Annotated in this window: 66 protein-coding genes, 1 tRNA gene and 1 pseudogene; 39 read left to right on the plus strand and 29 right to left on the minus strand. The window is 45.5% G+C overall.

Annotated elements, in window-relative coordinates; all coding sequences use genetic code 11:
• Positions 1-61 precede the first annotated feature (61 nt).
• From QUB06_RS13995 to QUB06_RS14005, 3 genes are all read right to left on the minus strand, one after another.
• Positions 62-1,975, minus strand: coding sequence for a M61 family metallopeptidase (locus tag QUB06_RS13995; protein WP_333435753.1), 1,914 nt, complete (start codon positions 1,973-1,975; stop codon positions 62-64).
• Positions 1,972-2,652 (minus strand): Crp/Fnr family transcriptional regulator, encoded by a 681-nt coding sequence (locus QUB06_RS14000; RefSeq protein WP_333288543.1) that lies wholly within the window; start codon positions 2,650-2,652, stop codon positions 1,972-1,974. Before QUB06_RS14000 ends, QUB06_RS13995 begins: the two co-directional genes overlap by 4 nt.
• A gap of 567 nt (positions 2,653-3,219) precedes the next feature.
• Complete coding sequence (locus QUB06_RS14005) at positions 3,220-4,080, minus strand: inositol monophosphatase family protein (protein WP_333435754.1); 861 nt, start codon at positions 4,078-4,080, stop codon at positions 3,220-3,222.
• Between the two features lie 483 nt (positions 4,081-4,563).
• On the opposite strand from QUB06_RS14005, the gene QUB06_RS14010 reads away from it, so the two are divergent.
• Complete coding sequence (locus QUB06_RS14010; protein ID WP_333435755.1) at positions 4,564-5,667, plus strand: glycosyltransferase family 4 protein; 1,104 nt, start codon at positions 4,564-4,566, stop codon at positions 5,665-5,667.
• A gap of 286 nt (positions 5,668-5,953) precedes the next feature.
• Here the strand turns inward: QUB06_RS14010 and QUB06_RS14015 are convergent, their stop codons facing one another.
• The 5 genes and pseudogenes from QUB06_RS14015 to QUB06_RS14035 form a co-directional block, all read right to left on the minus strand.
• A complete protein-coding gene (locus QUB06_RS14015; protein WP_333435756.1) occupies positions 5,954-7,879 on the minus strand; it encodes an alpha-amylase family glycosyl hydrolase in 1,926 nt (641 codons plus the stop codon).
• 287 nt (positions 7,880-8,166) lie between these two features.
• A pseudogene (locus QUB06_RS34700) lies at positions 8,167-8,598 on the minus strand (Rpn family recombination-promoting nuclease/putative transposase); the annotation flags it as partial.
• Positions 8,599-8,620: 22 nt separating this feature from the next.
• A complete protein-coding gene (locus QUB06_RS14030) occupies positions 8,621-9,484 on the minus strand; it encodes an Npun_R2479 family HD domain-containing metalloprotein (protein ID WP_333435759.1) in 864 nt (287 codons plus the stop codon).
• Positions 9,485-9,834: 350 nt separating this feature from the next.
• Positions 9,835-9,939 (minus strand): Mo-dependent nitrogenase C-terminal domain-containing protein, encoded by a 105-nt coding sequence (locus QUB06_RS34705; RefSeq protein WP_445251384.1) that lies wholly within the window; start codon positions 9,937-9,939, stop codon positions 9,835-9,837.
• 5 nt (positions 9,940-9,944) lie between these two features.
• Positions 9,945-10,148, minus strand: coding sequence for a hypothetical protein (locus QUB06_RS14035; protein WP_333435760.1), 204 nt, complete (start codon positions 10,146-10,148; stop codon positions 9,945-9,947).
• A gap of 324 nt (positions 10,149-10,472) precedes the next feature.
• Here QUB06_RS14035 and QUB06_RS14040 point away from each other — a divergent pair, with 324 nt between their 5' ends.
• Positions 10,473-11,288 (plus strand): cobyrinic acid a,c-diamide synthase, encoded by an 816-nt coding sequence (locus QUB06_RS14040; RefSeq protein WP_333435761.1) that lies wholly within the window; start codon positions 10,473-10,475, stop codon positions 11,286-11,288.
• A gap of 300 nt (positions 11,289-11,588) precedes the next feature.
• Here the strand turns inward: QUB06_RS14040 and QUB06_RS14045 are convergent, their stop codons facing one another.
• Entirely contained in the window at positions 11,589-12,632 is a 1,044-nt protein-coding gene (locus QUB06_RS14045; RefSeq protein ID WP_333435762.1) for an AI-2E family transporter, read from the minus strand.
• Positions 12,633-12,687: 55 nt separating this feature from the next.
• Between QUB06_RS14045 and QUB06_RS14050 the strand changes: the two genes are divergently transcribed.
• The 8 genes from QUB06_RS14050 to QUB06_RS14085 all read left to right on the plus strand — a co-directional run bounded on the left by QUB06_RS14050 (position 12,688) and on the right by QUB06_RS14085 (position 24,082).
• A complete protein-coding gene (locus tag QUB06_RS14050) occupies positions 12,688-13,047 on the plus strand; it encodes a hypothetical protein (RefSeq protein WP_333435763.1) in 360 nt (119 codons plus the stop codon).
• Positions 13,048-13,056: 9 nt separating this feature from the next.
• The gene (gshA, locus tag QUB06_RS14055; protein ID WP_333435764.1) at positions 13,057-14,208 is read left to right on the plus strand and encodes a glutamate--cysteine ligase; all 1,152 of its coding nucleotides are present in this window, start codon (positions 13,057-13,059) and stop codon (positions 14,206-14,208) included.
• A gap of 391 nt (positions 14,209-14,599) precedes the next feature.
• Entirely contained in the window at positions 14,600-15,061 is a 462-nt protein-coding gene (locus QUB06_RS14060) for a tRNA (cytidine(34)-2'-O)-methyltransferase (RefSeq protein ID WP_333435765.1), read from the plus strand.
• 581 nt (positions 15,062-15,642) lie between these two features.
• Positions 15,643-18,117 (plus strand): peptidoglycan DD-metalloendopeptidase family protein, encoded by a 2,475-nt coding sequence (locus QUB06_RS14065; RefSeq protein WP_333435766.1) that lies wholly within the window; start codon positions 15,643-15,645, stop codon positions 18,115-18,117.
• A 138-nt stretch (positions 18,118-18,255) separates the two neighbouring features.
• Positions 18,256-18,328: transfer RNA gene (locus tag QUB06_RS14070), tRNA-Met, on the plus strand.
• A 126-nt stretch (positions 18,329-18,454) separates the two neighbouring features.
• The gene (locus tag QUB06_RS14075) at positions 18,455-19,054 is read left to right on the plus strand and encodes a peroxiredoxin (protein ID WP_015178160.1); all 600 of its coding nucleotides are present in this window, start codon (positions 18,455-18,457) and stop codon (positions 19,052-19,054) included.
• 112 nt (positions 19,055-19,166) lie between these two features.
• Entirely contained in the window at positions 19,167-19,709 is a 543-nt protein-coding gene (locus tag QUB06_RS14080) for a redoxin domain-containing protein (protein ID WP_333435767.1), read from the plus strand.
• 323 nt (positions 19,710-20,032) lie between these two features.
• Positions 20,033-24,082: a hypothetical protein gene (locus QUB06_RS14085; protein WP_333435768.1), complete on the plus strand. Its 4,050-nt coding sequence runs from the start codon at positions 20,033-20,035 to the stop codon at positions 24,080-24,082.
• 107 nt (positions 24,083-24,189) lie between these two features.
• On the opposite strand, the gene QUB06_RS14090 is transcribed toward QUB06_RS14085, so the two are convergent.
• Positions 24,190-26,658 carry an ATP-dependent Clp protease ATP-binding subunit gene (locus QUB06_RS14090; RefSeq protein ID WP_333435769.1) on the minus strand — a complete coding sequence of 823 codons (2,469 nt, stop codon included), beginning with the start codon at positions 26,656-26,658 and terminating at the stop codon, positions 24,190-24,192.
• A 429-nt stretch (positions 26,659-27,087) separates the two neighbouring features.
• Between QUB06_RS14090 and QUB06_RS14095 the strand changes: the two genes are divergently transcribed.
• Positions 27,088-32,433, plus strand: a complete 5,346-nt coding sequence (locus QUB06_RS14095; RefSeq protein ID WP_333435770.1) for an AAA family ATPase — start codon at positions 27,088-27,090, stop codon at positions 32,431-32,433.
• A 4-nt stretch (positions 32,434-32,437) separates the two neighbouring features.
• On the opposite strand, the gene QUB06_RS14100 is transcribed toward QUB06_RS14095, so the two are convergent.
• Complete coding sequence (locus tag QUB06_RS14100) at positions 32,438-33,004, minus strand: hypothetical protein (protein ID WP_333435771.1); 567 nt, start codon at positions 33,002-33,004, stop codon at positions 32,438-32,440.
• A 122-nt stretch (positions 33,005-33,126) separates the two neighbouring features.
• Here QUB06_RS14100 and QUB06_RS14105 point away from each other — a divergent pair, with 122 nt between their 5' ends.
• The 3 genes from QUB06_RS14105 (at position 33,127) to QUB06_RS14115 (ending at position 36,150) form a co-directional block, all read left to right on the plus strand.
• Positions 33,127-34,140, plus strand: a complete 1,014-nt coding sequence (locus QUB06_RS14105) for a hypothetical protein (protein WP_333435772.1) — start codon at positions 33,127-33,129, stop codon at positions 34,138-34,140.
• A gap of 389 nt (positions 34,141-34,529) precedes the next feature.
• A complete protein-coding gene (locus QUB06_RS14110; RefSeq protein ID WP_333435773.1) occupies positions 34,530-35,630 on the plus strand; it encodes a glycosyl transferase in 1,101 nt (366 codons plus the stop codon).
• Positions 35,631-35,733: 103 nt separating this feature from the next.
• Entirely contained in the window at positions 35,734-36,150 is a 417-nt protein-coding gene (locus QUB06_RS14115) for a secondary thiamine-phosphate synthase enzyme YjbQ (RefSeq protein WP_333102699.1), read from the plus strand.
• Here the strand turns inward: QUB06_RS14115 and QUB06_RS14120 are convergent.
• Positions 36,137-36,652 (minus strand): heme-binding protein, encoded by a 516-nt coding sequence (locus QUB06_RS14120; RefSeq protein ID WP_333102701.1) that lies wholly within the window; start codon positions 36,650-36,652, stop codon positions 36,137-36,139. The genes QUB06_RS14115 and QUB06_RS14120 overlap by 14 nt on opposite strands.
• A gap of 421 nt (positions 36,653-37,073) precedes the next feature.
• On the opposite strand from QUB06_RS14120, the gene QUB06_RS14125 reads away from it, so the two are divergent.
• Both QUB06_RS14125 and QUB06_RS14130 read left to right on the plus strand, forming a co-directional pair.
• Positions 37,074-38,276, plus strand: coding sequence for an EAL domain-containing response regulator (locus QUB06_RS14125; protein WP_333435774.1), 1,203 nt, complete (start codon positions 37,074-37,076; stop codon positions 38,274-38,276).
• A gap of 53 nt (positions 38,277-38,329) precedes the next feature.
• Positions 38,330-39,178, plus strand: coding sequence for a prohibitin family protein (locus QUB06_RS14130; RefSeq protein WP_333435775.1), 849 nt, complete (start codon positions 38,330-38,332; stop codon positions 39,176-39,178).
• Between the two features lie 136 nt (positions 39,179-39,314).
• Here the strand turns inward: QUB06_RS14130 and QUB06_RS14135 are convergent, their stop codons facing one another.
• Positions 39,315-40,238 (minus strand): LysR family transcriptional regulator, encoded by a 924-nt coding sequence (locus QUB06_RS14135; protein ID WP_333138117.1) that lies wholly within the window; start codon positions 40,236-40,238, stop codon positions 39,315-39,317.
• Between the two features lie 380 nt (positions 40,239-40,618).
• Here QUB06_RS14135 and QUB06_RS14140 point away from each other — a divergent pair, with 380 nt between their 5' ends.
• The 9 genes from QUB06_RS14140 (at position 40,619) to QUB06_RS14180 (ending at position 47,984) form a co-directional block, all read left to right on the plus strand.
• Positions 40,619-42,121 carry an APC family permease gene (locus QUB06_RS14140; protein ID WP_333435776.1) on the plus strand — a complete coding sequence of 501 codons (1,503 nt, stop codon included), beginning with the start codon at positions 40,619-40,621 and terminating at the stop codon, positions 42,119-42,121.
• A 213-nt stretch (positions 42,122-42,334) separates the two neighbouring features.
• On the plus strand, positions 42,335-43,039 hold the full coding sequence (locus QUB06_RS14145; RefSeq protein ID WP_333435777.1) for a cadmium resistance transporter: 705 nt from the start codon (positions 42,335-42,337) through the stop codon (positions 43,037-43,039).
• A 20-nt stretch (positions 43,040-43,059) separates the two neighbouring features.
• A complete protein-coding gene (locus QUB06_RS14150) occupies positions 43,060-43,710 on the plus strand; it encodes a cadmium resistance transporter (protein ID WP_333435778.1) in 651 nt (216 codons plus the stop codon).
• Between the two features lie 548 nt (positions 43,711-44,258).
• Complete coding sequence (locus QUB06_RS14155; protein WP_333435779.1) at positions 44,259-44,924, plus strand: hypothetical protein; 666 nt, start codon at positions 44,259-44,261, stop codon at positions 44,922-44,924.
• 146 nt (positions 44,925-45,070) lie between these two features.
• Positions 45,071-45,493 (plus strand): DUF202 domain-containing protein, encoded by a 423-nt coding sequence (locus QUB06_RS14160; protein WP_333435780.1) that lies wholly within the window; start codon positions 45,071-45,073, stop codon positions 45,491-45,493.
• Between the two features lie 15 nt (positions 45,494-45,508).
• The gene (locus tag QUB06_RS14165; RefSeq protein WP_333435781.1) at positions 45,509-45,955 is read left to right on the plus strand and encodes a DUF202 domain-containing protein; all 447 of its coding nucleotides are present in this window, start codon (positions 45,509-45,511) and stop codon (positions 45,953-45,955) included.
• 19 nt (positions 45,956-45,974) lie between these two features.
• Positions 45,975-46,211, plus strand: coding sequence for a hypothetical protein (locus QUB06_RS14170; protein ID WP_333435782.1), 237 nt, complete (start codon positions 45,975-45,977; stop codon positions 46,209-46,211).
• Positions 46,212-46,381: 170 nt separating this feature from the next.
• Complete coding sequence (locus QUB06_RS14175) at positions 46,382-46,885, plus strand: hypothetical protein (RefSeq protein WP_333435783.1); 504 nt, start codon at positions 46,382-46,384, stop codon at positions 46,883-46,885.
• 304 nt (positions 46,886-47,189) lie between these two features.
• Positions 47,190-47,984 (plus strand): sulfite exporter TauE/SafE family protein, encoded by a 795-nt coding sequence (locus QUB06_RS14180; RefSeq protein WP_333435784.1) that lies wholly within the window; start codon positions 47,190-47,192, stop codon positions 47,982-47,984.
• Positions 47,985-48,308: 324 nt separating this feature from the next.
• Here the strand turns inward: QUB06_RS14180 and cysK are convergent, their stop codons facing one another.
• Together cysK and QUB06_RS14190 are read right to left on the minus strand one after the other, a co-directional pair.
• Complete coding sequence (cysK, locus tag QUB06_RS14185) at positions 48,309-49,289, minus strand: cysteine synthase A (RefSeq protein ID WP_333307949.1); 981 nt, start codon at positions 49,287-49,289, stop codon at positions 48,309-48,311.
• An 18-nt stretch (positions 49,290-49,307) separates the two neighbouring features.
• The gene (locus tag QUB06_RS14190; RefSeq protein WP_333435785.1) at positions 49,308-49,745 is read right to left on the minus strand and encodes an Rrf2 family transcriptional regulator; all 438 of its coding nucleotides are present in this window, start codon (positions 49,743-49,745) and stop codon (positions 49,308-49,310) included.
• 110 nt (positions 49,746-49,855) lie between these two features.
• On the opposite strand from QUB06_RS14190, the gene QUB06_RS14195 reads away from it, so the two are divergent.
• Both QUB06_RS14195 and QUB06_RS14200 read left to right on the plus strand, forming a co-directional pair.
• Positions 49,856-50,089 carry a hypothetical protein gene (locus QUB06_RS14195; RefSeq protein ID WP_333325175.1) on the plus strand — a complete coding sequence of 78 codons (234 nt, stop codon included), beginning with the start codon at positions 49,856-49,858 and terminating at the stop codon, positions 50,087-50,089.
• A gap of 172 nt (positions 50,090-50,261) precedes the next feature.
• A complete protein-coding gene (locus QUB06_RS14200) occupies positions 50,262-51,509 on the plus strand; it encodes an RNA-guided endonuclease TnpB family protein (protein WP_333435786.1) in 1,248 nt (415 codons plus the stop codon).
• 832 nt (positions 51,510-52,341) lie between these two features.
• Here the strand turns inward: QUB06_RS14200 and QUB06_RS14205 are convergent.
• The 7 genes from QUB06_RS14205 to QUB06_RS14235 all read right to left on the minus strand — a co-directional run bounded on the left by QUB06_RS14205 (position 52,342) and on the right by QUB06_RS14235 (position 60,232).
• A complete protein-coding gene (locus tag QUB06_RS14205; RefSeq protein WP_333435787.1) occupies positions 52,342-53,652 on the minus strand; it encodes a YeeE/YedE family protein in 1,311 nt (436 codons plus the stop codon).
• A gap of 182 nt (positions 53,653-53,834) precedes the next feature.
• Positions 53,835-54,791 carry a sulfurtransferase gene (locus QUB06_RS14210; RefSeq protein WP_333435788.1) on the minus strand — a complete coding sequence of 319 codons (957 nt, stop codon included), beginning with the start codon at positions 54,789-54,791 and terminating at the stop codon, positions 53,835-53,837.
• A 247-nt stretch (positions 54,792-55,038) separates the two neighbouring features.
• On the minus strand, positions 55,039-55,623 hold the full coding sequence (locus tag QUB06_RS14215) for a Crp/Fnr family transcriptional regulator (RefSeq protein WP_333435789.1): 585 nt from the start codon (positions 55,621-55,623) through the stop codon (positions 55,039-55,041).
• 87 nt (positions 55,624-55,710) lie between these two features.
• Positions 55,711-56,442, minus strand: coding sequence for a serine O-acetyltransferase (gene cysE / locus QUB06_RS14220; RefSeq protein ID WP_445251385.1), 732 nt, complete (start codon positions 56,440-56,442; stop codon positions 55,711-55,713).
• Between the two features lie 157 nt (positions 56,443-56,599).
• Complete coding sequence (locus QUB06_RS14225) at positions 56,600-58,543, minus strand: ATP-binding protein (RefSeq protein ID WP_333435791.1); 1,944 nt, start codon at positions 58,541-58,543, stop codon at positions 56,600-56,602.
• 213 nt (positions 58,544-58,756) lie between these two features.
• Entirely contained in the window at positions 58,757-59,788 is a 1,032-nt protein-coding gene (locus QUB06_RS14230; protein WP_333435792.1) for a sulfate/molybdate ABC transporter ATP-binding protein, read from the minus strand.
• A 144-nt stretch (positions 59,789-59,932) separates the two neighbouring features.
• Positions 59,933-60,232 (minus strand): hypothetical protein, encoded by a 300-nt coding sequence (locus QUB06_RS14235; RefSeq protein ID WP_333435793.1) that lies wholly within the window; start codon positions 60,230-60,232, stop codon positions 59,933-59,935.
• Between the two features lie 74 nt (positions 60,233-60,306).
• Between QUB06_RS14235 and gltD the strand changes: the two genes are divergently transcribed.
• The 3 genes from gltD (at position 60,307) to QUB06_RS14250 (ending at position 62,843) form a co-directional block, all read left to right on the plus strand.
• Positions 60,307-61,791, plus strand: a complete 1,485-nt coding sequence (gene gltD, locus QUB06_RS14240) for a glutamate synthase small subunit (protein ID WP_333280643.1) — start codon at positions 60,307-60,309, stop codon at positions 61,789-61,791.
• A gap of 108 nt (positions 61,792-61,899) precedes the next feature.
• Positions 61,900-62,298 carry a hypothetical protein gene (locus QUB06_RS14245; protein WP_333435794.1) on the plus strand — a complete coding sequence of 133 codons (399 nt, stop codon included), beginning with the start codon at positions 61,900-61,902 and terminating at the stop codon, positions 62,296-62,298.
• A 2-nt stretch (positions 62,299-62,300) separates the two neighbouring features.
• Positions 62,301-62,843, plus strand: coding sequence for an Imm30 family immunity protein (locus QUB06_RS14250; RefSeq protein ID WP_333172018.1), 543 nt, complete (start codon positions 62,301-62,303; stop codon positions 62,841-62,843).
• A 220-nt stretch (positions 62,844-63,063) separates the two neighbouring features.
• Here the strand turns inward: QUB06_RS14250 and priA are convergent, their stop codons facing one another.
• Both priA and QUB06_RS14260 read right to left on the minus strand, forming a co-directional pair.
• Positions 63,064-65,625 carry a primosomal protein N' gene (priA, locus tag QUB06_RS14255; RefSeq protein WP_333435795.1) on the minus strand — a complete coding sequence of 854 codons (2,562 nt, stop codon included), beginning with the start codon at positions 65,623-65,625 and terminating at the stop codon, positions 63,064-63,066.
• Between the two features lie 79 nt (positions 65,626-65,704).
• Positions 65,705-66,775 (minus strand): ATP-binding protein, encoded by a 1,071-nt coding sequence (locus QUB06_RS14260; protein WP_333435796.1) that lies wholly within the window; start codon positions 66,773-66,775, stop codon positions 65,705-65,707.
• Positions 66,776-67,184: 409 nt separating this feature from the next.
• Between QUB06_RS14260 and QUB06_RS14265 the strand changes: the two genes are divergently transcribed.
• Genes QUB06_RS14265 through QUB06_RS14275 form a run of 3 tightly spaced genes read left to right on the plus strand, consistent with a single transcriptional unit; the run spans position 67,185 to position 68,544 of the window.
• The gene (locus tag QUB06_RS14265) at positions 67,185-67,400 is read left to right on the plus strand and encodes a hypothetical protein (RefSeq protein WP_333435797.1); all 216 of its coding nucleotides are present in this window, start codon (positions 67,185-67,187) and stop codon (positions 67,398-67,400) included.
• Positions 67,390-68,334 carry a fused MFS/spermidine synthase gene (locus QUB06_RS14270; protein ID WP_333435798.1) on the plus strand — a complete coding sequence of 315 codons (945 nt, stop codon included), beginning with the start codon at positions 67,390-67,392 and terminating at the stop codon, positions 68,332-68,334. The genes QUB06_RS14265 and QUB06_RS14270 overlap by 11 nt, the downstream gene beginning before the upstream one ends.
• Before the next feature lie 57 nt (positions 68,335-68,391).
• The gene (locus QUB06_RS14275; protein ID WP_333435809.1) at positions 68,392-68,544 is read left to right on the plus strand and encodes a YqaE/Pmp3 family membrane protein; all 153 of its coding nucleotides are present in this window, start codon (positions 68,392-68,394) and stop codon (positions 68,542-68,544) included.
• Between the two features lie 132 nt (positions 68,545-68,676).
• Here the strand turns inward: QUB06_RS14275 and QUB06_RS14280 are convergent, their stop codons facing one another.
• The gene (locus tag QUB06_RS14280; protein WP_333435799.1) at positions 68,677-69,957 is read right to left on the minus strand and encodes a lipid-A-disaccharide synthase; all 1,281 of its coding nucleotides are present in this window, start codon (positions 69,955-69,957) and stop codon (positions 68,677-68,679) included.
• Positions 69,958-69,993: 36 nt separating this feature from the next.
• Here QUB06_RS14280 and QUB06_RS14285 point away from each other — a divergent pair, with 36 nt between their 5' ends.
• On the plus strand, positions 69,994-70,470 hold the full coding sequence (locus QUB06_RS14285; protein ID WP_333435800.1) for an ankyrin repeat domain-containing protein: 477 nt from the start codon (positions 69,994-69,996) through the stop codon (positions 70,468-70,470).
• 220 nt (positions 70,471-70,690) lie between these two features.
• Here the strand turns inward: QUB06_RS14285 and QUB06_RS14290 are convergent, their stop codons facing one another.
• From QUB06_RS14290 to QUB06_RS14300, 3 genes are all read right to left on the minus strand, one after another.
• A complete protein-coding gene (locus QUB06_RS14290) occupies positions 70,691-72,262 on the minus strand; it encodes a hypothetical protein (RefSeq protein WP_333435801.1) in 1,572 nt (523 codons plus the stop codon).
• Between the two features lie 209 nt (positions 72,263-72,471).
• On the minus strand, positions 72,472-73,467 hold the full coding sequence (locus QUB06_RS14295; protein ID WP_333435802.1) for a calcium-binding protein: 996 nt from the start codon (positions 73,465-73,467) through the stop codon (positions 72,472-72,474).
• A 145-nt stretch (positions 73,468-73,612) separates the two neighbouring features.
• On the minus strand, positions 73,613-74,602 hold the full coding sequence (locus QUB06_RS14300) for a calcium-binding protein (protein WP_333435803.1): 990 nt from the start codon (positions 74,600-74,602) through the stop codon (positions 73,613-73,615).
• A gap of 535 nt (positions 74,603-75,137) precedes the next feature.
• On the opposite strand from QUB06_RS14300, the gene QUB06_RS14305 reads away from it, so the two are divergent.
• The 3 genes from QUB06_RS14305 to QUB06_RS14315 all read left to right on the plus strand — a co-directional run bounded on the left by QUB06_RS14305 (position 75,138) and on the right by QUB06_RS14315 (position 80,613).
• On the plus strand, positions 75,138-79,133 hold the full coding sequence (locus QUB06_RS14305) for a magnesium chelatase subunit H (RefSeq protein WP_333435804.1): 3,996 nt from the start codon (positions 75,138-75,140) through the stop codon (positions 79,131-79,133).
• A 164-nt stretch (positions 79,134-79,297) separates the two neighbouring features.
• Complete coding sequence (locus QUB06_RS14310; RefSeq protein ID WP_333435805.1) at positions 79,298-79,873, plus strand: Uma2 family endonuclease; 576 nt, start codon at positions 79,298-79,300, stop codon at positions 79,871-79,873.
• 92 nt (positions 79,874-79,965) lie between these two features.
• Positions 79,966-80,613: a Uma2 family endonuclease gene (locus QUB06_RS14315; protein ID WP_333435806.1), complete on the plus strand. Its 648-nt coding sequence runs from the start codon at positions 79,966-79,968 to the stop codon at positions 80,611-80,613.
• 74 nt (positions 80,614-80,687) lie between these two features.
• On the opposite strand, the gene QUB06_RS14320 is transcribed toward QUB06_RS14315, so the two are convergent.
• Positions 80,688-82,067 (minus strand): ATP-binding protein, encoded by a 1,380-nt coding sequence (locus tag QUB06_RS14320; RefSeq protein ID WP_333435807.1) that lies wholly within the window; start codon positions 82,065-82,067, stop codon positions 80,688-80,690.
• Between the two features lie 284 nt (positions 82,068-82,351).
• On the opposite strand from QUB06_RS14320, the gene QUB06_RS14325 reads away from it, so the two are divergent.
• Both QUB06_RS14325 and QUB06_RS14330 read left to right on the plus strand, forming a co-directional pair.
• The gene (locus tag QUB06_RS14325; protein ID WP_333371563.1) at positions 82,352-82,534 is read left to right on the plus strand and encodes a hypothetical protein; all 183 of its coding nucleotides are present in this window, start codon (positions 82,352-82,354) and stop codon (positions 82,532-82,534) included.
• A 168-nt stretch (positions 82,535-82,702) separates the two neighbouring features.
• Positions 82,703-83,092, plus strand: a complete 390-nt coding sequence (locus QUB06_RS14330; protein WP_333435808.1) for a hypothetical protein — start codon at positions 82,703-82,705, stop codon at positions 83,090-83,092.
• The last annotated feature ends 567 nt before the right edge of the window (positions 83,093-83,659 follow it).

The raw sequence follows: 83,659 nt of genomic DNA on the forward strand, positions 1-83,659 counted from the left end.
CAGGTTTGGCTTGTTCCATCCCGCTCGAAGAGCCGGACAGTCTATAAGCCCCTAGCTTTAGCTATGGGGTTCCTGACAATTTCGATAGAGGAACTCCCAGCCATCCAGTAAAGTTTTGTTTCTGAATAGCGGTGGGCTGTTCCACCGGCACGATCGAGTAACGCATCGGGCGCGGCGGGGCGAGAGTAACAGGACAAGTCCGCAGTTCGTCTTGGTGAAAAACTGTCACCGAGACGATATCCCCAGGCTTGAAATCTTTTAGTCTCTCGCCCGCTTGTTCTACATTTACCCGAAAACCTTCGAGCGCCAGCAACTCGTCTCCAGCATCAATTCCGGCCAATTGTGCCGGAGATTCAGCTTCGACAAATTTCACCATTTCCCGCCCGTTTTCCAGTCCCAACGTCCAACCGATGCGAGGTGTTTGGTCAATTTCACCTGCGATGAGTTCCAGCCCGAAAGGTTCCAGATACTTGTTGTAAGGCAACTCTTCTGTGCCGTCAATATAGCGGGCGAAAAAGTCGCTCAAATCGATGCCGGCGACCGACTCGATCGCACTTTGCAACTCTTCGGGAGTAAAGCCTATTTCTGCTGGCAGCGAAGGAGAATTTAACTGTCCGTTTGAGGTTAAATACGCCGGCTTGCCGTCTGTTCCCGACTTCAGGTCAAAATCGTCGTTTTGGGCAGAATTAGCATTGCCAAACTTCTGCCACATCAAACGCATCACATCGTCGAGCGATCGCTCATTGCCGTGTTTGGCGCGAATCAACAAATCCAGCAAAAACGACACAATTTCCCCTTTCAAATAATAGGAAATCTGCGAGTTGTCGCTATTAGCATCCCGGCGATAAAGTTTAATCCAAGCATCCCAGCTCGACTCGCTCAGAGGCTGCACGCTCCGCCCCGGAGTCGTCTGCAAGCGAGTAATTTCCTTAGCCATACCTTGGAAAAAACCTTTCACGCTGTAGATACCCGCTCGAAAAGGAATCACCAAATCGTAATAACTGGTAGTGCCTTCAGAGAACCATAAAGAAGGAGTGTAATTTTCTTTTTCGTAGTCAAATACTTCAAGAGCTTTCGGTCGAATGCGCTTGACATTCCACAGGTGAAAAAACTCGTGAGCTACCAACTGAATAAAGCGTTCATACTTTTCCTTAGCCCGAAAACCAAAACGCGGATAGTTGAGAGTGCAGCTCTCCTTGTGTTCCAAACCACCAAAACCAGAGCCGGACAAATGCAGGAAAAACACATAGCGTTCGTAAGGCAAACCGCCGAACATTTTTTCCTCGACTTCGATCACTTTTTTGATGTCTCGAATCGTGCGATCTGGTTCTAAATTGCCTTTTCCCCAAACAACTAGCTGGTGGGGTTTTCCCATCACTTCAAAATCGTATACTTCGTGACAGCCAATCTCAAAAGGACTGTCTGCGAGAGTGTCAAAATCCGCAGCAGCGAAAGTAAGATTTTGGTCAGAAACAGGTGGCAAAGTCGTAACGGTGCGCCATTCGGGCTGCGGTGGCACAACGGTTACGGTGTAGCAGTTGCTTTCAAAACCGGGCAAGAAAAAGCACAAAGCCGCCGGATTGAAATAACCGTGCGTCGAGTCTAAATGATTGGTTCGCACTGTCAGTTCGTTGGCAAAAATGCGGTAGAAAACCGTGACATCTGACACCGAATCGGTCTCGATTTGCCAGTGATTTTTGCTGAGCTTGCGCCAAGGTAAAGCTTGAGCGCCCGCATGGGAGCTAAAATCTTGCAGGTGGCGGGCGTATTCTCGAACCAAGTAAGAACCGGGAGTCCAGACAGGCATTTTTAAATCCAGAACCGGCTCCGACCAACCTTGCACGCGCAAAGTTACTTCAAAGAGGTGGGATTCAGGATTCGGCATCGCCACCGAATATTGAATTGTCGGTGCTGTTAGTTGCCCCTGACGGTTGTCGGCAGCCGACGAGGTATCCAAAGAAGTAACATCAGTCATTGACTTGCCAAATTAATCAAGTGCTTGAGGTTGATCAAATGGATAGTTTCGCGGTCTGGATCTATTTTGATCCAACCTTTACTATCGAGTTTTTCCATAATTTTGCTGGTTTCATCTAGGGTGATATCTGTGACATCAGCTAAGTCTTCATAAGGAATATTGAAGATCTCTTTGCCCTCAGCAGTTTTCTGACCGTAGTTTTCTGCCAGCTCGACTAAAGTATTTGCTAGTTTAACCGCTGGCTGGCGGTTTCGGAGTTGATAGCGGTGATTGGTTTGGCGGAGCCGCCGCACCATCAGTTGCAGCATCCGGTGGTGCAATTGCGGGTCTTTAAACAGGGTTTGGATAAATCGCTGAGCTGTGACGCTCAGCAGCCGCACCGGCGAGAGAGCAAGTACGTCATTCGATCGAGGAGATTCGTCCAGAATGGCCATTTCGCCGAAGAAGGCACCCCGTCCTAAAATAGCCATTGATACAGCTCGATCGTTTGACAAGCGGCGGACTTTTACCCAGCCAGACACGACAAAGTAAATCGCGTTGCCCCAAGAATCCTCCATCACCACAGCTCGGCCCGGGGGATACTCATGCTTGACGGCATTTGATAGCAGCCCTCCCAAGGTTTCTGGGTTAGCACCCTTAAATAGAGGGAATAGCTCACTGAAAGCTTCTGTCTTCATCAAAAAAATGGGTAGAAACTCCGTCCTTCTAGGACGGCTTTATATTGTCTTTTTTTGATTACTACCGCCTTGGGACTGGTTGGCTCGGTGTGCTTTTGTGTTGCACTTTCAGCGGGACAATTACCGCCTCAAACTTCCCGGCCCTGTACGCATAGTGTTTTGCTCTTTCGAGCCTCCCTTTCGGGGTGATGTTAGCCTGCGCCTTGGTTTAGTGAGCTTGTTGGGCCCAAAGCACTGCCCCAGTGACATTAGGGCTGTTTAACCTTCAGCGACAGAGCCCAAAACTGGCTTCGCATTCAAGGAGTGTCGTGACTCAAAAAACGTAGTCAGTTAAGACGATGGCCCGTCAGAATGGCTTGTCAGATTACTCTTCCAAGCCTCACGCCGTCAGGGCTGAGGTTCCTGACGCAAACTCGCGGAGGTGGGAAATATGATTAGGCGACACCCAACAGCTAGGGAACGATCGATGTTTGGGAACACAAACAATCCGTTGCTCCTTTAATTGATGATAAGGGTGCAGAGGCCCGGTTCACGTAAAATTGACAGATTCTTTAATCTTAAACGGGTTTACAAGCCTGCCACTGCCTGTTGAACTTTGCCCAACAGAGGTTCTATGTATTCTGGCCAGCCGATCGCGATTGACTGGGTGTGGGCCAGAGTCTCCGGCTCGATCGCATCTTTAGTCCACCTCAGCGGTTGACCTTGCAAGTCGCAACAAACCAATCCGGCTGCTTTTGCTAGAGCCAGAGGGCCGGCGGTATCCCACACTTTAACTCTGCCGTTGAGATACAGGTACAAACCAGCTCGACCGAAGATAACTTCCATCACTTTTAAGCCAAAGCTGCCCAGCGAGTAAAATTCTGCTCCGGGGATGCTTTGGGCGATCGCCCGGGCGTAGTTTTTTTGGTCTTTGTCTCCGAGAACAATTTTACAATTTTCCGGTGTCGGAGCCGGGGGTTTGCACAGGGCGATCGGCTGCGGCGCTTGGGCTCCCACAGTTTGGAACAATCCCCAATCTTTGCCGCCAAAATACATTTGGTCAAAAGCCGGGGCATAGAGCCAGCCGGCCACCGGTTCCCCCTCAAGCAGCAGCCCCACCATCGATGCGTAGTGCAGTTTTCCCCGAATAAATTCTTCAGTCCCGTCGAGGGGATCGATGCACCAGAGGCGCTGGTAATTGGCCCCGTAAGCTGCTCTGGATGCGACGTTTTCCTCGGTGATCCTGCCGTCTTCAGGAAACAAAGCGCTAAATGCTGCCGATAGTTGTCGGTCTAGGTATTGATCTATACTTGTCACGTAGTCGTTGGGCCCTTTCTCGCAAACTTCAAAAGGTTGGGCTGCGAGCTTGTAAGCTTCTTGACCGCACTCGCGCAGGGTGTAGCGAATTTTTTGGTCTTGCTCTGGAGAAATATACATGAGGTTAAACATAAATTTTTTAGCTAACTTCAGCATAAAAGCTTAAGTCCTTGGAATCGATCGGCGCGTTTCACTGTTTTTGACTCGTACAGGATTTGCGCGCGGGTGTCGAGAAACCCGGTTTCCTAACCATCAGGGTCGTTGCTATACAAGCCCCAGACAGCATTAGTGGAACTCAAAAAAATTTTAGACACTAAGCAGATACTAAGCTGTCCCGTATCTAAATTGTATTTTTGGGGCGGGCGAGACACCCACCCACAAAAATTTCATCAAACTTGACTATAAAATCTAGATGCGCCTTATACCAATTCACTATGAAGCTGCATTTAATATAACGCTAAGGATATAGTTCCAACCAGAAAGACATCAGCCTCATTTAGTGTATCTTCATAGTGAAGTGGTATTAGCTTACTAAATTTATCTGTTTTAAAATCTAAAATCTAAAATCCCGTGACCGATCACACCAGCACTTTCAACAGTAGAGGATAGAATTTTATGAGGTTAGATAATTTGTACCAGCACCACAATTATAAGGAGAATACTTTGAAATACCATATGGCATTAGGTCGCAAAATAGACCTAGATGGGATTGACCGCGATGCACAACTCGGCAAATGCCCTCGCCACGTCCTGCGGGCTCTCAGAGAACGCTTAAATGCTACCGTCCACGCCCCGGATGGCGAAGCGATATCGTTGAGTGACAAGCTGCGATCAAAAATTTCTTCTAAACCCGAACATTGGGCCGCCGCGCGCAAATTGTCCGAGCAAGTCAGCAGCGACGACGTGATATTTTGTACGGGCGAGGACATTGGGATTCCAGTAGCGGCGGTCTGTGGCCAATTGCCTAATCGCCCGAAAATTGTTGTATTTTTCCACAATATCGATCGGCTGCGCGGCCGCGTCGCCCTGAAACTATTCGGTTTGGCTGACAAAATTGACGTATTCATTGTCAACGCCCGCCCTCAAATAAACTTCCTCCGCAGCTATTTAGCTATACCTGAATCGCGCATTTTAGTGCTTCTAGAACAGACAGACACCCAATTTTTCACACCTGGCCCAGCTTCTGGCGAGAAAAAGCGGCAAACAGTTGTTAGCGTCGGATTAGAAAAGCGCGACTACCGACTCTTAGCAGCAGCAACGGCTGACTTAGATGTTGACGTAAAAATTAGCGGTTTTTCTAAAGATGCCAAAGCTTTATCGCAAGCTTTCCCCGATACTATGCCAGAAAATATGTCGCGCAAATTCTACGAATGGCCGGATTTAGTGCAGCTTTACCGCGATGCAGACGTAATTGCAGTGTGTTTGGTAGACAATAAATATGCTGCTGGAGGTACGGCTTTACTGGAAGCAATGGCCTGCAAGCGGCCGGTTGCCATTACTCGGACTCAAGGTCTCGTCGATTATTTAACGGCCCCGGATATTGCTAAAGTGGTAGATGTGGGAGATGCAGCAGGTTTGCGCGAGGCGATCGTCCATTTGCTAAAAAATCCTCAAGAAGCTGAATCTCAAGCGCAGCGGGGCTACGAAATGGTTGTGAACCAGCACAGCAGCGAACCTTATGTCGATATTTTAGCCCAGAAGCTGCGATCGCTTTCATAATAATGTATGGTGCGCCTCGGCGCACCATAACTCACGCCCAGAGAATGCACAATGCACACCTTACTGCTATAGATAAAAAGCCAAACTATTTATTACCTAAGTCATCTTTAAAAAGTAATTAATTATGAGTTGCAGTTACTAATTAAATTTCACAGCAGTTACTTACCTACTAAATAAACCGGGTTTTAAAAAAATATAATCGAAAGCCTTAAGGAAGTATTTTCGTTCATCAAACCCGGTTGCTGTGCCCCTGACTATCTCACTCAAAACTCACAAATCAAAACTATTAAGACTCCCGTCCACTCGCCCATTTATCCCGCCATTTCACAGTCCCTTCCGAAACTAAAACCCAGCGGCGACAAACCAGATTTTCTCGCAGCGGCGACAGTCCTTCCCGTAGCAGCGCATACTTATAAGAAATCAACTTCCCGGCACTTTCATTAAAAGGAATTTCCCCGAACCAAGTATTAGTATTGATATACTCCAACGGGTAGCCCTTACTAATATCCCAATTCCCCAATTCAGGACAATCTCCAATCACCACAATTCTTTCCCCAGGCTGAGTTTGAACGCTGTTAAGCTGCGCCCGCACAATAGTTTTCGCCTTAACTCGCTCTCCGACGCGGCTAAAAATCATTACTTCCCGCGAACCCAACTCTAAATTGTACAGCATCCCATCTTTAACTTCAAACTTGCGGCGCGATAAAACCTCCGTATGCTCTCCATCAGGCAGCTCAGTATCAACCTCTTCAATTGTAACTGAATTGCCACGATTCATCGCTACAAACACCACAGAATCGCGATAGCGGCGCACGTAACAATAAACATCAGGAGTTAGATATTTTTGCCACTGACTCCCCATCGAAATAGCTGGATTCAGCCGCCGCAATCCCGACAGCAAACGCACAGCTCGGTAAATCGGCGAATCAGTATCCCACTTTTCCATCATCGGGCGGTTGTAGGGGTCATTTCCCCCATCTGTATCATCGTGCAGATACTGTTCGGTGCCGTAATAAATGCAGGGAATGCCGCGAGTCGTCATAATTAAACCTATCGCCAACAGCAGCATTTCTGGATCGGGATTCAACGACTGAAACCTCGGCATATCGTGGTTGTCAATAAAAGTAATCAACTCCGTCGCCCCGTAGTAGCGGTGATCCAAATTCAGGACATCTTGGACTAACTGAAATCCCGCCTCCGCACCCTTTCCCAATACTTCTCGAATTGCCACGCACAGACCAAAATCTAATATAGTCATCCCCGACTCGTTGACAAATTCCACAGAACGATCGTTTCTAGGGTCGCTGTAAATCCATTCGCCAAAAATGAAAACATCAGGTCTGTGTGTTAAAATGTCAGCATTAAATTCCTGCCAAAACCAAATAGGCATATGCTTGACTGTATCAACCCGCAAAGCATCAACACCTCTGTCCAGCCATTGTTTAATTGCTGACTTAATGTAATTGCGGTATGCAATATTGTTTTCGTTGAAAGTTGCTAAACCCGACAGTTCGCAGTTTTGAACTTGCCATTCATCTTCCCAGTTTTTGACTTCGCCGTAGTGGTGATACCAGTTATCTTCATCGTCGTTAAAGTCAGCTATTTTTACGCCGTCGTCGTAGAGTTCCCCTTTTTTGCCGCTAAAATCAGGGTTGCTGTGATTGCAGACAATATCGAGCACGAGTTTCATGTTTCGCTGGTGCAACTCGTGTACTAATTTGTCAAATACCGTATCTTTACTTTCTTGTGTTTGGTTAATAGAAGGATTGTCGCCTGTGGCAATAAAGCGGGGATTTAGTCGCTTGAAATCTTTAGTCCAGTAGCCGTGAATTGCAGCTTGTTCGACAAATAATGCTTCAACTTGCTCGAACAGTGGAGTCAGCCAAACGGCGGTAACTCCCATATCTTTTAAGTAATCGAGTTTGTCGATAACTCCCTGCAAGTCGCCACCCCAATATTTGCCCCAATCTTTCCCTTCTGGATCGTAAAGTTCTGGGTTTGGGCCTTCGTTATTTTCGGGGTCGCCGTCGTAAAAGCGATCGACTACAATGAAATAAATTGTTTCTTGTCGGAATTCAATGTCTCTGGTGTAGAGGAATTCTAAATCGATTTCGCTTTCTGGCTTAACTTCTTCTACCAGAGACTCAATTTTGTCTTCTGGTTCGCTAACTTCGTATTGAGAGGAAGTTTGATTGGGAGTGACTGATGTCATGAGATGTATTTTTTTATATTGTAATATTCGTCAGTTATTCGGAGCTAGAGTCGGAGATAGCTTTCCCCTGTGACTGACTTTTACAGCATCATACGGAATTTACTGGTTTAATGAAATCTTCCTTTAGACAGAGGGCAGACTCATCCTTGAGCATTAAGTGGATGAGAGTTAATCTTTAGCGTAATTCTTAATCCAAGAGGCAAATCCTCAAAAACCTACGCTACCAGGCTGAGCCTGGTAACGAGAAAAGGTGCACTACTTGTGCGATCGCACTTTTTCCCTTCCTTCTATTCCTCCCGCAAGTTTTGGATATCTTCAACGCTCAAACCAGTAGTTTGACTAATGGTTTGATTGTCAAGGACATTGAGAAGTTGGCTAGCAATTTCCAGAGCTTTTTCTCGCATTCCTAGTGCGAGTCCTTCTTCTCTGCCTTCTGCGAGTCCTTCTTCTCTGCCTTGTGCGATTCCTTTTTCAATTCCCTTGAGCAAGACACCCTGCTGATCGAGAATAAACATTTCGCGTTATTCTAAATCTGCCAACTCCTCTGGATTCAAATTAGTTTCTTTGGCAATCGCAAAAGCTTGCTGTATTTCCGATACAGTTTCCATTGTTGGCGGCACTATTTCCAAGATGGGAGCATTTTTCATAAAATAAATCCACTTGTCAGTCAACGTTTCTAACTCATCCAATTGTTTATTGAATTTTGGCAATTCTATAAATGGACATCCACCCAAACAAACCCTACCTAACTACAGCCACCGCAGACTCTGGCACCTGAGAATGCTCCACCCGGAACACATTGGCGCTCAGATTAGCAACAATTTGTTTCCCCTGCTGCGTCAGTTCCAAATAGCCGATCGCATCCTTCACATACCGATAAACCACATTCCAATAAAACTTCGGATAACCATCCCGCAACTCCCCCGGATTTTGATAGCCCAAAACCAGATTCTGCCCAGTCTCCTCAAACTCGTAAAACAGCGCCGCAATCTTTTGCAAATATCGCGGATCGCTCAACTGACCAATTAAATCGGCAGCCCGAACTAAACCCGGATAATTTACCGTATCTTGATAATCTTCATCTGCAGGAACCGGGAAACGAGTCAGCTCAATATTACGTTTAACCAGCTCAGCATCAATCAGTTTGTGACCGCCAAAACGCTCGTCAATAAACATTTTTCCGCGATCGACATGATAAGGCATCAAACTAGCATCCGTCGCCCCCGGAGGCAGCGTTAATTTCAGGTCGCCTATTCCCGTCGCATACAATCCCAAATCTGTTCTATCTTGCCGACAAACACCTTTAACATACCCGATATCGTGACATAGCAAAGCAATGTGAAAGTGCAGCCAATCTTCGCAGGAAACACCCCCTTCGCGGATGTGCTTCCCACCCAGAATTGCTTGTCCCACCAAGGTCACTAAAATAGTGTGTTCGACATTATGGTAAAGAGCATCGCTATTAGCAATATTTTCTAAAGCCATACTCGCCACCCAAGCAATAATCTCGCCATAGTCAGATTTAAACCCGCCGTAAGTGTGGCGGTAGCCTTCAATCAGCCGATTGACAAAAGCCTTAATAAGCAGTTCAGTTGCGTTAAACATATTGACTTCCCTCATCCCACCTAGATTATTAAATTATTTTTATAGTTATTGTTTTTGCTGCTACCGTTTGATGTTATTTTTGGCTGAAGCGCCACGATGGATACCCACTCCTATCGAGAGGCATCCATTGATATTATCAACAATTATGGCTTAAATTATGGCTCTCGCAACTACCAGAGCGACAGACCCCATAAATAATTGATCTCAATGGGCGATCGAGGTATGACACCCCTCTATCAGTAGTACAGGGTTACATCTTCCGCGCATACCTCAGTCGATTTTAGATTTGAGATTTACTCGACAGATACATCTGGGGGCGGGAAGCAGGATCTAAAATTTTGGGTTTCTCACTACTCTTGTCGGAAACTTCTATCTGTTTTGGCTGATCCCGCCCACACACGAGAGCGAAAGCGTAAACCAATTAATTTCTCATACACAGGATTAAGCTTGCACATAGGCGCTATGTGGAAAAAATGGTGTCCCAATAACTAGATATCTCTCTCACAAGAACACCCTGCGAGTATAAGTTGGCACACCACTTAGTTACTGGTGGCTCTCCCACTGCAATGCTATCGAGCCACTGTCGCACGGGTTGCACGAGGATCTCGCGAAAAGTTAAGTCTTGGCACTGATTTTCCGGGAAAATACTTGTAGTCAAGTTCATGATTAATCTCAGTAATCATTACTAACAAAAACTTATGAATCACCCGACTTAATCATCAACGAAACCCACTGTTGCGCCGGTGACGGGAAGAAGTTTTACGGGTGGCACTCGTCGCCCCCAAATGTGATGCGAAGGGCTAGCATTTGTGATTTAAAACTCGCTAAAGTGTGAGACAGATCACGCCCCCTGTTCCCTACAGAATGTATATTTAGATAGATGGCAAAAAAATAAGACAGAATAAGTGCCAGCCCTCCGTCGCAGCTTCCCCCTCCCATCATCTGCGATCTATTACTCTGTATACTTACTAATATAAGGTTTCAGGCAATGATTAAACAAAAACATAAATATGCCGACCTTGCTCAACTCTCCCACACTGATACCGTGTTCCAAAAACTCCCTGTAGAAGTTAAAGATTGGGCAGAAAGCTTGCCTTGGAACCAACGGCGCTATGTCCTGTCCCTCTGCTACATATTGTGTGCATCTACTCCCGACTTGCAAGCAGAATTTTTAGATGATTATACAGCCGACGGTTTAGTCTCAAAAATGTTTGAAGATGTAGATACTCTACACCGAGTCAAAGAGTATTTAATCAGATTTCGAGTCAAAAAACAATTAAACGAATCAGATTTAAGAAGCTACATCAAACAATTTTATATCCACTCTGCTCAACAATCGCGGCGAGAAACTGACCAATATTTAGAATCGGCCCTCCGCTTCGTCTTGAGTACAGAAGAACGCAATAATGTTTTTAACTACATTTTGGGCTTTGAATTTATTAAAATTGTGTTTCAAATGAGCTGGTTGCAACACGAAAGATTAGCGAGACTCCAAAAAAATCAGTCGCAGTTTATTGAAACCTATATCAAGCCGATTCAACATGCACACAGAATTAATGGCCTAATTCTACCGAAAGATGAGAGAATCTTTTTTGCCAGACGCACCTATTACGTTCAACTGCCTAACATTTCCTACAGAAAGCTCATTGAGTTAGTCATGGCAACTTTTACTACAGAAATGGTGAGTAATTGCGGATTTTCTATCAGCCGCCACTCTCAAGCTCTGCGTTTTGACTGCGATTACATTTATGATCCAGAACCAGAAGAAGAAAGATTTCCTACTGACTTGCAATTTATTCATTAACTGTACGCAGTAAGCTGTAGCATACATTGCTTTTTTCTCTTTATATCGTTTCCGGTTGCATCGCCATAATAAAATCCCGTCAACAGTTAACACTCAACCCTTGAGTTTTTCCACCCCTCCTTCTACAGTCAACAGTCAAGAGTCAACAGTCAACAATTCCGGAGGAGTGCAACCGGAATTGATATTACTTTTAGTTTCGCGTTGGACACAGGAGAGCTTTTGAAGCATGAGACTTCTAGTCGGCAAGTTTAAATAGGATTTGGCAGCCGGATTTTATATAAAATAGGATGGCTGCATCAATTAACCTTCCGCTTGCATTTCTTCAATGTCAAACCAGCTAACTATCACTCCCGCTAGCGGAATAGCTAGAAATATACCTAAAAGTCCTGCCGATCTTGCCCCGACTAACAGTGCAAAAAATACCACTACCGGATTCAGGTTAAGGGAATTTTGCATGAGTCTCGGATGAATATAGTTGTCTTGAATTTGCTGCAAAACAATGCAAGCTGCCAAGACTTTTAAAGCTAGCCACACATTTTGAGACAATACAATAAAACATACTAAGCTAATTCCCAGCGTCGCTCCGATCCCTGGAACTAAATCAAACAATCCGATAATAAATGCTAAAATCAAGGGAAATTTCACATCTAACAGCAGGAAGATTAAAAAACTTGCTGTTGTCAAAAATAACATTAACAGGATTTGTGCCTGAAAAAATCCTAAAAAGTTTTTCTCTATTGTTACACTTAAACGCCTGTGCAGGTGTCGGGGTATAAATTTGAGAACTAACAGCCACAGCCTCTCTCCATCAAGTAACATGAAAGAAGCCACTACCATAATTAATATTAAATTCAATAAATTGGTTAAAAATACTTGTAAAAAAGCAATACTCGATACAACTCCAGCCAAAGCTTGATTTCGCAGTTGTTCCTCAATAACTCGCAGGTTAACTTGCAGGTTTCTCGCCCGCAGGAATGCTTCGAGGCGCTCGGACAGAGGCGCTAAAGCATTCACAAATTCAGTCATGCTGTCAATTAATTGCTGTCCTTGAGATAAAAGAGTGACGCCTACGGTGACGGTGAGACCGCCAAAAACTAAAATGGTGAGCAAGACAACGAAGGCGACAGCTAAACTTCGCGGTAAAAATTTCTGGAGAGTTCGCACCGGATAGTTGAGCAAAAAAGCCACGAGTGCAGCAATCGTGAAAACCGCGACTGCTGTTTCAAAGTAAGCTAAAAGTTGCAGTCCAGCCCAACCGGAAGCAAATAAAAGCAAAAACCGGACTAAGGCTAAATTGCTTAGCATATTCCAAAAATTGGGAGGGGTTTTTTCTTGCTCTTTCACAGGGATTTTTAGGGGTTAATAATAGCTCAAAAATATTGCAGAGCCCTCTTTTAGAATGGCACCCAAGATATATCTGTGGCTATCCCCCTCAAGGCAGAAAACAGATGTCGAACTGAGGCAGGGGTGGGTTCTATTCACCATAAGCTCGATCGTCACGAATGCCACGAATGCCGAATCAAACACAAGCGCGATCGAACAAACAGCCTTTATGACTCTAAAACCGCCTCGGAAACTCTTTGCGATGGCATTATTTGTCATGGCAGGCCCCCAACTAGGAAACAAACGCTCAAACAAAGCCGACGCCGAAAAACCGGGTTTCAGTGCCAGTGGCGAAAAATTTCAACTCTGCTCCGTGGAAGATAGTATGAACAGGTCAATTTTTGGGATACTAGAAACTAGCACTCAACTTAGCTGAGGAATAAACGTGCTGCTATCAAAAGGCTTTGAAGTAGAAATGTATACCGGCACCCCCGAAGGTGAGGTTGTCGGTCTCTCCGATCGCATAGTTGCCGATCTAGAGGGATTTGTGCGGGAGCCTGATAGCCGCAATGTGGAGTACACGACCGCCCCGCTGTGCAGCTACGATCGCCTGCTGTGCGCTTTAGTCAAGCCGCGAGTCCGGCTGCGCGAGTATTTAAAACAATTGGGCGACTATACCTTGCTGCCGGGAAGTACCTTGTCTCTCGGGGGGAGCGATCGATTTTACAGATCCGATCCCAACAACCCCTACCACACCTACATCGAGCAAACCTACGGCACCAAAGTCGTCACCGCCAGCATTCACATCAACATCGGCATCTCCCAACCAGAAATGCTGATGCGGGCCATCCGCCTCGCCCGCGTCGAAGCACCGCTGTACCTTGCCTTGAGCGCCTCTTCCCCCTTCCTCGACGGCGAAGTCACCGGCTATCATTCCACTCGGTGGGGTTTGTTTCCCAAAACTCCCGCCATCGTCCCCCTGTTTGAAAGTCACAAGCATTACATTCAGTGGACTGAAGAACAGCTAGAACTCGGTACTATGCAAAACGTCCGCCATTTGTGGTCTGCAGTGCGACCAAATGGCGATCGTCGCCCCTACTGTCTCAACCGCCTCGAACTGAGAATTTGCGACCTCGAAGTCAATCCTCTGGCTTTGTTGGCCATCACTGCCTTACTAGAAGCTCGCATCTGGCAGATGATGGAAGACCCCAGCTTAGACCCTTTAGAGCTCAGCGCCTTGCCAGCAGCCACCCGCAACCAAGACTTAGTTGCTCTCACAGACGCCAACGAAATTGCTGCATCCGAGCAAAGTTTGGATGCCGAACTTACCCACTGGCAAGACGGCAGAACTATTCTGGCACGAGATTGGATTGAGGAAATTTACCGCGAAGTGTGGCCGATCGCCAAAAAACGTGGCTTTAGCTGCTTTCTCTCGCCCCTCAAAAAGATTCTTCGGGAAGGCAACACGGCCCAGCAGTGGTTAAAGCTACACGAGGGCGGTTCCGACACCCGCAGTATTATTCTGCAAGGGATTCAGGGGATGGCTCACCAAGAATGGGAGCTAGAAGATAACTTGTGCGCCCAGTTAGTTGCCTGAAGTATCGGCGGTTATTATAACGGGGGCTTTCACTAGCCCCTGGCTATGCGTACTCAGCCAATACAAATAGCCCGAACCTCCCGGTCAATCGATTTTAGATTTTAGATTTTAGATTTTAGATTGACTTGCGCGAGATAAATACGTTCGGCAAGTTTCATCGGATACAGGTTTTTTGTTTCTGGGTCCTGAGTCTGCTTTCGGAATGAATCACGTGGCGGGTATCCTGGATGCGGGAATTGTCAAAAGTTGCAGAGCACCTCCCAAAAACCAATCAGAATATTTAATCAATGGAGCTCGACAAAGGTTATAAATAAAAGCTATAAGGTATATCTACCTGTGGGTAGTTTTATAAATTTCCCAAGAGCTGTATTTTTCGCTTTTAATTAGCTTCATGCCCCAACTTGTCTTGATTCACCCGCAAATCCCCCCGAATACTGGCAATATCGCCCGCACTTGCGCTGCCACAGGCACGGAACTGCATTTAGTTGGCCCGCTGGGGTTTGAAATTAGCGATCGCTACCTGAAACGGGCCGGCTTAGATTACTGGCCCTACGTCAATCTCCAGTGCCACGAAGACTTAGCGGCTTTTCTGACTTATCGGCAGCAGCGCGGGGGACGATCGATCGGATTCAGCACTGGCGGGCGATGCAATTACGCGCAATTCCAATTTCAGCCCAGCGACTGGCTGATGTTTGGCTCGGAAACGGTAGGCATTCCCCAATTCGTCTTGGATGCCTGCGACGCCACAGTTTTTATTCCGATGAGCCAGCCTGGAGTCAGGAGTTTGAACCTCTCCGTCAGCGCCGCTGTGGGTTTATTTGAGGCTAAACGACAGTTGGGCGAGCTGGGATAAATCATTATCAACACATAAATATATAGAGATTTAATAGCTGCCGGAGGCGGCCAAATCTCCATTTAAATATAAGAAATTTGTATCAAAGGGGTGAAAATCTAGATAGCCGACATTAATATATTTTATTCATTCAAAAACAGATTGTTATCAGCAACACCAAATGACTACAAGAGGATTCAGCAACAAAAATAAATAATTTTAGCGATTTAGGGCGTCAGCGAGCACCAGCTTAGGTCTGAACACTATATCTAGTAAATATACGGTTGTAGCCTGTCCGGAAATTAGCCTAAAGTCGGATAATAGGTAAGAGTTCAGAGCCTTACGGGAATGAAGATTTTATGTATTCGTTCCAGCTATTGCGGTGTAAGGCTTTTGGGGTTAATTGCAGCAGGTTTGACCGAGAATTTTAAAATTTCTGACGGTTTGAGCTTGTCTAAATTAAAAAAGCAAGGTAATCTGGCCTAAGCATGATAGCTGTCAACAATCAGAATATTTTTGCTTGTTGATTTAAATTCAGCGTCATGCGATCCCCTTGAGTGTTTCCAAGGACAGTTAGCGCTTCTCAGTAGGAGGTCGTTTTTTTGAAACGAACATATCCCCAAATTAAGCCTGTTCAGGCTAGTGAAATCGACAGAGACGGTTCTGCGGAACCATCCAAACAGACAACGCTCAGCACAGGCAGAGTTCGCTCTCTCGCCACGATCGGGCTGGCAATATCGGTAGGTGCTTCTGGCATCCTGTTACCGAGAAATGGAGACAGCGCTCGCGCGTCTGAACTCGCACCGACATCGGAATCCACCGCTGAAGTACAGCCAGTATCGGCCAACGGGCCCGCTACGTCCGCACAAGTTGACGGTTCCAGGGCCGAACAGCCCGGAGCACCTTCTGAGCCGGCGACGGTTAAGGTGCAGGAGGGGCAAAGCCTTTGGGAGCTTTCTCGGGATTATCAAGTTGAACCGTTGGTACTAGCAACGGCCAACGACATCAAACCCGATACCATACTCCAAGTTGGCCAACAGCTCAGAATTCCGACTGCGACGGAAGCCACACCACAACAGAACGCCGGCTATAGCACATCGGCTTCGCTAGATCGCGCAGCGACGGTCAATCCCGAACAAGAGTTAAATCTGACTGGCTCCGAGCCATTTGATAGTGCAGCAATGACAGCGCTGCCATCAACCGCAGCGACCCCGCGGGTCACGATGGTACCGGAACAAAGTTCGATCGATATCCCGAATGCAGACGGGGCGATCGACAGTTTGAAAAAACAGGAAAACCGCACCACAGAATCGGGTCGAACGATGTTCGGGTCGGAGGGGGGAGCAAATTTATCTACACCTGCGGCATTTTTGCCGGAGTCAGCACCGACGCTGACCTCCCCCGGATATGCAACTGGGACAACTATTCCTGACCTCGATGCCACACCTGTACTTCCCAATTCCGGGGGAGGTCAAGCAGCATCGCCCGATCGAGCATTCGAGTCAATTGAACAGTCTTTGGCAACACCCAGTTTGCCCTCGGCTGTGCTAGTCCCCCCTGCAGGAAGTACCGCCGGGCCGGCTGAGGTTCTCTACAGCGTGCGTCCGGGAGATACGGTAGATGCGATCGCCAAAGGTCACGGCGTATCGCCCAAAGATCTGATCTCCGTCAACAAGCTCGGCAACCCCAACTTGCTGAATGTCAATCAACGGCTCAAAATTCCCCAAGTGGGGTTGAAAAATCCAGGGGTGCAGGCGGCAGCCTCTTATTCGGCCTCCAACTCTACATCTGTCTGGGCGGCGAGTTCGGTTCCCGCATCTTTGAACCCCAGCTCGTCTACCTCGGAAATAGCCGGTGCTGGCGTTGCAGCCCCCGCGCCCAAAGTGCCTGTTGTTTCTCCCCTGGAGAACCTGGAAGGCCTGAACAACATTTCAGCGCCGATGGTTCCCCAAATTAACAGCATTCCGCTGACTCAAGTTTCCCAAACCATTAGCGATCCACGGAAGCTGGATCTTCAAGGCGAACCAACATTTACAGGTGCAGTTGACACCAGTTCCCTGCCTGGACCAGCCAGTGCCACTGCTACCGCCATCGCTACGGGAGAATACCCGCAGCCGATCAGCTTCGTGGCAAATACTAGCGCCCAGGGTTCAAATGCCGCTCCAACTAGCGCTTTACCAGAGTCGAATTCGGAGGCTCTCCCCACCGCAGAAGCTCTCAACCCTTATTCCGAACGCTTGAGGGCAGAAGTTGTCAGGCTGCGAGAGGAATATCGTGCCTCGCGCAATTCGATCGGCGCCAATGCGGTGTCCCTGGCTCCAAATGACGGGCCCTCGGTCAACCCGTCTGAGGATATGCCAAGTGTCAATCCATATCTCTACACCCCCGACTATGCTGAGGCGGTGCAGAATGAAATCAGCAGACCGCCATCGAGAGCCTGGTCTGAGCAGGTTCAGAAGCAGCAGCAAGAGCGTTTAGACCCCGCTCGCGCAGCGGAACTGCAACCGATCAACCTGACGCCACAAAGCACTCTGGAACAGCCGGTAGTGGCAACTGCTCCTTTGGGAGCCGAGGGTTACGACCCCCTGAGCAACCCGTCTTTGGGACGCATGGTTTCTCCAGAACTGCCTCCGCTTTCGAGCCCTGATACTTATCTGCCTAACGGCAAACAACAGTCGGCTAACGGGTTTATTTGGCCGTCTAAGGGCGTTCTGACTTCTGGCTACGGTTGGCGCTGGGGACGGATGCACAGGGGAATTGATATTGCAGGGCCGATCGGCACGCCAATTGTGGCAGCATCAGACGGGGTGGTTACCTATGCTCAGTGGAACGACGGCGGCTACGGGTATCTGGTGGAAATTACCCATCCTGACGGCACTGAGACTGTCTATGCCCACAACAGCCGAATTTTGGTGCAAAAGGGTCAGAGAGTCGCTCAAGGGGAACAGATTTCAGAAATGGGCAGCACTGGCTTCAGTACCGGGCCGCACTTGCACTTTGAAATTCATCCCCCCGGACAGGGTGCTATCAACCCAATGGCTTTACTGCCCGACGATGCGTCCAGCGCTTCTCGGTAACGACAGGTCGGAAGTTATGGGTTTTGAATGATTACCAAAACTCATAACTTTTACGTCAAGTCATTAGAAATAGTGTTGTTTGAAAACGAGACATAGCTAGCCCTACCGTGCTACGATAGTAAATCGTGAAGTAGATTTGGCTCAGTGGCGCAGTGGTTAGCGCAGGGGACTCATAAGCCCAAGGTCGCAGGTTCAAATCCCGCCTGAGCCATTATTAAATCAAAAAAACTGCGCTCTCAAATTTGAGAGCGTCTTTTTTTGATCGATCGAGAAGATACTTGTAGTCGTTATGAGTATGATATATTTGTAACAGTTCGTAAAAAAGGAAACAAAATCTATGACCAGTGAATGCCTCCGGGTTGGTCAAGCTGCACCCGATTTCGCAGCGACAGCCGTAGTGGATCAGGAATTCAAGACAGTGAAACTGTCCGACTATAAAGGCAAAAAGTATGTAGTCCTGTTCTTCTACCCCTTGGACTTCACCTTTGTGTGCCCAACTGAGATTACAGCATTTAGCGATCGCTTCGAGGACTTCAAGAAAATCGATACCGAAATCCTCGGCGTATCCGTTGACAGCGAATTCTCTCACCTCGCTTGGATACAAACAGACCGCAAATCAGGCGGTGTCGGCGACCTCAACTATCCCTTAGTTGCTGACCTCAAAAAAACAATTAGTTCGGCCTACAACGTCCTAGACCCAGAAGCAGGCATTGCCCTCCGAGGTCTGTTCATCATCGACAAAGAAGGCATCATCCAACACTCTACTATCAACAATCTTGCCTTCGGCCGCAACGTGGACGAAACTCTCCGAACTCTGCAAGCTATCCAACACGTCCAGTCTCACCCCGATGAAGTTTGTCCCGCCGGCTGGCAGCCCGGTGACAAGACCATGACTCCCGATCCTGTCAAGTCTAAGGTATTCTTTGCTGCGGTTTAAGCCGATTATATTTGTAGGGACACGGCGCTGCCGTGTCCGTACCCGCAGAGGCATTTATTTAACCGGATTTTTAATTACCAATTAGCAATTAGCAATTACCCAATTAGGAAATATGCTGACTTCTACTAATTTTAGCGGCTTGTTAAATGAGCGGTTTTTCCAAAATTTATTGCCTGTTCCGGCGAGTAATGTTCTGAAGCTGGGACAGAGGACGCCAGATTTTGAATTGCCGGATATTAATAATGGCAAATTGGTGCGGCTGTCGAATTATCGGGGCGATAAGCCGGTAGTCCTGGCTTTTACGCGGATTTTTACAGAAAAGCAATATTGCCCTTTCTGTTTTCCTCACATTAAAGCTTTGAATGAAAACTGGGAAAAATTTGCCGATCGCAATATAGAATTATTGATGGTTGCCAGTACCGACGATCGCCAAAGCCAAATTGTGGTTAGAGATTTAGGCTTGAAAATGCCTCTGCTTTCTGATCCAGGCTGTCAAGTTTTTCGGGCTTATCAAGTCGGTCAGGCTTTAGGTGCTCCTTTGCCTGCTCAGTTTGTTTTGGATGCAGATGGAAAACTCCTCTTCAAACATTTGTTTTCTTTCATAGACCACAATGCTAGTGTAGACACTTTGTTGAAATATAGCCTTTCTCAGTAACATGAGGTGCACGGTTGATAAGCGGGCATAGGGCATAGGCCTCCGTGGGCATAGGGCATAGGGCATACCTCACCCAGATTGAGAACTGTTGTATGTCGATCATCGGTAAGGATATCAGTGCTGTGTCCTAATTTGGAGTTTTTCACCGCTGATGTACGCTGGTTTAGGCCCATCAGGGGGTTTTTTTCATCGGTTGACACTGGCTGTGACAGCTCTTTAGTCATAAATACTTATTGTGCCAATTGCGATGGCGGAATTTTGCCATATTCGCTCGACATTAATCTAGGCTATAGCTTGAAGGTACTTAGTACAAGTTTAAGCCGATGTCGTCTCCCAAAGATCGATCGAGCAAAATTGAATTGAGCGTCTTAGCGTCGCATCCTGAGTTGTTGACAGGTTTAGATGGGTGGCTGCGGCTAGGTTTACTTTCGCCCGCTGAGGTTGAGCAATTGTGCCGACAGTATTTAGTCTGCCCACTCAGAGATCCCGCTGTAGATTTTTCTGAAATAGAAAACCCGCGAGATCCTATTGCCGAGCCAAAAGTACCTGCCTTATCAACGCAAAAAGCAGTACCTAGCCGCAGAGAAAGCGTTGCTAGGCCCACAGAAACTACTCAAACCCCTAATTTTATCGCTCAAATTTTGCACTCGCTAATGGCAGAAATTAGCGTGGTGTGGCTGTTGTTTTTAGGAGTGTTCATGGTAGTTGTCTCCTCTGGAGTCTTAGCTGCCAGTCAGTGGGAAAGATTTCCGGCCGCCGGACAATATGGAGTTTTGTTAGCTTATACTTTAACCTTTTGGACAATTAGCAGTTGGGCAAACAGACAGCAGAATTTGCACTTGACTGCTCAAACTTTGCAAGAAGTGACGCTGCTGCTAGTGCCGATCAATTTTTGGGCAATGGATACTTTTGGATTGTGGCGGTATCCTTGGGATTGGGCGGTAGCAATCGCAGCGGCACTTATTTTGACTTGGATAACTGCCCGGATTATCAAATATCAATATCAAAGCTTTTCAGGAAAAAACATCGCTCGCTCGATCGCCCTAAATCACTTGGGATTGAGTTATTTGCACTGGGGGTGGGCATTTGCCGGTTTTTCCCTCGCTGCTGTTTATTTGGGTACAGTGGGAACTGCTGCTACTACAGTGTATCAAGTTCAGCAACAACGATTGCAATCTATCCAACGTGGGGGAAATACTGAAACATTCCCCGCTGCTTTCAGTTTGAGCAGAGATTTTCTGACTTACAAAAAAGCAGCTTTAGTAGCTTATTCGTTAGGGATTCTACTGGGTCGAGCGATATTTGTCAAGGATGTAAATATCGCTGAAATGGGTTTAGCTTTGGCGATTTGTGGCGTGCTTTTAGCATGGCTGGATTGGCAGCAACCCCGGCCATCTGGGACTATTGAAAACAATATATCCGACCAGCCAAATCCCAGCAACTTTTTTAAATGGCAATTAGCGGGAATGGGTTTGTTGGGTTTGGGCTACTTGGTTTGTTTTCGGGACATTCCGCTACAGGCGATCGCAGTTAGCGGATTGGCTGTTTGGTTTTTTTATAACCGTTTAGTGCGGTTTTGGCAAGAGTTTGATTTGCTAATGCTGGAGGCGGTGGGACTTCAGAGTATTTGGCTGTTTTGGCGAGTGCTTCCTTTAGGGATTAAAACACAAGTTGTGGCATTTTTAACTCAGCTTACAAACTCTCAGGAAACTCCTTGGGCTTTTTGGGGTGTTCTGCTGTTGCCTTATTTAATTTTAATAGTAAGTGCGGCGCAGTGGCTCTACCGCAAGCGAAAGTTTCAACTTGCCAGTTTTGGCGAAAACCTTGCTCTCGGTTTGGGGAGTGCTTTAACTGTTATTAGTTTTGTCAATCCGTTTTGGCGATCGCTCAATTTATTGGTATCTACTTTAATTTTAGGTTGGATCACTTGGAAATACGTCATTCCCGATAATTCCCGGCGAGTTTCGAGGCCGGCTTCTGGGGCTGAACAACGGGGAAATCCGGCAATTTTGGTTCCCCTAACTCACATTATTGGTTTAGGCGCGATCGCTTCGGCAATTGACTTATTTTTTCCCAACCAGCCACCCAATATTTGGTCGGCAATATTATTGATTTTTATGGTGGCTGAGTGGGTATTTTTTGTCTGGATGAAAGCGGCGAATTCGCGAGAAAATTCGGCATTTTTTCGCTGGCATCCTGCATGGTTCCAAAGTTCTTGGTATGTGGGCTTAGTATTAGCAGGATTCAGCTTTATAGTGTTGCAAAATTATGTGATTGCCGGTACTGCCACTCATCGCCATCAGTGGAGTTTGCTCTGGCTGGCGACTCCTTTGGCATTGACTGGTGTTGCTAAATATACTGAGGTTCCTCACAAACGAGTTGCCAGTACCTTTAGTGCGATCGCCCTAATATTCGCACAAGTTCTAATTTTTATTTTTCCGGGATATCGGTTAATTGGTTTGGGGGTTGCCGCCGGATTAATGTTGGTCAATACTTACTATTTAGTCGAGATACCAGCGGCTGCGATTGGAGTGGGGTTTGGCTTGAGTTTCGTAGCTGCGGTGATCGATCAATTAGGTTTTGTGTCGGGTTGGGATTGGGGAATTGCCGGGGCGATCGCACTTTTGTCTCTGTGGTTGCTTCGCAGCATAATAGTTCGTTTTTCCAGCCGTTTGCCTGAGTCTTCTCAATTAGCTGAAATTTACGAGCGAGCTTTAGATGGGTGGGCAATCTTACTGGCAGGCTTGCTGTTAACAACTATTACTTTTTATTCCTATGAACTCTACGCAGGCAGTAGCTTGAGTTTCCCGCCCTCGGCTGAAGTTTTGGCTGCTATTTTGGTGATAATGGCTGCGATTATTTTCCGAAGTTTACGCCAAGTTTCCCCTCTGGCAATTTATGCTGTGGCTTGGAGTTTGGAGTTGTTGACAGCAGTCGGTTTGAGTTTTGTCGATCGCACGACGATTAATTTGGCAGTGGCTAATATTGCTCTCGGATTGTTTACTCAATTGTTGGGGGATTGGTGGCGGCGCCGACACCGCGATCCAACAATTTTACCTAGCATTCATTTTATACCTTTGGTTTACGGCGTATTGGGTTTAACTTTCCGATCGCACACTTTGACGAATTGGACTGGTTTAACTGTGTTGGGTGCGTCTTTAATTGCGATCGGCATTGGTAGGCGGGAGCCAGAATTCAAACCTTTGGTTTATTTAGGATTAATTGGCGTCTCCGTTGCTGCTTACGAATCGCTACTCTATCAACTTTTTCAAACACCAGGAGGAGCTTTTGGCGATGGCTTAATTGTCCTGGCCACTCTCGGCACAACTTTAACATATATCTATCGAATTTTATCTCCTTGGCTCAGTAATTATTTACATTTAACCAATGCAGAGTTAAAAATATTTGCTCACCTGCACTGGGTTTTGAGCAGTTTGCTGCTGATTTGGGCTTCTGCCTATGATATTAAATCTGGCTTAAGTTTAGGATTAGTCACTGGTGCTTTATTAGTTCAATATGCTTTCTTGCAAGGGCGAAATAATCTCGATCGCCAATGGGCAGAAATTTGGATTTACTTGGGCTGGCTAGAAGCCTTTGGTATCCGGCTTTACTGGATCAATACGCCTTTAGTTAAGTATATTTCCGGGCCGCTGGGGCCTTGGAAAGTTGCCTTCGCTTCCCTATTAGCCTATTTCATTTACATTTTGCCTTGGGACAACTGGGGTTGGTCAAAAAAACCTTGGCAGGTAATTGCTTCGCTGATTCCAATAGTTACTATTTTGGAAAGTCCGGCTAAGTTTTATCCGATTAGCTTGCTGATAGCTGCTACCTTCTATTTTTTCCTGGCTTGGGAAAGGGAGGAAGTCCGTTTTACCTATGTGAGTGTGGCGATAATTGACTGGATAATGCTGCGGTGGTTTGGGGAAATGGGATTTACTCAGCCAGAGTTTTATGTTACTCCTTTAGGACTTTCTTTACTTTACATTACTCAGTTCGATGGCACTCTCAAATTACCCGCACAAAAACCGCTGCGCCACACTGTGCGAATAATCGCAACGGCGCTGATTTGCGGGATGCCTCTTTTGACTCAGCAAAGCCACGGTTTAGTTGCGGGAGCTTTTAGTTTGGCGGCTATTGCAGCGGGTTTGGCGCTGCGAGTTCGGGCATTATTGTTTGTGGGAACGGCTGTATTTTTAATCAATGTTTTCTATCAGTTGGTGGTTCTGATCTTCGATTATCCGCTGATAAAATGGGCAATTGGTTTGGCTTTTGGGATTGTGTTTATCTGGATTGCTGCTACTTTTGAAACGCGGCGCGATCGCATTTCTGCTTTTGTGCAGCATTGGGTTGGGCAATTGCAATCCTGGGATTAGATTCAGCGATAAGTTGCTTTTTTTTACTGGTATTTTTTAATTAAAAACCCGGTTTCTCAAAGAAACCGGGTTTTTAATCAACAGTATTTAGCCGTCTGTAGAGCGCATTAATGGCTCAATGCGAATTCGGGCAATTTCGGCTCAGATGAACCATCGGGCAGTACCTTAACCTGACCGTTTTCATCCACATCAACGATCGCCTTTTGGCCATCTTTCAGCTTCCCAGACAGCATTTCCTCAGCCAGTACATCTTCCAACAACCGCATGATTGCGCGGCGTAAAGGTCGAGCACCGTAGCTGGGATTGTAGCCTTCTGTAACTAACAAGTCCTTGAACCGTTCTGTCACTGACAAAGTAATACCCTGTTCGGTTAAGCGGCTGAAGACTTGCTGCAACATAATGTCCGCAATCTGCTTCACTTCTTCCTTGTTCAACTGGCGGAAGACGATAATCTCATCCAAGCGGTTGATAAATTCGGGACGGAAAAACTGTTTCAGTTCTTCGTTTACCAAGCTGCGAACGCGGTTGTATTGACCGTCTGCGGCGCTTTCAGCAAACTCGAAACCGAGACCGCCACCACCTTTTTCTATCACTCGCGAACCGATGTTTGAGGTCATGATCAGCAGTGTATTCTTAAAGTCTACTGTCCGACCTTTAGCATCCGTCAAGCGACCGTCTTCCAAGATTTGCAGCATCATGTTGAAGACATCCGGGTGAGCTTTTTCGATTTCGTCGAACAGCACGACGGTGTAAGGACGGCGCCGGACTGCTTCTGTTAGTTGGCCGCCTTCGTCGTAGCCGACGTAACCGGGAGGCGAACCGATGAGTTTGGAAACCGTGTGGCGTTCCATGAATTCGGACATATCTAACCGAATCATGGCTTCTTCGGAACCGAAGAAATATGTTGCTAGGGCTTTTGTAAGTTCCGTTTTGCCGACGCCTGTGGGGCCGGAAAAGATGAAACTGGCGATCGGGCGATTGGGATTTTTCAAGCCTACCCGCGCGCGACGGATGGCCCTAGAAACTGCGCTGACAGCTTCTTCTTGACCAATCAAGCGCTGGTGCAGCGTGTCTTCCATGTGCAGCAGCAATTCTGATTCGGATTCTGTCAGCTTGCTGACCGGTACTCCCGTCCAATTAGCCACGATGTGGGCGATGTCTTCTTCGGTGACGACAGGAGATGTTTTGAGTTGGCTTTTGTTGATCGTAGCTTCGGCGATTTCGGCTTCAATTTCTAATTCGCGATCGCGCAATTTTCCAGCTTTGTCGAAGTCTTGCTCGCGCACTGCTGCATCTTTTTCTTTTGTTACTGCAGGCAGTTGCTTTTTGAGTTCTTTAACTTCGGGCGGGGTTTGTGAATTCATCACGCGGACGCGGGAACCTGCTTCGTCAATTAAGTCGATCGCCTTGTCTGGCAAAAACCGATCGTTAATGTACCTGTCTGACAGTGTGGCCGCTGCTTCTAAAGCTGCGTCGGAAATTGTCAGTCTGTGATGCTGTTCGTAAGCCGATCGCAACCCGTACAATATTTCTATTGTTTCAGCCACACTCGGTTCGCCGACTTTGATCGGTTGGAAGCGGCGTTCTAAGGCAGCGTCGCGCTCGATGTGCTTGCGATATTCGTCCAAGGTAGTGGCGCCGACACACTGCAATTCGCCTCTAGCAAGGGCGGGTTTGAGCATATTGGAGGCGTCCATGCTGCCTTGAATTGCGCCTGCACCTACTAAGGTGTGAATTTCATCAATTACCAGAATGATGTTGCCGGCAGCGCGAATTTCGGCCATGATTTTCGTCAGCCGTTCCTCAAATTCGCCTCGGAACTTTGTACCAGCAATCAGCGAACCCATATCGAGGCTGATTACTTGTTTGTCTTCTAAAATTTCCGGGACGTTTCTATTAACAATCCGCTGGGCTAAGCCTTCGGCGAGGGCTGTTTTGCCGACTCCCGGTTCGCCTACTAACACTGGATTGTTCTTCGTGCGGCGGCCGAGCACTTGGATCACGCGCTCGATTTCATTTTCGCGGCCCACTACGGGGTCGAGTTTGCCTGCTGCGGCTAACTTTGTCAGGTTTGTGCCAAATTCTTCTAAAGTCGGGATTTTGCGATCGCCGCTATCTCCCCTACCTCCGGGTACCGCTGCGACTTCTCCCACGGCACGAATTACCTGCGTGCGGACTCTCTGGCGATCGATCCCCAAGTTTTGCAGCACTTTCGCCGCCACCCCTTCATCGTCCTGAATCAGCCCCAGCAGGATGTGCTCGGTGCCGATGTAATTGTGGCCTAACTGCCGCGCTTCGTTCAGCGCCGTCTCAAAAATGCGCTTGACGCGGGGCGTAAAAGGAATTTCTGGCGGGAGGAACCCGGAACCTCTACCGATGATATTTTCGATTTCATTGCGCGCCTCTTTCAAGTTGAGGCCCATATCCAGTAATACTTTTGCAGCGATGCCAGTGCCTTCGCCGACGAGTCCCAGGAGGATTTGCTCGGTGCCTACAAAATTGTGACCGAGGCGTCGCGCTTCCTCTTGGGCTAGCATGATTGCTTTAATGGCTTGTTCTGTAAAGCGTTCAAACATATTTTTTCTATCCTACTGTCTTGGCGAGGGCTGTATCGCTGCTGGTGAGGAGCGATTTGGAACACTACACAAATTATAGATGTAAATTTTTGTGTATTTCCTTCTTTAACAATGTATCTTGCTAAGGGGGTAGGGACAGTGGGGAGACCCGAATAGTAGGGGTGTGGTTGCCGTCCGCTGTCGATCGGATATTAATTGAGAATAATAGTAGCAAAATGGCTTGATTGCCTGAATACTATCATTTTATGTATAAATAATATTCTTGTTCGAGCAAATAAAGCTTGATTTTTGTTGGCCTAAGTACATGGTTGAATTAAGCATATAACAGTTGCCCTGTCAAGACTTTTGACGGTTGAGGGTGGTCGTGCCGTCAGTCAACAGCGAACAGCGACTCGAATCAGATATATTTTCAACTCTCAGGAGAACTCCATGCAATTTCTCTCGCAATACCAAATCCACTCCACTCTCCACGAAGGTATCGAAACGATTATTTATCGAGGAAAAATCCCCAGCCACCAGGATACAACCGTACTCAAAATCCTGAAAGCTGAATATCCTACCCTCGATGCAATTACCCGGATCAAGCATGAGTATCGCATTCGCCAACATTTAGACCATCCGGGCCTAGTTAAAGTCCTTAGCCTAGAAACCTTTGACAACCGTCTCGGCTTGCTTTTAGAAGACTTTGAGGGCGAATCTCTCGATCGCCTCCTGTCCAGACAAAAGCTCGAAGTCATCACCTGTTTGAGGTTTGGCATCCAACTCATAAAAGCCTTAGAATATCTGCACCTTCAAAAAATTATTCACAAAGATATTAAGCCTAGCAATATCATCATCAACAGCGGAACAGGAATTATTAAACTGACAGATTTCGGGATTGCTTCACGATTAACCAAAGAAAATCCCCAACTAAATAATATTAACTCTATAATCGGTACTTTTGCTTATATGTCTCCCGAACAAACCGGGAGAATGAACCGCACCCTCGACTACCGCACCGACTTTTATTCTGTCGGAATCACTTTATATGAAATGCTGACAGGTCAATTGCCATTTATGAGCAACGACCCTTTAGAAATAGTTTACAGTCACATCGCTTCTCAAGCAATTTTACCGGAGCAAATTAATTCCGACATTTCACCAGCAATTTCACAAATTGTGATGAAGTTAATGGCTAAAAATGCCGAAGATAGATATCAAACAGCAGGCGGATTGTTAGCGGATTTAGAAATTTGTTTATATCAGTTAGAAACTACAGGGGAGATAGTCGATTTTACGCCAGGAAACTTAGATATATTGAGTCAGTTGTTGATTCCTCAAAAATTGTACGGTAGGGAAACACAAGTCAGCGAACTATTGGCAGCATTTGAACGTGTAGCTAATCATTGCGAAGAAAATTCTTCCCCTTCCCAAATTGAACTGATCTTAGTGTCGGGTTATGCAGGTATAGGGAAATCGGCCGTAGTTAGCGAAATTCAAAAACCCATCACCAGACAGCGGGGTTATTTTATTTCAGGTAAATTTGACCAATTCCAGCGGAATATACCTTACGCATCTTTAATTCAAGCTTTTCAATCTTTGATCCAGCAGTTACTTACGGAAAATATCAAAAAATTACAAGATTGGCAAGATAAACTTTTAGCCGCACTAGGCGATGCCGGACAAGTAATTATTGACGTGATTCCCGAACTAGAATTGGTAATTGGCAAACAGCCTGCGGTTGCGGAACTTGCCCCCACAGAAGCACAAAACCGCTTTAACAGGCTATTCAAAGAATTTATCCACGTATTCGCGCGAAAAGAGCATCCTTTAGTCATATTTATCGATGACTTGCAGTGGTCAGATTCAGCAACCTTGAAATTAATGGAGTTGCTGGCGACTGACCCAGATAGCAAATATTTACTATTAATTGGAGCCTATCGAGACCATGAAGTTAGCTCTACACATCCTTTAATGCAAACAGTAGAGTACCTTCAAGAAACGGGGATTATTCTCAAGAATTTAGTGCTGGAACCTCTTTCTTTGGCCCAGGTGACTGAGTTAATTTCTGAGACCTTGAATGACTCAGAAAGAATTCAACCTTTAGCGGAGTTAATTTGGAATAAGAGTGGTGGAAATCCTTTTTTCTTGACGCAATTGCTCAACACTCTTTATCAAGAAAAACTTTTGAGATTTGACTTTACCAGGCTGCTGTCTCACGGAATAAAAGGGCAGTGGCAGTGGAACATTGAGGATATTCACGCTATTGGCATCATAGATAAGAGTGTAGTTGAACTGGTAGCCAGTCGGATTCAACAATTGCCAGAGACTACCCAACAAGTGTTGAAATTGGCCGCTTGTGTTGGGGACAAATTCACTTTAGATGTTCTCTCTACTGTCAACGCAAAATCTCCGTCAGTCACGGCGACTGAACTCTGGGATGCTTTGCAAGCGGGGTTAATACTTCCTTTGAATGAGAGTTATCTCATTCCTTTATTTTTAGATGGAGAAGGAGGAGCTAATTTAACTTTCGATTCTTCGCGAATCAGCTATAAATTTTTGCACGATCGCGTCCAGCAAGCTGCATATTCGCTGATTCCTGATGATGAAAAGAAAGCTACTCATCTTACCATCGGTAAATTGCTGTTGAAAAATACGCCCGCAGAGAAAGTAGAAGAGAAAATTTTTGATATTATCAACCAGTTGAATGTAGGAATTGATTGTCTCACGAGGCAATCAGAAAAAGATGAATTAGCCGAATTAAATTTAATGGCGGGACATAAGGCAAAAGCAGCTAACGCTTATGAACCCGCTGTTAAGTATTTGAATGTGGGAATTTCCTTATTAGCACCTGATAGCTGGGTTCGCAACTATAGCATGACGCTGCGGCTGTATGTAGAGACGCTGGAAGCGGAATATTTAAACACCAACTTTGAGCAAGCAGAAGTTTTGGCAGAAGTGGTTTTGCGATCGGCTAAAAACCAGCTTGACATAGTGAAAGTGTATCAGCTCAAGATCCTATTTTATCAGGCTCAAAGCCAGATGCTAAAAGCTGTTGACACAGGTCTAGAAGTGCTGGAAATGCTGGGAGTAAACCTATTAGATCAGCAAACCATTGCAGTGCCCAAATTGCCGCGAATTGAGGAATTAGAAAACCTGCCAGTTATGACAGATCCTTATCAACTGGCAGCTATGGAAATCCTGACGGCCCTCTATCCTCCTGCTTATATTGCAAAACCTGAAATTGTGTCCTCCCTCGTCTTGACTATGGTCAATCTTTGTATCGATCGCGGTCATTCAGCATTAGCTACTTTTCCCTATACTCTTTATGGAATGATTCTGTGCGGCGTCGAAGGCGACATCGAAGCTGGCTACTACGCTGGATTAATCGCTTTAAAGCTGCTAGAACAATTTAATGCTACCCCACAAAAAGCTAAGGTTTATGTAATGTTTAATGCTCATATAAGAATCTGGAAAGAGTCTACTAAAAATACCGTTGCTTCATTTTTAGAAGGAATGAAATTTGGTGTAAATACTGGCGATTTAGAATGGGCTGTTTATAATTGTATGCACTATATTACTAATTTATTTTTAGTGGGAGAATCGTTAGAATATGTCGAAGAAAAACAAAGCGTTTGTATGGAATTTTTGCACAAAAATAAACACGAATTTGCCATGAGTTATGCTAAAATTTGGCAAGTAACTGCTTCAAGCTTAAGAAGCAAAACAGCAGAGCAAGTACGATTAGTTAGCGGCAGGTTGGATGAACCTGCTGTGATGTCGCGTTGGCAGAAAGAAAATAATCGGATGTCGCTGTTTGCAGCTTATGTTGGTAAATTGATCGTGCTTTATTTACTGAAAGATTATGCTGCGGCTGTGACCAGCGGTAAATTAGCGGCCGAATACGCAGATGGGGCGATCGGCTTAATCACTGTTGGGGTACACAATTTCTACTATTCGCTGGCCCTCCTCGCTCACTATCCTGACAGTGACAATCAAGAAGCAGACTTAGCTATTGTTAACTCTAATCAGCAAATCATGAAAAAGTGGGCCTACCATGCACCCATGAATTATCAGCACAAGTACGACTTAGTTGAAGCTGAGAAAGCTCGAATTTTTAGCGATAAACTTGCAGCAATGGATTATTATGACTTAGCTATTAAAGGAGCGGCTGCTAACGGTTACATCCAAGAAGAAGCATTAGCTTATGAATTAGCGGGAGAGTTTTATCAATCTTGGGATAAAGAGATAATTGCTCGATCTTATCTGACAAAAGCTTATTATGCCTACATCCGCTGGGGAGCTATAGCCAAATTTAAATACTTAGAATCCCGTTATCATTATTTAGTCGATCGCCCTCAAGAAGCACTCTATAAAAATGTCGTCACAACTGCCACAACTACTATCAACAATAGCTTGATGCTGGATTTACCAACTGTTGTCAAAGCATCTCAAGCTGTTTCGAGCGAAATTATCCTCAGCCGTTTGCTAGAGAAACTTGTACAGCTTGTAAAGGAAAACGCAGGCGCTCAAAAAGTATTATTTCTTGCCAAAACAGGTAAGGAGTTATTCATAGAAGCTGGAATTACAGGTCAGTTTAATGATGTAACTCTGTTACAATCTCTCCCGATTGCCGAATCCGAAATTCTCCCCATTTCATTAATTAACTATGTAGAAAGAACCCAAAAATACTTGGTTTTAGATGATGCTACCCGATCCGAGCAATTCCAATTTGACCCTTATATTGCGGCCAATCAACCCCTATCTATCCTGGTATGGCCAATTATCCATCAAGGCAACCTTACGGGAATTTTTTATTTAGAAAATAATTTAACCAAAGGTGCTTTTACTAGCGACAGGGTAGAAATTTTGGGAATCCTGTCTGCACAAGCAGCTATTTCTCTAGAAAATGCTCGTTTTTATAATATTCTGGAAACGCGAGTAGCCCAAAGAACTGAGAATTTGCATACTGCACTGGAAGAACTTCGCCACACTCAAGTGCAGCTAATTCAAAGTGAAAAAATGTCCAGTTTAGGTCAATTGGTCGGGGGAATTGCTCACGAAATTAATAACCCGATTAACTTTATTTATGGAAATTTACATTATACCAATGAATACGCTCAAAACTTACTAGATTTAATAGGTTTATACCAAAACAAATACCCCAATTACGAGTCAGAAATAGTAAATAAAAGTGAGGAAATAGATTTAGATTTCTTGATGAATGATTTCACTAAAATGATTGATTCCATGAGAGTTGGTGCTGCGAGGGTTCGCGATATTGTGCTGTCGCTGCGAAACTTTGCGCGACTAGATGAATCAGATAGAAAATGGGTTAATATCCACGAAGGTATCGACAGCACGTTGATGATTTTGGATCACAAATTAATGAATATTAAAGTGATTAAGAAGTACGACAATTTGCCTTTAGTGAACTGCTATCCGGGAGAAATTAATCAGGTATTTATGAATGTCCTGACCAATTCGATTGATGCTTTTTGTCGCGAAAGAGGGAGTGAAGTTGACTGGAAACAGACTCCGAAAATTCTGATTTGCACTGAAGTCGTGGAAGGAAATCAAGTAGCGATTCGCATTGTTGATAATGGTGTGGGGATGAATTCGGAGGTACGCGGTAAAATATTCGATCCGTTTTTTACTACTAAACCGATAGGTAAGGGGACTGGTTTAGGATTGTCTATCAGTTATCAAATTGTGGTAGAACAGCATGGAGGAAAGTTAATTTGCAAGTCGGAACCGGGAGAGGGTAGCGAATTTACTATACTGCTGCCGTATTGATGAATTACAGCCATCGTGAAAGCAACTGTTCAACTACTTTCACAAAGCCGATCGCAATTTGGATCAACGGCCAACCCACAAAACAAATTAACACCGCCCAGCGAGTTTGAATATCCAAACCTTGGCGAACCGCCACAATTACAGCTAGCAAACTCCAGACAGCTAATATGCGCTCAATTCCTTCTCCCAGCAAGGGAATTAAGGTTAAGAAATTCAGAACTTGGGGCGCGTAAGCAAAGCCGATCGGAACCAACAACTCCCCATAAGTTACGTGCCCCTGCTTCAGCCACTCTCCGATTTTAAAGATAGTGAAAGTCCAAAAATAATAACCCCCCGCGACTGCCAAACCATCTATCCAAAGTGCTAAAAATAACACTGATAGCTCAGTTCGATTGATTAACAAGATGACAGCATTGCCCAACACGCGGGACAGCGCAGCTAAAATTACAATTGTTAAAGCTATCCGCTTAGTTCTGCGAGTGTAGGGAGTTTTTTCGTAAAAATTGCCGTTCAAAGAAAGTGCGTTCCAAAGCGTTACCCCCAAACCTGCAATTGAATCTTCTCCCTTCACGTTGAACTCCTGCTCCTCAAGATAGTTGACAACTTTTACAAAATAAGCTCTAATACAGCAGAATCACCGAACTATTTGTAGGTAATTAGGTAATTAATTGGCATTCTACCAGATTTTATTAAATGCTAAGATTGATTTTACGGATACTTGCATGGCTGCGCGGGGGAAGTTTAAATTTGTTGCTCATCGCAGGTGTAATCCTGATAATTTGGGGCATTCTTTCGCCGGTGGGAACTGTTATATGGTGGCTGAATCAAAGTGCCGAAACTTTTGGGATTAAGAAAAATCCGCCGGAGATACTGCCCTCAAACAAGGGCAATTTAGAAGCGCGCAAGTCTTCGCAGCTCAATTGTTATATCATCTTTTTACCGGGAGTTGGGGATTTTTCGGGGAACGAATTAACCCCTGGCGAAGAGTTCTTTCTCAAGCGTTTAGTTAAAAGTCACCCGCAGTGTGTAGCAGTGGGCGATGTTTTTCCTTATTCAGCGTCTAACAAAAGTTTAGGAGGAGAGCGGTGGCTGGCTCCTTTTTGGCGGTTTGCAGAACAGGCAAAAAGCGGGCCGATTGCGGGGGATATATTCATCAAAATTCGCAATCTCTGGAGGTTTGCAATTTCTCTAGATTATCGCTACGGCTTTGCATACAATCAGGGAATGGCTAAGGCAATTATCGATCGCATGAATGCTCAATCTCCCATTTCAGTTAATTCTCAAAAACCTTTGAAAGTTATTTTAATTGGCACTAGCGGCGGGGCACAAGTTGCTTTGGGTGCGACTCGCTATCTTAAAGAATGGCTGCAGGCAGAAATTACGGTTATTTCGGTTGGGGGTGTGTTTTCGGGAGAAAATGGTTTTGCAGAGGCCGATCGCATTTTCCACTTTCGCGGCACTCGCGATTCAATTGAGGATATTGGCGGCATAGTTTTTCCGAGTCGCTGGTACTGGTACGCGACTTCTCCTTTCAACCAAGCTCGTTTGCAAGGCCGCTATGCAGAAGCTGTGAGTGGCCCTCACAAGCACGACGGCGATGATGGATATTTTGGGGAAAATCTGGCGGCGGACGGTAAAAAGTATGTAGATATAACCCTGGACAAGATTAATCAATTGCCTGTTTGGTCTAAGGGAGCGTCCGATTGATGAGTTCTTGCATATTCGATGCCTGTACAATTATAATTAAGTTAGGAGGAAAATTTTTCGTTTTAATTTTTTCATAAAGAAAGGAGTGGCGTTCATCATTAAAAAATAATTTTATTATTATAGTCAATCTACCGGAGATAATATCAATCGGTAACATAAGCTAGTCAGCCTTTAAATGTATCTAAAATAATAATAAAACTCTTCTGGGCATTTGCTCTGAGCAACGCCAGGAATATGCAATTTAAATACACAACCGCTTATTCATTAGTCATTAGTTGTATCATTGTTCGTTGTGCGTCGCTTGAAGCTTGGCCTTGTTGCCTTCCAGTCTCTACCTCCAATGCCCGATGCCCGATGCCCGATGCCCAATTCCCAATTCCCTATTATCTATGTCTCGACCAACATTATATATTGCCATCACGAATCACGGATTCGGCCACGCTGTCCGAGTTGCGTCCGTAGCTGCCAAAATTCAAGAATTAAATCCAGATATTTTACTAATTATCACAACAACAGCTCCTCGCTGGCTGCTAGAATCTTATATTGGTGGCGACTTTATCCACCGTCCCCGCGCTTTTGATGTGGGTGTGGTGCAAGCTGATAGTTTGAATATGGATAAAGATGCGACGCTGGAAAAATTGCGGGAAATTCGGAAAAAGCAAAATTCCCTAATTGCCAGCGAAGTTAATTTTATCAAGCAAAATCGGGTGGGTTTGGTGCTGGCAGACATTCCTCCTTTGGCAACGCGAATGGCGGCAGCGGCTGGGGTTCCCTGCTGGATGATGAGCAATTTCGGCTGGGATTTTATCTATCGCGATTGGGGCGGGGAATTTGTAGAAATGGCAGATTGGATTGGTGAATGTTTCGGAATGTGCGATCGACTTTTTCGTCTTCCTTTGCACGAACCGATGCCAGCTTTCCCAAATATTCAAGATGTGGGCTTGACTGGCGGCAATCCTCGCTACACTAACGAAAAAATTCGGGAAGTATTCGGCATCGAAACACCGCTGGAAAAAACTGTATTGCTGACTTTCGGCGGATTGGGTTTAGAGGAAATTCCTTATCAAAATTTACAGCAATTTAGCGACTGGCAATTTATTACTTTTGATGCGGGAGCTCCCGATTTGCCGAATTTGATTAAAGTCAAAAATCAGGAGTTTGCACAATCTTTCCCGATTTTACCGCGTCCGGTTGATATTATGCCTATCTGCGGGCGCTTAGTTTCTAAACCGGGATACAGCACTTTTGCGGAAGCTTTGCGCTTGGAAATACCTGTTGTTTCTATAAGGAGAGAAGGTTTTGCAGAAGCTGCGGTGTTGCTGGAAGGGATTCAAAATTATGCGGAACATCAAATTTTGACGGCGACGGAGTTCTTTGAGGGGGATTGGGAGTTTTTGCGACAACCGCTACATCCGCCCCGTTTGTCGGATAAATTGGATAAAAATGGTACGGAGGATATCGCCCAAGCTGTTGTAGACTATTTTTCATAAGTCCGATTAGAAATCGATCTTACACAAACAAAGTCTACCTCCGCCAACAGAAGAGTTTGGCATCAGTCTCATCCAAAATCTAAAATCTACAATCTACAATCGAATGAATCACTATCAACAGATACTCAAGATTCAAACTACAGGAAAATCTCTGTCCAAAATCACTCCTAAGATAGAAGATGCGGTGGCGACTTCAGGTATTAAAACGGGACTTTGTAGCTTATTTTTGCGCCACACTTCTGCTAGTTTGGTGATTCAAGAAAATGCTGACCCGGATGTACTTAAGGATTTGGCTAACTTTTTGGCTAAACTGGTACCGGAGGACGATCGCTACATTCACGATGCCGAAGGCCCAGACGATATGCCGGCGCACATTCGCACGGCGCTGACTCATACTTCTGAACAAATCCCGATCGATCGCGGCAGGTTGCTGTTAGGAACTTGGCAGGGAATTTACCTGTGGGAACACCGCCAGCGGGGTCACATTCGCGAATTAGTTGTTCACGTCAGCGGCACTTGATCGGAATTTGTACCTCGCTGATTTTAGTTGCTTCCGGCGTCATCGGGGAATTGTAAAAAAAGCGACGCGGCGGCCCGACTATTTCGTATTCAGGATGTTCTTGAAGCCAATCTTTAAGTTTCTGGAGGTTATTTTCGTAGCTTTCCCAAGTGTAGGCCCCGCGCACGCCGATGCTGACAACCGTCATCGGCGAAGTATCCGTGATTTCTACAGCGGAGTTAACGCTACTGGGGGCGATATTTGGTGCGGGATAGAGGAACGAAACTTCTGCTTGGGGAACTGCATCGATTTGCCCGGAAGTTTCCGTGTAGCGCGCTTCTACTGGTGTTGTCATCGCAATTTGGTTGTTGCTGATGTGTTGAAATAAGGGATTGAAGGCGATGCCAGTTGCTTGTCGCAAATCGCCCGCGTGGGTGTAGGTGACAGCGCGGTACTGAGGATATTGCTTAACTTCTATGACCCCAATCTGTGCGGGTTCAGGGAATCCAGTAGGTAATACCATTTGAGATTTAAAAGTTTAGATTTTACATTGAAGAATGGGGAAAGACTGACTCCGCAAGGGTTTGGAACTTGCTTGCAGTTGCAGGGTTTTTGGCAACTGGTATAAATAGGCTGAGATTGTTTGCAGACAATCGTTCAGGTGGCACAGTTAGTTTAGCAGTTATTTAAGGCGCTGCTAACTATCGATCGCCTAGAATTAGTTAGAGATTTATTAATTACCCTCGTAATAATACGGACGGCACTGAGTAAGCAGAGAAACATTAATCTAGTTGTGCTTGAAAAATTAGCGTTTTTCAGGCGTTTGCTATTTGTGTGGGAAAATATTCGGCTGTTGAGCCGATCGAGCTGTGCGTTCTCAGTTATTGCCACGGTTATCGCGCTCAGCAACGCCGGTCAATTATACCGCTTTCAGGGAATGACATATGAAAAAGATTCTAGTGATTGAGGACGACCAAGTAATTCGGGAGAATATTCTCAAACTCCTCAAAGCGGAAGGTTTCGACGTGACGGGTGCAGAAAATGGATCACAAGGTTTATCTGCTGCGGTGTCAAATGTTCCCGACGTGATTATTTGCGACGTGATGATGCCAGAACTTGACGGATATGGGGTGCTGGTGGCCTTGCGATCGAATCCTGTTACTGCTACAGTACCTTTTGTTTTTCTGACCGGTAAAGCCGATCGCTCTGAAATGCGGCAAGGTATGGAATTGGGAGCAGATGATTACCTGACTAAACCTTTTAGTAAAGCTGAACTGGTGGGCGCGGTATCGAGCCGCTTGAAAAAACAAGAAGCTGTCGCCGAACAGTACAATACTTTGCGATCGCAAAGTAGCGAATTTATCCAAAATACTGCCGACAAATTAGAGCAGATAAAAACTTGTTTGTGCAACGCACTGGAACGAGAAGAATTCCAAGTTTACTATCAGCCGCAAGTCAATGTCCAGACAGGTAAAATTATGAGCGCAGAAGCTTTAGTGCGCTGGGTACATCCAGAAAAAGGGCTGATTTCGCCCGCAGAATTTATTCCCCATGCCGAAGAAACTGGCTTCATTGTACAATTAGGGGAGTGGGTTTTGCACACAGCTTGCAGGCAAATGCAAGTTTGGCAAAATGCTGGTTTTTCGCTTCGGATAGCGGTGAATCTGTCGCCGCGACAATTTCACCAACCGGATCTCAGCAGCAGAGTTGCCCAAATTTTAGCAGAAACTGGTTTGGAAGCGAGCAGTTTGGAATTAGAGCTGACCGAAAGTTTGATGGTAGAAGATGCCGAAAGTGCGATCGCGACTTTGCAACACTTGAAAAATTTGGGAGTTTGTATATCTCTTGACGATTTCGGAACTGGGTATTCTTCTTTAAGCTATCTAACGCAATACCCATTCGATACTTTAAAAATAGACCGCTGTTTTATCAGCAACATCACTGATGGTTGCACAAATGCAGCGATTGTGAAAGCTATTATTGAAATGGCGCACAGTCTCTGTCTTGAGGTAATTGCCGAAGGAGTTGAAACAGAAGCCGAAAAAGATTTTCTCTGGCGCTATAAGTGCGATATAATGCAAGGATATTTGTTTAGTCCTCCTTTGGCAGCAGCGGATTTTGAACAGTTGTTGAGGGCCGGAAAATAGAATACCTATTAAGTCAATATTGAGCAGACAATTAAGTGCGATCGGGGTGAAACATGGTTTTAGAATCCAGCAGTAACGTTGACACACTCAAACCAAGAAGCAATAAAAAAAATAATGATGTTTACATAGCTGTTAAACTAGCTCTATTGATAGTGTTTTTAGCTATTTTGTCCAAATTTTTTGTCATTGTCAACGCTGGAGAAAGGGGCGTGGTGATGCAGTTTGGTAAAGTGCAAGAACAGGTACTCGGAGAAGGAATTCACGTAATAGTCCCCACAGTTTATAATGTAAAAAAGTTGAGCGTCAGGGTACAAAAACAGGAAATTTCCGCTGAAGCTTCCTCAAAAGATTTGCAAGATGTTTTCACGGATGTAGCGCTCAACTGGCACATTGTCCCAGAAGAAGCAAATGCTATTTTTCAAGAAATAGGTGACGAGAAAGAAGTCATTGCTCGCATTATAGATCCGGCTGTTGAAGAAGTATTAAAAGCAGTTATGGCAAAATATACGGCTGAAGAAATAATTACTAAACGGGGAGAAGTTAAAGCCGCAGTTGATGATTATTTGACCTTGAGGCTGGTTACATATCACATTGCCGTTGACGATATTTCTTTAGTACACGTTCACTTTTCTGAGCGGTTTAGCGAGGCGGTGGAGGCGAAACAAATTGCCGAACAAGAGGCAAAAAGAGGGGAGTTTTTAGCGCTGAAAGCAGCAAAACAGGCGGACGCTAAGGTGAATTTAGCCAAGGGAGAAGCCGAAGTGCAAAGGTTGCTGCGGGACAATTTGACTCCGGAACTTTTAGAAAGGCAGGCTATAGAAAAATGGGATGGGAAATTGCCGCTGATTATTGGTGATGGGGGTAAAAATTTATTGGACTTGAGGAAATTGGTTGAGAGATAATTATACTCCTGGACGCACGAGTGGGGAGAAACCGGGTTTTTTACGAAAATACACGGCGTTTAGCTTTTTATGTTGGTAAAAAAACTGGTTTCTTGAGTATTGGTGGGTAAGTGATCAATTAGCAATTACCAGCACCTTAAGTTAATATCTGTTCAAAAGCTTTAGTAATTGCAGTTTGAAAACGCTGTCGGTGCTTAAGTTTTAAAACTGGTTTAATTATTTCAAAACATACATTAGAACTTGGTTGGCTATCTATAATTTTAATCGCTCGTAGTGTAGATAGCTGCAATTCTTTTTTTACCATCAATTCAGGAATAGCGGCTGCACCTGTGCCACTTTCCACCACTGCTTTTACCATTTCACTGCTATTCAAAACTAAAGTTACATTCAATTCATTGGGATTAATGCCCCAACTTTGCAAAGCTTGTTCCAACATTTGCTGAACTCCAGAACCAGCTTCTCGCATCACCCAATCCGTTTCCGCAATTTCCGCTAAACTCACATCTGCACGTTCAAACCAAGGGTGAGATTTGCCAACTACAATCAGCAAGCGTTCGCTGCCTACAACTTCTTCTTCCAGAGTGATCTTAAGCGAAGCTTTGATGTCTCCCGTCACTAAACCCAAATCAAATGTTCCCGTCGCCGTCCCCGCACAAATTTCTTCGGCATTTGCCAAAGTACAATTCACGCAAATACCAGGATATTTTTGTTTGAACTTGCTAAGTTTATCAGGCAACCAATAATTGCCAATGGTCAGACTGCAACCCAAGTTTAAATCGCCTCGCTGCAAGTCGTTCAACTCCCGCAAACCTCTCTCTGTCAAAGCAACTTGGTCTAGAATTTTCTGCGTTTCAACTTGCAGCAACTTCCCAGCATCTGTGATTTCGATGCGACGGCCGATGCGGTGAAATAGTTTTACTCCGTATTGTGCCTCTAAGCTTTGGATTGTCGCGCTGACAGCGGGTTGGGTGATGTAAAGTTCCTCTGCTGCGCGGCTGAAGTGCAGGTGTTCCGCCACAGCTAGAAAAACTCGCAGTTGGTCAAGTGTCATTCCGGCCATGCTGAGTACCCTTTTACTGAATACAGTTATTTTTTGAAATAAAAATCTTTTGCGGCTCAACTTTGACCTCAACTTTTCGATGAGTCTCTGGTACAGGTTGGAATCCCCAAAAAGCACGGTTGTCAGCCGCTATTTAAAGTTTCCTTTTAACCTCAAGGGTTTGAGCTTGTGGCGACAGATAGGTGTCGTCTTCCAACAGTTCTTTGGCTGCAGCATTGCATCACTTGTATTTATTAATTCGATAAAAAACAACATTTGATTCTACCTGTAAAGAGCCTTAAGGTGATACTTAAGCTTCTAACGCAGGGCCCAATGCTGAAGCAGCACCGACAAGTTTAAGCCGATCGCCAAAAGTCGATCGACAAAAAGAGAGAAGATAAATGACCAAGAAAACGCCAAAAAATCACAGTCCCCACGGCTTAAAGCCGGACTGCCTCTCCTTCGGGGAGGTTTTAGCTCAATCCTTTGCCGTCATTGCACCTACAACGATACCAGCCTCTAATATAGGGTTAATTGTCGCTCTTTCGGGTAACGGGGCTTGGCTGAGCTTTCTCATCGGCTTGATAGGCCTAGTATTTGTCAGCATCAATATCAACCAATTTGCGAGTCGATCGGCTTCTGCAGGTTCTCTTTATTCTTATATTGTTAAAGGACTAGGCCCGACTGCCGGCGTAATTTGCGGCTGGAGTTTGGTACTCGCTTATCTATTTACTGCGATGGCCGTTTTGTGTGGTTTTGCCAACTTTACGGGTACTTTCATCGGTCATTTAGGCATCCATCCGTCACCGATTACGCTGTTAGCGATCGGGGCCGGCGTTGCTTGGTATGCAGGTTATAAAGATATCCAACTTTCAGCTATGGCGATGCTGTGGCTGGAGGGAGCATCAGTGGCGGCGATCGCACTTTTAGGAATTATCATCTGGGCGCACAAAGGTTTTGCCTTAGATATGTCGCAATTAACTTTGGAAGGCGTAACTCCGGGGAACATAGCGACGGGACTTGTCTTAGTAATGTTTGGTTTCTCTGGTTTTGAAAGTGCTACATCTCTGGGCGACGAAGCGAAAAAACCCTTGAAAAATATCCCCAGGGCTGTCATGGGCAGCGCTGTGATGGCAGGCTTATTCTTCATTTTGATGACCTATATTGAGGTTTTGGGTTTTAGCGGTACGGGAGTTTCTATTACTAATAGTGAAGAACCTCTGACTTTTCTAGCGCAACAAGTGGGCATGGGTTGGCTGGGAGAGTTAGTGGCTTTCGGCGCTTTATTTAGCTTTTTTGCTTGCGTGCTCGGCAGCATCAATCCAGCGGCGAGAGTGTTTTTTATGATGGCGCGCCACGGTTTGTTTCACTCTTCATTAGGTGTAGCGCATTCATCTAATAGAACTCCCCACGTTGCAGTAACCATGTGTACATTTCTGGCTTTTTTGGTGCCTGCTGTGATGTCTATGTTTGACATCAAACTGTTCGATTGTATGGGTTATTTGGGAGCACTTTGCAGCTACGGATTTTTAACCGTGTACGTCTTAATTTCGATCGCGGCTCCAGTTTACCTGCACAAAATTGGTAAATTGCGCGTGCGGGATGTAGCGTTCTCGGTTGTGGCGATCGCATTTATGATGATTCCGGTTGCGGGCAGCGTGGGCATTCCCGGCAGCACTATGTTCCCACCTCCCGAAGCTCCTTACGATGCGTTTCCTTACTTGTTCTTGATGTACTTGGTGGTTACTTGCGGATGGTTTTTCTGGCAGCGGCTGCGTTCTCCTGAACTGACGGGATCGATGCAGCAGGGTATAGACGCAATTCATGCCAAGTTCGAGGAAGAAAATGCAATTTACGGCGGTGTTCGATTGAAAGCCGTCCCCTTTGACAGTGAGCGTTTTTGATTAGCAGTTACCAGTTCGCTCTTCGGAGAAAGAGTTTTTAAGCAACTGGGTTTTTACTGAGATATTGCAGAATTGTCGAGCGGCATTTCAAGGGCGTTGCTCAGCTCAACAGCTCACAATAAAATTTAATTTTTGTGGAACGGGCATCTTGCCAGTTCCGACGATACGATCCCAGCAAGTACAACGAAATAAAAAATCTGAGGAGACACAGAAATGAATGAATTACTAACAGCAATTTCTACGGCAATGACAGCTTTTACGGCTACGAACCTTGACGATATCCTGATTCTGCTGCTGTTTTTCTCGCAGGTGAATGCAGTATTTCGGCGCAGGCATATCGTCTTCGGTCAGTTTCTGGGCTTTACTGCACTGGTTTTGGCTAGCCTTCCGGGGTTTTTTGGCCGCTTAATCTTTCCGCCAGATTGGATCGGAATGCTGGGTTTGCTGCCAATTGCGATCGGGCTTAGCCGCTTGCTGAATCCAGACACTGACGATTCGGAAGCTGAGGCAGAATTAGAGCAATCTGAGAACTCTTTTTTTAGCAGTTTTCTGTCTCCTCAAACTTACAGCGTAGCAGCGGTGACGGTGGCAAATGGAGGCGACAATATCGGGATATATGTGCCTCTTTTTGCTAGCAATACTTTAGAAAGTTTGGCGGTGATTCTCGCCGTATTCTTCAGCATGGTGGGCGTTTGGTGCTACGCTGCTTATCGGTTGATTCAGATGCGGGCGATCGCGGATACTCTGACTCGCTACGGCAATCAGCTTGTGCCTTTTGTTTTGATCGGATTGGGAATAGCGATTCTGGTTAAAAGCGGCACTCTTGCAAGCCCAACTTTAAGTATAATATCTTTAGTTGGTTGCGCTTTCTGTTTGATAACTATGAGCAGAGGTAACGCCAGCGGAACTGAAGTTTAAAAAAATTGCAGGGACAGCACATGAATTGGATTGCAGCAGCGATTATTGCCGGGATTACATCTTTTGCCGCAACCAATATCGACGATATGGTGCTTTCGATGCTGTTCTTCGCCCAGGTAAATGATACTTTCCGCCCCCGGCATATCTTTGTCGGTAAGTACCTCGGATTTGCAGCACTCATCGCTGCTAGTTTGCCCGGTTTTTTTGGCGGTTTAATTGTGCCGAAAGCTTGGATTGGTTTGCTGGGTTTGGTTCCGATCGCGATCGGCATCAGTCACTTAGTCAAGAGAGAAAATGAGGAAGATGAAGTACAAGCAGTATCGGGCGAATTTAACCGGAAATCTAATTCACCTGTGTCAAAGCTAGTAAATCTTTTCAACCCCCAAACTTTGAATGTGGCTGCGGTAACAGTGGCTAACGGGGGTGACAACATCGGTATTTACTTGCCGCTGTTTGCTAGCAGCGATTTGCCGAGCTTGCTGGTGATTTTGGCGGTTTTCTCGGTGATGGTAGGTGTTTGGTCTTATGCCGCTTACCGGTTAACTCGCCAAAGGGCGATCGCCCCTATTTTGACTCGCTATACCAAGGCTGTTGTCCCTTTTGTTTTGATTGGTTTGGGAATATTTATCCTGATTGAAAGTGGTAGTTATCGGCTGATCCCGCCATTTTAATCTAACTAATGCTCGACCAATGTTTCGCTACTTTCATCCCTCTCTAGGTAGATAATTTGCCATAAGCCATAAGTCCGAACTCATCACTTTTCCCTTAACAATTATTTGCTTAAAAATGGCGGTAAATTGCTTGAAATTTATCAACAAATATGCTAAGTTAATAATGAAGTGAGTGACCAAGCTAAAACCAGCTTCAAACTAATTTAGCCTCAAGTAGTCACGAAACTTGAAACCATCTTTTGAGCTAGCCAATTGCCAGACTTAGGCAACAATATACCTCTTGTCTCAAGAAATCCTGTAGTGGTGAATCAAACCGAGCTAAAAAATTGAGGATTAATCCCTAAACGCTCGCCCGCTCGCTTCGCCACTACCCCACGCCGAGCGACTTTGACAATAGGTATAATGCTAAAAAAACAGATTTTTCGCTTCGGAAAAATTTGGTTTTTCAGGCAAACCAGTTAAAGAGATATCGTTTTTGCCTAAGTCCTAAAATAGCAAGCAAACAGAAAGTTGGAAAAAACCTGACAATCGAGAAAAGGAGAAAAATTGTGAAAATCTTCAAATTTGTTTTAGTGCTCTTGGTAATGACCGCCAATTTAGTATTCGTTCCCCCATCCTGGGCCGACGCTCCAAAAACGCCGAGATATGCGAGCAATCCCGACTACATAGAGGTGACTCAATCTCTGAACACTCTCAAGGCAGCGAAAGACGCACCCGATACCGCCCAGAATTATACCCCTGAGCAACTTCAGCAAAAAATCTCTCAATTGGAGTTTCAAAAATACACTTTAGAAACGGGAAAACCTTGGGGTCAGTGCCGCAACGAGACAGGAAAAACCCTGGCTGTCTACGGCCCGAAACGCAAAAAAGCAGCGGAGTCTTCTTACGAGAATGCCCTTTATTTTCTAGCTGACGGCCAAACAACTGAACATAAATGGGATTGCGATGGAATTTATCTAGCCAGCGATGTCAAAGCAACCGATTTAAGAACGACCGATCAACCTTCAGAAGAATTGACTGGCGGTCTAGCTGTTAAGATAGTTGACGGAACTCAAGTTGTAGCCAGAGCTAATCCCGATACGGGGGCTGTAGAATTCAACGTTCCTACTGCTAAAGTTTTCCAGCCTGGGGATGCGAATTGGTTTGTTCCTGATGTGACTCAGGCTTACATAGATGCACAAGTTCCCAACGCACCTACTGAGGAAAATGATTAGTTTTGGTGAAGTTGTAATGCGATCGGCTCTGTAAACCCCGTTGCAACGCAAAATCCCGCCGGGGATCGCTCCCTGGCGGATAATCATCCAAGCGCAAATATATCGGTTTACCTTCTTATTTCCCATTAAAATTAAAAGGTTGATCTATGCTATTAAATTGGAAATCCACCAAAGTAAATACAGAAAAGATTAAGCGACTTAATCCGTCGCGGGTGCGGGATCACTTGGCAAACGAGCGCACTTATTTAGCATGGATGCGGACAGCAATATCGCTGATGGGTTTTGGCGTAGTTATCGTGCGCCTTCGCACCTTTCACCCCCCTCTACTCCCAACTCCCGGCAATGGCTGGAAGTTGGGTTTGCTTTTTTCAGCAGTGGGTTTGCTGACGGTGTTATTCTCAACTAAGCACTACTTTGGTGTCCGTCACGATATCGATTACGATACTTATGAACCTACCGATCGCTGGGTAATTCTTTTCAGCCTCGCGATCGCCATCCTAGGGGCTGGGGTAATTTATTATATGTTCACCGTTCCTTCTAGCTCATTTGGTTTGATTGCACCTGAATAATGGTGGCGGTTTAATATGAATATTAAAGAGTTCGATCGCGTGCAATTATCGTTCAAACCGATGCAAGTAGATGATGAGAAACCAAAGCAGCAAAATCTGTCGCGGGCGATCGATCGATCGGCAAATGAGCGCACCTTCTTAGCATGGATGCGGGCTGCGATCGCACTCATGGGTTTTGGCGTCGTCATCATCCGACTTCGCGTGGTGCAAATGCCCGTACATTACCGTCAGGCGATGGGGTGGAAGTTGGGTTTAATCTTCTCTCTAATAGGTTGGGTGACAGTCTTAATCTCAACTAAGCACTACTTCACTGTTCGCCACCAAATTGACCACGATACCTACAATCCCCCAGACGGCATGGTTTTATTGTTCAGTTTTGCTGTGGGCTTATTGGGGATTGGAGTAATTTATTCGATTTTGGCCGCCGCCCTGGGCCCAAGTAGTCTTGTAATACCCGATTGATTGTCAACAGGAGTTAATCATGAACAGCGATACAGTTGCCACGATCGCTTCCATTCTTATCTTAGCTGCTGCTATCTGGGCAGCATTCGTAGTGCTTGAGACAGTCGCGAAAATAGTCCCTAAATTGCTCGGCGTGACAGTCGCGATCGGGCTTTTGCTCGTTTACCTGCAATTTTACTGGGGCATCGATACTGCATATCTTTGGCAAACAGTCAAGCATTTGCCTGAAACTTTCAATTTCTCGATCGGCGCCTAAATTATCACCAGCCAGCATTCTCAACAACCCCTCTCGGATAGATATTTTAGTACCGCAAAAAAAGTATATTTAGCCGATTCCACAAAATACGGTAACTTGATTTACTTACTAGACATAACTGATTTAGGCTGTTAAACTACGGTAAGTCGATCGAGTAATGAGCTATTAACGTGGAAAACGCTAAAAAAGTCATTGAAGAGTACCAGCTTGCAGGACAACTCACCCAACAGTTGCCAGAAGCTAAGGGCTTTAAGGAAGTCTGGTTTAAAAAGATCAGAGGCGGGTTGCTTCTGGCAATTGGATATTTGCTATCACCCCTGTGTTGGTGGAACGACATATTTTTCAATCTGCCAATTGCCTACGCCTTTGGGTATATCTGTAGTTGGCTTTCCCCAGATTTACTGTTTCCTTGCACAATTGTCGGCTACTGGCTTTCCAATATTGTGGGAATTCTGTTGATGCAGCTAGGAACTTTAGATGTTTTTGCCGACAAACCCAAGGAAAAAAACCTCAAAAAAGAGTTATTGACGGGTTTAGTATCATCAACCGCCTTCACTGTTGTCATTGTGGCATTGATTCATTTTAATGTTCTCGAAACTCCCGATTTCTTTTCCGGCAAGGACTCGGTTAACCTCAGCTATGCTTTACCTGTGACGCTCGTCACTTCAAGGTAGAAAGCCGAATATAAACCCCATAAATGAATCCAGGGTTTTTCATCAGTTACACAGGTACATATAAGAAAATCAGGGAGCTTTTACACTACAATTTTTGTAGTTTGGTTGATTTGCATTTACTTACTTTTACCAAGATTTTTGTAGCTTAACACGCAGTAAATATCAAGCGTTGAAAAGCAAAAGACCTGGCAATACATATTGAAATGCAAGTGAGATTTAGCCTGTGTAGCTGTGTTGTTCTAGCCACCCAAGTTATCTATTTGTTGGTTGGCAGCGCTTAAATACACAGTTTTTGGGCATAACAGTGAATTACTTATTACTATCGTTTCTCAGCTTTTTCGTGGGCATTATCGTTGGTTTGACCGGAGTTGGCGGAGCCTCGCTCATCACCCCAATGTTAATTTTCGTCTTTCAGGTTCCGGCATCAATTGCTATTAGTTCGGATGTCGTAGCTGCTACACTGATGAAAGTTGTTGGTGGCTTCAAACACTGGCAGCAAAAGACCCTCGACTTGCAAATAGTTAAGTGGCTGGCTTTGGGCAGCGTGCCCGGTTCGCTGACTGGCGTGTGGATTTTACACTGCATCAAATCCAGCGGAAGTCAGGACTTAGACAGCATATTGCTGCGCGTTCTCGGAGTAGGGATCGCACTAATTGTTGCTTTATCGCTGAGCCAATTAGTGGTCAAAACATTTTTCCCTAGTTTTAAATTGCCTTCGCCCGCTAAATGGGACTTAAATACTAATTATGGCCGTATTTGTACTGTGAGTGCGGCAGCAATTTTAGGCTGCATAGTGGGAATCACTAGCGTGTCTTCCGGTTCGATGTTTGCACTGTTGCTGATTGCTTTTTTCCGCCTGGATACTTCTAAATTGGTGGGTACAGATATTTCGCAGGCGGCAATTTTGTTGATGTTTACATCTGTGGGACACCTCAGCCTCGGAACGGTAGACTGGAGTTTAGTTTTGCCAATTTGGTTGGGTTCGGTGCCGGGAGTTTTAGTAGGTGCTAAATTATGCCAAATTATGCCTCAACGCCCGCTAAAGTTTGTTATTTACGGAATGTTGGCGATGGCTAGTTGGAAGTTGTATCAAGTCTGAAAAGTAGGGTAAGGTCAATCGATTTTAGATTTTAGATTTTAGATTTTAGATTGAAGCATTGACCCTACGGATAAATTCGGGGGCTTGTATGCTGGATGCTTGATTGTCAGGAGTATTGCTGTCAACAAATATGCGCTTTCGCTGCAGTCCGGCAGGGGTTTAAACCCCTGCCTCAAAGCTGAAGTCCTCGCTATGAGGACTATTAACTCATGAGTCCTCATAGCGAGGACTTTCGCTTTGAGCCAGGGAATTAATTCCCTGGCGGTCTTTCGGGTTAAGCTGATATCAATGCCGCAGGAGGGGCGATCGCCCGGTGCCTACAATTTAATACTTGCTGACTAATGCTTCGAGTTCGCTGACAGTCGGCAATTCTAAATCTTTGAACAAGGCTGTACTGAGGTAGCGTTCGCCATAAGAAGGCTGGACAAAAACTATCAATTTTCCAGCATTTTCGGGACGCTTGCCGACTTGAATTGCGGCATACAAAGCGGCGCCGGCAGAAATTCCTGACAACAATCCTTCTTCTCTGGCCAGCCGACGACTGTAGGCGATCGCATCTGCGTCGCTAACTGCAATTGTTTCATCAATTAACTCTGGTTTCAACACTTCCGGGATGAATCCTGCACCAATCCCTTGAATTTTGTGAGCACCAGATTTGCCTCCAGAAAGCACGGGGCTGCTGGCGGGTTCAACTGCAATTACCCTAAAACTAGACTTTCGCGGTTTAATTACTTCAGCAACTCCAGTAATCGTACCGCCGGTGCCAACTCCAGCAACTAAAAAATCTACTTTACCCTCTGTATCTTCCCAAATTTCCTCGGCCGTTGTTTCCCGGTGAATTTTTGGATTAGCGGGGTTGCGAAACTGTTGCAGCATGAAAGCATCGGGGGTTTCTTCTACAATTTCTTCCGCACGGGCGATCGCGCTTAACATCCCTTCATGTCCGGGCGTTAATTCCAACTGAGCTCCGTAAGCTTTCAGCATCGATCGGCGTTCCGTACTCATCGTATCCGGCATAGTTAAAATCAGACTGTACCCTTTCGCCGCCGCGATCATTGCCAAAGCAATTCCAGTATTGCCTGAAGTCGGTTCAACTAAAATAGTTTTCCCCGGTTGAATTAACCCCGCATCTTCTGCCGCCTGAATCATGCTTGCCGCAATCCGATCTTTCACCGAAGCAGCCGGATTCATCCCTTCCAATTTGGCCACAATCTGAGCAACTACTCCTTCGGCTTGGGGAATTTTATTGAGCTGAACTAAAGGAGTTCTGCCAATTATTCCTGTAACATCCTTAGCAATTCTCATGGCTTAATTTCTCTCCACTTAAATGTAATACATGGGATGTGCTTGTTTGCGAACATCCCGCTGTTCGCACAAATCTTGTAATGTATATTTCCCCAAAACAGACCAAGATGCCTGTTGAGCTTCCTGCCAGATTTCTAGCACCGCAGTTTTTTCTATTGTTACAGATTCCGAAACTTTTTGGGTCGGGCCACTGCCGTCGCCTTCGAGTGTCGAAAACACCTCTAGCAAGGTAATCTGCCAAGGCTCTTTCGCCAGCAAATAACCGCCTTTAGCACCCCGCAGACTCTGGACAATACTTGCACGCCGCAGCACGGCAAGAATTTGGTCTAGATAGCGTTCGGGTATCTCTTGAGAAGCAGTAAGTTCGCTTACTGTTAGGGGCGAATCCTTGGGGTAGTGGCTCGCCAATTCCAAGAGCGCTAACAGGGCATATTGTACTCTAGAAGATAGTTCCACATTCCCCACTGGCGATCGAGTTTAAATTGTACATTATATCATAGTACACAATTCCGGTAGGTGTACAGGTGTTAGTATATTTTTATTACAAAAACGGTTGGAGAAATCCCGTGAGCAACGTAAATGTAGGTTTAAGCTGTCGGCACTGTCGGTTTTACGAGCAGCACGGGCACAGGGGCGGAAACTGCCTGATGCTCGGCGTGGGGGTGCAGGGTGGGTGGAAAGCTTGCTCCTTCTTGGTTCCACCCTTTGCACCGTCTTGGGAATACCCCGAAGCGGGTAGAGCAGGAGAGTCTCAAATGTTGCAGGGAGCGAGTATTTTACAGGCAATACCGCCGCCTTAACTTTTGAGGGGGTTTGGGGGCAGCTCTAAGTCCCACGCTGTACCCTTTGGGTCAGCGTTGGGATACATGAACTCCCCTAAGCAAATTTTATCCGGTCAAACAGGCGTAAAATTTGCCAACTCGGTTGACTGTTTATTAGGAATATATATAATCCTAAAAGGAGGTGGGAGCAATGCAGAATCAAGCCGTCAAAGTTAGACTTTATCCGACAATTGAACAGCAGACGATATTAGCTCAACATTTTGGCTGTTCCCGTTGGTGGTGGAATTATGCACTAGAGATGTGTATCAAAACCTACAAAGCCACGGGCAAAGGCTTGACTCAAATTGCATTGAACAAGCTCCTACCGAATCTCAAAAAACAAGAAGAAACACAATGGTTGTCGGAGTGTTACTCTCAGGTTTTGCAATCCACTACGCTCAACCTGGTAACTGCTTACAAAAACTTTTTTGAGTCTAGGGCTAAATACCCGAGATTCAAATCAAAAAAAAATAAGCAGTCAATTCAGTATCCGCAATCAGTCAAACTTGTTGACGACTTTCTCCAGTTTCCCGGTCGTGTCGGCATTGTCAAAGCCAAGTTACATCGACCGCTTGAGGGAACTATCAAAACCGTAACCGTCAGTGTTACTTCTTCGGGGAAATACTATGCCTCTGTGTTGACAGAACTCGAAGGAGACAAACCAGTTGTTCACACGGATGGAAAAGTTGCAGGAATTGACTTGGGATTGAAAGATTTTGCAGTTGTCAATGATGGTATCAAGACATCCAAATACCCTAATCCTAAGCATTTAGCAAAACACGAGCGCAACCTCAAACGAAAACAGCAAAAACTAGCCAGAAAGGAGAAAGGAAGCAAGTCGAGAGATAAAGCCAGGAAACTGGTGGCTAGGGTTCACGAACGAATTAGCAATGTCCGTCAAGACTACTTGCATAAGCTATCTAGAAGGCTTGTTGACGATAACCAAGTCATCGTAGTCGAAAACCTTCACGTTAAGGGCATGGTTCGCAACCACAAACTAGCTCAAGCAATTTCTGATGTAGGTTGGGGAATATTTGTCAATTTCTTGCGTTACAAGCTAGATCGCGAAGGCAAAGTGTTGGTAGAGATTGACCGATGGTTCCCTAGCTCGAAACTCTGCTCAAATTGCCACTATCAGGTGAATGAAATGCCATTAGATGTTAGGACATGGACTTGTCCTAGTTGTGGTACTCATCACGATAGGGATGGAAACGCCTCAATAAATATCAGAGCAGAAGGAATCAGAATGCTATCGGTCTTGGGAGCCAGGACTGCTGCTGATGGAGGGGATGTGAGTCCGAAACTGGGACGTAAGTCTAAGTTAACGCAATCCCCGTTGAAGTCAGAAGCTCACGCTGTACCTTTATGTCAGCGCTGGGTAGTTCACAGTAACTGCTAAGTAGGTAGGCGGATATATGCTGTCTCATCCTTAAGTTTATTCATACTCACCTACTTGGCGGCAGTCAACAGGTGCGAGATATCGCATCTGTTGGCAGTGAGAAGAAAGAAATCAACACAAACAAAAAAGCAAGTGCGATTGTTGCCCTTGCTTTTGAACTTATTGACGAGTCGATGATAAAATTTAATAAACGCACATTCGATACAAATTATCTGTTGCCCAGACCATTCTGAATTTGATCGAAGATTGCACCGTCACCTTTGAACAGGGACGATTTTAACAGAGCGGCTGATTTAAGAGAAAATACTGGCAAACCAGTTTTTTTCTTAAATGGCTGCAAGACACTATAGCCTTTCTCAGAAAGATGAGGTACTAATGGGCATAGGGCATAGGGCATAGGGCATACCTCACTTTTTTGAGAACCGCTATATCTGCGAGATGATGATTCCGCATTGATGCTTCTTAGTTCCTGTTGTTTTTCTCAGGTCGATTGAGCGCATAATTAAGTTTAATGCGCTTGATATCGGGCAAATGCAGCCTGATGAGATTTGCCCGGATAATCTATAAGATTTCGCTGATGTGGCAATTCTTATTAATGGCAACAGTGGCCAGATTGAGAGACAGTTTTGCTAGCAGTTTGGCGATCGCTCTTTGAGTGTGCTCGCCACCTCTCTCTACTTAATCTAATACATTACACGATTAAATACTTAATGTCTATATGTAAACAGTAGTTTGTTGTTTTAGGCGCGCTTGGCGGGAAAACGCGACCTCTGTAGGGACAAAGGCTTTGTCTTTGTCCCTACAGAGGTCGATCGCCTATTCATGTTGGAAATTAATTCTCAAGTCGCAAGAGCGATCGCAATTTAATTCCCGCAACGCTGCCCAACAAAGCAGTCGCAATCCACAGCCAACCGTGCAAACTGGTAGAAGCAATACCGCTAAAAAAAGCGCCGACATTGCAGCCAAAAGCCAGCAGCGCCCCGTAACCCATCATGAAACCGCCGCTCAAAACGGCTGTAACTTTGGGTAACGAAAGGTTTGTTTTGACGGTGAATTTGCCAGCCAAAGCCGCCGCTAAAACTGCTCCCAAAACAATGCCAAAATTCATCACGGAAGTAACGTCAGCAAAAATGCCTTTTTGCAAGGATTCCAACTTGTCGGGAGTATTCCAAAACGGGTAATTTGCGGGATTCCAGCCGAAAGCAGTAGCAAGTTCTGCGGCCCACAAAGTAAACCCCCAAGTCACTCCCCAAGGCCTGCCGTCAATTAACAGTTTTACCCAGTTGAGAAAGGCAAGGGAAAAGGCTCCGGCAGCCAGAGGCCAAGGCCCGTAAAGCCATTGATTCTTGATGTGAGATTGAGGAGTTTTAATGATAAAATCTGCTGTTAAGGGTTGCTTGCCATTGGTGCGATTCCACTGCCAGAGGGCGATCGCAATTAACAGAAATACGCTTAGCTGCAAGATGACTGCGGGCATCCATCCCAAAGTTTTTCCTAAAGATATCGGCGGTAGCGAGGGCAAATGCCACAAATGTCTGGTCAAACTTCCTGCAAAAGAACCGATGCAAAAAGTCAGCAGCGTTAACAGCATTGACGTGCTGCCGCCGCCAATTGTCCAAAGCGTGCCGCAAGCGCAGCCGCTGCCCAATTGCATTCCAATTCCGAATAGAAAAGCGCCGATCGCATTTTGCCAGCCCACAGGCGCAACAGCCCCGGCTATTTTGTGTCCGAATGCCTCTCCTGATGCAAGTACGGGAGCAAAAAGTACAGTAGCAATTCCTAACATCAACAAGTGCGCTAAAACACCTCTAATATCGCGATCGGCAAATAATTTGCGGTAAGCAGAAGCAAAGCCAAAACTTGCATGATACAAACTCGCGCCCAGCAAGCCTCCAATCAGAAATAAAACGCTCTGCCGCCAGCCGTAGGCGCTCAAACCGGCCGCACCAGCAGCAAATAGCGTCAGTATCAGAGCTAAAATCGGACGCTGCGATCGGGGCGGCGAAGTTTTTGTCAGCGGTGAAAAAGCAATTTCTGCGGTGTTATTCACAATAAAATACTTGACTCCAGAAACAACTGTAAAGCGAGGCAGAGCCTCCATTTTAGCGCTAAGTTTTTCGCGGCGAAGTCTCCGATTTTTCATCTGGTTGTTCGCTAGGAGTGCAAGCAACGGAATTATCTGCTTGTCGGTGCTCAGCTATTGTTGATAAACCAAAGCCAATCGCGCTGATTATTCCGAGCATTGATATCGAGATAATTATTGTTTTCATTCTACCTCTTCGGTCAATTTTTAGCCAAAATTGCTGTTAACTACAGATTTGTTTTCTACACTGCTTGTTCCGGACCAGTTTCTACAGGTAAATTAGTCTGACTGTATTCAGTCCAAGAACCTTCGTAGATTCTGACTTTCGGATAGTTCAGCAAGTGTTTCAAAACTACATATTGCAGCGTTGCTTCCCGCCCCGTACTGCAAGTAACGATGATGTCGCTGTTGCGATCGATCTTTTTAGCTGCCAAAATCTGCTTGATTTCGTCGAGAGACTTCAACTTGTGCGGGTTTTCAGCATCGGTAAAAGTCGGCCAGGGAATGTTGCGAGCGCCGGGAATGTGTCCGTTGCGCGTCCAGATTTTTTCTTCCCCTTGAAATAGTTTTTCCGGTCTGGGATCGATGAATGTGACGCCTGCTTTGCCAATTAAATTTTTGACTTCATCCAGGGTAACACGAATTGATTTGTTGTCGCGCACAGTCAGTGTACCAGCCGCGTATTTTGGAAACTCTTTCGTCACAGTTTGAGCTGCTTTGTAACCCGCATAACCTCCGTCGATAACTGCTATGTCCGAGTGTCCCAATCGCTCCAATACGTAAGCAACCATTGTCGCGCCGAGAATGTCTCTGCCGTCGGAATAAACTAAGACGCGGCTGTTGTCTGTTACTCCTGCCCGCGACAGTAATTGCCCCAGTTTATCCGGCGTTAGATACTGTACTGGCAAACCGCTGTCCGGCCCGCGCAAGGTGTTGTCGGCGATGTTGACTGCGTTGGGAAGATGCCCGATAAAGTAGTCCATTGGATTGGTGCGGACATCGAGAATTCGCAGGTTTTTGTCGCTGGCGTTTTGGGCAACCCACGCGGGGGAAACGAATTGAATTTTACTTTTTGATTCCGCTGCTTGGGTTGGGAAAAATGGGAACAGAGGAATTGCGATCGCCAGCACCGCTATGACGGCAATTAATGCCCCTATTTTGTTTCTTTTGAATCGAGCTTTCAGCCATTTAGTTTTCATTTTCTTTCCTCTTGCATTGTCTCTGTCGAAAAGCACAAAAAGCTCCTCGCTGCTAGAGAGCCGATCGCTCTCTAGCAATCATCTTAAACTTGATCGACTTACCGTATATTATAGGTATAGCTGTTGATTCTTGCACAGACAGTCTCAGAAAGTCAATAGTTTTTTTTAGTAGCGAAGGATACAGGAATTTTGGGGCGATTCCCTCCGGGATAGCTTCGCACGCGCGTGCGAGACATTGATTCTACCCTTAGATTTCGTAGTGCCAAACCTCAGAAGGTTGCAGAATAATCCGGTGGAGAGGCAGACGATCGATTAAGCCTTGCTGCTCAAACTGACCGAGGGTGCGAGTGACAGTTACGCGACTTGTACCGATAATTTCTGCAATGTCCTGATGGGTTAAAATCATATCGATCATATGTCCTCGCTCTACCTCAGAACCAAACCTCTTAGCCAGCCAAGTTAATAGTTGATAGAGCATAAAGTCAACTCTTTTGTAACCTCGCATTACCATAAAGTCTTCAGCCTGCTGAATGTGATTGAGCAAAATATCTCTATTTAGCCAGCGATCGCCCGATAGTAAAATTGCCTCGACTTTAGTGAGGCATTCAATTTGAAAAGGATCGCATTTTGATATCGGTTTGCCGATCGTATCACCAGGCCCCCACAATCCCAAGGTGATAATTGTGCCATCTTCAAGCCACGTTACAGTTCGCACTACTCCAGTGTCAATTCGCCACAGAGCATTGCTTCTGTTGGGCAAGTGCGAGCGGCGAGGAAATATATGTCTGCTCGTTTCATCAAAAGTTTTAGTGGAAAGAGAAGCAATAGTCATAGCCAGTTACTGAAAGAATAAAAGTTAGTTTGTCCAATGACAGCAGGATTGTGTGGCTGGCAAAAATCTATATAAATTAAAGCTTTACTAGATTCCTGCACCGTCTAAAAACTGTGTAATGAATAAATCAGAAGACAGGAATAATTCATTTTTTTCTGCCACTTTTTGCTCTAATTGAGTTGTTTTGAGCGGAGATAAGTGAGATTTTAAAAAAGCAACCTGCTCTTCTAAATCCTTAATTCGATCGAACAAAGCTCGAATTGCTTGAGCTTCCAAATCCGGTAGACCTTGAGAATTTTGAGCATCTTCCACCTGCTTTTTCCGAGAGATAATGCGACCGGGGATTCCCACAACAGTGCAATCGCTAGGGACATCCCGCAGCACTACCGAACCCGCACCAATCCGAACATTATTGCCAATTTGAATATTGCCTAAAACTTTAGCACCCGCTCCTACCACTACATTTTCTCCCAGCGTCGGATGCCGTTTTCCTGTTTCTTTACCCGTGCCGCCAATGGTGGCTCCTTGATAAATTACAGCATAATCTCCAACGATCGCAGTTTCGCCAATTACCACCCCCATGCCGTGGTCGATAAACACCCCCCTACCAATTGTCGCACCTGGGTGGATCTCAATACCTGTTAAAAACCGACTCAGTTGGGAAATCAAGCGCGGTACAAACGGCAGGCCAGCGGAATAAAGCCAGTGTGCTATCCGGTGCAAAAAAAGTGCTTGCAGTCCGGGATAGCAAAATAATACTTCCAGCCAGTTGCGCGCCGCAGGGTCGCGTTCGTAAATAATTTGCAAGTCACTGAACATATTTACTCTCGCCGTGTTTTGGTTATACAGTATCGGCAGTGCCGACGGTTTAAGCTGCATAAAGCAGTATTGGTTGTGGCATTCTTACTTATAATACTATAACCCGACCGAATTACAGTAGTTAATGAGAAAAAAATTTTTCCTTCCTCAGCCCTTTCTAAGCTGCCTCCGATATTTTCCGCGAAACAAACGGTACAGCTTGTCTGACTTCTTGCCGCAGCGGAATCTCGATCGAGAATTCCGTCCCCAATCCCGGTGTCGAATCGCAGCGCAGCGTACCTTTGTGCTTTTCTACGATAATTTTATAGCTGATTGACAGTCCCAATCCTGTCCCTTTTCCCACAGGTTTAGTAGTAAAGAACGGGTCAAACAGCCGTTTTTTGACATTTTCTGCCATACCGGGGCCGTTGTCAGATATCCGCACAATTATTTTATCGGGACTTGAATACTCTGTGGTTATGGCGATCGCGATCGGATTAGCTTTCGCTGCTTTGGGCCCGCGATCGAGGTTGTAACTCTCAAGGGCGTCGATCGCATTAGCCAGAATATTCATAAACACCTGATTTAATTGTCCGGCATAGCACTCTACTAAAGGTAAATTGCCGTAGTTTTTAACAATCTCGATCGGCGGGCGATCGGCTGTAGCTTTCAGGCGACTTTGCAGAATTAGCAGAGTGCTGTCAATGCCTTCATGGATGTTGACAGGTTTCATTTCGCTTTCATCTAAGCGAGAGAAATTCCGCAAAGATTGGACTATTTGAACAATGCGCTCGGCTCCTACTTTCATCGAGGACAGCAGTTGTGGCAAATCTTCGCTGAGAAAGTCAAACTCAATATTTTGTAAATGTTGTGAAATTTCCAAGGGAGGATATAAATAGTGTTTTTGGTAGAGTTCTACCAACTCCAACAAATCCGTAGTATATTCACGGGCGTGGTGGATATTGCCGTAAATAAAATTAATAGGATTGTTCACTTCGTGGGCGACACCAGCGACTAATAAACCCAAACTAGACATTTTTTCCTGCTGAATCAGTTGACTTTGAGTTTGCTGCAACTCTTGCAAAGTTTGTTCTAGCCTTTGAGATTTAGCTGTGCGTTCTGCTGCTATTTTTTCAATTAAAGCGGTATAATTCCACAAGCTCATTAGATAAAGTGTCGCCGCCAAAGTTAAGATTGTCCCAAAAATTAAAACAGTCAAAGAACGCCAAAATCTTAGAGGATTAATGTACTCTGGCGTTAGCCGCAGTTGCAGCAACCACCTGCGATTTTCAATATTGATAATGCGGGTGCAACTGCTGCCGTCTGGGCAGTAAGCTCTTTCCCCAAGCTGGAGTTGATTTTTGATATTTTCGTCGGTAATTATCCTTTTTGTCTTCGCTTCGTAAAAGGCCAGAAATTTTTCTGACTCAGGAGCCATAGCATCTTGAAGATACACATTAACAAAGTTGAGCTGATTTTCCTGCAAAGCGGATTTAACAATAGCATCAACGAGCAAAATTCCGAAAGCAAAACCTTTCAAATTTTCTGGTTCTGTAGCAGCTAAATTTTCCGGGAAGTCGGCGGTATCGCCCGGATAAGTTGGACTAAAAATTGGCAGGAAGACGAAGACGCCAGGGTGATTTTCTGAGGGCAATTTTTGGCGATATGTCGCGATAATTTCTTGTCTTTTTGTGGCGTTTTCTAACGCTAGCCGATTGGCAGTTAAATCTAAGCTTAAAGCTATTTCCTCTGTCATAAATTGCGGAGATCCTGAAAAACGCGGCAGCCAAGCGATCGCCTTCAGGCTCGGATGGCGGTAGAGGGCCGAACCAACAAATGTCTTCATTTCTGGTTTTTTAACGCCGTCAAATACGCTGTAAAATGCTCCCGCAGCCCGAATGATTTCTAAATTACCGCTAACATCTTTCTGAATGTCTGTAGCTATTTTGTCCAGGCGGTCTTGCAGTTCGGCTTGCATGGATTTATATTCCCAATTGTACGCGACTGAAGAAGCGATCGCAGACAGCCCTAATCCTGCACAAAGTGTTAATCCTGCCTGGATGTAACGGCGATAACTAAGTAAAGTGCTAGTTGCTAAATTCTGGAATTTGTTAGCAGTCATATTCTTCACCTATCTTTTTTATAGTTCTTCCAGGCTCTGCCTGGGATTTCTCGTTTTTCTCGTTCTCAGGCTCTGCCTGGGAATGAATTTCAGGAGGCTCTGCCTCCGATTTAGAGCCACGAGACAGCATTACCAGGCACGAGCCTGGTAACGATGTGGGAGCAGTGTTTTGTAGAGCCCCGATAGTATTTTGCGTAAGATGCAGCCGCTGATTTAAATTGAATAAGCAGGGAAAGTCATTGCGTGTTTGGGCTTGACGTAAACCTGCTGATCTCGCGTTAACTGTAGAGAATCGAAGCGCTCGCGACTCACGTAAGCTGTTACTACCTGCTCGGATTCTAACACTAACTCGGTTTGTATTTCCCGCCCTAAATGAATGATGCGACTGACTTTTGCTAATGAAAAACCAGACTCCGGCTTAGTTTGAATTTCCACGTCGTGGGGGCGCAAAAATACTACGTCCGAATGAGCGGCTCCATTATTGCGAGCCGTTGTGGCGTTGCTGGCGAACAAACCCGCAGCATTCGACAGCACATTGACCGGCCCAATAAAACTCATCACAAAAGCTGATGCCGGTTTGTCGTAAATTTCAGCAGGAGTGCCAACTTGTTCGACTCTACCTTTGTTCATTACCACAATTTCATCGGCTACTTCCATAGCTTCTTCTTGGTCGTGAGTCACAAAAACTGTGGTGATGTTAACTTCTTTGTGAAGGTTGTGCAGCCACGATCGCAATTCTTTGCGGACTTTAGCATCTAATGCTCCAAAAGGTTCGTCTAGCAGCAGCACTTTTGGTTGAACTGCTAGAGCTCTGGCCAAAGCAACCCGCTGCCGCTGGCCGCCGGAAAGTTGCGAAGGATAGCGATCGCCCAAGCCTGTCAACTGCACTAAATCCAAAAGTTCATCCACCCGCCTGCTAATCGAGCCTTTAGGAACTTTGCGAATTTCCATCGCAAAAGCAATATTTTTCCTAATACTCATGTGTTTGAATAAAGCGTAGTGCTGAAACACAAAACCGATATGCCGTTCCTGCACCGACTGATGAGTAGCATTTTCACCGGTCAGGTAAATCTGACCGCTGTCCGGCGGTTCTAGCCCCGCGATCATCCTCAGCAGAGTCGATTTCCCGGAACCGGAAGGCCCCAACAGCGCGACTAAAGAGCCCCTTTTAATTTCCAAATTCACGTTGTCAATTGCGTGGAAGGAGCCGAAGTGTTTCGATACGTTCTGAATTGTAATACTCATGAGTTTATTTACCTATTTTAGGAGTTACCCAAGCTAACTCCGCTTATCTGACCGATTTACAGTAGTATATCTTTAAAATAATATTTTGCAACACCTGTAAGTTTTTGTATTCTATTTCGATGCCCTCCTGATGGGGACTGCGCTTCAAAGTTGACGCTGGCGGGCCGTCCGAGTTAACCCGTCAGCGTTTCCAGATGTGGGATTATCGGTGGCGTGCGATCGTCCCAGAGTAAGCAATGCTGAAATTATGCAGAAACCGGGTTTGATGGACGAAAATACTGCATCAAAACCTTTAAAACCTTTAATCCGCGTAAAAAACCCGGTTTCTTTGCTGTCGCTGTATATTTTACGGCAGCCGACAATTCCCCGACTCCCGGCGATATTGAAGATTTCAGGTAGGAATTGCTCAATCTGAACTGCGATCGCCCACAATTTATATGACAATAGTTAGTTCATAAGCATACAGGCTTCAGCTTTGACAAACTACCAGAATAGTAAATTCTAACCAGAACACCACTATGGGAAAACCAACAGGCTTTATCGAATTCTTGCGCGAATTGCCCTCTGAACTCTCACCAGTCGAGAGAGTCCACAACTGGGACGAATTTCACCTACCGATGGAGGAGGACAAACTCCGCACCCAAGGCGCGCGCTGCATGGATTGCGGCATTCCGTTTTGCCACACGGGTACAATTATCAGCGGCATGGCAAGCGGCTGCCCGATTAACAACCTCATCCCCGAATGGAACGACCTCGTATATCGCGGACTCTGGAAAGAAGCCCTAGACAGACTCCACAAAACGAACAACTTCCCCGAATTCACCGGCCGCGTCTGTCCCGCACCCTGCGAAGGCGCTTGCGTGCTCGGCATCAACAACCCGCCGGTGACGATTAAAAACATCGAAGCCGCAATTATCGATAAAGGCTGGGATGAAGGCTGGGTTACTGCCGAACCGCCAGCCAAACGCACCGGCAAAAAAATCGCCGTCATCGGTTCTGGCCCTGCCGGTTTGTCCGCCGCCGCGCAACTCAACAAAGCCGGTCATTGGGTAACAGTATACGAAAGAGCCGATCGACCAGGCGGCCTGCTAATGTATGGCATCCCCAACATGAAGCTAGACAAAGAACAAGTCGTGATGCGCCGCCTCAAAGTCCTCGAAGACGAAGGCGTGACATTCGTCTGCAACACCGAAGTCGGCAAAGACTTGCCAGCCGAACAACTGCTAAAAGAATACGATTCCGTTGTGCTCTGTACCGGCGCCACCAAACCCCGCGACTTGGGCATCCCCGGCCGGGAATTAAAAGGCATCCACTTCGCAATGGACTTCCTGACTGCGAACACCAAAGCAGTTTTAGACAAGAGCACCAACGATAACTTCATCTCCGCCGAAGGCAAAGATATCGTGATCATCGGCGGCGGCGACACCGGCACCGACTGCGTGGGCACCTCCATCCGCCACGGCTGCAAAAGCCTCGTACAGCTAGAAATCCTGCCCAAACCGCCCTCCGAACGCGCCGCCAACAATCCCTGGCCGGAATGGCCGAAAGTCTACCGCCTCGACTACGGCCAAGAAGAAGCAGCAGCCAAATTCGGCGACGACCCGCGCGGCTATCTCACCACGGCGACCAAGTTCGAGGGCGACGAAAACGGCAATGTCAAAGCTGTGCACACCGTTGAGGTGGAGTGGACGAAAAACGAGAAAGGCCAGTTTATTCCGAACCACATCCCGGGCACGGAAAAAGTGTTGCCGGCACAGCTTGTCTTGCTAGCGATGGGCTTCCTCGGCCCGGAACAGCCCTTGCTGGATGCGCTGGGATTGGAACGCGACGCCCGCAGCAATGTGAAAGCCGAGCACGAAAAATATACAACCAGCATTCCTGGAGTTTTCGCGGCAGGGGACTGTCGCCGCGGACAAAGTTTGGTGGTTTGGGCGATTAATGAAGGGCGCGGCGTGGCCCGGGAGTGCGACCTTTATCTGATGGGGAGCACTGATTTGCCTTAAAGCAACCGGCTTGACGCATTGGTTTGTAGTAAGGACTTCAGTCCTTTCAAACTCGGATTTAAGGACTAAAGTCCTTACTACGAACTTATTACAGAATTAACCCCAATTATGCCAAATTCATTACTTTCGGGTGAGGGTGCTGTCGGTACTTATAGTGAATTACTCAAAACAGGATGTAGAGGCGATAACCTGACGCCACATCACATACCATCAAATGCGTTTATGGAAGCAAAAGTGCCTGCTTACACCAGAAACAAAGGGATAGCAATGATGATGGAGCATTTGTCACCAGGAATGGGCGGTCGTCACAGAGAAACGCTATCCTATGGACAATCCCCTAACTTAAATATATTACCAAGACAGGCTCTCGCTCGTGAAGTTTGGGATGTGCGATCGATTTATCGCTGTCAAGGACTTTACACCGCAGAAATTAAGCGGAATTTACAGCAAGTCATTCAGCAAAACAAGTTAGCGTGGCAAGGTGTTTTCGATAAATGGAGGGTTTGAGAATGAGCCATAATTCATTAATTAACGTTTTAGAAACTAATAGATTGATGCGTTCCGATGAGGAAGTCGCTGCATTTGAGAATGCTCTAGCCGAACTTGCCAAAAACTCACCAATAGAAAATCTGCGAGAACTGCATCTAGTCTTAGATGACAAATGTCAGCACCCGGAAGTCATGTTTAGTCTCATCCATTTTCTAGAGTCTTTTGACGTAAAAAAGCAACTTCAAGCATTTATTAATGCGGTTCCGCAATTAATCGTTTCCGCACCGGAATGGACGAAAATTATCCACGATCGCATCCTAAATGATGAGTCTGCGCGTGCTTGTTATCAAGATATTTTGTCTGCTGTTGACAGCCAAAGCTCACTGATGAAACAAACTATTGAGCTACCAAAAGAATTAGCTGACCTTTTAGAACAATATCTTAAAGAAATTCCTCCGAATCAATTAATTGTCTATTTGCGGGAGCAATTAGGCTTAGTCAAACCAGAATTCCAAGACCTTTCTGATTTGCTAGCAGTAGCAGGAGTCGCTAAAGATAAGTAGGTCACTCTAATTAAACCAGGACTTACGCAAAAATTGGCTTTACACACTACCCATAGCGGAAAAGTGCTCCCATAAGCACCCTACATATAGAGTAAGTGCGTCCAGGACTGTAAACGTAAAACGCTCTCGCTGTTATATCCCCGACTTATTAAAGAAGTCGGGGATATGGGTATTCTATTTTTTCCTACTAACTAAATTACAACACAGCCCATCAAATTTTTTAACCAAAATTCAACGGATCGACATCAATAGTTAAACTAACAGAACGCGGCGTGCGATCGCGCAACCCGATCAAATCCGACACATCCACCGACTCATCCAAAGGCAACTTCAGCAAAATCTGCCACCGATAGCGATTTGCTAGCCGCATAATCGCCGCAGGTGCAGGCCCCAACAACTCACACCCCGGTACAGACAATCGCTCAATATACTCCTGACAAACAGACGCCAATTGTACCGCCGTCACCGCAACTTCCGCCGCATCTACACTGCTCAACCGCAACAAAATCAGCCGCCCCGAAGGTGGATAATTCAGGGCCGCTCTTTCTGCTAATTCTGTTTCCACAAAATCTGCATATTCGTGCCGCCTAACTGCTTGAATTACCCGGTGTTCGGGAGTGTAAGTTTGAATAATTACCCTCCCCGGATCGTTGCCTCTGCCTGCACGACCCGCGACTTGAGTTAATGTTTGAAAAGCTCGTTCGCTGGCCCGATAATCCGATAAGTTCAGCAACCCATCAGCAGACACAACTCCCACCAAGGTGACTCCCGCTAAATCTAACCCTTTCGTCAGCATTTGCGTACCCAACAAAATGTCAGCTTCCCCATTAGCAAATTGCGTTAACAATCGGCGGTGATCGCCTTTATTTCTAGTCGTATCGCTGTCAAACCGAATTGCCCGCAATTCGGGAAACAATCTCGTTAATTCCTGTTCGACTCGCTGAGTGCCGCTGCCAAAGTTTTTGAAGTAAGGAGAACTGCATTCCGGGCAGTTTTGGGGGTGTCGTTCCGTGTGGTTGCAGTAGTGACATCGCAATATTTCTGCGGTTCCTTCGCCGACGTGGTGATAAGACAGGGAAACATCGCAGTTCGGGCATTCCATCACATAGCCGCAACTCCGACAAGAGACAAAGGTACTGTGTCCTCTTCTGTGAATAAACAGGATACCTTGCTGTTGTCTTGCTTGCAATTGTTCCAGCGCGTTTTGCAGGGAAGCACTGAAAATTGAGCGGTTTCCTTGCCGCAATTCTTGGCGCATATCGACTATTTCCACAGGCGGCATCGGGCGCGAATAAATGCGATCGGGCAATGATAAATAATGGATATTTGGTAACGAGTAATAATCTCGGCGCGTCCCGACAAAAGTCTCTAATGCTGGCGTTGCGGAACCTAAAATTAAGGGACAATTTTCTAATTCGGCGCGCCATTTGGCAACGGTGCGGGCGTGGTAACAGGGGGCTGGTTGGTCTTGTTTGAAGCTGCTGTCGTGTTCTTCATCGAGGATAATTAAGCCGAGGTGAGGTAAAGGCGCAAAAATGGCCGATCGCGTGCCGATGACAATTTGCGGGGTTCCAGTCAGCATCTGACGCCATGTATCGTAACGTTCGCCGTCGGATAGGGCGCTGTGGTACACGCAAATTTGCTCGCCAAAACGGGCGCGGAATCGATCGGTAAGTTGCGGTGTGAGGCCGATTTCGGGAACGAGTACGAGGGCGGATTTGCCGCTGGCTAAGATGGGGGCGATCGCCTGCAAATACACTTCGGTTTTCCCGGAACCTGTAACTCCGTGCAGCAGCACTTGACGGAATCCCGCAAAAGAGTTAATAAACGCTAAAGCTTGAGCTTGAAAATGAGTTAAAGTTTTTGGTGCATCTGGCAATTGAGAAATTCCGCGATCGCCCCTGAGAACTTCCCTTTGGTCAATTACAACGCTACCTTTTTGCTCCAAAGCTTTTACAACCGAAGAACTCGCACTGCAAATTCTCAGCAAATCGTTCATCCACATTTCACCGCCGCCGCGCCGCAAAACTTCCAATACTTCTTGTTGCCGCTTCGTTAAATCTGTGACAAATGCACTAGCAATTAATGTCACTGCCGGTTTAAGTTGTGGTTTGGGAGGATTGGGAGGTTCTAAATAACTTTCTACCCAACCGCGTTTCAATAAATCTTTCAAGCCCCGATAACTTCCCTTAACTTGTCGCTGGAGGTATTGCCAAGTGTAATCGCCGTTTTTTTGAGCTTGCAGCAATTGCAAAATTTGACTCGCGGCGGGATTGAGAAATGTTTCGGCATTCGGAGAAATTGCGTCTTTAATTAAGCGAATTCGGCGCACGGAACGGCTTAACAAACCGGGCGGCAGGGAGGCTCTAATTACTTGAATTAAAGGTGTGCAATAATAGGTCGCAGTGCGTTCGAGTAATTCCCAGTAAGTCGGTGGGAAAAATCCCGTACTGACAACATCTTCGACATCTTTAACCCGCGCCGGATCTAAGTCTGGCGGCAGTTGAGAAATGAACCGAATCGCGATCGCGCCTACCTGTTGACTGCCAAAGGGTACACTTAAAATATCCCCTGGTTGCACGGTAAGTTCCGCAGGTAAACGATAGGTAAATAACTTATTTTCCTCCCCTGGGGAGTCCCCCGCAACCCTGAAAGGAGAGTCCACCAATACCTCGATCCACTCTGCCCGCACGGTGGGGCGCTGTGGCGGTTCGCTGCTGCCGTAGGATGCCCCGGCCTCTGCCGCTATAGGGGTTGACAAACCAAAAGTGACAGTAGACATAGGGTTGCACATCAAACTAGGAGGAGCCGCGGTCAAAGGGAGTTTTCATTATCCCTCAGTTTAGCTCGATCGATCGATCTTAGCTGCGGGAATTGGCGATCGGAATCTCGATCGCGAATTCAGTCCCTTCTCCAATTGCGGATATGCACTCCAACCTCCCGCCGTGTTTGTCCACAACAATCTGATAGCTAATTGACAATCCCAAACCCGTCCCGTGACCAACTTGTTTGGTGGTGAAAAACGGATCGAAAATTTTCGATTTTACAGATTCATTCATTCCCATACCGTTATCTTTGATGCTAATTTTGACCCAATTTTCGGAAATAATAGAAGTAGTAATTGTCATCTGGATAGGGTTTGCTTCTATCTCCTCCCGTGAAGACTTTAGCTCTCGATCCCGCAGGGCATCAACCGCATTATTAATGATGTTCATAAACACCTGATTTAATTGTCCAGCATAACACTCTACCTTGGGCAAATCTCCATAGTTTTTAATAAAATTAATAGCAGAATGACCGGGTTTTTCTTTAGTTAAGTGCTGCAAAATTAACAAGGTGCTGTCAATTCCTTCGTGAATGTTAACGGGTTTCTTTTCACCTTCATCTACCCGCGCAAAGTTGCGTAAAGTCAGGACTATTTCGCGGATGCGCTCGGAGCCAACTTTCATTGAGGAAAGAGTTTTCAACAAATCTTCGCGCAAAAAGTCGATGTCAATTTTTTCCAGAAAAGCTTCAATCTCTGCATCTGTTTCGGGATACCTATCCTGGTACATTGCTAGCAATTTTAAAAGGTCGCCCGCGTAGTCATTGACATAGGTAATATTGCCGTAAATGAAGTTGACTGGATTGTTGATTTCGTGGGCAATACCAGCTACCAAAATGCCCAAAGCCGACATTTTTTCGGCTTCGATCAATTTGATCTGGGTCGTTTGCTGGTTTTCCAAAGCTTTTTCTAGCGTAGAGATTCTTGCTTTTAAAATATTTTCGGAATCTTTAAATTTGTCAGCGAGTGTTTTTAGCAAAGATTCTGTTTTTTGATTAATGGCTTGTAATTGGCTGCGTTCGGTTTCCGAACTTTCAAGTTTTTCCCGCAGAATTCGATTTTCATTTTCCAGCTCTTTGATTCTTTTTTCACAGTCTTTTGCTTCCATCGGCTATTATTTTGAACCTAAAAATAGTGTTATAACAGTTTTATTAGAAAATTTAGTTGCACCCTTTACCTAGTTAGAATCTCGGCGCACATCGCCTAGCCAATTTTGTCCGAAAATTTAAACACTTCCTTTATTTGGCTCGATCTAAAAATCTTATCTAATATACATTCAAAATGTCAACATATTAATAACAAATCTGGTTAAAACAGATCGCTACTTTTATTCCGCCCTCTCGCATTTGCGGGGTTTTCATCCGATTGTTGATAAATAAGCAGGCCGATCGCAAACTGATAAAGGCGGGCCCAGCGCGAAAAATTTCCCGATTTAGACCGCATTTGTACCAAACCAGCCGCCGATGCCAAGCGAAAATATAAAATGTGAGTGATCTCGACCGGGGGCGACGGGAAAAGTGATCTCGACTGGGCGCGCGATCGCCCACAACCAATCTCAAGTACCAAGGCACTTGCTCTATCCCAGAACGCAATCACACTATACCATTCCTCCGAAATCTCACTGCAATGTGTCGATCGTACTCACACACCCGCACCATTTTGTGCTAATAACTACTACTTGTGACAACATCGACACAGCAGTTTATATTTGGAGAGTAATTGATGTCAGGTAGCGAAGTTCGTGCAGACTTTTGGATGAGCGAGTACATTACCCCTTGGGATATTTACGTTCACGGCATCATCGCGGTGCTCGCTTACAAGAAAACAGCCTATCAAGAAATGTACGTAGTTCAGACCGGTACTTACGGCAAAGGCTTAGTTCTCGACGGCAAATGGCAATCTTGTACAGGCGACGAGTTTCTGTACCACGAACCCCTGGTACACCCAGCCATGATTTGTCACGGTTCACCCAAAAAAGTCCTCGTTCTCGGCGGCGGAGAAGGAGCTACAATTAGAGAAGTGCTGCGCTGGAAAACAGTTGAAAAAGTCGTGATGATCGACATTGACGGCGAAGTAGTAGAAGCTTGCCGCGAACACCTCCCAGAAATGCACCAAAATGCCTTTGACGACCCCCGCTGCGAAGTAGTAATCGGCGATGCTTTGGACTATTTAGACAACACAGACAAAGATTGGGATATTGTCATTTCTGACTTGTCCGATCCCATTGAAGAAGGCCCATCTTTCCAGTTGTTTACCAAGGAGTATTTTGAGAAAGTTCGCAGCGTAATGTCACCTAACGGATATTTCGTAGTGCAAGCGGGCCCCGTTTCTCCGGCAGAAATGAAAATGCACGCTCGCATTGTAAATACCCTGAAATCTGTTTTCTCCAATGTTCAATCCTGCACCAGCTTTATTTCTACTTATGGAGCTCCTTGGGGTTTTGCGGTAGCTTCTAATCAAGAAATTAATACGCGGCCCGAACCCGAAGCTACTGACAAATTACTCGCCGAGAAAACAACTGGCGGGTTGCGGATGTTCGACGGAATTACACTGTTGGGGTTGATGCAAGTTCCCGGTCACTTGCGGCAGGTAATCGCCGCTGAAACCGAAGTTTACACTATGGCAGCACCGCCTAAGTTTTTCGGGAAAGGCTCTGTCAGTCAGTGAAGTTAAATTGAAAGAGAAAACTCGTTTGGAATAACTGAGAGGAGCAATTTAAGTCGCATAGTCGCTGCAATTTTTGTTGCCCCTCTGGGCGTATTTATGACGGTCGGCATCGGCAGAGATTTTTGGATCAACCTGGTTCTAAGCTGTTTTTTCTTGTTTCCGGGTACAATCCACGCTGTTTGGGTGATTGCTAAGCACGATCGAGCTTAACTTGAGGGCAAATCCAGTTTTTGGATAATAAACAGGCAAGAGGAAATAAACTTTCTTTTGCCTGTTTTCACCAATTAATCTGGATTAAATCTGCGTTCATCCGCGTTCCTCTGCGGTTAAAAATAAAAAAATCTAATTCTTATGACAATTAGATTGCACCTCAATTTCTTCACAAACCAATTCAGCAATTTTTTTCGCCGCCCCGGATTCTCCTCGAACCGCACGCAAACGATCGCCCATTTGTGCTAATTTATCAGGATGGCTCAAATAGTCGATCGCCAATTGAGCTATTACTTCCGGTTCCAGCTTCCCAATTAACTCCGGCACAATCTCCTCCTGTGCCCAAATATTCGGCCAAGCATAAAGCTTTCCCTTTCCCAATTGCCAGATTAGCCAATTAATCGCAGTCGCAAAAGCTGAACCGACTAACGGCAAATTTGCCAGCAATCCCGGCAAACCGTCCCAAGCTTTCATCGCATCCAATTGCTGCGTCGGAATCAAAACAATCATCGGTACAGCTAACGAACCCAATTCGGCAGTATTGGCTCCCACAGTAGTTAAACACAGGCTGCATTCTGATAGCAAATCGTAGGCGGGCGTCTGCGTCCAAAGTTCTACTTGCAAGTTATTTGCTGTCTGCAAAAACGGCGGTTCCGTTAAATGAAGTTCGGCGCTGGCGTTCTCAAATAAATGCAGGCAAGGATTTTGTTCAGGGTCGGCAAAACGTGCTAGAGTTTGCACATCTATGGTAGGAGCAACGGGAATTACAAAGCGAGTATCAGGGCGGAGGCGGTGGATGGATTGGGCGATCGACAAACATAACGGTACACCTAAAGCTAATTTGGCGGCTTTAGAACCGGGCAACAATCCAATTAATTCTATTTTCCGTAGGGGCGGTGCCCCCGTGTCCGCCCTGTCCGATTTCCCGTTCCCTACTTCGGCGATCAAATCTCCGACAACTGTAAATTTATTAGCATATTTTTGGGGAATTTTAGCAAAAACTTCTGGTTTCATCGCCGCAAATTTGTCAATCCAGCGATACCACCGCGCGTCCCATTCAGCATAAATAACAGTGCGATATTTTAGCCTTTTGCCAATAACAACCGTAAAAAATTGATCGCCGCCTAAAAACAAAACAACTCCTGTTTCATACCAATCCCAATTTTCAGCAGTTTTGCCCGACAATAAGAATGGAAAAAAATGCTCCGGTGCTTGCACTCTGTCAACTTCTGGGTAGGAAGATGCGATTTGCGCTTCTTTCCCCGTGGCGTGCGGACAGGGGGACAGCACCACAGAGATGCGCGCTTGAGTGCCCGCGTTCCCCAATTGCTCGCGCAAAGCTTGCACGGCGGGACGCACCCAAGTTGCCAATTCTCCGGGGCCGTTGGAGAGGATTAAAATATCTACTGCCATAGGATTTAAGATTTGAAAGGATGCAAGGGAGATTTTATGACAGATTTAATTAATGCCGTCAAGACGGGTGATGTTGCGGCTGTAGAAAGTGCGATCGAACAGCGTGCAGATATCAATGCCAAAGATGAAGAAGGTACGACGGCTTTGACGGCTGCGGCTGAGGCTGGCAATTCGGCGATCGTCAACAAATTGCTGGGGGCTGGTGCGGATGTCAACAGTCAGGATAATGACGGGTGGACGCCGTTAATGAGTGCCGCTGCTGCCGGACATACGGAGATTGTACAGCTTTTGCTGGAGGCGGGGGCGGATGTGAATGCTAAAACTAATTTTGGTTTGACGGCTTTGATGAGTGCAGCAGGTAGCGGGCGCACTCAAGTTGTGGAAGTTTTAATCGATAAAGGAGCTGATATCAAAGCGTATGATAATAATACTTGGACTGCGTTAATTTGGGCGTCTTCTGAGGGTCACAAAGATGTGGTTGAGGTTTTGAAGCTAGCGCGCGATCGGGCTTAATTATTCACAGGAATTACGCATTAATGCCAGAGAAACCGGGTTTTTTACCTAGTCTGTGGACTATAACGAAGGATTTTCGTAATAAAACCCGGTTTCTGACTACCCCATGCCTAAATCCTAAATTCAGAAACTGCGTTGATTCTAAAAACCGGGTTTCTGATTAAACCCGGTTTATGAGACTCTGTGCGTAAGTCCCGTTAAAATTTCATCAACCTGGTTTCTAGCCCAGCAAAAAAGTAAACCTATCAATGCCAGATGGAGGAAATGTTAGTTGTTTCAAATTTAAGTCCGCACCTCCCTCAAGAATGGCAATTCTATCTCCTGCTGTTGAGATTACTAAATCTGCACCCACTGGAGATATTTGATAGTTACTGAGTTGGCCTGATAGCTGGAGTGCATCTCCCTGACTGGGGTTGAAGCCGCGAATGAGAGCCTCCCCCGGGCCTAAATACAAATCTTGAGTTGTGCGGCGGAAGCTAAAAGCCGAAAGCTGACTATTGTCATAAGCCAAAATAAAAGTATCAGCACCTTCGCTGCCAATCAAGGTATCAAATTCGTTGCTACCGTAGCTCAAATAACGGCCAGCAAAGTCAACTCCAATAATTGTCGATTTTCCCTTGCCAAAAGCAGTCACAACATCATTCCCAGAAGTCCCGACAAAAGTTGCAGAGCGATTTGTTTCAAATTGCCCAACTTTTGTATACTGATCGAGACCTGAAGCAAAACTTCCTGCTTGAACAGCCGCATCAACATCGGGATATTTTGCTAAATATCCAGCTTCCCAAAAGTTATCCAATACAGAAACTCGATCGAAAATCAAGAAATCAGGTTCCCGATTTTCTAGAAACGGCATATTCGCAACACCCTCGACTTCAGCAACGACTGGGACAATCCTAGAGCTTGGTAGTCCCTCAATCTGAAAATTTCCAGAAGCGTTAAACTGATAATTGTATTCGCCTCGCGTTCCCGCTACGCGGATCTTATCGGCTTGCGGGTCAAAGTTTTTAATCGTAGCTGCGCCACTGGCGACGATATACGAGAGGTAGAATTGATTATCCTTCACACCGAGAACGAAAGTATCACTACCTTGACCGCCAATGAGCGTATCGCGATCGTTACGAGGGGGTAAACTTTTTTCATAAACTCTATTTCCCGCTGCATCTAAAGATACTTCAACGCCAGTGATTTCAACTTTTCCTACACCAAATCCCGTTACAATGTCAGTGTCTTTAGTCCCGACAAATGTAGCCGATCGCGCTGGCTCAAATTGTCCAAATTTTCGGTAGTGTTCCCCACCTGTTTTGAAAACTCCCGCCTTGACTGCTGCTGCTACATCGGGGTTTTTCAGCAAGTATTCGGGTTCAAAAAAGGTGTTCGCATAAAGACCTTCTTTGGCTCCGAATTTGATAAAGTGTTCCAAACCCGATTTAAAAGTGCCGTTCTGTACAAACGGCACAAGTACGGGGTATCGTTTTAAATAAAATGCTTCGTCGTAGTCAGGTGATACTTGGGTGCGGCCTTCATCGTAACCAAACTGGATAAAGTGGTCTAAACCAGAGGCAAAAGGCGCGTTTGGATTGTTGGCGCTACGAACCAGGGGAGCAATATCTGGATTTTTAGATAGATAGGTTTCTTCGTCAAAGTACCGCGATACTTGGGTGAGGCCGCCGGCTTGACCGAATTTTTCAAAGTGTTCTCTGCCGGATTTGATAATTCCTGCATCAATAGCCGGTTTCACCCAAGGATATTGCGCCAGGTAGTATGGTTCGTCAAAAATGTCATAATTTGTCATAATTATCGCTCCAAGCTTAGTCTGCTTACTTGTCCATTAAACTTGACCGACTATACATAACTCTACTAACTCAGTATGTCAAGTTAATTATTGTTAAGCCTGTTTTAGTATTTTTTTTATGGCAAACAAAACAGTGCGATCGCCCTTTTTGTGAATGTGCGATCGCCACAAACAAAATCAACACCGACTAATTAATCGCTTCGATATTTCTAGCCGAATAAAGTTCTCAATTCACCAAATACTGGCAATCGATTCAAGCTCAGATTTCCACCGCCTTCAATTACAGCGATCGTGTCAGAACTGACTTGGATTGCTAAATCTCGATTATTGTTGATCGGAAATATACTGTATTGATAGCCAAATGTTAACTGAATGCGATCTTGACCTTTGGTAAAATTCTGAATTGTAGCCCAACCTTGCCCCTGGTATAACCCTTGATCGACGCTCAACAATTGCCCTCTATTTGTCGTAGTTAGGAATGTACGACCCAACACGAATGTATCGCTACCGCTACCGCCAATGAGAGTATCGAATTCATCGCTGCCCTGACTTTTATACTGTCGGTTGCCGTTAATATCTACACCTAATTCAACTCCAATTAATTCAACATTTCCCACCCCGAAACCAGTAAGGATATCATTGCCGGAAGTTCCGAAAAAAGTCGCAGAGGGACGAACGGACTCAAATTGCCCGAATTTTCGGTAGTGTTCTCCGCCCGTTTGAAAATCTCCCGCCTTAACTGCTGCTGCTACAGGCGGGTTGTCTAGCAAGTATTGTTCTTCAAAAAAGGTGTTCGCATAAAGACCTTCTTTCGATCCGAATTTGACAAAGTGCTCAAATCCTGATTTAAAAGTTCCGTTCTCTACAAACGGAGCCAGTACGGGATATCTTTTTAAGTAAAATGCTTCGTCGTAGTCAGGCGATACTCGCGTGCGACCTTCTTCGTAACCATATTGGATAAAGTGATCTAAGCCTGAAGCAAAAGGCGCGTTTGGGTTGACTGTGCGGACAAAGGGTTTAAGCTCTGGATTTCCCTCAAGGTAAGTTTCTTCGTCAAAGTACCGCGATATTTTTGTGAGGCCGCTGGCTTGACCGTATTTTTCAAAGTGTTCTCTTCCAGATTGGATGATGCCTGCATCAATGGCTGGTTTCAGCCACGGATATTGCGAAAGGTAGTATTGTTCGTCGAAGATATCGTAATTCATAGTTACCTGTTTAAAGAATGTAAAGTGCGATCTTTTTTATAGAACCATCGCCCACCACCTATAAAAAATCATTAGTCATTAGCTAATGACTAATGACTAATGACTAATGACTAATGACTAATGACTAATGACTAATGACCAATGACTATCCAATCAAGAAAGTACCGTTACCGTTAGTTTCTTGGAAAGTTAAACCCAAGGTTGCTCCTCCTTCAATCACGCCGAGCGGATCTCCAAAACGCTGGATTGACAAATTGTTGCCAACCGGAGTCAGGCTGTAGCCGTCGTTTAAAGAATTTCCTTGCAGTTGGATAAAATCGCTTTCTATGTTGAAGTTACGAATCGTAGCTTGACCGTTACCCAAATACAGCGGTGTCGGGGTGACATTCCCGGCTGTAGCAGGAACTCCCAGTACGAATGTATCAGCTCCCGGACTGCCAATCAGGACATCGAATTCATTGGTGCCAAAGCTTTCATACTGCCGGTTGCCCCTGGGATCGATACCTACTTCCACTCCAATCAGTTCGGTATTCCCCACACCAACACCAGTGAGAATATCGGTGCTGCGGCTACCAACAAAAGTTGCGTCGCGGCTTGGCTCATTTTTCCCGAAATTGAAGTAGTGATCCCGACCAGTTCTCAGGGCTCCAGAGTTTATAAACGGCACAATGTCGGGGTTTTCTCTTAAGTATTCCGGTTCAAAAAATGAAGTTCCAAAACGACCTTCTTTTGAGCCGAATTGAATGAAATGCTGGTATCCCGATTTGAAAGGTGCATTGGGGCCGACAAACGATCGCAACTCTGAGTTATTTGCTAAATAAAAATCTTCGCTGTACTCAGGCGATACTGCGCTGCGGCGCTGTCCTTCTTCATAACCGAACTGAATCAAGTGATCGAGCCCACTCGCAAACGGCGCGTTTGGATTGATAGTGCGGACGAACGGTCTGAGGTCTGTGTTGACAGTAAGGTAAGTATTTTCGTCAAAATAACGCGATACTTTGGTTAGACCGCTGGCTTGACCGAATTTTTGAAAGTGTTCTAGTCCTGATTTGATGACTCCGGCATCAATGGCTGGTTTGATCCAAGGATATGAGGCAAGGTAAAATTGTTCGTCGAAAACTGCGTAGTTAGCCATGTTTTCCCCCTAATGTTTTGATGAGCTTGATAGTCCATAGCACTTAGCTTTCCATGAACTCGATCGCCAATCAGGAATTTAGACAAAACAGACGTTATGAAATGGTTTTAAATTCCTGGTAAAATGTCAATCTTTGTGACTCAGCACTTATCCGAAAGCTACATTCTGCTTTCAGAAATTATGCCTTTTTCCCCTCAGTTAATTGAGCGATCGCAAGTTTGATCACTTCTACAAAACTTGGAACTTTTTTCAGGATTTCTTTCTCAATCGTTGGTTAATTTTTAATTATTTTTCTCCCTGTTATTACTTAGTTACATACAAATAGCCTTATGTCAAGTAAATCTTTGTAAATAAAAACTGGAGTATTTGCTCAAGGAATTTATAAAAAAATGTAACGAAAATTTGACCTAAATTTGTCGAATTGTGTCATGTGCAGGCTCAAATCGCCTAATGGCAAGCATTTTCTGGTAAAAATGCTTATGGGATAAAAAAATTCCCGATTCGCGAAAACAGCATCTTAAAGGAGCCTAACCGGATGTTCACTCACGTCAAGCCCACCATTCGCCACGTCGTGCCGGAAAACTTGCAGGGGCGATCGCTCATGAAGGTGGTCTATGTCGTACTAGAACCGCAGTATCAAAGCGCCCTGTCGGCAGCGGTTCGATCGATAAACAAGAAAAATCCGAATTTGGCAATAGAAATCAGCGGCTACCTGATCGAGGAACTCCGCAGCCCGGAAAATTACGAGGCCTTCAAGCGGGATGTGGCGGATGCCAATGTATTTATTGCTTCTCTAATTTTCATCGAAGATTTGGCCGAAAAAGTGGTAGCGGCGGTGGAACCGCTGCGCGACAGCTTGGATGTCGCCGTCGTCTTCCCGTCGATGCCGGGGGTGATGCGCCTCAATAAAATGGGCAGTTTCTCGATGGCACAATTGGGACAAAGCAAAAGTGCGATCGGCGAATTCATGAAAAAACGGAAGGAAAAATCCGGGAGTTCCTTCCAAGACGGAATGCTGAAACTGCTGCAAACTTTGCCGAAAGTGCTGAAATATTTGCCCATCGACAAAGCCCAAGATGCGCGCAACTTCATGCTGAGTTTCCAGTATTGGCTGGGCGGTTCCCAAGAAAACTTGGAAAACTTCTTGCTGATGCTGTCACATAAATATGTATTCAAAGGCCAAGAACAGCTAACTTTCCAAGAGCCCGTTGTCTACCCGGATATGGGAATTTGGCATCCCTTGGCACCGTCGATGTTTGAGGATGTAAAAGGATATCTCACCTGGTACAACGCCCGCAAAGATATTTCGGCAGACCTCAAAGACCCCCTCGCACCTTGCATCGGCTTGGTGTTGCAGCGGACTCACTTAGTCACCGGAGATGACGCGCACTATGTAGCAATGGTGCAGGAATTGGAGGCAATGGGGGCGCGGGTGGTGCCGATTTTTGCCGGCGGTTTGGACTTCTCGAAACCAGTCGAAACTTTTTTCTTGGAAGTTGGGACCAAAGGTGTGGCACCGCTGCCGATAGTTGATGCGGTGGTTTCTCTGACTGGTTTTGCGCTGGTGGGCGGCCCGGCGAAACAAGATCACCCGAAGGCGATCGAGACTTTGAAAAAGCTAAACTGCCCTTACATGGTGGCTTTGCCGCTGGTTTTCCAAACGACGGAAGAGTGGGAAAATAGCGATTTAGGCTTGCACCCGATTCAAGTTGCTTTGCAAATTGCCATTCCTGAGTTGGATGGCGCGATCGAACCGATTATTTTGTCGGGAAGAGATGGCGCAACTGGCAAGGCGATCGCCCTACAAGACCGGATCGAAGCAATTTCCCAGCGCGCCATGAAATGGGCAATGCTGCGCCGCAAACCAAAATTAGATAAAAAAGTTGCGATCACAGTTTTCAGTTTCCCGCCGGACAAAGGCAACGTCGGAACAGCCGCTTATTTGGACGTTTTCGGCTCGATTTACCAAGTATTGAAAGCCTTAAAAGGCAACGGTTACGACTTGCCAGAATTGCCGGAGTCCGCCGAAAAACTGATGCAAGAAGTCATCCACGACGCAACAGCCCAATACCAAAGTCCGGAATTAAATGTTGCTTACCGGATGTCGGTAGCTGAATACGAAGAATTCACTCCTTACTCGGAACGCTTGCAAGAAAATTGGGGCCCGCCTCCGGGACATTTGAACAGCGACGGACAAAATTTGCTGATTTTCGGCAAACATTTCGGCAATGTGTTTATCGGAGTGCAACCTACTTTTGGATACGAAGGCGATCCGATGCGGTTGTTATTCTCTCGTTCTGCCAGCCCGCACCACGGTTTTGCTGCTTACTATACATATTTGGAGCGCATTTGGGGTGCGGATGCGGTGCTGCACTTTGGCACTCACGGTTCCCTAGAATTCATGCCCGGTAAGCAGATGGGAATGTCTGGGGATTGTTATCCCGACAGTTTGATCGGCAAAATTCCTAACCTCTATTATTACGCCGCCAACAATCCCAGCGAGGCAACAATTGCCAAGCGCCGCAGTTATGCTGAAACAATCAGCTATCTGACTCCTCCGGCTGAAAATGCTGGTTTGTACAAAGGTTTGCAGGAACTCAGCGAGTTAATTGCTTCTTATCAAACTTTGAAAGAGACTGGGCGCGGTGTGCCGATTGTGGATGCGATCGTCGAAAAATGCCGTTTGGTGAATTTGGACAAAGATATCGCCCTACCTCCCGAACAAGAAAGAGGGGTTGCTGCGGGAATGACTTCGGAGGAACGGGACAATTTAGTTGGCTTGGTTTACCGCAAGTTGATGGAGATTGAGTCGCGGTTGTTACCTTGCGGTTTGCACGTTATCGGTAAGCCGCCGACTGCTGAAGAGGCGATCGCAACTTTGGTAAATATCGCCAATTTAGACCGCGAAGAAGACGGGCTGATCAGCTTGCCACGGATTATTGCTAACAGTCTCGGACGCGATATCGGCGAAATTTACACTAACAGCGACAAAGGCATTTTAAGTGATGTCGAATTGCTGCAAAACATCACCTTGGCCTGTCGGGATGCCGTTGGCGCTTTGGTGAAGGAACAAACCGACGCTGAGGGCCGAGTTTCCCTTGTTTCTAAGTTGAATTTCTTCAACATGGGCAAGAAAACACCTTGGGTTGAAGCCTTGCACGCCGCAGGTTACAAAAAAATCGATCCAGAACCGATTAAACCGCTGTTTGAGTATCTGGAATTCTGCTTGCAGCAAGTTTGTGCCGACAACGAATTAGGCGCTTTGTTGCGCGCGTTAGAAGGCGAGTATGTTCTGCCTGGCCCCGGTGGCGATCCGATTCGCAACCCGGATGTTTTGCCGACTGGCAAGAATATGCACGCTTTGGACCCGCAGTCAATCCCTACAACGGGGGCGGTGAAGTCTGCTAAGGTTGTAGTCGATCGGCTGTTAGAAAGACAGCGCGTTGATAACGGCGGAAATTACCCAGAGACGATCGCCGTTGTGTTGTGGGGAACCGACAACATCAAGACTTACGGCGAATCCCTCGCCCAAGTAATGTGGATGGTGGGAGTGAAGCCAGTTCCCGACGCATTGGGCCGGGTAAACAAACTCGAATTGCTTTCTTTAGAAGAGTTGGGACGCCCTCGGGTCGACGTAGTAATTAACTGTTCCGGCGTATTCCGCGACTTGTTCATCAACCAAATGAATTTGTTAGATAAAGCCGTGAAAATGGCAGCAGAAGCCGACGAACCGTTAGAGATGAACTTCGTCCGCAAACACGCCCTGAAGCAAGCGGAAGAAATGGGAATTAACCTGCGGCAAGCAGCAACCCGCGTATTTTCCAATGCCTCTGGTTCCTATTCATCTAACGTCAACTTGGCGGTGGAAAACAGCACTTGGGAAAGCGAAGCCGAGTTGCAGGAAATGTACTTAACTCGCAAATCCTTCGCCTTTTCTTCCGACAATCCGGGAACAATGGAACAAGATCGGCAGATTTTTGAATCATCCTTGAAAACTGCGGAAGTGACATTCCAAAACTTGGATTCTGCCGAGATTTCCCTAACCGACGTGTCGCACTATTTCGACTCCGACCCGACTAAGTTGATCGGCAGTTTGCGCGCAGATGGGAAAAAACCAACATCCTTTGTTGCTGATACAACCACAGCCAACGCGCAGGTGCGGACGCTATCAGAAACCGTGCGTTTAGATTCGCGGACTAAGCTGCTGAATCCGAAGTGGTACGAGGGGATGTTGTCGCACGGTTATGAAGGCGTGCGGGAGATTTCTAAGCGTCTGGTGAATACAACTGGATGGAGTGCGACGGCGGGCGCTGTGGATAATTGGGTGTATGAGGATGTCAACACTACGTTTATCCAAGATGAGGAGATGCAGAAGCGTTTGCTTAACTTAAATCCTCATTCGTTCCGCAAGATTGTCAGCACTTTGCTTGAGGTGAATGGCCGGGGTTATTGGGAAACTTCGGAGAACAATTTGGATCGTCTGCGTGAGTTGTATCAGGAGGTGGAAGACCGGATTGAGGGGGTAGAATAAACCTCCGAATTTCGGACGATAGCCTTTAATCTGTAGGGACACAGCATTGCTGTGTCCTTATATTTTTGGGAGGGTTTTGATGAGTAGGAAGCGATCGCCCTCAAGACTGACTTGATATGTTACCATCGTTAATAAAGGTCGTTTAGCCACGATAAAATACCGCTATGACTACCCTCACCCTCAACCTCAATCCAATTATTAAGCTAACAGACGATCAGTTTTTTCAACTCTGTCAGGAGAATGAAAATATTAGATTGGAACGCACAGCGAAAGGAGAATTAATTATCATGTCACCAGCAGGAGGAGAAACTGGAAACAGCAATGCAGGATTAACAGCACAGATTTGGATTTGGAATGAGTCACATAAATTGGGTAAAGTGTTTGATTCCTCAACCGGATTCAAACTTCCCAATGGGGCCGATCGCTCTCCTGACGCTTCTTGGGTAAAATTAGAACGCTGGGATGGACTAACCCGCGAACAACAAAAGAAATTCCCCCCCCTTTGTCCTGATTTTGTCGTCGAGTTAATGTCTCCCAGCGATAGTTTGAAAGAAACTCAGGATAAGATGAAAGAATATCGAGATAACGGTGCTGTTTTAGGTTGGTTAATTAATCGCAAGTCGCGACAAGTAGAAATTTACCGTCAGAATCAAGAAGTGGAAGTGCTAGAATCTCCAGCCGCTGTATCAGGTGAAGATGTTCTTCCCGGATTTATTTTGAATCTTGAATCAATCTGGTAAAGTGCGTGAAGCGAAGCTATCCCGCAGGGAATCGCACGTGTCCAATGTTCAATAGAGTAAAATAGAGTTAAAGTTCTCGTGGAGTATTTGCAATGGTTCCAACCCTGGCGTACAGTAAAGAAGAGCTTGCAGGTTCTCACCTGGTTTTACATGATATCAGTTGGGAAACCTACGAACACTTGTTAGAAATATTTGCGGAACGTTCAACGCCGCGCATGACTTACTACCAAGGGACTTTAGAACTAATGGTACCTTTACCAGAACATGAGAGGTATAGCTGGACTCTCGGACGATTAATTGTAGCCCTTTCTGAGGAAATTGGGATTGAAATTATCGGATTAAAATCATCTACTTGGCGTTCGGAACCGAAAAAAGCGGGCAACGAAGCTGATGAATGTTTTTATATCCAAAATGAAGCTTTAATGCGGGGAAAGTTAACTATCGACCTCAAAAATGACCCGCCGCCAGACTTAGCTGTGGAAATTGATTTGACTAGCTCATCTATCCATAAAATGGCGGTTTATGCGGAACTTAAAGTGCCGGAGGTTTGGGTTTGGAAGAAGGGGAAACTAATAATTAATATTTTAAATGATACGGGTTATGTCGAATCGGAAACCAGTTTGGCATTTGGCTCGTTTCCTGTCAAAGAACTCGCACAGTTTATGCACTTAGACTCAGAAAAGGGAGAGAATGCCAGAATTAGAGAGTTTAGAGAGTGGGTGCGATCGCACTTACATTAAATCTGGGTTTGTTACCCCCTTTATCAGTCGGCGGTTGAAACCGCTTCTACACAAACTTAGTCCGCGTAGGCGGACTAAGAATACTGAGTTTTTACATACTGTTTCAGCACGGGATTTAAACTAAACAAAGTTATCTGTTCCTGTTCCTGCGTATCCAATAAAAAGCGATTTGCGATCGATCGCACTGCATTGACTATTTCTGACGGCGAAAATGGTATTTTGTTGAAAATTTGCGACACAGCAACGGGTTCAGGTTGATTAGCCAGGTGAGTCATGACTGCCAACTCTGCCGGAGTCAAACGGCCAAAAGGTTTAGATAACTGAGATTGCAACCCTTCATCTAAAATCGGCATCTCACACTGCAAAAACTCAGAAACTCTCCCCCCAAACAACTCTTGAATCAGCGTTGCAGTGAACTCCAACCACAGGGGATTTCCTTGATAAATATCAATCAATGTTTCCCATGTTTCCTGATCGGATAACTTTTGTGAGTTCAAAATCTCTTTAGCTGCTACTCCTAAACTTCCCAATACAAAACATCGCACGGGATGATTATCTTTTGATAATCTGGCAATTTCTCTGGGTTTTTCCCAACTATTCAATATTAAACAACTTTGATGAGAAACTTCGGCAATTAGTTTAAAAAATAACTGATAATCTTCATATCCAGTTTTATATTGTCCTGCGATTTGTCCGCTGCCCAAAAGCATCTGCACGTCATCGAGGACAATCAAACATCGGTTTTTTCGCAGGTAATCGAGGATTTGGGAAATTTTGGTTTCGATGCTTTGGGGAGTTTCTGATTGTTGGGAAAAGATTTGCACCAGGTTGGTGAGGGTTGCATCGAGGGTTGGGGAAAAGCGGAGGCTGCGATAGATGACGTAATCGAATTGGGTTTTGATGCGATCGATCAGGCTTAGGGAGAGGGTTGTTTTGCCGATTCCGCTGATTCCCAGGAGTGCGATTAAGCGAGTATGTTCCTGTGTTATCCAGTTTTCGAGGGTGGAGAGTTCGGAAGTGCGATCGAAAAAGGTGAAGATTTCGGGTGCGTCGCCTAAGTCAATGTGGAGTTGTTTAGGAGTTTGTTGAGGGTTTTGGGGTTTTGTTGGACTTCTCGCCCTTTCTTGACAAACATTGAGGTTATTATTAACTGTTACATTCTCGCTTCCAATAGTTGGTGAAAAATTAGTGTAAAATTTTGACCTTTCCAGTATCGCTCTAACATTTACTTTGCTAACTTCTTCGCCGAAGACATCTGATAGTATCTTCCATAATTCAGATGCAGCCACTCTAACATAACCTTCACTACAATCACGGTCTTGCGCTATTTTGGTGGCATATTTTCGACCTTGGATCACTTCTTTTAAAATAGCTTCTTGTAGGTCGTCTAAGTGCTTCCCTGTTTTAGAAAAAACTTTTTCATCGGCAAATCTTAAGACTTCGTTAAGCTCCATAGATCGCGTCTGGGGTAATTTTTACTGATTATAACTTATTTTTTATAACTTTTTAGATAACAAAATATAACATTTTCTAAAGTGAGTGGGTGGGCGATGGCGCAATGGGGTCATTGTATGATTTTTGGAGTAGAGGTTGGCTGCACTGAAGTCGATCGTGCTACAACCGGGCTTGTCAATATTTCTGGCATTTGCGGGGTGTCTGGGGTAAGTCCCGACAGTTCCGAATTACACGACTTAGAATTTCGCACATTATGTAGATTATACCTGACTAGGAGTCAACAATGGCTAAAGATAAAATTGGTGAAGTTAAAACGCCATCCGGTTCTACATACTATGTTTATTGGGACAAAGGTACTGGCGAAGTATATGTTGGCAGTGAGTCTGCTGGTAAAGCCGACTCAAAGGGTGAGGCTTTGCGTAAAGCTGACTACTACGCAACTACGCTTAAAAAATTGAAGGATTGATTGAGAAAAGTTGCGATCGCTTCTTCTAATCTACTATGGGGTAGTGGGAAGGATGGGAGAGGGATTAATAAGGCGCGATTGGTTCCCTGAAAAAAGGAAAAAGTCCTGTTAATTGCCTAAATTTATTATTTGCTAGTAACTACATAAGTAATTTGGGAGGATGTCAGTATGAAATTATCCATAGATCGTCAAGAGAAAAAAGGTTTTTTTGGCGGAACTTACTACGAATCTTATATCCAATTGATTTTGACTGAAGAAGAGGAAAAACTTGCCCAAAAAATGGGTTTGATGAGCGCAAACATTTTTCATTGGGAGTCGTCTCAACAAGATCAACAGGTACTTCTTACATTGACAAACAAATCTAGCTCTGCTCGTCTAAGCTTTAAAGAGTTAACTAGGGGTATCACAGCAAAAAGTATGGGCGAAATGGATCTCAATCGTCTAGCTTTTACTGAAGATAGGATGCGGGAAAAGTGCAAGCAAATTAAAGTGGCGATGGACAATTATATTTCACAAAAAAATGCAGTGAGCAAGGGAAAATATGAAGAAGAATTTTAGAAATATATAGAGTGTCTAGCTAATTAGATGCCTAGCAAAGGAATTAAAAATTAGTAAGATATGGAAAAAAAACATGGAAACTAGACCTGTACAAATGTCAGATATTCGAGTTCCTAATAGAAGCGAACTCAATGAGGGAAAAATAAAGTCAATAGAAAATTCTCCTGACTCTATCTCAAGTCTACTCCACTCCAAGACAGATCCTATAGCCCTGCATAAGGGTAAACCTCCTTACGAAGTTTATAGTGGAAGACACAGAGTTTATGTAGCTTTTCAGAAGGGAATTAAGCTAATTCCAGCAGTTTTTACTTAATAATCAGCGCTCGCCCTTATCTTCCCGAAGTGCGATCGCCCTTATCTTCCCCTAAGTGCGATCGCCCTTATTTATAGACATCACCGCGAGAACCAATCTGAGTCACAACATATACCTGGTTATCCGTATCTTCTACAAAAAGTATCGGATATTTACCCACTCGCAGCCGGAACTCAAGACGGCTCTCCTGAGTTTATGGTGTAAAATGTACATACTAATACATTTACCATTATGAGCTTCCATCTAGACTATCT

It is taken from the genome of Microcoleus sp. D2_18a_D3 (assembly GCF_036702455.1).
In the GTDB taxonomy this organism is placed as follows: domain Bacteria; phylum Cyanobacteriota; class Cyanobacteriia; order Cyanobacteriales; family Microcoleaceae; genus Microcoleus.

Coding starts and splice junctions, on each gene's coding strand:
- cysE (WP_445251385.1), bottom strand. CDS start 56,442: ATGTTCAGTGACTTGCAAATTATTTACGAACGCGACCCTGCGGCGCGC.
- QUB06_RS14040 (WP_333435761.1), top strand. CDS start 10,473: ATGATTAAACAAAAACATAAATATGCCGACCTTGCTCAACTCTCCCAC.
- gltD (WP_333280643.1), top strand. CDS start 60,307: ATGGGAAAACCAACAGGCTTTATCGAATTCTTGCGCGAATTGCCCTCT.
- QUB06_RS14285 (WP_333435800.1), top strand. CDS start 69,994: ATGACAGATTTAATTAATGCCGTCAAGACGGGTGATGTTGCGGCTGTA.
- QUB06_RS14035 (WP_333435760.1), bottom strand. CDS start 10,148: ATGAACTTGACTACAAGTATTTTCCCGGAAAATCAGTGCCAAGACTTA.
- QUB06_RS14215 (WP_333435789.1), bottom strand. CDS start 55,623: ATGACTATTGCTTCTCTTTCCACTAAAACTTTTGATGAAACGAGCAGA.
- QUB06_RS14015 (WP_333435756.1), bottom strand. CDS start 7,879: ATGACATCAGTCACTCCCAATCAAACTTCCTCTCAATACGAAGTTAGC.
- QUB06_RS14115 (WP_333102699.1), top strand. CDS start 35,734: ATGAATCACTATCAACAGATACTCAAGATTCAAACTACAGGAAAATCT.
- QUB06_RS14315 (WP_333435806.1), top strand. CDS start 79,966: ATGGTTCCAACCCTGGCGTACAGTAAAGAAGAGCTTGCAGGTTCTCAC.
- QUB06_RS14090 (WP_333435769.1), bottom strand. CDS start 26,658: ATGTTTGAACGCTTTACAGAACAAGCCATTAAAGCAATCATGCTAGCC.
- priA (WP_333435795.1), bottom strand. CDS start 65,625: ATGTCTACTGTCACTTTTGGTTTGTCAACCCCTATAGCGGCAGAGGCC.
- QUB06_RS14290 (WP_333435801.1), bottom strand. CDS start 72,262: ATGACAAATTATGACATTTTTGACGAACCATACTACCTGGCGCAATAT.
- QUB06_RS14145 (WP_333435777.1), top strand. CDS start 42,335: ATGAATGAATTACTAACAGCAATTTCTACGGCAATGACAGCTTTTACG.
- QUB06_RS14005 (WP_333435754.1), bottom strand. CDS start 4,080: ATGTTTAACCTCATGTATATTTCTCCAGAGCAAGACCAAAAAATTCGC.
- QUB06_RS14160 (WP_333435780.1), top strand. CDS start 45,071: ATGCTATTAAATTGGAAATCCACCAAAGTAAATACAGAAAAGATTAAG.
- QUB06_RS14105 (WP_333435772.1), top strand. CDS start 33,127: ATGCTAAGATTGATTTTACGGATACTTGCATGGCTGCGCGGGGGAAGT.
- QUB06_RS14270 (WP_333435798.1), top strand. CDS start 67,390: ATGTCAGGTAGCGAAGTTCGTGCAGACTTTTGGATGAGCGAGTACATT.
- QUB06_RS34705 (WP_445251384.1), bottom strand. CDS start 9,939: ATGTGCAAGCTTAATCCTGTGTATGAGAAATTAATTGGTTTACGCTTT.
- QUB06_RS14080 (WP_333435767.1), top strand. CDS start 19,167: ATGCTGACTTCTACTAATTTTAGCGGCTTGTTAAATGAGCGGTTTTTC.
- QUB06_RS14280 (WP_333435799.1), bottom strand. CDS start 69,957: ATGGCAGTAGATATTTTAATCCTCTCCAACGGCCCCGGAGAATTGGCA.
- QUB06_RS14130 (WP_333435775.1), top strand. CDS start 38,330: ATGGTTTTAGAATCCAGCAGTAACGTTGACACACTCAAACCAAGAAGC.
- QUB06_RS14320 (WP_333435807.1), bottom strand. CDS start 82,067: ATGGAGCTTAACGAAGTCTTAAGATTTGCCGATGAAAAAGTTTTTTCT.
- QUB06_RS14230 (WP_333435792.1), bottom strand. CDS start 59,788: ATGAGTATTACAATTCAGAACGTATCGAAACACTTCGGCTCCTTCCAC.
- QUB06_RS14050 (WP_333435763.1), top strand. CDS start 12,688: ATGGCACCCAAGATATATCTGTGGCTATCCCCCTCAAGGCAGAAAACA.
- QUB06_RS14205 (WP_333435787.1), bottom strand. CDS start 53,652: ATGAAAAATCGGAGACTTCGCCGCGAAAAACTTAGCGCTAAAATGGAG.
- QUB06_RS14305 (WP_333435804.1), top strand. CDS start 75,138: ATGTTCACTCACGTCAAGCCCACCATTCGCCACGTCGTGCCGGAAAAC.
- QUB06_RS14245 (WP_333435794.1), top strand. CDS start 61,900: ATGCCAAATTCATTACTTTCGGGTGAGGGTGCTGTCGGTACTTATAGT.
- QUB06_RS14140 (WP_333435776.1), top strand. CDS start 40,619: ATGACCAAGAAAACGCCAAAAAATCACAGTCCCCACGGCTTAAAGCCG.
- QUB06_RS14135 (WP_333138117.1), bottom strand. CDS start 40,238: ATGGCCGGAATGACACTTGACCAACTGCGAGTTTTTCTAGCTGTGGCG.
- cysK (WP_333307949.1), bottom strand. CDS start 49,289: ATGAGAATTGCTAAGGATGTTACAGGAATAATTGGCAGAACTCCTTTA.
- QUB06_RS14325 (WP_333371563.1), top strand. CDS start 82,352: ATGGCTAAAGATAAAATTGGTGAAGTTAAAACGCCATCCGGTTCTACA.
- QUB06_RS14165 (WP_333435781.1), top strand. CDS start 45,509: ATGAATATTAAAGAGTTCGATCGCGTGCAATTATCGTTCAAACCGATG.
- QUB06_RS14125 (WP_333435774.1), top strand. CDS start 37,074: ATGAAAAAGATTCTAGTGATTGAGGACGACCAAGTAATTCGGGAGAAT.
- QUB06_RS14000 (WP_333288543.1), bottom strand. CDS start 2,652: ATGAAGACAGAAGCTTTCAGTGAGCTATTCCCTCTATTTAAGGGTGCT.
- QUB06_RS14295 (WP_333435802.1), bottom strand. CDS start 73,467: ATGAATTACGATATCTTCGACGAACAATACTACCTTTCGCAATATCCG.
- QUB06_RS14200 (WP_333435786.1), top strand. CDS start 50,262: ATGCAGAATCAAGCCGTCAAAGTTAGACTTTATCCGACAATTGAACAG.
- QUB06_RS14250 (WP_333172018.1), top strand. CDS start 62,301: ATGAGCCATAATTCATTAATTAACGTTTTAGAAACTAATAGATTGATG.
- QUB06_RS14260 (WP_333435796.1), bottom strand. CDS start 66,775: ATGGAAGCAAAAGACTGTGAAAAAAGAATCAAAGAGCTGGAAAATGAA.
- QUB06_RS14030 (WP_333435759.1), bottom strand. CDS start 9,484: ATGTTTAACGCAACTGAACTGCTTATTAAGGCTTTTGTCAATCGGCTG.
- QUB06_RS14060 (WP_333435765.1), top strand. CDS start 14,600: ATGCCCCAACTTGTCTTGATTCACCCGCAAATCCCCCCGAATACTGGC.
- QUB06_RS13995 (WP_333435753.1), bottom strand. CDS start 1,975: ATGACTGATGTTACTTCTTTGGATACCTCGTCGGCTGCCGACAACCGT.
- QUB06_RS14010 (WP_333435755.1), top strand. CDS start 4,564: ATGAGGTTAGATAATTTGTACCAGCACCACAATTATAAGGAGAATACT.
- QUB06_RS14110 (WP_333435773.1), top strand. CDS start 34,530: ATGTCTCGACCAACATTATATATTGCCATCACGAATCACGGATTCGGC.
- QUB06_RS14120 (WP_333102701.1), bottom strand. CDS start 36,652: ATGGTATTACCTACTGGATTCCCTGAACCCGCACAGATTGGGGTCATA.
- QUB06_RS14210 (WP_333435788.1), bottom strand. CDS start 54,791: ATGAAAACTAAATGGCTGAAAGCTCGATTCAAAAGAAACAAAATAGGG.
- QUB06_RS14170 (WP_333435782.1), top strand. CDS start 45,975: ATGAACAGCGATACAGTTGCCACGATCGCTTCCATTCTTATCTTAGCT.
- QUB06_RS14300 (WP_333435803.1), bottom strand. CDS start 74,602: ATGGCTAACTACGCAGTTTTCGACGAACAATTTTACCTTGCCTCATAT.
- QUB06_RS14095 (WP_333435770.1), top strand. CDS start 27,088: ATGCAATTTCTCTCGCAATACCAAATCCACTCCACTCTCCACGAAGGT.
- QUB06_RS14150 (WP_333435778.1), top strand. CDS start 43,060: ATGAATTGGATTGCAGCAGCGATTATTGCCGGGATTACATCTTTTGCC.
- QUB06_RS14085 (WP_333435768.1), top strand. CDS start 20,033: ATGTCGTCTCCCAAAGATCGATCGAGCAAAATTGAATTGAGCGTCTTA.
- QUB06_RS14330 (WP_333435808.1), top strand. CDS start 82,703: ATGAAATTATCCATAGATCGTCAAGAGAAAAAAGGTTTTTTTGGCGGA.
- QUB06_RS14075 (WP_015178160.1), top strand. CDS start 18,455: ATGACCAGTGAATGCCTCCGGGTTGGTCAAGCTGCACCCGATTTCGCA.
- QUB06_RS14225 (WP_333435791.1), bottom strand. CDS start 58,543: ATGACTGCTAACAAATTCCAGAATTTAGCAACTAGCACTTTACTTAGT.
- QUB06_RS14310 (WP_333435805.1), top strand. CDS start 79,298: ATGACTACCCTCACCCTCAACCTCAATCCAATTATTAAGCTAACAGAC.